Here is a 115,343-nt window from a genome sequence, read left to right as displayed (position 1 = left end):
GATGACGGCAGTCCAGACGCCGACGGTTTACCGAATCAAGCCAAATCCACCAACACGATCTCACTGTCCTCAATAGCCGTCACCCGCAACACCTGCTCCTGGGCAACCGCTACACCGTCTCGAGCTTGTGCACGCAAGCCATTGACTTCAATGACTCCCGTGGCGGGCACCAGGTAAGCGCGGCGGCCGCTGTCCAGGTGATATTCAGCGGTTTCACCAGCCTTCAGGTTCGCCGCCACCAAGCGCGCATCGGCGCGGATGCGCAGGCTTTGATCGTCCCCGGCCTTGCCGCTGGCCAGGGTCACGAAACCTTCGCGCTGGCCTTTCGGAAACGGCTTGGCGCCCCAGGAAGGTGCCAGGCCGGATTCGTTAGGAATAATCCAGATCTGAAAGATCTTGGTCGGCGTGGCTTCCAGGTTGTATTCGCTGTGGGCGATCCCGGTACCCGCGCTCATGACTTGAACGTCTCCGGCTTCAGTACGACCTTTGTTGCCCAGGTTATCCTGGTGGGTGATTGCACCTTCACGGACATAGGTGATGATTTCCATGTCCCGGTGCGGGTGCTGCGGGAACCCTGTGCCGGGGGCTATCACGTCATCGTTCCAGACCCGCAGGTTGCCCCAGTTCATGCGCTTGGGGTCATGGTATTCGGCGAACGAAAAGTGGTGATGGGCATCCAACCAGCCATGGTGAGCGCCGCCGAGCGAGTTGAAAGGTCTGAGTTCAAGCATGATCGTCTCCTGAAAGGTTCGTCATGGGGCGCAATGGCCTGGCCACGAATCGAGACCGGTGGTTGATGACGGGCATCATCCATCAGGCAACAATCGATAAAAAGCGTAAAAAGTGCCTCATAATCATCGAATTGCTTGATGGGATAATACCTCGAATTAGTCTTATCCAGCCTTCAATACCGCGCATAAGCCGATGAGTCATAAGCATTTCACTAGAACTCAACGGCAAATACAGACACCATAGTCCTCAACAGCCTCACACCCTGGAGTCCGTCCGCGTGCCGCAACACACCCCCGATCTTCCGCCTGAACTTCGCCCACTGGCCGAGATGCCATTGCTCAAGCGCCTGGCCGCGCGCTTTTTTGGTCATGGCCTGACACGCCTGCGCGCACAACACCGCGCGTCCTGGTTGCACGGTCAGGCAGACGGTTTTCGCAGCGGTCATAGCGCCGGGGTGGATTACGGATACCAGGAAGGCAAGCTCGAGGGGCTGGAAGAGGGCCGGCAAGTCCTGCTGATTCGCGACTCGCGCTGCACCGAGCACCGACCACCCAACATCGATGACCATCTGTTCGACGATTGGCGCCTGCCATTGACCGCCGAATTGAAGAAACGCATGAAAACCGACGTCGCCCGGTTGTTGCCGGCACATGCCCAGCCCAGTGCCGCGCAGTGGAAGATGATCTTCAGTGACACGCCATCGACGTCGGTGATTGCCGGTGCGGGCGCAGGCAAATCGACGACGCTGGTCCTGCGGATTTCGCTGCTCCACCACTACCTGGGGTTCGAGCTGAGCTCGATGACCGTGGTGACCTTTACCCGCGAGTCGCGCAAGGACTTCATCAATAAACTGATCGAGCTGTTTGCGCTCTGGGGGCGGGCAGTCAGTTTCAGGGAAGCGCGTGACCTGGTGCGCACCTTCCATTCGCGGATACTGCCGATGGTTCGCAGCCTGCCGGGCTTCGAACGGCTGCAAGCCTTCGAAAACCTCAGTCACCGGGCGCAAGGCGCGGATGACGAGGTGGACAGCAACCCCTTCGATCTGCGAATCAATGACGCACAGCGTCAGCAACTCAACGCCTGTTATCACGCGTTGCACAGCCGCGACGAGCGTTTTCGCGTGCTGATCAAGCCATTGTCTCGTCACGCCTTGCAACTCAAGGAGCTGGAGCGCGACCACCCCGATGTACAGAAGCGCGTGGCCGTCACCGAGCTGGCGGCCAAGCGCGATGAAGAACTCTGCGACCTGGTGGAAGACTTGTGGTTTCGCGCTGGCGCCTGGCCGATCAAAGGCATAGAGCCCAATCGCCAGGCATTTGATATCAACGGCAGCGCCTTTCATTGCCACGGTTACATTGCATCGCTGGACGCTTGGGTGGTACTGGGTTTCGATCCTGGTGAAAATCCGCAATTGACCCGGCCCAACGCCAAATTGACGCTGCGTGCGGAAACCGCGGTGAAGCGCACACTGTTTCAAGCTTTCTGTCGTAAACCATTGATATGGCTGGATAATTACGAATCATCCCGACGCATCCTGGCGTCCCTTGGCGGCGATGCCAGCGCCGGGCCTGGCTTCGATTACAAAGTCAAGGGTGAGCTGGCGTCTGCGCCATTGCTGGACTGTTTTGTCGCTGCCGCCGGGTTCATCGAAAACCTCGGCCTGGATGTGCCGACTGCCGTGGGCCAGATGAGCTTTGCCAAGGATGACCCGGACCGGTTTTTCTTCGAAGCCTTGAGTCTGTACTGGCGAGCCCTGGAAGATCATTTGCTCGACCAGAAACCGCCGGTCATGACCTACAACCGCATGTTCGCGCTGTTTGGCGAACATTCCCCGGAAAACCTCAAACTGCTCAGCGACGAGCTGTTGCGGCCGCTGTCGCACTTGATGATCGACGAGTTCCAGGATGTTTCGCCGCAAATCGTCTCGTGGATCCGCGCCAGCCTGGCCGAGATCCGCAGTCGCGGCCCGGCCATGCACGTAGGGCGTGGCGCCCAGCGTTCGTCACTCCTGTGCGTGGGCGATGACTGGCAGTCGATTTACGGTTGGCGTGGCAGTTCGCCGACCTATTTCATGGAGTTCAACAAGACGTTCTCGTCGCCGAGTACCACCAAGGTCATGCTCAGCGACAACTATCGCAGCCACCAGCACATCATCGACGCCGCCGAACACATCGTGCGAGCCGCGCCTGCGATTGCAGGCAAGAAGGCCAAGGCCAGCGGCGAGCCAAAGGCCTTGCTGCCGGTCAATGTGCTGGACCGAGACGATCAGGGCATGGCCCAGCGCTTGATGGATCACTACCGAAAGGGTGACTCAATCTTGATGCTTTATCGAAAAAGTAGTGATAAGTCATTGATAGAGCAGCATATTCAATCAATAGTTAATGTTGATTCTAGCTTGCCGCATGAAGCCCGGCGCCTCAAGCAACTGACCTATCACAGCGCCAAGGGTCTTCAGGCGGACGCCGTGTTCTTGCTCGGCGATTGCCAGCACCTGACCCGTTCGCCGTACAAAAACCAGGTGTACCGTATGGCGGGCCTGGGCAAGGCTGGTGACAGTGAACCTTATGACAATGCCCAGAAAGACGAGATTTTGCGCCTGGCTTACGTGGGTATTACCCGAGCCGTGAGCCATTGCTATTGGTATGTCGATGCGCAGGATACCCAGGCGGCGAATATGCCCAAGGCGTCGGACCGGATCGGTCAGGGCAAGGCGTTCTTCAGCGATCATCGGCAGGCCAAGACACCGGCAAAATCCTCGTAATTGGATGGACTCGCACAAACCGAGGCGGCCTTACAGCCGACCTGTTGTTTGTTGATCGCGTACATATCCATTCCTGCGGTAACGGCCACCTATGGTTTCGCTTTTACATCTATGGTTACCCCCTTTTCTGCAATACTGTTTTTGATGAGTGGTTGGCTTGCTTTCATCTATCCGGCGTCTGAGTGGGGGTGTAGCCCCGCGCCTCGATGAGAATCGATGCCCGACGATCCTTATTAGCGAGACGGCCTTTCAGCCGTGTAAAAGCCCAGGGTTGTCGTCAGGCCGGTTGGCCGTTCACGTCATCAGTTATCCAGCATCGCAAAACCAGGTGGGTGATGCTCGGGTGACAGCAGGGTCAGGCGTTCATCGCGCTTGGCCCTGCATCGAATTCAGTGTGGTGTGCCGCAATCGCCCAGGCGATCCTCGCCAGCTTGTTGGCCAGCGCGCAAACCACATGGTTGGAGTGATGGTGGGCCAATAGCTGCCGGACCCAGTCCGCCAGCCAGCCTTTCTGGCGGTCCAGATACCTCACGTAAACGCGGGCACACTGGACAAGCAGGCGTCGCTGGTTGCGATCGCCGCGCTTGCTGATGCCCAGCAGTACGGTTTTGCCGCCCGTGGAATGCTGCTTGGGCACCAGCCCGATCGAGGCTGAATAGTCTCGGCCGCATTTGAACTGTTTGCCATCGCCCAATTCGGCAGCCAGGACGGTGGAGGTGATCGGACCGACACACGGCATGGTCATCAAACGAGTCGCCAGATCATCTTCAGCGGCCTGGCACTCCACATCCTTGTCCAGCGATTTGATCTCCTCGTCCAAATGCTTGAAGTGTTGATACAGCCTCGTCAGAGTGTTTTTGAAGGGCTGAGCCATTGAGCTCGCTTCAAGCAGCGCCGAAAGAGATCGAATCGATTTGAGGCTCGGGGCCAGGCTGACGCCGACCTCCAGAAGAGCGGCGTGAATACGATTGACGGCCGCAGTGCGGTCCTTGATGAACGCATCACGTGTCGAGTTGAGCATGGCCAGCGCTTGCTGGGCTTGGTTTTTGACCGGCACAAAGCGCATCGTTGGGCGAGTAGCGGCCTCGCAAATCGCTTCGGCATCAGCGAAGTCGTTTTTGTTGCTTTTCACGTAAGGGCGCACGAGATGAGGGGCAATGAGCTTGGGTATATGCCCAAGCTTGGCCACCTCCTGTGCCATGAAATGGGCGCCACCACAGGCTTCCATCACGACGGTGCAGGGTTGGAGATTCATCAGGTACTGCATGAGTGCCGACCGGGTGAATTTTTTGCGGCAAACTTCATGACCACGATCATCCTGCGCATGCAGGTGAAAAGTGTGTTTTCCCAAATCGATGGCGGCGATAGATATTTCGTTCATGGCAACAGTCTCCGGTGAGCCCCCTGCGAAAGCTTAGTGGGCGATCGCAGGGGGCGGCGGGGGTAGCCATTTCATTAGCGAGTCACTTGGAACAGCCTGTAGATACTCTGTTCACGGTCAAGCTTTCGCGAGATGTTTTTTGCTAAAAAGCTTGGCCGTATTAAATTCTTCTCCAGAGCGCATGCATGCCCATAACCCGGTTAGGTATTTGCGCATGACCGCGCCGATGGCCTGCATTTTCTTCTTGCCGCGCGCTACCAGTGCCTCGTAGAAGGCCTTCACATTCTCATCACAACGGATTGCCGTCATCGCCGGCATGAACATCGCTGCACGCAAGTAAGCATTACCGCACTTGGACATTCGTCCTGGCCGGTTCACGCTGGTGCCTGACTGGGTCAGTCTGACATCCAGGCCTGCATAGCGGCTTACCTGTGCCGATTTAAGCGTCACTGGAAGGGTCGTCAGCTCAGCCAGTGCGGCGATGGCCGAGGCCTCTCCAACGCCGGGCGCCGCCATCATGCAGCGAAATTGCAGGCTCAGATCAGGGCATTTGGCGATGGCGTCGCGCGCAGCCTGTTTTAATCGATCGATTCGAGCGTCCAACGCGCTTATCGCGTCTTTCTCATCCTCGATCAGCAGTGCGATGCTCGTTTCTGTCGCTTGTAGCGCATGCAGCTCGTTCTTGGCTCGCGTCCGATGGCCAATCAGTCGGTTGATGTGGCGACCAATCGCACGCAGCATCATCTGTTCCGCAGTGGGCGGGACCCACAGCCTAGGCCCCATACGCTCGCCGTATTCGGCCAGCAGTTGGGCATCGATCTGGTCAGTCTTGCTGTTTTGCAACATCAGCTTGGCAAAGTTGTGGAAGCTTTTGGGGTTGATCACCGAGACCGGCAAGCCGGCGGCGTGCAATTCCATCGCAAGATCCAGGTAGTAAATACCGGTAGCCTCCATGACAACGCTCAGCGGCTTGAGACGTAGCAGCTTTTCCACAGCGGCCTTGCGACCTTTGGGCGTGTGCAGAATGTCTCCATTGCCTGCTGCTTTGCCGTTCTGCCGCCATCCCATGGCTGAACTGCGAGCACTGATATCTATGCCGACATGCGCATTCATTGCTTTTCACTTCCTTGGCTTTAGGTAAGATTGCACCTGGTTCCCCCGACCTCGAACTTCATGCCACTGCAACCTTGTAATGCGAAGTCCGACTTGTCGGCTTCTCGATACTCTTCGTGGTGGGCAATGAGGCGGGGGGGCCTCTCTACAGACAAGGTCAGGAGCAAATCCTGCCTTCAGGAGCGATCGGCCTCCCCCAGAAACGTACTTGCTGTTGAATGAATCCTTGAGCGTAACCTCTCTCATGGAATCAAGGTCAACATACAAGGAGCGAGCATGCTCGCGATGGTCGTCAACGATGACGAGGGCTATCTAAATGCCCGTGTTGTTCTGGCGTTTTTCGCGAGCATGCTCGCTCCTACAGGGCCCTCCGCGATCGGCCATCCATGGCCGTGCGCGGCTTTACGACAAGGTCAGCCGCACAGAGCCCGCGCTGCTGCGCGCCTTGGTGAGCGGCAGTGCGCAGCCCCTGACTCCGACGATTGAGGAGTTGGGCTGTTCTGCCATTTTGCCCGGCTGGCAACTGCGGGTCGTTGACGGCAACCACCTGCCTTCCAGTGAAAAACGTCTGGGTGCTTTGCGCCGTGAACGAGGTGCCGCCCGGCCTGGTTTTTCGGTCGTGGTTTACGACCCTGATCTGGACCAGGTCGTCGATCTCCAACCCTGTGAAGATGCTTATGCCAGTGAGCGCGTCGGTGTGCTGCCGTTGCTGGAAAACGCCAGTGCGGGCCAGTTGTGGATGGCGGATCGACTCTACTGCACGCTCCCGGTCATGGAGGCCTGTGAAGACGCCGGGGCTGCATTCATTGTTCGTGAGCCGAGTAAGCATCCGCGCCTGCTTCAGGAAGGCGACTGGCAGGAACCTGTCGCGGTCGCGACGGGAAGCGTGCGTGAGCAAATCATCGAAGTGAAAGGTGGACGTCAGTGGCGGCGTGTCGAGCTGAACCTGCAAAAAGCTACCGAATCAGGCGACACCACGTTGTTGTTCTGGAGCAACTTGCCTGAGACCATCAGCGCTGAGCAAATAGCCGACTTGTACCGTCGTCGCTGGAGTATCGAAGGGATGTTCCAACGCCTGGAATCGGTGCTGGACAGTGAAATCGCAACCTTGAGCAACCCCAAGGCGGCCCTGCTCGGGTTTGCTTCGGCGGTGTTGGCCTACAACGTGTTGTCAGTGCTTAAGCGCAGCGTTGAGCAGGCTCATCGCCAAACGCAGCCAGAGGGATGGGAGGCTTCGATCTTCCACCTGACCGTGCAAGTGCGTAGCGGTTATGAGGGCATGCAGATCGCGTTGCCTTCAGATTACTTATCACTTCAATCGACCTCAGAAACTCCGGCACAGCGCCTGTTGGCGCTGGCCAGGAATATCAAACCCAAACAGGTCGCCAAAAGCATACGCGGCCCAAAGGTGCCCAAGCCCAAGGAGTGGCTTGAAGGTAAGGCAGTGCATGCCCATGTGTCGACGGATCGGGTGCTCAAGGCCGCAAAAGTCAAAAGACCTTGAAAGGGATGGCCGTAAGGGCGAAACCATAAGTTGCCGTTACCGCAGGAATGGATATGTACTCAGTCAACAAATAATAGGTCGGCTGTGAGGCCGCCATCGCTGGCAAGCCAGCTCCTATGTATGGACTCGCCCCCACGGTCTACCCGCTTTTGAAAAACTGTCGCCCCGTTGCATCTATGTATCAGGCCTATTCATGGAAGCCGTCTTCGGCATCTGGCCAAAATTGGAAGAGCTCGTGGTATGCCGATTACAGTCAGGCCTCGAAGGCCAGTAGGAGCTTAGGCATCAATCCACGCCGGTCTTACCTGGGGTCAATTTTTTTCAACAAAGGGTCGGACAGTCAGTACCTCGGTGGCAGAACTCTGTCGCTCAGTGGCTCATCGTCGCTTGCTGGCCATCACCAGCGTGGCGACGATAAGTCTGATCATTCTGTAAAAGCACCCAGACGATTCGCAGGTTGCGGTTGGCTAGCCTGATCGCAGCCTCCTTACGGCCCAGCCGGCTCATCCAGCGCAACAAGCGGCGGTCATCGGGTTGCTGGGAATCAGGTCGTAGTTGTTGCAGCACCGCATGGGCTCCCTGGATCATCAGGCTGCGTAAATAGACATCACCTCGCTTGGTCATGCCCCCCAGCCGGACCGTCTGCCCGCTACTGTGCTGGTCAGGCACCATGCCAAAGTACGCGGCAAACTTGCGGGCATTGGGAAATCGCTCAGGCTTGCTTTCCTTGGCCACCAGTGCCGTGGCAGTGACTGGGCCGATGCCGCGCACAGTCATCAGTCGCTTCGCCGTCATGTCGGCGTTGGCGGCCACTTCCAGGCGTCCCGTCAGCACGCTGATGCGCTCGCCCAAATGGCGCCACTCGGCCAACAGTTCGTCGATCAGTTCACGCAGCAGGCCCGGCACCGGCTGGGTAGCATCCTCCAGTACCCGCGGTATTTTCTGGCTGATCGCAACATCGCCCTGCGCCAAAGCCACGCCGTGCTCGAGCAGCAGGCCGCGCATCTGATTACTGACGGCCGTGCGTCGACGCACATAGCCCTGACGAGCGCGATGCAACGCCTGCATTGCCAGTGCCGCAACGCTTTTGACCGGTACTGCGCAGATTTTTTCATCGCGACCCGCCCGCAAAATCGCCAGTGCATCGTTGCGATCATTTTTAGGCCCGCTGCGATGGGTGGCCACCAAACCGGCTGGAAGAATCCGCGCCAGGTTGCCTTGGTCTTGCAGCTGCCGGGCCCAGGCTTGAGCACCCGGACCGGTCTCCATCAAAATCACGACATGAGGCGGCAGCTGCCGGAGAAACTCATAAAACGCCTCACGCGACTTGATCCGCTGCTCGTAGCGCACTTGGCCAAGGACATCTTCACCGGCGACCTGAAAGACCTGCTTGGCCAGATCCACCGCTAAGGTTGTGCAGGCCGACAAATCGGAAGAAGACAGGGATTGATCAATCGAACTATGATTTTTCATGGACTCGCCCTCGCTGTCGTTGGCTGTTTAGACTGCCAGCGTGGCGCATTGACGCCTCGGCTGGGGCGAGTCCATCCAATTACCGTAGATCGGGTACGCCCGCGAGAGACGAGTTTTGCGCCCCTATCCGTGATCCTGCAAAAAACAAAAAGCCCACCGTATCGTGGGCTTTTTGATGGAAGGCCTGCCTTCAGGCATAACTCCTGAAGGCCACCGGAGGAATAAACGCTTCAAGCTCATCCTCCACGGCTTCGATTATTCGCTCGACGTCGGCGGCATTCATGACCGTCGAACAAGGGATACCGGCGATGGCGATCATGGTCTCGCCACTGGCCCGATCAAACAAACGGGCAATCATGCTGCCCGGGGCGTCCATGCTTGCCTCGAAACCCATGGGATGGAAATGCCAGCGCATCAGCTGGCAGGCATTTGGAAAAGTGACCTTGCTGAACCCTTTATTCATGTGTTGCCCACCTTCTTCATCGAGCGCTTCCATTAGCTCAGGTTAGGAGGGAGGAGCCTTCATTGGCTCAACCATTGACAGTCTTTAAAAGTAGCACCTGAATGTGAAATAAATGTGGATTTTTCAGGCCGTTTGGCAATTGCTGCGTTTTTTTTGATGCAGGTCACGGTTCGCGATCGTTTGGGCACCGGCCAGCCCCCATCAGCCATTGAAGGCGCGGGCAAACTTGGGCAAGCTCGGCACTTTTCGACGAGACCTTTCATGTACGCCGAGGATGATGGCCCGCTGCAAACCCAGGCCACGGGCGAGACGGTCATGCGTTACCACCTGCGCTGGAAACACCGAGATCTGGACGGGGTCATGGCGCTGTATCACCCCGAAGTCCAATACAGCGATTTTTTCCAGAACCGGGTGATGGGGCTGGCGCAGTTGCGTGACTATGTCCACAGCAGCATGCCCCGTGACCCGGATGAAGCGCTGGAACACTCGGACCGCATCCGCCTGGATGGCAACACCGCGTTCATCCAGTACCGCATCACCCTGCGCGGCGGCGAGGGGCTGGTGTCGTTTCGCGCCAGTGAAGCGATCACCGTGAAGGACGGGCTGATCTGGCGGGTCAACGAATACGCTTCGCTGGTTCACGAACAGCCAACCCGCAAAAACGCCGGCACTCAGCGCCCGGCGGTCAGTCGCCTGGGACTGTCGCCGCGCCAGTTGAGCTTCATGGCTGACGATCTGCAACAGTACTTTCAACGCCAGCAACCGTACCTGGACCCGGAGCTCGACCTGCAACGGGTGGCGCAGGAGTGCGGGTACAGTCGCAATCAGATTTCCTATCTGCTCAACCAGGTGCTGGGGCAGAGCTTCTATCGTTACGTCAACCAGGCACGCCTGCAGCACCTGCTCAACGCGCTGGATAGTGCCACGCCGCCGGTGCGTATCGACGAATTGGCGTTTGCCGCCGGTTTCAATTCACTGTCAGCGTTCTACAGCTGTTTCCGCCAGCACACCGGCCTGTCGCCCAAGTCCTACGTCAAACAAATTTCTTTGCGTGCACGCGCGCAAGACAGCGCCTGAACCCGCGCACTAGGATCAACGTCATCGAAGTCTGAGTGGCGGAGTCTTGCATGCCAGTGTGGCGCACTATCAGTTTGTGGATGGACCAACTCGACGAGCCCTTGGTGGCACGTGCGGCGCTGGAACAGGATCTGGATGTCGACGTCGCCATTATCGGCGCGGGGTACACCGGGCTCTGGACCGCGTACTACCTCAAGCGACAGGCTCCCGACCTGAACATTGTCATCATCGAGGCGCAAACCGCCGGTTTCGGTGCCTCGGGGCGCAACGGCGGGTGGTTGATGGGCAATCTGCTGGGCGAAGACCGGCTGCTCGCCGCCTCGGCACCCGAGCAACGTCGCGCTTCTTACGATTTGCTGCACAACATCCCTGATGAAGTGAAAATCGTCATCGAACGTGAAGGCATCGACTGCGATTATCGTAAAGGTGGCGCCCTCTACTGTGCCGCCCGCTATCCCGAGCAGGAGGCCAGCCTGCGCCAGTACCTGGACAAGCTGTACAGCCAGGGCCTCAACGAAAACGACTACTGCTGGCTCAGCCCGGAGCAGTTGGCGCAGCAGATCCGTTTGGCCAAGCCTTATGGCGGTATCTACGCGCCCCACGTCGCGACCCTCCATCCGGCCAAACTGGTCCGGGGGCTGGCGCGCGCCGTCGAGCGCATGGGCGTCAGGATCTACGAGAACAGCCCCGTGATCCATTGGCAGTCCGGCAGCCTGCGCACGGCCCAAGCCTCGGTGCGCAGCCGCTGGGTGGTGCCGGCGGTCGAAGGTTATTCGGTGACCTTGCCCCCGCTGGGGCGTTATCAGTTACCGGTGCAAAGCCTGATCGTGGCCACCGAACCACTGTCGGCCGCCACCTGGGACGAGATCGGCCTGAGTCGTGGCCAGGCGTTCAGCGAAAGCAGTCGCCAGGTGACCTATGGCCAGCGCACGGCAGACAACCGGTTGATCTTCGGCGCCCGTGGTGGCTATCAGTTTGCCGGCAAGCTGCGCCATGACTTTGACCTGACGCGCAGTGAAATCGAGTTGCGGCGTTATCTGTTCGGCGAATTGTTTCCACAGCTTCGCAATGTGCAGATCACCCATGGCTGGGGCGGCAACCTGGGCATGTCGCGGCACTTCAAGCCCCACATGCTGTGCGACCAGGCCAGCGGCATCGCCTTGTCCGGCGGTTATGGCGGGGAGGGTGTCGGTGCCAGCAACCTGGGCGGCAGGACCCTTGCCGACCTGATCCTGCAACGTGACACCGAGCGAGTCCGCCAACCGTGGGTGATTGCCCAGGGCGGTCTGGACGCGCTCAAGGCCTGGGAGCCCGAACCCTGTCGCTGGCTCGGCTACAACGCGATCATCCGTAGCTTCGTCCACGAAGACCAGACCCTGGCCAACCCGGCCAGCGCGCCATGGCGGCGCAAGCTTGCCAGCGGGGTCGCGGGGTTCATGGAAGGTTTCATGCACTAAACAGCGTTTTCCTCACTGACAGGTACTCCCATGCGCATAACGCAATTCAAGAACACCGCCACCCTGCAACTGCAAGAGTCGAACCCGGTCGCCGTACCTTTGGGCACGCCGGTGGCGGTGGCTTCGACCACCAGCGTCGAACGCGACGACGGCGTCGAGACCGGCGTCTGGGAATGCACCCCCGGTCGCTGGCGGCGGCAGATCCTCGCCCAGGAATTCTGTCACTTCATCCAGGGGCGTTGCACCTTCACCTCGGACGAGGGTGAAACCCTGCACATCGAAGCTGGCGATGCCCTGATGTTGCCGGCCAACAGCCTTGGCGTCTGGGATATCCAGGAAACCGTGCGCAAGACCTACGTTTTGATTTTCTGAATGTCGGTCCCTTGATTGCCTGCCGCTCTCCAACAACAAAAACAGCCCCACAGGAATCGACTCATGACCCCAAAGACACTGATCCTGGCGCCGCTGATGCTGGCCGCTTCCATCAGCCAGGCGGCCGATACCGTCAAGATCTACAACTGGTCGGATTACATAGCGCCAGACACCACGAAGAACTTCCAGAAGGAAACCGGCATCGCCTTCACCTATGACGTCTACGACAGCAACGAAACCCTCGACGGCAAGTTGATGACCGGTAAATCCGGTTACGACGTGGTGTTCCCGTCCAACCACTTCATGGCCCGACAAATCGAAGGGGGAGCCCTGAAAAAGCTCGACAAGGAGCAGTTACCCAACTGGAAAAACCTCAACCCGGTGCTGCTCAAGGCCTTGCAGACCAACGATCCCGGTAACGAGCACGGTTTCCCGTACCTGTGGGGCAGTACCGGCATCGGCTACAACGTTGCCAAGGTCAAGGCGGTTTTGGGCGAAAACGCACCAGTGGATTCCTGGGACCTGATCTTCAAGCCCGAAAACATGCAAAAGCTGCAAAAGTGCGGCGTGGCGATCCTCGACAATGGCCCGGAATTGCTCCCGGCCGCGCTGAACTACCTGGGCTTGCCACATCACAGCAAGAACCCGGATGACTACAAGAAGGCCGAAGCGCTGCTGGTGAAAGTCCGGCCTTATGTCAGCTATTTCCACTCGTCCAAGTACGCCAGTGACCTGGCCAACGGTGATATCTGCGTGGCGGTCGGTTTCTCCGGCGACATCCTGCAAGCTGAAAATCGTGCCAAGGAAGCCAAAAACGGCGTAGAGATCGGCTACTCGATTCCCAGGGAAGGTGCAGCCATCTGGTTCGACATGGTGGCCATGCCCCTGGATGCCCCGGACGAAAAGGCCGGCTACGCCTTCATGAACTACCTGTTGCGTGCGGACGTCATGGCCAGCGTCAGTAACTACGTGCACTACGCCAATGGCAACGAACAGGCCGACAGCCTGATCGACCCGGCTATCAAGAACGACACCAAGGTTTATCCGAGCCCGCAAATGATGGGGAAACTGTTTGCGCTCGAAGCGATGCCATTGAACATCGACCGGATCCGTACGCGCGTCTGGAACAAGATCCGTACCGGTAGCTGAATATTTTACCCAGGCCATCGGGACAGGACGTCCCGTTGCCTTTTATGTGCGTGATCAACTGACAGGTTCGACCGTGCACCTCATTTCACCTGCCCCCGGCATCTGCAACAGCGCATCGTTGCCGTCTTGCCAGAAGCTTTGGCTACCCTTGTAGTCCTTGCCCCTGTAAAGGGTTCCGGAAGGACTCGACACCTGTTCCAGCGTGGTCGAGGTATTCGCCCATTTCAGGTACACCACACCCGGATCGACCGTGAAGAACGTGGCGGCCACCAGCGCGCCAAGCCCTGCGCAACGAAAGGCCAGCGGACCTTCGGTGAGCCTGCCTGGATCCTTGGTCCGGGCAATGGCCGAGCCTTGGCGCAGCTGGTGTGCGCGCTCGGCATAGCGGCGAACCGTACACGACTTGGGATCGGCTTCGGCAGAACACTGATCGCGGGCGAGCAGCCAGAAGCGCTGGTCGATCTCGACTTTGTCTGGCCGCGGCACCGAATGCTCATCGGTGAGCGCCAGGCGATACAGCCGCGTCAGCTCGATATCCATCTGCGCCAGTCGAACGTCGCGACAGATAAGCTTTTCAACGGGCTCCCTGGCCGTGGCGCAGTCGAAGCTGGTATTGAACGATCGCGCGGGTGTCGCGGCGCTCGCATAGATACACATTGAAGCCCAAGCGCCGACCGCGAGGAGGGAGGTCAAAAGTGGCGTGACCATTTTCATTTCGACACCATCATTCGGTCGCACTGGGTCTATCGCAGTGTAAGGCAGTGCTCGAAACCTGCCACACCAAGGGTGAAGAGCAAAAACGATTCGCGGACTCAGTCTTCCTGGCGAATCGTGGCCACATCATCGGCCCTGACTTTAACCTTGGTCCCGGAAATGTCCTCGAACTCGAAGAAACCGTCATTGGTCTTGGTTTTTGGCATGTCCTTGGTCAAATACTGGGTGCCGTTCTGCAGGGTGACCACCGTGGGCGTCGAGCAGCCGGCCAGGGCGATAAAGGCCGCAACTGCAAAGGGAAACCCCAGATTCTTGATGTACATAATCACCTCTCATTGTTGAAAAAAACAGTGCGGCTGTCGCAAGCGAGTTTAGCTCTCTGGCGGTTGGTGCCACGGAACGGCAGAAAGTTCGACGCCCGGGGCAAAAAAACCTTACAGCGCCGCCGCTTATCCTTTTCCGTTTGCATGGGGCAGGGCGTTGCTGGTATCTGTATGCATAACCAGTGCTCGCTAATCGTGGCCTCTTTTCCCGTGACTGCAAATCCTCTTGACGATCCGTTCTACTACCTCAATAACTTCATGCAAGTGCTCGATTGGCTTGAACATCGCTATGCCGACGTGTTGAGCGTAGAAGAGCACCGCTTCATTCGCGACTTCAATGGCTTGCCTCGCGAGTCCCGGGCGCTGCTGGTCAGGCTGGTCATGCGCAAGGGCATTCATTTCCGGGCCAGCAAACTGCATTACGCCGAGATCGGTGAAATCGCCAGCGCAGCCCGGCCGTTACTGGCGCTGGGCTGGGTCGACGAGCGCCAGCCGATACCGGTCGAGGCGTTGTTCGAGGTATTGCTCAAGGCGGAAATACTTCAGTGCCTGGGCAACGCCATTGCTCAACCCAAGGGTAAAAAGACCGACTGGCTGCCGGCACTGTGCGAGCAGTTTCCTCAAGCGCAGTCCTTCAACGACTGGTGTCCGGCGTTGAGCGACCGCTTGTTCAGCCTGACCATCATGAGCCTGTGTGATCGCCTGCGCTTGTTGTTTTTCGGCAATCTCTACCAGGACTGGTCCGAATTCGTCCTGGCCGACCTTGGGATCTTTACCTATGAAAAAGTCGAGTTTTGCGCCGATTCCCGGGGCTTGCGCAGCCGCGAGGACGTCGACGCCTGCATGTTCCTCTACCACTGCCAGCAGCTTTTCGAGACCGGCGAGGCGGTGGCGGGCATTGTCGAGCAGATCAACGGCCTGGCGCTGAGCAACCCCTGGCTGCAGAGGCGTCGCGACAAGCTGTTGTTCCAGATGGGCCAGGAGTGCGAGCGCGTCGGTGATTTTTCCGCCGCGTTGACCTTGTACCGTGATTGCGCGTATCCCGGCGCGCGCGTGCGCATGATCCGTGTGCTGGAGCGCTGCGGTGAATATCAGCTGGCCCTGGACCTGGCCTGCCGGGCCGAACAATCGCCGCAAAACGCCGCGGAGCATCAACACCTGCTGCGTGTCCTGCCCAGGTTGCGTCGCAAGCTGGGCGGGCCGGCGGTCAAGCGTCCAGGCCCACGGCAGATGCTGCGCCTGGACCTGCAACTGAGCAGGACCGACCCTTTGTTGTCGGTGGAGGACTACGTGCAGGCGCACCTGGGCGAAGACTCGGCGCCGGTTCATTACGTCGAAAACAGCCTGATCAACTCGCTGTTCGGCCTGCTGTGCTGGCCGGCGATTTTCGCACCGCTGCCGGGGGCGTTTTTCCATCCGTTCCAGCGCGGTCCCGTGGACCTGCTGAGCGAAGACTTCCATAGCCGCCGGGCCGAGTTGTTCCAGGCCTGCCTCGGCGAACTCGACGACGGGCGCTACCTTGAAACCATCCGCGTGCGCTTTGCCGAAAAGTGGGGCGTGCAGTCGCCATTCGTGTTCTGGGGCGCACTCAGCGAGGCGTTGCTGGAGCAGGCGCTGGACTGCTTGCCCGCCGAACACCTCAGGCACTGGTTCAACCGGTTGTTGCTGGACATCAAGGCCAATCGTGCGGGCATGCCGGACCTGATCCAGTTCTGGCCGCAAGAAAAAACCTACCGCATGATCGAAGTCAAGGGGCCGGGCGATCGCCTGCAGGATAACCAGCTGCGCTGGCTGGAGTTCTGTCATGAGCACCGGATGCCGATTGCCGTGTGTTATGTGCAATGGGCGGAGCAGGGCGCTTGAGCTACAGCATCGCGGTGCGGGCGTTGTGTGAGTTCACCGCCAAGGTCGGCGACCTCGACTTGCGCTTCACCCCGTCGCCGACCGCGCTGGAAGGCATCGTCGGGCACCGCACGGTGGCGTCACGGCGCAGTGACGACTATCAGAGTGAAATCGCCCTCGAAGGTGCGTATCAGGGCCTGACGGTCAAGGGCAGGGCGGATGGCTACGATCGCGCGAAAAACTGCCTCGAAGAGGTCAAGACCTACCGTGGCGACTTGAGCAAGCAACCGGCCAACCACCGTCAACTGCATTGGGCACAGGCCAAGATCTATGGCTGGCTGATGTGCCACAAACTCAACCTTGCGCAGATCAACCTGGTGCTGGTGTATTTCGATATCGTCAGCGAAAAGGAAACCTGTCTGGTCGAGGCGTTCAATGCCGCCGAACTCGGGCAGTTCTTCGAACACCATTGCGGCCTGTTCCTGCACTGGGCCGAACAGGAAACGGTGCATCGCCAGGGGCGTAACCTTGCGGCACAACAGCTGGCGTTTCCCCATGCCGACTTTCGTCCGGGCCAGCGTCACCTCGCCGAGTCGGTGTTCAAGGCCGTCAGCACCGGGCGTTGCCTGATGGCCCAGGCGCCCACGGGGATTGGCAAGACCATCGGCACCCTGTTTCCGCTGCTCAAGGCCCTGGCGCCGCAGCAACTGGACAAGCTGTACTTCCTCACGGCTAAAACCCCGGGACGCAAGCTGGCCCTGGACGCCGCGCAGGTAATCCTGGAACGCGCCGATGCGCCGCCTTTGCGGGTGCTGGAGATGATCGCCCGGGACAAGGCCTGTGAACACCCGGCCAAGGCCTGCCACGGTGAATCCTGCCCGTTGGCCCAGGGCTTTTATGACCGATTGCCGGCGGCGCGCCAGGCCGCCAGCGAGCTGAGCCTGCTGAACCGGAGCGCATTGCGCCAGGTCGCCCTGGAGCATGAGGTATGCCCGTATTACCTGAGCCAGGAAATGGCTCGCTGGGCCGACGTGGTGGTTGCCGATTACAACTATTACTTCGATTTCAGTGCGCTGTTGTTCGGCCTGGCCCAGGCCAACAGCTGGAAAGTCGCGGTGTTGGTCGACGAAGCCCACAACCTGGTGGAACGTGGTCGGCAGATGTACAGCGCCAGCCTCGATCAATCGACCCTCGACGGCGTACGAAAAACCGCCCCCGAGGCGTTGAAAAAACCCCTGCAGCGGGTCAATCGCGAATGGAATGCCCTGCATAACCAGCAACTCGGAGCCTATCAGGCCTACGACAAGCCGCCGGAAAAACTGCTCCAGGCCTTGTCGTCGTGCAGCGCCAGCATCGGCGATTACCTGAACGATCATCCACAGGGACTCGACAGTGCATTACAGAGCTTTTACTTCGACGTGCTGCAGTTCTGTCGAGTGGCCGAACTTTTCGACCAGCAGTACCTGTTCGACATCAGCAAGCGCGACCTCGAACGCAAGCGCAACCTTTCGCAACTGTGCCTGCGCAACGTGGTGCCCGCCGGCTTCATCGGGCCGCGCCTGAGCGCTGCACGCAGCACCGTACTGTTCTCGGCGACCCTCAGCCCTCGCCACTATTACGCCGATTTGCTGGGTACCCCGACGAACACCGTGTGCATCGACGTCGAGTCGCCTTTTCATGCCGATCAGTTGCACGTACAGATCATCAACCAGATCTCCACGCGCTTCGTTCATCGCCAGGCCTCCCTGGCGCCGATCGTCGAGCTGATCGCCCAGCAGTTCATGCAGCGCCCTGGCAATTACCTGGCGTTCTTCAGTAGCTTCGATTACCTGCAGCAAGTGGCGCAGTTGCTCGCCGAGCGATATCCCGGGATCAATCTGTGGTCACAGTCACGGGGCATGGCGGAGGCGCAACGCCAGGCGTTCCTCGACCGGTTCACTGCCGATGGCCAGGGCGTGGGCTTCGCGGTGCTGGGCGGGGCATTTGGCGAAGGCATCGATTTGCCGGGTGCTCGCTTGATCGGCGCGTTCATCGCCACCTTGGGGCTGGCACAGCTCAACCCGGTCAACGAGCAGTTCAAGCGGCGCATGGCGGCCATATTCGGCGCAGGCTACGACTACACCTACCTGTTTCCCGGCGTGCAAAAAGTGGTGCAGGCCGCAGGCAGAGTGATTCGTACACAGCAGGACCAAGGCGTGGTGATGCTGATCGATGACCGGTTTGGCGAGAGCAAGGTCAAGCAATTGCTGCCACGCTGGTGGTCAATCGCACCGGCGGCTGTTCAAATGGACGGTTTATCGCATACTGCAGAAAAACAGCACCCGATGTGAGGGATCAATGAGAGAAGATCGAATCCGGGCCGGGAGCATTGAAGACAGGCGCCTGCGCCTGCTCATCGATGCGGTGGTTGACTATGCGATCTACATGATTGATCCCGATGGCATCGTTACCAGCTGGAACGCAGGGGCCAGGCGTTTCAAGGGTTATGAGGAGGCCGAGATTCTCGGCCAGCATTTCTCGCGCTTTTACACCGATGAAGATCGTCGTGCCGGCTTGCCCCAGCGGGCGCTGGACACGGCGATTCGCGAGGGGCGTTTCGAAGGCGAAGGCTGGCGTGTGCGCAAGGACGGCACGCATTTCTGGTCCCACGTGGTGATCGATCCGATTTACGACCCGTCGGGCACGGTCCTGGGGTTTGCCAAGATCACCCGTGACCTGACCGACCGCAAGATGGCCGAAGAGACCCTCAAGCAAAGCGAGCAACAGTTTCGGTTACTGGTGCAAAGCGTCACCGACTACGCCATCTACATGCTTGCCCCGGATGGCCGCGTGACCAACTGGAACCTGGGGGCCCAGCGCATCAAGGGCTACTTGCCCGAAGAAGTCATTGGCAAGCATTTTTCGCTGTTCTACACCCCTGAAGACCGGGCTGTCGGCTTGCCAGGCCGGGCACTGGAGATTGCGACGCGCGAGGGACGCTTCGAAAACAAGGGATGGCGGGTGCGCAAGGATGGAACCAGGTTCCTGGCCCATGTCGTGGTCGACCCGATCTGGGGGGACACCGGTACCTTGCTCGGCTTTGCCAAGATCACCCGCGACATCACCGAAGCGACCCAGGCGCAGCAGGCACTTGAACAAACCCGCGAAGCACTGTTCCAGTCGCAGAAAATGCAAGCCATCGGCCAACTCAGCGGCGGGATTGCCCACGACTTCAATAATTTGCTGACAGTCATTCTCGGCAATCTGGAAATCGTGCGCAAACGCCTGGCCGACGACCCGAAAATCATCCGTTTGCTCGATAATGCTACCCAGGGTGCGTTGCGCGGCGTGTCCCTGACCCAGCGCATGCTGGCCTTTGCCCGCAAGCAAGAACTCAAGTCCGAACCTGTAGAGCTCCCCGCCCTGGTGCAAGGGATTTCCGGACTGCTACGCAGCTCACTCGGGCCGTCGGTGGCACTGGAAACCCGTTTTCCAGCGCAGATCGAGCAGGTGTTGGCCGACGTCAATCAGCTCGAATTGGCGGTGCTGAACCTGGTCACCAACGCCCGCGATGCCATGCCCGATGGCGGAAAAATCGTCATCAGTGCCCGCGCCGAAACAATCGCTGATCAATCCCGATCCGCCCCGCTGGCGGGACGTTGTGTGTGCCTGAGTATAACCGACACCGGCGAAGGAATGGATGAAGCGACACTGGCCTCGGCGATGGACCCGTTTTTCACCACAAAAGGGCTTGGCAAGGGCACCGGGCTGGGGTTGTCGATGGTCCATGGCTTTATTGAGCAATTGGGTGGGCGATTCATTCTGAAGAGCCAGAAAGACCAGGGCACCACCGCAGAACTGTGGTTGCCCGTGGCCTCGGCGGGCTCGGTAGCGGCCCCCATTGTCGAAGAGCCGGTAGCGCCGGAAGTGCCTCGGCTGTGCATATTGGTGGTGGATGACGACAGCCTGGTGTTGACCAGTACCTGCCTGTTGCTTGAAGACCTCGGCCATCGCGTAATCACCGCAACGTCCGGTGCCCAGGGACTGAAACTGTTCGAGAATAATCCGGCGATTGATCTGGTCATCACCGACATGGCCATGCCGCACATGAGCGGCGCACAACTGGCGGATGCCATTCGCGCGGTCAAACCCGGCGTTCCGATTATCCTGGCCACCGGATATGCCGAGCGCCTGGATGGGTTAGCGTCCGGATTGCCGCGGTTATCAAAGCCGTTTACCCAACTGAACCTGGTGGAGATCATCGCCTTTTACGCGTTCATGGTCGGCTTTCAATAGGTCTATGGCGTTCATGGTTGAGTCTCTCCAGGTTGAGGGCAGCGCGAACGGTCTTTACCGCAGGACACTCATCGTGCTGGAGCATTTGTCGTGCCGCTTTGGACGCCTCCGTTAAGAGCTTAAAAATCAATGGGATATAAGCCCTAATGGCCAATAGGGGCCATGCAGGCTGCATGAGTCGGGGCTTTTGACTCATGCACTTCGCCACGGCAAGGATCGATCAAGCGGATGGCCGCTTTTGCCGTTCATAGTGGGCGAGGAGCGGTTGGGTGCTGATTCCGTGAATCAGAATGCTCAGGGCGACTACGGAAAGCGTGAGGTCGGTGCACAGGGTGGCCATCGACGCTGCGAGGTCGTGATTCAAAGCGTAGAACAGGTAGTAGAAACTCCCGATACCGCGAATCCCGAACCAGCCGATCAACAGCCTTTGCTTGCCGTCAAGCAAAGTGCCCCAGGGCACCAGCCCGACAATCAGTGGCCGGATCACGCAGAACAGCACCAGCGCAATCGCCAGTGCGCGCCAGTCCCAATGACCCACCAGCACCACCCCGAGCAAGGTCACCAGGAACACCTCCATGGCCCGTTCGACCAGGCTGCCAAAGGACAGCATGTCGCCGATCATGATCCCGGCCGCCACCTGCGCTTCCTCCATGTTCGCCACATCACCATGCACGGCAGCCTCGGGCTCGACGTTTTGATGACCGACCACCGGCTGCACCAGGTGCTCTGCCGGCGTCTGTGAGTGTCCCATCGATTTGACCTCGGCCCGACGCAGCCCCAGGCCCGCCGCGAACACCGACAGGAAACCGTAGCCATGTACCGACTCGGCCGCGACATACGCCAGGGCGATCAGGGCAAAGGTCAAGTAGTCGTTAGGCGACAGGGTGCTGTCGGCATTTCTGATGCGCATGGACAACGTCACGCGGCCAATGGCGCGGCCCATGCCATAGCCGACCAGCAATCCGGCGGGCACCGCCCACAGCAGGCGTTTGAGTGCCCAGTCATCGAGCCAGGCGGTGGAACCACCGCCGCCTTGCTGGATAAACAGCAAGCCCAGGATCACGAAGGGAAACGCAATGCCATCGTTGAGCCCGGCCTCACCGGACAGGCCGAAGCGAACTGCGTCGACGTCCTTGGCATCGTTGACCTGCACCAGCGAGGCCAGTACCGGGTCGGTGGGCGCCAGAATCGCGCCGATCAGCAACGACGGCCCCCACGGCAGGTCGAAGGCGTAATGCAGCAACAGGCAGACACCGATGATGGTCAGGATCATGACCGGTCCCGCCAGCCCGAAAGCCACGCGCCACTTACGGTCCCTGAGGGGCAGGCGCAGCTTGAGTCCACAGACGAACAACGAAAAGAGCACCGCGACTTCCGTCAGGTGCTCCATCCAGTACGCGGCATCCTTGATGTCCAGCCTGAGCCAGCCCAGCCCCGCCGGTCCGATGACTACCCCTAATGCCAGGCACACGGCCGAGGTGGTCACCGGCATCCAGCGCAGGTATGACGAGGTCAGTGCCAGCGTCAGCAGCACGGCACCCAGCACTGCGACCCAAGCAATGAAGCTCATGGCCGGGGATCATTGACTGACGGTAGCGCGCAAGTACTTCGGCGCTTCTTCTTCCTTGCGAATATCCGTCCGCGCGAAGTTTGGCTGAGTGAACAATTCGACGATAGGTGCGGACATGACGATCTCCAGGTATCGAAAGGCCCGCCAGGAAGGCCTATGCAGTGTAGAGCGCTGCAGGTATGGCCTGGTTCCATTTTTCAGGTGCATCGCGAAATCACAGGATCGGTTTGCCCCCGGTCACCCCAAATCGCTGGCCGGTGATGTAGCTGCCTTCATCCGAGGCCAGCAGCACGTAGATCGGCGCCACTTCCACCGGCTGGCCCGGACGGCCGAGCGGGGTGTTGGCGCCGAAGTTCTGTACCGTTTCCTCGGGCATGGTCGAGACGATCAGCGGCGTCCAGATCGGTCCCGGCGCCACACTGTTGACCCGGATATTCTTCGGTCCGAGCATTTGCGCCAGGCCGGCGCTGAAGTTGGCGATCGCGCCCTTGGTCGTGGCATACGCCAGCAGGGTGGGGTTGGGCATGTCGGAGTTGACCGAACTGGTGTTGATGATCGAGCTGCCGGGCTGCATGTGCTTGAGTGCCGCCTGGCAGATCCTGAAAATGGCGGTGATGTTGACGTCGAAGGTCATCACCCATTCTTCGTCGGGGATGTCCTCGAGATTTTCGTGGGTCATCTGGAACGCCGCGTTGTTGACCAGGATGTCGATGCGGCCGAAACGCTCGACCGTTTTCTCCACCAGGGCCCGGCAATGCACTTTGTGCGCCAGGTCACCCGGCAGCAGCAGGCATTGGCGGCCGGCCTGTTCAACCCAGCGTGCGGTTTCCTGCGCATCTTCCTGCTCATCAAGGTAGGCCACGGCCACATCGGCACCTTCACGGGCGAAGGCAATGGCCACCGCGCGGCCTATGCCGCTGTCGGCACCGGTAATGAGGGCGATCTTGCCGGTCAGTCGACCCGAACCTCGGTAGCTCTGCTCGCCACAGTCTGGGTACGGGTCCATTTTGCGTTGGGAGCCGGGGACGGGTTGGTGTTGTTTGGGGAAGGGGGGTTTGGGGTAGTCGTTCATTATCGATCTCCGGGTTCAAGGTTGGGCGGTCAAAGGGTTGACCCTGGCCTTTTGGGTGGAGTTCGGTTGAATGGCGATCCATTGCCGAAACCAATCTTTCAGGTGTACATATCCATTCCTGCGGTAACGGCCACTTATGGTTTCGCTTTTACAGCGAGTCACCTGGAAGAGCCTGTAGGAGCGAGCATGCTCGCGATGGAGGTCAACGATGACGCGGGGAGCCTGACACCCCGCGGTGCTCTCAGGTTCACGGACAGGCTCAGGGCGTGATGTGGCAAGAAAATCAAAAGCCAAAGCAAAAGCAAAAGCAAAAGCGAGGCGGCCTGACAGCCGACCTGATTGCAGGTCTGTTTGCGATCCAATTGTAGGAGCGAGCCTGCTCGCGAAAAATGTCCAGACAACGCGTTCATCCAAACAGGGCGCGTAATCGTTGACGTCCATCGCGAGCAAGCATCGCTCCTACAGGAAAACGTGTTCGCTTGAAATCAGGTCGGCTGTCAGGCCGCCTCGCTTTTGTGTTTGATCTGGGGCGCCCCGTTAAACCACGATGGCCGAACGCAGGCATTGCGTAGTGGCTAAACCGGCAGGACGCCGGTTTAGCCGCACTGGGCCATGGATGGCCCATCGCGGCGACCCACGGAGCAATGCCGGAGAGAGGGCATGCCGAGCCTAAGCGAGGCACCAAGTGGTGGGGCAAAGCCTTTTGCTTACTTTTCGGCGTTTGGAAAAGTGAGGCGCCGTAAGGGCGAAACCATAAGTGGCCGTTACCGCAGGAATGGATATGTACGCAGTCAACAAAAGATAGGTCGGATACACGGCCGCCTTCGCCGACAAGCTAGCCGCTACGGGGATCTGCGCCGGACAGATGGCTGAGCTAATATGCCCACCACTCAAACAAGAACAGGGCTCACCTCGCGCAATGTCGGAAAAAGACACCATTTCCATTCAGCTGGTGCGTGAAGCGCTGCTGCAAAGTTGCGCCCCGGGCGCGGCCACCGATGAGGTGTTGCACAAGGTCGGCATCGATCCGGCGTTGCTCGGCAGCAGCGACGCCCGTGTTCCGGCCAGCGGCTATGCGCGTCTGTGGCGCTTGCTGGCCCGGCGTGGGGATGACGAGTTTTTTGGCATGGACCCGCGCAAGCTCAAATCCGGCAGCCTGGAGTTCCTCTGTCGCTGTGCCATGGTCCAGCCGAGCCTGGCGGCCGGGCTCACCAGTGGTTTGAGTTTCCTGTCGTTGATGCTCGAGCGCATGCCCGCCGAGCTGGTCCATCAGCAAAGCCTGGCGGAAATCGTGTTGCTCGAAGACGACCATGAGCCGCGCCGGGCCTTCACTTACTTTACCTATTGGATGATCGTGCACGGCGTGGCCTGTTGGCTGGCGGGACGTCGAATTCCGATCCTGGCGATCGAGCTGCGCTGCGCGCAGCCGGATTTCTGCCATGACTATCAGGTGATGTTCTCCGAGAACCTGCGCTTCGACCGACCGCGCACGCGGATGATTTTTTCCGCTGACTGCCTGGGTTTGCCGATCAAGCGCAGCCTTGAAGAGCTGCGACGCTTCCTGGCCCATGCGCCGGCCAACATCCTGGTCAAGTACCGCGATCCGCAAAGCCTGGCCAGCCGGATCAAGCAGGACTTGCGGCAACTGCCCGCCGAACACTGGCCGGAGACCGAAGTCCTGGCGCAGCGCCTGTGCATGTCGGCCTCGACCCTGCGCCGTCGTCTGGCCGAGGAAGGCCAGACGTATCAGGGGCTCAAGGACAGTGTGCGCAAGGAGCTGGCTATCGCTTGGCTGGCCGAACCGGCCATCAGCTTCGCCGAAATCGCCACCCGGTTGGGCTTTGCCGATGCGAGCTCGTTCTACAAGGCGTTTCGCAAATGGTCGGGGTCCAATCCCGGGCATTACCGTAGTTTGATTCTCAACGAAACCAATTGATCCGGATTGATGGTCGTACCGGAGGGCTTCTTCGCCTGTAGGAGCGAGCATGCTCGCGATGGTCGTTAACGATAACGCGGGCATTCAGTCACCCCGCGTTATCGTTGACCACCATCGCGAGCATGCTCGCTCCTACAGGGAAGGCGCCCTCGCAGGCGCCACATTTCTCAATTCCTTGGCCAAACCAGTCAAGCAACTTGATAACTTTGACTATTGCCCGACACCCCGCGCAGAGCGAGTATTTCCCTGTTGGTTACGGTTCCCCCCATCTAACAAAAAATACAGAGGGATTCTGGCAATGCGCGATTACTTGTCTGCTGTTTCACAGTTCAATTATCAGCACACCGTCGATGCCGCACTCGCAGGCAATCTGACTGCCCTCAACGCCTGCATCGAGTGTTGCGACCGGCATGCCATGCCTGGGCGTATCGCGCTGTTCTGGGAAGGCCGTGACGGCACCAGCGCGACCTACACCTTCAACGACTTGCAGGACAAGGCCGCGCGCTTTGCCAACTTCCTGTTGGCCCAGGGCGTGAAGAAAGGCGACAAGGTCGCCGGTCTCCTGCCACGCAATATTGAATTGCTGATCACCGTGTTCGCCACCTGGCGCATCGGCGCGGTCTATCAACCTTTGTTTACTGCCTTCGGCCCCAAGGCCATCGAGCATCGCCTGGGCAGTTCCGGGGCCAAAGTGGTGGTCACCGACGCGGTCAATCGCTCGAAACTCGCGGAAGTCGCCGACTGCCCGACCATCGTCACAGTCGCAGGTGCCAAGGGGCAGGGCATAGTCCGCGGTGATTACAGCTTCTGGGCCGAACTGGCCAACCACTCCAATGTCTGCGAACCGGTACTGCTGACCGGCGAAGACCCGTTCCTGCTGATGTTCACCTCGGGCACTACCGGCCCTTCGAAAGCGCTGTCGGTGCCGCTCAAGGCCATCGTCGCCTTCCAGAGCTACACCCGTGACGCGGTGGATTTGCGCCCCGAAGACGCCTTCTGGAACGTGGCCGACCCGGGCTGGGCCTACGGCATCTATTTCGGCGTCACAGGTCCCCTGTCGATGGGGCACCCGATTACCTTCTACGATGGCCCGTTTACCCTGGAAAGCACCTGCCGGGTGATCAACAAGTACGCGATTACCAACCTCACCGGCTCACCGACGGCGTATCGCCTGTTGATTGCCGGTGGCGACGAATTCGCCAGGTCGATCAAAGGCAAGCTGCGCATTGTCAGCAGCGCCGGCGAGCCGCTGAACCCGGAAGTGATCCGCTGGTTCGCGGATAATCTGGAGGTGGTCATCCATGACCATTACGGCCAGACCGAACTGGGGATGGTGCTGTGTAACCACCATGGACTGGAACACCCGATCCATATGGGCGCCGCCGGTTTTACCTCGCCCGGCCACCGCATCGTGGTGCTGGACGACGACTACCAGGAGCTGGGCGTCGGCCAGCCGGGCATTCTGGCCATCGACCGCACCCAGTCGCCGATGTGCTGGTTCGCCGGTTACGAAGGCGCACCAACCAAGGCCTTCGTCGGCAATTACTACTTGAGCGGCGACACGGTCGAGTGGAATCCGGACGGCAGCATCAGCTTCGTCGGCCGTAGCGACGACGTGATCACCACCTCCGGCTACCGCGTCGGCCCGTTCGATGTGGAGAGCGCATTGATCGAGCACCCGGCGGTGGTGGAAGCCGCGGTGGTCGGCAAACCCGATCCGGAGCGCACCGAACTGGTCAAGGCCTTCGTCGTGATTTGCTCGCAATACCGCGCCACGCCAGAGTTGGCCGAAGAGTTGCGCCAACACGTGCGCAAGCGCCTGGCGGCACACTCCTATCCCCGCGAAATCGAATTTGTCAGCGAGTTGCCGAAAACCCCAAGCGGCAAATTGCAGCGCTTTATCTTGCGCAACCAGGAAATCGCCAAGGCTCAAGAGGCCACCGCGAAGAACGTTACAGCTTGAATCCAAGGAAACAATGATGCAGATCGAAAACAAGGTTTTTCTCGTCACCGGCGGTGCTTCCGGCCTCGGTGCGGCCGCCGCTGAAATGCTGGTCGCGGCCGGTGCCAAAGTGATGCTGGTGGACATGAACGCCGAAGCCGTCGCGGCCCAGGCCCAGCGACTGGGTGCACAAAGCGTGGTGGCGGACATCAGCGACGAAGCGGCGGCCGAGGCCGCGGTGCAGGCGACGGTCAAGGCCTTTGGTGGCCTCAATGGCCTGGTCAACTGTGCCGGCATCGTGCGTGGCGAAAAGATCCTCGGCAAGAACGGTCCACACGCGCTGGGAAGCTTCAGCCAGGTGATCAACGTCAACCTGATCGGCAGCTTCAACATGCTGCGCCTGGCCTCGGCGGCGATTGCTGAAACCGAAGCGGACGCCGATGGCGAGCGCGGCGTGATCATCAACACGGCGTCGGCCGCGGCTTACGACGGCCAGATCGGCCAGGCGGCGTACGCGGCGTCCAAGGGTGCGATCGTCAGCTTGACCTTGCCGGCCGCCCGTGAACTGGCGCGCTTCGGCATCCGCGTCATGACCATCGCCCCGGGCATTTTCGAAACGCCGATGATGGCCGGCATGACCCAGGAAGTTCGTGACTCCCTGGCTTCCGGCGTACCGTTTCCACCGCGCCTGGGCAAACCTGCCGAGTACGCCTCGTTGGTTCGGCATATCATTGAAAACAGCATGCTCAATGGCGAGGTGATCCGTCTCGACGGTGCCTTGCGCATGGCGGCCAAATAAGGAGGATTTGTCATGACTATTGCCAACGATCCGATTGTTATCGTCAGCGCCGTCCGCACCCCGATGGGTGGTTTCCAGGGCGATCTGAAAAGCCTCACCGCGCCGCAACTCGGTGCCGCCGCGATCAAAGCCGCGGTTGAACGTGCTGGCGTTGCAAGCGATGCCGTCGACGAAGTGTTGTTCGGCTGCGTACTGCCTGCCGGCCAGGGTCAGGCCCCCGCGCGCCAGGCGGCGCTGGGCGCCGGCCTGGATAAATCGACCCGTTGTACCACCCTCAACAAGATGTGCGGCTCGGGCATGGAAGCGGCCATCCTGGCCCATGACATGCTGGTGGCCGGCAGCGCCGAGGTTGTAGTCGCCGGTGGCATGGAAAGCATGTCCAACGCGCCGTACCTGCTGGACCGCGCCCGTAGCGGTTACCGCATGGGGCATGGCCGGGTACTCGACTCGATGTTCCTCGACGGCCTGGAAGACGCCTACGACAAGGGGCGCCTGATGGGCACCTTCGCCGAAGACTGTGCCGAAACCAACGGCTTCAGTCGTGAGGCCCAGGATGCGTTTGCGGTGGCTTCGACCACCCGCGCCCAGCAGGCCATCAAGGACGGCAGCTTCAAGGACGAGATCGTGCCGTTGACCGTCACCGTCGGCAAAGAACAGGTGACGATCAGCAACGACGAGCAGCCACCGAAAGCCAGACTGGACAAGATTGCCTCGCTGAAACCGGCGTTCCGTGATGGCGGTACCGTGACGGCGGCCAACTCCAGTTCCATCTCCGACGGCGCCGCGGCACTGGTGCTGATGCGCCGTTCCGAAGCCGACAAACGTGGCCTCAAGCCGCTGGCGGTGATTCATGGTCATGCGGCATTCGCCGATACCCCGAGCCTGTTCCCGGTGGCGCCGGTGGGCGCGATCGAGAAGCTGATGAAGAAAACCGGCTGGTCGCTGAACGACGTCGATCTGGTGGAAGTCAACGAAGCCTTCGCCGTGGTCAGCCTGGTGACCATGACCAAGCTGGAAATTCCTCATGAAAAACTCAACGTGCACGGCGGCGCTTGCGCCCTCGGCCACCCGATCGGTGCATCTGGCGCGCGGATTCTCGTGACCCTGCTCTCGGCCCTGCGCCAGAAAGGGCTCAAGCGTGGCGTTGCAGCGATCTGCATCGGTGGCGGCGAAGCCACGGCGATGGCTGTGGAATGCCTGTACTAACGCGGTTCCTGTAGGAGCGAGCATGCTCGCGATGGACGTCAGGGCACCGCGTTGAACCAGGCAGCCCTCATTATCGTTAACCTCCATCGCGAGCATGCTCGCTCCTACAGGGGCAACTACATTTTTAAGGAATGGTCATGATCCCCAATGACGAACAACAGCAGATACGCGACGCGGCCCGGGACTTTGCCCAGGAACGGCTGAAACCATTCGCCGCCGAGTGGGACCGTGAACACCGTTTCCCCAAGGAAGCCATCGCTGAGATGGGCGAACTGGGCTTTTTCGGCATGCTGGTGCCGGAGCAGTGGGGCGGTTGCGATACCGGTTACCTGGCCTACGCCATGGCCCTGGAAGAAATCGCCGCGGGCGACGGTGCCTGCTCGACCATCATGAGCGTGCACAACTCGGTGGGTTGCGTGCCGATCCTCAACTATGGCAACGACGATCAGAAAGAGCGCTTCCTCGAACCCCTGGCCAGCGGCGCGATGCTCGGTGCTTTCGCCCTGACCGAACCCCAGGCCGGCTCCGACGCCAGCGGCCTGAAAACCCGTGCGCGCCTGGAAGGCGATCACTACGTGCTCAACGGCTGCAAACAATTCATCACCTCCGGTCAGAACGCCGGGGTGGTGATCGTGTTCGCCGTGACCGACCCGACTGCCGGCAAGCGCGGCATCACGGCGTTCATCGTGCCCACCGATTCGCCAGGCTACAAAGTCGCCCGGGTCGAGGACAAGCTCGGCCAGCACGCCTCGGACACCTGCCAGATTCTCTTCGAAGACGTCAAAGTGCCAGTGGCCAACCGCCTGGGTGAAGAAGGCGAAGGCTACAGGATCGCCCTGGCCAACCTCGAAGGCGGGCGTGTCGGCATTGCCTCGCAATCGGTGGGCATGGCCCGGGCCGCGTTCGAAGCGGCCCGCGACTATGCCCGTGAGCGCGAGAGCTTCGGCAAGCCGATTATCGAGCATCAGGCCGTGGCATTCCGCCTGGCGGACATGGCGACCCAGATCGCCGTGGCGCGGCAGATGGTGCATTACGCGGCGGCTCTCCGAGACAGCGGCAAGCCGGCGTTGGTGGAAGCGTCGATGGCCAAGCTGTTCGCTTCGGAAATGGCCGAGAAGGTATGCTCGTCGGCGCTGCAAACCCTCGGTGGTTACGGTTACTTGAACGACTTCCCGCTGGAGCGGATCTACCGCGACGTGCGGGTCTGCCAGATCTACGAAGGCACCAGCGATATTCAACGCATGGTCATTTCGCGCAATCTTTGAAAAGGAACCCACTTGTGAGCTACGAAACGATTTTGCTGGAAACCCATGGCCGCGTCGGCCTGATCACCCTCAATCGCCCACAGGCGCTGAACGCGTTGAACGCGCAGATCGTCAGCGAACTGAACCAGGCCCTGGACGGCTTCGAGGCCGACTCGAATATCGGCTGCATCGTCCTGACCGGTTCGAAAAAGGCCTTTGCCGCCGGCGCCGACATCAAGGAAATGGCCGAGCTGACCTATCCGCAGATCTATATCGACGACCTGTTCAGCGACAGCGACCGCGTGGCCAACCGCCGCAAGCCCATCATCGCCGCCGTCAACGGTTTCGCCCTGGGCGGCGGCTGTGAGCTGGCGCTGATGTGCGATTTCATTCTGGCCGGCGACAACGCCAGGTTCGGCCAGCCGGAAATCAACCTGGGCGTGTTGCCGGGCATGGGCGGTACCCAGCGCCTGACCCGCGCCGTGGGCAAGGCCAAGGCCATGGAAATGTGCCTGAGCGGGCGCTTGATCGATGCCGTGGAAGCGGAGCGTTGCGGTATCGTGGCGCGCATCGTGCCGAGCGATGAACTGCTGGATGAAGCGCTGAAAGTCGCGGCGTTGATCGCTAAAAAGTCGCTGCCGATTGCGATGATGGTCAAGGAAAGCGTCAACCGTGCTTTCGAAGTGAGTTTGTCCGAAGGCGTGCGCTTTGAACGTCGGGTGTTCCATGCGGCGTTTGCGACGCAGGATCAGAAGGAGGGGATGGCGGCGTTTATTGCCAAGCGTGAGCCTGGGTTCGTCGGTAAGTAATTCGTTTACCGCCAAAAGATCGCAGCCTCCGGCAGCTCCTACAGGTATACACGAAACCCTGTAGGAGCTGCCGGAGGCTGCGATCTTTTGCTTTTAAACCAGGTAGTTCTTCAGTTCCCGGGCAATCACCATCCGCTGAATCTCGCTCGACCCTTCATAGATCTGCGTAATCCGCGCATCCCGGTAATACTTCTCGACCGGGTAATCTTCCAGATACCCATACCCGCCATGAATCTGAATCGCTGACGAGCAGACTTTCTCGGCCATCTCCGAAGCAAACAGCTTGGCTTGCGAGGCCTCTGACAGACATGGCTTGCCGGCCGTGCGCAGGCGTGCTGCGTGCAGGATCAGCAGCCGTGCAGCGTTCAGTTGCATGTGCATGTCGGCCAGCAGGTTGGCAATGCTCTGGTGCTCGATGATCGGCTTGTCGAACTGTACGCGATCGCGCGAATAAGCCAGCGCCGCTTCAAACGCCGCGCGGGCAATGCCCAGTGCTTGGGCGGCGATGCCGATGCGGCCACCTTCGAGGTTGGACAGGGCGATGGCCAGGCCCTTGCCGCGCTCACCCAGCAGGTTGGCTTCTGGAATGCTGCAGTTGTTCAACGTGACCGCACAGGTATCGGAGGCGCGGATGCCCATTTTGTGTTCGGTGCGGTCGACGATGAAGCCTGCGGTGTCCGTTGGCACCAGGAACGCCGAAATGCCGCGCTTGCCCAGGTCCGGGTCGGTCACGGCAAACACGATTGCCAGCTTGGCCCGTTTGCCGTTGCTGACAAACTGCTTGGCGCCGTTGATCACCCACTGGCCATCGCGCAACTCGGCGCGGGTGCGCAGGTTGTGCGCTTCGGAACCGGCTTGGGGTTCGGTCAGGCAGAAGCAACCAATGACCTTGCCGCTGGCCAGGTCCGCCAGCCAGGTTTGTTTCTGTTCTTCGCTGCCGTAGTTGAGGACCGGCCCGCAGCCCACCGAGTTGTGGATGCTCATGAACGCGCCGGTGGCGCCGTCGCCGGCAGAGATTTCTTCCACCGCCAGGGCATAGGCGACGTAGTCGACATAAGTGCCGCCCCATTCCTCGGGCACCACCATGCCCAGCAAGCCCAACTCACCCATTTTCGCCACCAGGGCGTCGTCGATCCAGCCGGCCTTTTCCCAGGCCTGGGCGTGGGGCGCGATTTCGCCACGGGCAAAGTCCCGGGCCATGTCGCGGATCATGACTTGTTCTTCAGTCAATTCGAGATCGTGCATGGTTTAGCTCCCGCTCTCATCGAAACCGTTGAAGAAGCTCGCTACGTGTTCGGCGTCCAGCGCCTGCAAGGTGGGCGGGTTCCAGCGCGGATTCTTGTCTTTGTCGATCAGCAAGGCGCGCACGCCTTCGATCAGGTCGCCGCGCTCGAACCACTGGCGGTCCAGGTGCAGCTCAAGGGCGAAGCACTGTTCAAGGCTCAGGTGCCGGCCGCGCCGGAGCATTTCCAGGGTCACGCCCATGGCCAGGGGCGAGCGGGTCTGCAGCAGGTCGGCGGTGGTCGTGGCCCACTCATGGCTGTCGGCGACCGTTACCTCACGCAGTTGCTCCACAATACTCGGCACATCGGGCAAGGCGAAGAAGTGGTCGATAGCCGGGCGCAAGGCGGCCAGTGGCGCATCGGGCAACTGTCGCACGGCGAGTTTTGCCAGCAGGCCCTGAAGGTCTTTCAGTGGTGTGTCATGCCACTCCAGTTGATCGAGTCTTTCATCCAGCGTGGTCAGTTTGCTGCTGTCCAGGTACCAATCGGCCAGACCGCAGTACAGCGCATCCGCCGCGCGGATCTGCACGCCGCAGACGCCCAGGTAAATCCCCAGTTCACCGGGGATGCGCGGCAAGAAGTAGCTACCGCCAACGTCCGGGAAATAACCGATGCCGACTTCAGGCATCGCCAGTCGACTTTTCTCAGTGACCACCCGCAAGTCGGCGCCTTGCACCAGGCCCATGCCGCCACCCAGGACAAAGCCGTCCATCAAGGCCAGCACCGGCTTGCGGTAATGATGAATCGCGAGGTCGAGGGCGTATTCCTCGACGAAGAAATCTTCGTGCAGCGTGTCGCCGCTCTTGAAACTGTCGTACAGCGAGCGAATGTCGCCACCGGCACAGAAGGCTTTTTCGCCGGCACCGCGCAGCACCACCGCATGCACCTGGTCATCCTGTGCCCAGGCATCGAGCTGACGCTGCAGATGGCGCACCATTTCCAGGGTGATGGCGTTAAGGCCGGCGGGACGGTTGAGGGTCAGGTGACCGATGTGGTTGCGAACCTCGGCCAGCACTTCATTTTGCGTGGCATCCATAGACGAAGTCCCCTTCGATAAAACCTGAGCAGTCATCACTAACTCCCTGCTTTTATTGTTCTTTATAGACAAGCTCGCGCGCGAGCGATGCCGGATCGTAACAGTGCAAATTTGCCTTGTACAACCGGGATATGTGCAGGTTCTTTCTGCATTTTTGCAGTGATTTTTGTAGGAGCGAGCCTGCTCGCGAAGAACGTCAGGGCACCGCGTTGATCCAGGCAGCCCTCGTTATCGTTAACGTCCATCGCGAGCAGGCTCGCTCCTACAGATAAAGCCGATTCAGGCGCTACGGCTTAACACTTCACCAATACTGCGCCGCTTGGCGTGCAACTCAATGGCATGGATCAGTTGTTCGAGGTCTTGCGGGGTGACGTCGAAGAAGGCCTCCATGTCCGCCAGGGCCAGTTTCAGATCCTGGGCGGTGATCGCTTGAGACTCCACGGGAGGGTGGTCGGCAGGAACCCCGGCGACCGGCTCGCTGGCACGCTTGGGATAGCGGATGCGTGTCAGGTTGTTGTAGGTCAGGGCGCTGAGCAGCATGGTCGATGCGGCGAGCATCACCGGGCCCAGGGCTTTCCAGTCCATGGCAATGGTCGCAGGGTCCGCCAGGACCAGCAGCAATGCCAGCGCCCCGGCCGGCGGGTGCAGGCAACGCAGCCAGCACATCAGGATCAACGCCATGCCCGCCGCCAGGCAAGCGCTGCCCAGTGTCCGGCCCAGCACGTGGGCCACCAGCAGTGATACCACTGCGGCGCTCAAATAGCCGCCGAGTATCGACCAGGGTTGCGCGAGCGCGCCGGAAGACACCGCAAACAACAACACCGCCGAGGCACCTAGCGGGCCGACCAGATGCTGCGCCACTTGCATGCCGAATACCTGACCGCACAGCCAGACGCTCAACATCGTGCCCAGCGCCATGCCGATGGCGGCGCGACTCCATTCCGAAGGGCGGGTGTTGATAGCGGCGGGCAACCAGCGAGCAAGCATGAACATCGTTCCATTAAAAAACCGAGGAAAAAAAAAGGCTTGCCTGGGAAACCCAGAAAGCCCTTGAAGTTGTTCCAACTATTGGGGAGGAACGGCGACAGTGTGTCGCGCATTACCGATGCTGACAAATTCATATTAATGAAGCTTCAGTTCATTATTTCTGATGTATCGCCACGCGCCGGCCACCGTTAAGCGATCCATCGCGACAAACTGAACTTCGCCAACTGCGATTGCCGCAGGCTGCGATCTTTTTCGAGATCAAGATCAAAAGATCGCAGCCTGCGGCAGCTCCTACAGGGTTGTGTGTTGTCAGGCGACCACCTGTGCCGCAGGCCATTGCTGATAAGGAATTGGCAACTTGCGCGACTCGCCGCGGCCCATCGGGAAGTACATGAAACCATTGCGCGCCAGGCGCTCGGCATCGTACAGGTTGCGGCCGTCGAAGATTACCGGTGCGTTCAAGCGCTGACGGATCAGATCAAAATCCGGCGCCTTGAATTGTTGCCACTCGGTGCAAATGATCAGCGCGTCCGCACCGTTGAGCACCGATTCCGGCGTGCCCATGAGCATCAGCCTGATTTCATCGGGGTACAGCTGCTGGGTTTGCTGCATGGCTTCGGGGTCGAATGCCCGGACATTGGCACCTGCGGCCCATAGCGATTCGAGCAGTATGCGGCTCGGTGCATCGCGCATGTCGTCGGTGTTGGGCTTGAATGCCAAGCCCCAGACGGCGAAGGTCTTGCCCCGCAGTTCGCCTTTGTAGAAGGCCTTGAGGCGCTCGAACAGCTTGTGTTTCTGCCGCTGGTTGATGGCTTCCACCGCTTGTAGCAGGTCGCTGGAGCAATGGGCCTCTTCGGCGCTGTGGATCAGGGCACGCATGTCCTTGGGGAAGCAGGAGCCGCCATAACCGCAGCCGGGGTAGATGAAGTGGTAGCCGATGCGCGAGTCGGCGCCGATGCCCAGGCGCACCGATTCGATGTCGGCACCCAGGTGTTCGGCCAGCTCGGCGATCTGGTTGATGAAGCTGATCTTGGTTGCCAGCATGCAGTTGGCGGCGTATTTGGTCAGCTCGGCACTGCGCAGGTCCATGAACATGATGCGTTCATGGTTGCGGTTGAACGGCGCGTACAGGTCACGCATCACGTCACGCACTTCTTCGCGTTCACAGCCTATGACGATACGGTCCGGGCGCCGACAATCGGCCACGGCCGAGCCTTCCTTGAGAAACTCGGGATTGGAGACGATATCGAACTGCAACAGGCGCCCGACCTTGATCAGGCACTTGTCGATATGCGCGCGCAGGGCATCGCCGGTGCCCACCGGGACCGTGGACTTCTCCACCAGAATCAGCGGTTGTTCACGGTGCCGCGCCACGGCCTCGCCCACCGCCATCACCTGACTCAGGTCTGCCGAGCCATCGTTGCGGGACGGCGTACCGACCGCGATGAACAACACCTGGCCATGTTGCACCGCGAGTTTCTCATCGCTGGTGAACTGCAACCGACGGGTATCCAGGCCTTCGCGCACCAGGCTGGCCAGCCCCGGTTCGAAAATGCTCACGTGGCCTTGTTGCAGCGACTCGACTTTGTTTTCGTCGACATCCATGCAGACCACGTCGTGGCCGACTTCAGCCAGGACGGCGGCTTGCACCAGGCCAACGTAACCGCTACCAAATACACTGATTCTCATGGTTTGCTCCTGCCCCGATCGAGTCCGGTCAAGGTTTAGCATCGCCATGTTTCAGTTCGTCTATCGTGGCCGCAGGGGCCGTTGTCGGCACAGCATTGACTTTCCCGGCCATGACCGGCAGCGTAGCGGCCATCCCTGTCTCCATGGCGTTTTCTGTTTCCTCTTTATCCAAGGCCGTTTCGTTTGACTGACTTACCCGCAACTGATCCAAGTGCCCTCAGACCCAATCCGCTCACCCTGTATCTGGCGCGACTGGCGCCCTCCAGCCAACTGACCATGCGTTATGTCCTGCAGGACGCCGCCGACCGCCTGGGCTTCGAAGAGGTGAATGTCGAGGAGATTGCCTGGCACAACCTGCAGCCCGAAGATGTCATCGCCCTGGTCGCCGCCTTGCGCACCGACGGTTATGCGCCCAACACTTCGTCGTTGTACGTCAATGCGGTGCGCGGGGTGATGAACGAAGCATGGCGCATGAGCCTGATCAGCCAGGAACACTTGTTGAAAATGCGCTCGGTCAAGGGTATTGCCGGCACGCGCCTGTCCCAGGGGCGCAACCTGCGGCGCTCATTGATCCAGGAATTGATGGAAGTCTGCGCCGCCGATCCGAGGCCACAAGGCCTGCGGGACGCAGCCATCATCGCGATTCTGTACGGTTCGGGCATGCGCAAATCGGAGTCGGTGAACCTCGACCTGAGCCAGGTCGACTTCAATGAGCGCAGCCTGCGCGTCACTGCCAAGGGCAACAAACAGTTGATCAAGTACGCCCCGGCCTGGGCTTTCGCCAAACTCGATGCCTGGCTGGAACTGCGCCGCGCGATGCTCAAGGAAGGCGAAGAGGACGACCCATTCCTGTTCAATCGTATCCGTCGTGGCAGTCACATCACCCGCGAGCGCATTACCAAACACGCGATCTACTACATAGCCCGGCAGCGGGGCGCGCAGGTGGGGGTGAAAATCATGCCCCATGATTTTCGCCGCTCGTTCATCACCCGGGTGATTGAAGAACACGACCTGTCCATCGCGCAAAAACTGGCGCATCACAGCAATATCCAGACCACGGCCAACTACGATGTGCGCGACGACAACGAGCGGCGTCGCGCGGTGGATCGCTTCGACCTTTGAAGGCCAAGGGCCAAGGTTTAGGGATCAAGGCTCGCTCAGCACATGCGCGTGGCCGATGGTCGAGACCTGGACTGCGCTGCCGGCAGGCGGTGCATACATGCCGGAGCTGCGTACCAGCAAAGTGCGCCCGATGGGCTGGTCGGGCGCGCGAGGCTGCAACTCCACGGTCAAGGTACAGGTGTTGCCGCTGAAATCGCGATCAATCACCCTGGCACGGCAGCCAGTGACACCCCTGGCGTCAGGCAGGAAACTGGCGAGTTGCAACTGTTCGGGCCGCAGCATGATCTGCGCGCAGTGGTTGTTGCGATGATTGTTGACCGGTATCCGGCCCAGGTCGCAATGCGCCCAGCCAGCCTCGATCCGGGCCGGCATGACCACGGCGTCGCCGAGAAACAGCGCGGTCTGTTCGTCCTCGGGGTAGCGATAGAGGTCCAGCGGATGGCCTGACTGCACCAGCCGGCCATGTCGCATCACCGCCAGTTGATCGGCGAAGGACAAGGCTTCGCTCTGATCATGGGTGACCAGGATGGTGGTGACACCCGCGTCTGCCAGCAGGCGGGCGACCATCTTGCGCATGACGGCGCGCAAGCCGGTGTCGAGTGCCGAAAACGGCTCGTCCAGCAACATCAGGCGAGGCTGCTGCGCCAGCGCCCGTGCCAGCGCCACACGCTGCTGCTGGCCGCCAGACAGCTCGTGAGGCCAGCGCCCGGCCATGTTCGAATCGAGGGCCACACTGTCCATCAATTGAGCGACACGCTCATGCTTTTCGTTGCCTTTGATCGACAACCCGAAGCCGATGTTGGCGGCCACGGTCATGTGCGGGAACAAGGCGCCGTCCTGCGGGACATAGCCAATCAGGCGTTGGTGCGCCGGTACTTCATGGGTGCTGTCGACCAGGATTTGCCCATTGAGCGACAAGCGGCCGGAGTCCGGGAACTCGAAGCCGGCAATCATCCGCAGCAAGGTGGTCTTGCCCGAGCCCGAGGGACCGACAATGACCGTACGGCTGCCGCTGGGCACCGACAGACTGACGTTATCCAGAGCTCTATGGGCACCGTAGGATTTGTTCAGTGAATGCAGTTCAAGAGTGTTCATCGGCCAGCCGTTTTTTTCGATTGGTGATAAAGGAGCCCGGTCAACGGCAGCGACAACAGGATCATCAGCAGGGCATAGGGCGCCGCCGCGACATAGTCGATTTCGCTGGTCATGGCCCAGAACCCGGTAGCCAGGGTCCGCGTGCCATTGGGCGCGAGCAACAGGGTGGCGGTCAGTTCATTGCTGATCGCCAGAAACACCAGCGCAGCACCGGCAGCCGCACCCGGAGCGGCCAGGCGCAGGGTGATCAGCCACAACGCGCGGGCAGGGGAGCGGCCCAGGCTGCGCGCCATATTCTCCAGTTCCACGGGCGCTTGGGCGATGCCAGCGCGCAAGCTCACCAGGGCCCGGGGCAAGAACATCAGCAGATAAGCCAGCAGGACGGTGATGGTTGTCTGGTAAATCGGCCGGGCAAAATGAATGGTCACGGTCACCAGGGCCAACGCCACGACGATGCCCGGCAATGAACTGGTGATGTAGTTACAGCTTTCCAGTATCCGATGCAGGCGTCCTGGGTGACGGATCGACAGCCAGGCAATCGGAATGGCGGCGCAGGTGGTCAGGGCTGCGCCCGCGACGCCCAGCAGCAGGGTCTGTTGCAGCGCCGGCATAAGCTCGCCCAGGTCCCAGGCCTGCACGCCTCCGGCGACCAACCACCGGCCCAAGGTGATCAAGGGCACACCCAGCGCCAGGGTGCAGGTGGCGCTCTGCAAGGCCAGCGCGAGCACCCTGGCCGGGGTTTTCAGGCACACCACCCGTTGCTCACGGGCGCTGCCCGAGCCCACGCGGGCATAGCGCGCATGGCCCCGTGCGGCGGACTCCACGGTCAGCATCACCAGGCAACACAGGGCGAGCACACTGGCCAGCATGTGGGCGGCAGGCCCGTTGAAGGTGGATTTGAACTGATCGAAGATCGCGGTGGTGAAGGTGTCGAAGCGGATCATCGCGTACAGGCCATACTCGGCCAGCAGATGCAAGCCGACCAGCAACGCGCCACCGCAAATGGCCAGGCGCAACTGCGGCAGCACGACGCGAAAAAACACCGCCCACGGCTTGAGTCCAAGCGATTCGGCGACATCCTCAATGGCCGGGTCGAGGCGACGCAGCGTCGCGGCAATCGGCAAGTACAGAAACGGGAAGTAGGCAATGACCGACACCAGCACCCCGGCGAACAACCCGTGGATCGGCGGCACCAGGCTGACCCAGGCATAGCTGTGGACAAAGGCCGGCACCGCCAGGGGGGCCGTCGCCAGTAACGACCACCAACGCCGCCCCGGCAAGTCCGTGCGCTCTGTCAGCCAGGCCAGTGTCACACCCAGCGCCACACAGAGGGGAATCGTCAGCACCACCAGCAACACGGTGTTGGTCAACAACTCGCCCACCCGTGGCCGGAACACCAATGTCACCACCGTGGACCAGCCGGTCTGCAAGGACGCGCCGATGACGTAGGCAATCGGCAGCAGCGCCAGCAACGACACCAGCACCGACAAACCGACCACCCACGCACCACCGCGGCTCGCGAACACGCCGCGTGACCGTCTACGCAAATTTGCGGGTAACGCTTGGACGGCACCCGCCGGCAGGATTTCAGGCATCAATTAAAGCAGTCCCGCCTGAGTCATCAGCTCCACGGCTTTTTTACTGTCGAGTTTCGAGGCGTCGACGGACGGCGCGTCGAGCTGCTGCAAAGGCACCAGTTTAGGGTTGGATTCGGCGTTCTTGCCCACGGCGTATTCAAACGACTTGCCGTCCTTGAGGATGGCTTGGCCGTCCTTGCCGGTGATCCACTTGAGGAACGCCTGGGCTTGTTCCTTGTGTTTGCTGGAGGCCAGGACGCCGCCACCTGAAATGCTGACAAACGCCCCCGGGTCCTTGTGTTTGAAGTAGTGCAGGGCAGTGTTCTTGCTGTTCTCGCCGGTCTTGGCCTGATCGACGAAGCTGTAATAGTGGTAGATCACGCCGCTGTCGATCTGCCCGGCGTTCACCGCCTTGAGCACCGAGCTGTTGCCCCGGTACGCGGTGAAATTGGTTTTCATCGCCTTGAGCCAGTCGAGGGTCGCGGCTTCGCCTTTTTGTTCCAGCATGGCGGCAACAATCGCCTGGAAATCGGCGCCACCCGGGGATGCACCCCAGCGGCCTTTCCAGCTTGGCGCGGCGAGGTCCATGATCGATTTGGGCAACTGGGCTTCGGGCAGTTTGCTCGAGTTGAAGACGAACACCGTGGAACGCGCAGCGATCCCTACCCATTTACCGTGGGCCGGGCGGTAGGCCGCATCGACTTGTTCCAAGATGGTCTTATCGACGGGTGCAAACAGGCCCGCGTTGTCCACCAGCACCATGGCCGGGGAGTTTTCGGTGAGGAATACATCGGCCGGCGAATCGGCCCCTTCCTGCACGATCTGGTTGCCCATTTCGGTGTCATCGCCATTGCGCAAGGTCACCGCAATACCGGTTTCCTGTGTAAACCCTTCGACCCAGGATTTGGTCAGGCTTTCATGCTGTGCGTTGTAGACCACGATGCCGACGGTATCGGCTGCGTACGCGTGACCAGCGCTCAGCAAAGCGGTGGCCAACAAGGCCTTTTTGAGGAACGAAGGGATAGGGGATTTCATGCAGCGCCAACTCCTGTTTTTTTTAGTATTGCAGGCGGATTCGTGCGAATCGACAAAAGAAGGACGTCAATTATTGTAGATCAATACGAATCATTTGCAGATTTAAGGCGCGGCTAATGCAGAGCCGCGAATTAGAAAAAATTGTCAAATCCTCCAATTAAAGAAACCTGTGGGAGCCTTTGTGGCGAGGGGATTTATCCCCGTCCGACTGCGCAGCAGTCGTAAAACCATTGTCCACGATGTACCTGATACACCGCGATTTTAGGTATGGGGGCCGCTTCGCAGCCCGACGGGGATAAATCCCCTCGCCACAAAGGCTCCCACAGGAGATTGTGTTACGGGCTGGCATTTGCCGAAGGACAACCTTTTTGCGTGCCAGCCGCTGCCTGGCTGATCAGCGCGGCCAGGCGCCTGACGTTGTTCTGCTGTGCCGCTACCAGCTCATCGATCGATGGTCCTGAGGGCGTCTGCAGGGTGCTGCGGCAATTTTCCATGATGTTTTCATGGCCATTGCTGCTACGAAGGCGCCATTTCACGTCGAGCAATCCATACTGGCCGGGAATCGAATCAAAGCGCTGTACCTCCAGGCGCACCGACACCTTGCGTTGCGGATTGTTGTTGATCATCTGTTCGACCAAGGCACTGCGCAATTCATCCACCAGGCTGGCACTCCACCATTCGGTTTCCAGGATCGCCATGCCGGTATTGCCCTGGCGTACGACGATCTGCGGGCGATCGACCTGCGGCGGGACAGTGAGCATCTCAATCTGGATATCCGCGGTACCGCGTGAACTGCCTGCCGGTTGGGCTGGGGTCAAGGTGTGGAACTGGATCGGATCGCTGCGGCACGCAGCGAGCAACGACAACGCGGCGACCAACGTGATTTTCAGCGGAAAAGCCATGAATGTTGCTCCTGTGGTCATTTGCTCGGCGGCCCTTGCATATCGATCGGCGCGGCGTTGTTCGGACGACCGCGAATCAACGATTCCGGATGCCGGCCCAGATAATCGGCGAGATCACGCAAGGAGCGCGACGTGCGTCCGAGATCGTCCATGGTCTGGTCCAGTTTTTCCCGTTGTGGCGAGTCTTCGGCAAGCGTCGAATTGGCCGATTGCAGGGTCGTGCTGGCCGATTGCAGGGTTTTGCTGACGTCTCCCAGGGTGCTTTGCACGATAGGCAGGGTCTTGGCGTTGAATTGCGTCAGGCCTTTGCGCAGTTCGACGAGGTTGCTGTCGAAGTTGTTGGCAATGCGCTCGATTGGCAGTTGATTGATCTTGTTGACCATGCCTTCCAGTTTTTCCTGCAACTGCTCAAGGCTGCCGGGAACCGTTGGAATCATGACGGGGCGGGCGGTTGGGTCAAACGCGACTTTCTCCGCTTTGGGGTAGAAGTCGAGCGAGATGTACAGCTGACCGGTCAACAGATTGCCGCTACGGGCCTGGGCGCGCAGGCCGTTCTCAATGAAAGTGCCCATCAGGCGTATGCCTGCGGCTTCGTCATTGGGATCATGCTTTAAAACCTCGAGCATCTTGGTGTGGGCCTGGCCGAGTCGTTGCGGGTAGATCATGATTCCGACATTGAGCGGAAATGTACGCTTTTTCGCGTCGAAATCCAGATTGATCGACACGACTTTACCGACTTCCACGCCAAGAAATTCTACCGGCGCATCGACCTTGAGTCCGCGCAGGGCCTGATCGAAACGCAAACTCAGGTACTGTCCCTTGCCGCTGGGCGGGGCGAGGGCGGTTAGCTGGTCTTCGAACAGGTCGAATGTTTTTGCCTCGGTGGCCGGTTGATCGTTGGGGTTGTATTGCGGAGCGCGGAAGGCGATGCCGCCCACCAGGATGGATGACAACGATTCGGTTTTTACCGAAAAGCCGTTGGCGCCGACATTCAAGTCGATCCCGCTGGCGTTCCAGAACCGGGTGTTTTCGGTGACGTAGGCATCATTGGGCGCATGAATGAAGACCTCGATGTTCACCCCTTTACCATCGGCGTCCAGGGCGTAGGCCACCACCTGGCCGACAGGAATCTTGCGGTAGTAAACGGGAGAACCGATGTCCAGCGAACCGAGATCCTCTGTGTGCAAGATGAAACGCTTGCCCGGTTCGCCATAGGTGATAGGCGGCGGGTTTTCCAGGCCCTTGAAGTTCTTCGACCTTTTATTGGATTGACCGATATCGGCGCCGATGTAATCACCGGACAACAATGTGTCGATACCCGACACGCCACCGGCCCCGATCCGCGGCCTGACAACCCAGAACTGCGAGTCCTCGCGGGTAAAGGTTTCTGCCTGTTTTTCCAGCTTGACCGTGGCGTTGACACTCTTCTGGTCGTCGCTCAGCTCAACGTCCGAGACATGGCCGATCACGACGTTGCGGTACTTGACCTCGGTTTTGTTGGCTACCAGTCCGCTGCCGGTCTTGAACGTTATGGTAATGGTCGGCCCTTCCTGCAACATGCTGTGGACCACCAGCGAGATCCCCACCAGCACCGCGACAATCGGCACGATCCACACCAGCGAAACGCTGAAACGGCGGGTCTTGATGGGAGCCTGCCCGGGGGCCTGTGGCCCGTCAGTGGCTTGTGACTTCATCCGTGACCTCCTCATTTGGGTTATCTCGCGCTTGGTCCGGTTGTTTATCCCAGATCAGGCGCGGGTCGAAACTCATTGCCGCCAGCATGGTGAACACCACCACCAGGCCAAAGAACAGAATGCCTGCGCGCGGCTCGATGTCGGCCAGGGCTTGAAATTTAACCAGCGACGCCACCAGGGCCACGACAATGACGTCGAGCATCGACCAATAGCCAATAAGTTCGACGAAACGGTACATCTTCGAGCGCTCCTTGCGCGCCCATTGGCTGTCGCGCTGAACGGTCACCAGCAGCAGCGTCAGGGCGACGAACTTGACGCCTGGCACCGCGATGCTGGCGATGAAAATGATCAGGGCGATGTCCCAGGCGCCGTGCTGCCAGAACTCGATCACGCCGCTCATGATCGTGCTGTCGGCGCCATTGCCGACCATTTTGGTGTTCATCACCGGCAACAGGTTGGCCGGAATGTAAAACACCAGGGCCGTCAACATGTAGGCCCAGGTACGGGTCAGCGAATTATTCTTGCGCCGATGCAGCGGTGCACCGCAGCGCTCGCATTCGTGGGGATTGTGGGTCGTGTCGCAGGCCAGCCCACAGCTGTGACACAGGCACAGGTTGAGTTCGCTGGCGACCGGAGGCGTTGTCATAGGCTATCCCACAATTCGCGGATATCGCGGCCGGCGAGGCGGATCATCATCAGGCTGAGGATGGCCAGGGCAAACAGACCGATGCCGGGCAGTACATCCAGCAACCCGGCGAGCTTGATGACCGCGACCATTGCCCCCAGCAGACAGACTTCCAGCATGCTCCAGGGCCGAAGGGTTTCCAGCCAGCGCATGCAGTACCTGAAACCGGGTGAGCGCCGATGGGCGAGGGCGAAACTCAGGACCCAGATCAATAGCAACAACTGGAAAATCGGCGCGATGATCATGGCGATCGCCGCCACCATGGCGATGAATGTGATGGGGCCCAGGCTCAATGCCAGCACCGAATCCCAAAGTGTTGCGCTATTTTTCAGGCCTTTGAGGCTGATGCTCATGACTGGATAGAAGTTGGCAAAGATCCACAGCATCAATGCCGTGAAGGTCAACGCCAGGCGCTGTTCCACCGTCAGGCCGTTATAGCGCTGAAGCACACCGCCGCAGCGTGTACACAGGGTTTTCTGATGTTTGGCGAGCGTGACTTTTTCATACACGCAGTCGCAGTGCTCGCAGATGATCAGTTGATCAGTAGTTGCCATGGGTCAGGCTCAATAGGAGGCAGGAAGTTCAGAGCACTCCCTCAATATAGAAGTGACTCGCAATTGAGCAAATCGAAATAAGGCATGTCGGGTCGCCGCATCGTAGTGATGTCGGCCTGACAGCCGACCAATCTCTCGCGGCTGTACCCGATCTACTGTAGGAGCGAGCATGCTCGCGATGGTCGTCAACGATGACGAGGGCTGTCTGGATGCCCGCGTTATCGTTAAGGACCATCGCGAGCATGCTCGCTCCTACAGGTCCCGCCGCGCGCCGTGCACGTGCAAGAGGGGCACAGGGGTTAGCCGAGCACTTCGCGCATCCGGTACCAGAGCATGCCGAGCGCGAGCAGTGGCGAGCGCAGGGCGCGGCCGCCGGGGAAGGTCATGTGTGGTACGGCGCTGAACACGTCGAAACCCTGGCTGTGTCCGGCCTGGATCGCTTCGCCCAGCAGTTTCGCGCACCAGTGGGTCACGTTGAGGCCATGGCCGGAGTAACCTTGGGCGTAGAACACGTTCGGGTGTTGGCTCAGGCGCCCGACCTGGGGGAATCGATTGGCCGTGATGCCGATCTTGCCGCCCCATTGATAGTCAATTCGCACATTTGCCAACTGCGGGAAGACCTTGAGCATCTGCGGGCGCATGTAGGCCGTGATGTCCCGTGGATCGCGCCCGGAGTAATGGCAGGCTCCGCCGAACAACAGGCGCCGGTCCGCCGAGAGCCGGTAGTAATCCAGGCCGACTTTCTGGTCGCACAGCGCCAGGTTGTGCGGGATCAGCTGCGCGGCAACCTCCGCCGACAATGGTTCGGTGGCGATGATGTAGCTGCCGGCCGGGAGCACCTTGCCGCTAAGTTTCGGTTCGAGTTCTTCCAGGTGGGCGTTACAGGCGAGTACCAGGCTGCCAGCGCGAACCGTGCCGCCGGCACAACGAACCTGCACGGTGTCGCCATGGATCAACTCCAGCACCGTGCTCTGTTCGAAGATCTGCACGCCGAGGGACTGCGCGAGTTTAGCTTCGCCAAGGACCAGGTTCAGCGGATGCAAGTGACCGGAACCCATGTCCACCAATCCCCCGGCATACACGCCGGAGTTAACCACCTGTTCACGGATCTGTCCGGGTTCGATCAGGCGGGTTTCATGGGCATAACCCGATTCCTTTAGCTGCGCGTGTTCGGCCTTCAATCCGGCAAACTGCGCCGGGGTGTTGGCCAATTCGCAAAAGCCCCAGCGCAGGTCGCAATCGATGCCGTGTTCGCGGATGCGCTGGCCCACAAGCTCGACCGATTCGATACCGGCGCGCTCCAGATAACGTACGCCTTCGGCGCCGATATGTTTGGCGAAACCGCTGACGTCATGGCCAATGCCGCGAATCAACTGCCCCCCGTTGCGCCCGCTGGCACCCCAGCCGATCCGCCGGCCTTCCAGCAGAATCACCGAGAGCCCGCGCTGGGCCAGTTCGATGGCCGTGTTGATACCGGTGAAACCACCACCAATCACACAAACGTCGGCCACAAGGTCAGAAGTCAGCTGAGGAAACTGCGCCATGCCATGGGCCGAAGCGGCGTAATACGAGCGAGTATGTTCCTGTGAGTACTGGTTCATTTGTTGGACTTCACTTTGCTCCACGAACGGGTCATCAGGCGCATGATCGACTGCGGCGGCGTGGTGGAGATGTAGAGTTTGTCGAGCACTTCCTGAGGCGGGTAAACCTCAGGGTTGTTCACAAGTGTAGGGTCCATGTACTGCTTGGCGGCCGGGTTCGGGTTGGCATAGCCGACCGAGGCACTGACCTTGGCGATCACTTGCGGGTCGAGCAGGTAATTGATGAAGGCATGGGCGTCTTTGGGGTTGCTGGCGTCGGCGGGGATGGCCAGCAGGTCGAACCACAGGTTGCTGCCTTCCTTGGGAATGGCGTAGGCGATGTTCACGCCGTTCTTGGCTTCCTTGGCGCGGTTGGCGGCCTGGAACACATCACCGGAGTAACCGAACGCCACGCAGATGTCGCCGTTGGCCAGGTCCGAGACATACTTGGACGAGTGGAAATAAGTGATGTACGGACGGATGCTAAGCAGCTTGGCTTCGGCTTTCTTGAAGTCTTCAGGGTTCTCGCTGCGCGGGTCCAGGCCCATGTAGTTGAGCACTGCGGGGAACACTTCATCCGCCGAGTCCATCATCGATACGCCACACTGGCTAAGCTTCTTGATGTTTTCTGGCTCGAACAGCACGGCCCAGGAATCGATGCGGTCGACGCCCAGCACCTGCTTGACCTTGTCGACGTTGTAGCCGATGCCATTGGTGCCCCACAGGTACGGCACCGAGTGCGTATTACCCGGATCGTTTTTCTCCAGCAAGGCCAGCAGTTTCGGGTCGAGGTTCTTGAAGTTCGGCAGTTGCTCGCGGTCCAGCTTCAGGAACGCGCCGGCCTTCACCTGGCGGGCAAGGAAGTGGTTGGACGGCACGACCACGTCATACCCGGTACGCCCGGCGAGCAGTTTGCCTTCCAGGGTTTCATTGGAGTCGAAAACGTCGTAGATCACCTTGATCCCGGTTTTGGCCTGGAAGTCGGCGAGGGTGGTCTCGCCGATGTAATCGGTCCAGTTGTAGACACTGACCTGTGGCTGCGCCTGGGCAACGGCGCTGAACAGGACTGCCAGCGCGACCGGCACCACGGATTTCAATAGATGCATATCGACACCTCTTCGAATTATTGGATTTTTCAGGTGATTCTTCGATTCATTGTGGCGAGGGGATTTATCCCCGTTGGGCTGCGGAGCAGTCGCAATCCAGCCCACTCAATTTGTCAGGAGGAATGCAGGGGGCTGCTTCGCAGCCCAACGGGGATAAATCCCCTCGCCACAGGTTTTGTGTTGACTCGCTGTTAGACGCTGAGCAACAGGAACTCGCGCTCCCACGAACTGATCACGCGCTTGAAGTTCTCATGCTCGGCGCGCTTGACCGCGACGTAGCCACGCACGAACTTGTCGCCCAGGTAGCGGCTGACGGTTGCGCATTCTTCCATCTGCGTCAGCGCATCTTCGATGGTGATCGGCAGGCGCAGGTTGCGCCGTTCATAGGCCCGGCCCTGCACCGCGGCGCTGGGTTCAATGCGCTCGACCATGCCCAGGTAACCACACAGCAGGCTGGCGGCGATGGCCAGGTAAGGGTTGGCATCGGCCCCCGGCAAGCGGTTTTCCACGCGCATGGCGTCGGGACTTGAGGTCGGCACGCGCAGGCCGACGGTACGGTTTTCTTCGCCCCATTCGACGTTCACCGGTGCCGAAGTGTCCGGCAGGAAGCGGCGGAACGAGTTGACGTTCGGCGCGAACATCGGCAGCACTTTGGGGATGTACTTTTGCAAGCCACCGATGTGGTGCAGGAACAACTCGCTCATGTTGCCGTCGGCGTCGGCGAAGATCGGCTGGCCGGTGGCAATGTCCACCACGCTCTGGTGGATATGCATGGCGCTGCCCGGCTCATCGCCGACCGGCTTGGCCATGAAGGTCGCCGCGACATTGTGCTTGAGCGCTGCCTCGCGCATGGTGCGCTTGAACACGGTGATCTGATCGGCCAGGTCCAGGGCATCGCCGTGGCGGAAATTGATTTCCATCTGCGCCGGGCCGTCTTCGTGGATCAGCGTGTCGAGGTCCAGGCCTTGGAGTTCGCACCAGTCGTAGACGTCTTCGAACAGCGGGTCGAATTCGTTGGCGGCGTCGATGGAGAACGACTGGCGACCGCTTTCGGCGCGGCCGGAGCGGCCCATCGGGGCTTTGAGTGGCAAGTCCGGGTCTTCGCAACGCTGGGTCAGGTAAAACTCCATTTCCGGCGCGACAATCGGCCGCCAGCCTTTGTCTGTGTACAGCTGCAGGACTTTCTTGAGCACGTTGCGCGGCGACAATTCGATCGGGTTGCCGAACTTGTCGAAGGTGTCGTGAATCACGATGGCGGTCGGCTCGATCGCCCAAGGCACGACGTACACCGCATCGGGCACCGGCTTGCAGACCATGTCGATATCGGCCGGATCAAGCAGTTCGTAGTAGATGTCGTCGTCGACAAAGTCCCCGGTTACCGTTTGCAACAGCACACTTTCCGGCAGGCGCATGCCTCGCTCATGCAGGAACTTGTTGGTGGGTGCGATTTTGCCGCGTGCAATGCCAGTCAGATCGCTGACGACGCACTCGACTTCGGTAATCTTGTGATCTTTCAGCCAAGTGAACAGCTGATCGAAAGGGACATTCATAAAGACCTCGTTATTGGTTTTATTAACGCCAGGGGAGGCCGGTTTCATCTGTCGGACACTTCCCCTGTAGCGCGTTGACGTCTATCTTGGGCGAGCCTTGCGGTTCCATCTATCCACTTTAAGCGGCACAAAGCGCACCAAAAGAGTGCGTAAGGTCACCCATGAAAACGTGCAACCTGTTACAGGTCCAAGCATTCAGTACCTTTGATATCGCCGAGCAAATTCGTGCTACACCGGGCTGGGTCCAGCATTACCAACAGATGTCACCTGGGCATTTCGCAGGCTTGGTGCGCTACCTGGATCTGCAGGGCGTAGAGATTTACGAGGAGCACATGAACACCCGGGTCGAGCAGAATTTCAGCGCGCCACAAGGCTCGCTGGCGTTCTGTTTCGACCGCAGCGACAACGCGCTGTACGTGTTGAACGGCGAAAGCCGCAACATCTGGATCACCCCGGAGAACTACCAGGAAATCGCCGTGGTGTTCGGCCCGGAGTTTGTCCAGCGCCATGCCCTGGATGTCGCGCGGCTGGAGGGGCTGTTCATGGCGCCGCTCAGTTCGCAGCAAAATGCGTTGTTCAGTCGCTGGCTCAGCGCAACCCTGACCCAGCTGTCGCAGACCTACGATCCACCAAGCCGCGAAGCCTTGACCCAGCAGTTGCTGGACGACTGTCTGTTCATCCTCGACAACGCCTGTGTCTGCCTCGACCAGGGTGCACTGCAGCGCCGGGCCGGGGAGCGGGCGATCATGAAACGGGTAGGGGAATGGGCGGCGGATAGCCCGGAAGAACACCTCAACCTGCTGGCGTTATCCCAGGTCGCCGGGGTTTCGCTGCGCCAGCTGCAGCACGCATTCAAGACCTTCACCGGCATGGCGCCGACCCAATGGCTGCGCCTGCGCCGCCTGAACAGCGCCCGCCGCGAACTGCTCAGCCGCACGCCGACGCAAACCACCGTGGCCGAAGTGGCGATGCATTGGTCGTTCTGGCATCTGGGACGGTTTTCCAGCAGCTATCGCGCGCTGTTCAAGGAACTGCCGAGCGACACCCTCAAGCGTGCAAGTGTCGTTCAGACAATCGGCCGCGGCCGGCGTTAGAAGGTCGGCGGGGTAATCACCCAGATCACCACCGCGTCCACCTCACCGGGATTGCCGTAGCGGTGCGGTTCCTGGCTGGAGAAACTGAAGCTGTCACCTTCATTGAGTTGAAAATAGCGCTCGCCGACCCATAACTCGAAGCTGCCCGACAGCAGATAGCCGGCTTCTTCGCCGTCGTGGCTGTAGCTTTGCTGGCTGTAGGTGCCCGGCGGGAAACGCGAGTGGAGCATTTCCAGCTGGCGGTTGGCTTGCGGGGTCAACAACTGGTCGACGATGCCGTCTTCGTAATGCACGTTCAGGCGGCTGTGCTTGCGCACCACAATACCGTCGTCTTCAGGATCGGTTATCGCCTCGCTGGCGAAAAACCATTGGATAGTCACGCCGAGACTGCGGGCAATGTTGAACAACGCCGGGATCGACGGATAGGCGAGGTTGCGTTCCAGCTGGCTGATGTAGCCGGCGGTCAGGTCGCTCTGCTGCGCCAGTTCCGCCAAGGTCATGCCCCGGCGTTTGCGCAGGCCGCGAATCCGCGTGCCGAGAAAGTGCGGTTCGGCCTGGGTCTTGCTGTTATTGCTCATGGAAAATTCCGAACCCTGTAGGAGCGAGCATGCTCGCGATGGACTCGGAAACGCCGCGTTGAAACAGACATCACGCGTCATCGTTCGCGACCATCGCGAGCAGGTAGGTGTTAGCCACCAAAGCCCCGGAGTATAAACAGCCTTAAAGCTCCCACGCGACTTTCAAACCTTCATAAATCGCTTCTTCGGCGGTACGCGGCGCCAGGCAGTCGCCGATGCGGCGAAATTCCACCAGGCCTTGCAATTCTGCGCCGAGGGTATCCACCGGCTGATGGCCCTGGCACAGCACCAGCGTATCGATATTCTCCATCAGCATCGGTTCGCCGCTGGCGGTGTGTTGCAAGTAGACCGTGTTGTCGTCGCAACCATACAACCGAGCGTAGGGGGTGATGGCAATGGCGAGTTTGTGCAGCTCGCCGGCCAGTTGATCGCGCACGTACAGCGGCAGGTTTTCCCCGCAATGGGTGCCGTTGACTGCCAGTTGCACTTGATGCCCGGCACGGGTCAGGCGTTCGGCAATGCCGGGGCCGATCCAGTCGCAGCGCCAGTCGACCACCACCACCGAACGGCCGATTTGTACCTCGTCACGCAGCACTTGCCAGGCATCCACCACCTGCAATTGGCCACCGCGTTCGAAGGGCGGCCAATAGGGTTCGGCACCCGTGGCGACGATCACCATGTCCGGTTTTTCCTGCTCCACCAGTGCGCGGTCGACCCGGGTGTTGCGCACCACACGCACGCCGGCCAATTGCATTTCCCGTTGCAGGTTGGTGCTGGCACCGCCGAATTCGCTGCGCCTTGGCAAGAGCTGCGCCAGCAACACCTGGCCGCCCAGTTGCGCGCTGGCTTCGTACAGTGTCACCTCATGCCCGCGCTGGGCGGCCACGGCAGCGGCTTTCATTCCGGCCGGGCCACCGCCGGCAATCATGATGCGTTTGCGTTTTGCAGTCGGTTGGCGCTGGCCAAAAATCAATTCTCGTCCGGTTTCCGGGTGCTGGATGCAGGAAATCGGCAAGCCCTTGTGGAAGTGCCCGATGCACGCCTGATTGCAGGCAATGCACGCACGCACATCTTCGACGCGGCCGACCTCGGTCTTGTTGGGCATCTGCGGATCGCAGATCAACGCCCGGGTCATGCCGCACACATCAGCCTGGCCACGAGCCAGAATCAAATCGGCTTCCTGGGGCTGGTTGATGCGCCCGGTGACGAACAATGGAATGTTCAAGCCAGCCTTGAAGGTGCCGGCCTCCTTGGCCAGGTATGCCGCTTCGATCGCCATCGGCGGCACGATGTGCACGGCCCCCCCGAGCGATGCCGAGGTGCCGGCGACGATGTGTACGTAATCCAGTTGCGGTTGCAGCGATTGCACGGCAGCCAGGGACTCGACTTCGGTCAGCCCCTCGGGATCGCGTTCATCGGCGCTGATGCGCAAACCGATGATGAATTGCTCATCGGTCGCAGCCCGGATGGCGGCGATGACTTCCCGCAGGAAACGCAGGCGCTGTTCCAGTTCACCGTTGTAGCCGTCGGTGCGACGGTTGACTCGCGGGTTGATGAACTGCGCCGGCAGGTAACCGTGACTGGCGACCACTTCGACGCCATCGATTCCGGCCTGATGCAGGCGTCGGGCCGCCGCCGCGTAACCGGCGACAATCTCGTCGATCATCGCCAGGTCCAGCGCCCGTGGCATCACCCGGAAACGCTCGTTAGGCACCGCCGACGCCGAGTAGGCCACGGCGAGCAGGCCATCGCTGGACTCCATGATTTCCCGCCCGGGATGGAACACCTGCGACAGCACCACGGTGCCGTGGGCATGGCAGGTTTGCGCCAGTTTGCGGTAACCCTCGATGCATTCATCATCGGTGGCCATCAGCACGTGGGAGGTGTACCGCGCACTGTCATGCACCCCGGCCACCTGCAGCACGATCAGCCCGGCACCGCCTTCGGCACGTGCCCGGTGATAGGCGATCAGTTGCTCGTTGACCAGGTTGTCGGTGGGCATGGAGGTGTCGTGACCGCTGGACATGATGCGGTTTTTCAGGCGCTTGCCACGGATCTGCAAGGGTTCGAACAGGTGTGCAAAAGCTGGGGTCGGGCTCGGCATGGTGCGGATACTCCAGGCAGGCTGATCTGTAGGAGCGAGCATGCTCGCGATGGTCCTGAGGGCGACGCGTTCATCCAGACAACACGCGTTATCGTTAACGTACATCGCGAGCATGCTCGCTCCTACAGAGGCAGCAGGTTTTCGGCGTTGTTATTATTGCCCTATATAAATTTACCTTAAGTAAAAAATCAACTTGTTTCTTTACTGTGCCTTGAGTAGTTTCGTGTCGAGCCCGTTCCTGGGGCGAACCGTCGCCGTACCCGGTGAATCCCGCCGGGTTCGTGATTCACCGCGCCATTCACGGCGCCCGCGAAGACGCGCAATGCGTGCTGCACACCCATACCCGATCCGGTTGTGCGGTGGCTGCATTGAAGTGCGGGTTGTTGCCGGTGAATCAGATTTCCATGGAGTTCTACGGCCGCGTTGCCTACCACGACTATGAAGGCGTGGCCCTGGACATGAGCGAGCAACAACGGCTGGTGGCCGACATGGGCGACAAGCCGGTGCTGATGCTGCGCAACCATGGCCTGCTGACCGTCGGCGAAACCGTGAGCCAGGCATTTTTGCGCATGTATTACCTGGAAAAGGCCTGCGAAACCCAGCTGGCCGCGCAAGCGGCCGGGGAGTTGGTGTTGCCGCCGGACGAGGTTTGTGCGCATACCGAGCGCCAGTTCAATGATCCGGGGCGGCCTCTGGATGAAGGCGAGTTGAGCGACCCTGATGCCATGCAATTGGCCTGGGCGGCGTTGTTGCGGTTGTTGGATCGAGTGGCGCCGGGGTATCGGGACTGATCGGATTCTGTGTTGAATGGGCTGACGCCTTCGCGAGCAGGCTCGCTCCCACAATTGATCGAGTCGTTGGCAAATATCGGGCATGACACGAAACCTGTGGGAGCGAGCCTGCTCGCGAAGGCGGTCTTTCAGGCGGGTACATTCTTGTTGTACAGTCGTTCAGCTCGTTGCTAAACGCGAGCCCCAATGATTGAACCCAGGAGCATGTCGCCATGAATCAGGAAGCCCGTTTTTCCCGCATGGAACCGGAGTTGCGCAAGGCCAATCTGATCGAGGCGACGCTGGTGTGCCTCAAGCGCCATGGTTTCCAGGGTGCGTCGATCCGCAAGATTTCCGCCGAGGCGGGTGTTTCGGTGGGGCTGATCAGCCATCACTATTCGGGCAAGGACGAACTGGTGGCCGAGGCGTACATGGCGATCACCGGGCGTGTCATGACGTTGCTGCGCGACGCCATGGAGCAAGCGGCACCGAATGCCCGTGAGCGTCTGTCGGCGTTTTTCCGCGGTTCGTTTTCCGCCGAACTGCTCGACCCACAACTGATCGACGCCTGGCTGGCTTTCTGGGGCGCGGTGAAAACCGCCGAGGCGATCAATCAGGCCCACGAGCATTCCTATGGCGAGTACCGCGCGATCCTGGGCAAGGTGCTCAGGGAGTTGGCGCAGGAGGAGGGCTGGGAACACTTTGATGCCGACCTTGCGGCGATCAGCCTCAGCGCGCTGCTCGATGGCCTGTGGCTGGAGTCGGGGCTCAATCCCGGGACCTTTACCCCTGAGCAGGGCATACAGATTTGCGAGGCCTGGGTCGACGGTTTACAGGCCGGTGGCCGACAGCGGTTTTGCGCGCAGACGAGCAGCTGTTGATCACACGTTCAACAGTGGCTACTCTCGGCCGCTGATGCAGGCCCTCTAATAAGAAACAAGCAGGACACCCAGCAATGACTCCTCGGGTACTGATCGTCGATGACGATCCGCTGATTCGCGAACTGTTGCATGCCTACCTGTCCCAGGAAGGCTACGACGTGCATTGCGCCGCCACGGCGGAACTGGCCGAAACCTTCCTGGCCAGCCAGGCCGTCGACCTGGTCATGCTCGATATCCGCCTGCCGGGCAAGGACGGCCTGACCCTGACCCGCGAACTGCGGGTGCGATCGGAAGTCGGGATCATCCTGATCACCGGGCGCAATGACGAAATCGACCGCATCGTCGGCCTCGAATGCGGAGCCGATGACTACGTGATCAAGCCCCTCAATCCGCGGGAACTGGTGTCGCGGGCAAAAAACCTGATACGCCGGGTACGCCATGCGCAGACGCCACAACCGGTTGCCGCCGTCGCCAAACCGGTCAAACAGTTCGCCGACTGGTCGCTGGACACCGACCGCCGGCGTTTGATCGACCCGGCCGGCAGTGAGACGTTGCTGACCCACGGCGAGTACCAGTTGCTCAGCGTATTTTTGCGCAACAGCGGCCACACCCTCAGCCGCGACCAATTGATGGACCAGATCCGCAACCGCGAGTGGGTGCCCAACGACCGTTCGATCGACGTGCTGGTCGGACGCTTGCGCCGCAAGTTGCACGACGATCCCGCCGAGCCGCAACTGATCATCACCATCCACGGCGCCGGCTACCTGTTCACTGCCAGCCTGGCGGCGTGACGGTGGGGCGGCTGCTCTGGGCGGTGCTGGTGCTGGTGCTGGTTCTGGGGTTGTTGACGGGCACCGTGCAGGCAGCGCAAACAATCCGCTATTGCGATTACCCGGTGTACCCGCCAATCTCCTGGAGCGACGGTAAACAGGTCCGTGGCCTGGCACCGAGCGTGGTCAAGCAGTTGTTCGGCCAGCTCGGCTACGAGGTCGAGATCGTGGTGTTGGGTAACTGGAAACGCTGTCTGCTGGACGCTGCCGAAGGCCGGGTCGACGTGGTGCTGGCCTACAGCACCGCGCAACGGGAACAGAGCATGCTGTTTTCCACCGTGCCTGTGCTGCGCGAAGAGGTGGCGTTGTTCATCAATCGCCGGCGTCCGGTGAAGTTCGAACAATTGCAGGATCTGGCCCATTACCGTGGCGGCTTGCTGTTCGGTGAAAGCTACGGCGTGGCGTTCGATCGCATGGTCGCGCAGAACAACAACATCGAATGGGTCTCTGATAGCCGGCAGAACTTCGGCAAGCTGATTCGCGGGCGCATCGATTTCATCACCCAGGAGCGCCGCACCGGCGAGCTGTACGTGGAAAACCTGCCCGGCGCCCAAGACATCGTGGCCTTGCCCAAGGCCCTGAGCGTGGACTTTTTGCGGGTTGCTGTTTCCCGCCGCTCGCCGTTGTCCGCGCACATGCCGCAGATTGATGCACAGTTGCAGCGCATGGTGGATGCCGGTGATGTCGAGCGCCTTCTCAATGAAAGCGAAGTGACCTACCGCGACATGATCAACCTGCCGGCGAACGCGCCATGATTCGCGCTCGTCCCGGTGGACTGTTGCGGCGCCTGCTGTGGTTCATTCTGCTGTTCAGCCTGTGTTTTACCGTGCTTGCCAGCAGCGTGCAGCTGTACATCGAGTATCGCCGGGAAATGCGTGAGATCGACTCGCGCATGGAGCTGATCCGCGCCGGTTACCTGGCCAGTCTGGAGCGCAGTCTCTGGGATTTGAATCAGGAACAGTTAAGCGTGCAGTTGCGTGGTCTGGTGGACTTCTCCGACGTCGCCAGGGTGCATTTGACCGGTCCCGATTTCGACCTGGTGCAAGGTAATCCCACGCCTGCAGGGCCGTTGCGCATCGAGCGTTTTGCCCTGGATTACCAACCGCCATCCGGCCCGTTGCGCCATCTCGGCGAACTGGAGGTCAGCACCGATCTGGGGGCGGTGTATCAACGCCTGTATGCCACCGGTTTGACCAACCTGTTGTGGATGGCGGTGTTTTTCTGCGGCCTGGCGGTGGCGCTGTCGGGTCTGTTCTATCGGCTGGTGACCCGCCACCTGAAAGTCATGGCCGAATTTGCCCGGCGCATTGCCGCCGGGCAATGGCACGAGCCGCTGCACCTGGACAAGCAGCGCAGTGCGCAGAACGACGAAATCGACACCGTGGCCCATGCCCTCGACGACATGCGCCGGGCGATCCTCAGTGACATCGACCGCCGGGAAACCGACCGCCTGGCCTTGCAGGGCAACCGCGACGAGTTGCTGCGCAGGGTCGAGCGCCGCACGGCCAGCCTGATGCGCGCCAAGGATGAAGCCGAAGCGGCCAACCTCGCCAAATCACGGTTTCTGGCGACCATGAGTCACGAACTGCGCACGCCGCTCAATGGCATTCTTGGCATGGCCGAATTGCTCCGCGGTGCCAGTCTCGACCCGCAGGACAGCAGACGCCTGGATGCATTGCACAACGCCGGCGAGGGGCTGCTGACCATCCTCAATGAAGTGCTGTATTTCGCCAAGCTGGAGGAGGGTACCAGCCTCCCGGAACCGGTGAATTTCTCCATTCGCCAGTTGCTCGACGAAGTCCTCACGCTGCTGGAACCCAAGGCGCTGGACAACGACACGATCCTCCATTGCCGGGTCGATCAACAGGTGGCCGACCATCACCACGGCGCCGAGCAATACTTGCGCCAGGTGTTGAGTAACCTGTTGGCCAACGCGATCAAGTTCACTGAAGGCGGCGACGTCAGGGTCGAAGTGGCGTTGCCCGCGCAGGCGCAAGGTCAAGACGGACAACGCCTGCGGGTGAGTGTCACCGACAACGGCATCGGTATTGCCCCGGCGATGCAGGCGAAGATTTTCGAACGTTTCACCCAGGCCAGCGAAGAAGTCGCGCAGCGCTATGGCGGCACGGGATTGGGCCTGGCCATCTGTAAGCATCTGGTGGAGAAGATGGGCGGCTGCATCGGCGTCAGCAGCGAAGTCGGGCGCGGCAGTTGTTTCTGGTTCGAGTTGACGTTGCGGCCGGCCATCGAAGCCGTTGCCCCGACACCCACTCATGCGGCGGGCCCGGCGCTGGACATCCTGGTGGTCGAGGACGTGGCGCTCAACCGCGAAGTGGCCGAGGGCCTGCTGCAACGGGACGGGCATCGAGTCTGGCTGGCCATCGATGCTAAACAGGCATGGGTGCAATGCGCTTCGCGGAGCTTCGATTTGATGTTGCTGGATGTGCATCTGCCGGGGATGAGTGGTGTCCAGTTGTGCCAACAGATCCGCAGCAACGACGGACCGAACCGGCACACGCGCATTTTTGCCCTGACCGCCAGCGTGCAACCGGCGTTGGTGCGCGGTTATCTGGATGCCGGTATGGACGGCATCCTGGCCAAACCATTGAAACTGGAAAACCTGCGACAGGTGCTGGCGGGGCAGGCAACGACCGCCCAGTCGCTGGCAGACGACGAAGCGATGGACTGGCCGTTGCTGCAAACCCATCGCACGTTGCTCGGCGAACAGAAAGTACAGGGCCTGCTGACCGTGCTGCGTGATTCGATCCTGCAACACCGTGAGGCACTGAGCGAAGCCATCGAGGCCGACGATTGCACCGAAGTTGCACAACTGGCGCACCGCCTGGCCGGCAGCAGCGATTCCCTGGGGTTTCGTGCATTGGCCGCGGTATTACGGACCTTGGAAGAAGCGGCGCTGGGCAACGACGAATCAGCGATTCGATCGCTGGTGCCCCTCGTCGAAGCGCAACTGCAACGTTCGTTGCACACCCTCAAAGGCCTGTTGCAGAGCTGACGTACAATATTGTTACGACTTTCTACAACTTCGATCTTTACGTACAACGCGACCTTACATGGCTTTCCAATAATCGACGCAACCGCCGCAACGCGGTCTTCGAAGCTTATTGGAGATAATAATAATGAATTGCCGTAAAGCTGATCCCGTCTTGCACCATGGCGTCCTGTCATGTGCCGCGCACCTCTCCGAATGCTGAGGTGCCGACATGAGCGAAAACATCGACCGTAAAGGCATCCAGCTGACCCGTGCGCTGAAAAGCCGGCACATTTTCATGCTGTCCCTGGGCGGCGTCATCGGCACCGGCCTTTTTATGGGCTCCGGCGTGATCATCAACCAGGGCGGGCCGGTGGGGGCGATCCTGGCCTATCTGGTCGCCGGTTTCCTGATGTACCTGGTGATGGTCTGCCTGGGCGAATTGTCGGTGCAGATGCCGGTCTCCGGCTCGTTCCAGACCCACGCGACCAAATTCATCGGCCCGGCCACCGGCTTCATGATCGGCTGGGTGTACTGGATGAGCTGGGCCACCACCGTGGGCCTGGAGTTCACCGCGGCGGGCATGTTGATGACGCGCTGGTTCCCGGCGGTGCCGATCTGGTACTGGTCGGCGCTGTTCGTGGTGGTGCTGTTCGGCCTCAACGCCCTGGCGACCCGTGCCTTCGGTGAGGCGGAGTACTGGTTCTCCGGGATCAAGGTCGCGGCAATTCTTGGGTTCATCGTAGTGGGGGTGCTGGTGATCTTCGGCGCAATACCGCTCACCAGCGGCGCACCGGCACCGATGATGACCAATCTGATTGGCGACTCCTTGTTCCCCAACGGCATGTCTGCGGTGTTCGCGGTGATGATGACCGTGGTCTACGCCTTCCAGGGCTGCGAGATCATGGGTGTGGCGGCGGGCGAAACCGATCAGCCGGAAAAAAGCATTCCCCGCGCCGTGCGTAACGTGGTGTTTCGCGTGCTGATCTTCTACGTACTGGCAATCATCGTACTGTCGGCCATCGTGCCGTGGCAGCAGGCGGGGCTGATGGAAAGTCCGTTCGTGCAGGTGTTCGACATGGTCGGCATTCCCTATGCCGCCGACCTGATGAACTTCGTGATCCTCACGGCGATCCTGTCGGTGGGCAACTCCGGCCTGTACGCCTCGACGCGCATCCTGTGGGCCATGTCGAAAACCGGCATGGCGCCCAAAAGCCTGGCGCGGTTGAGCAAGCGTGGCGTTCCGTTGCGCGCCTTGAGCATCACCTTGTGTTTCGCCCTGGTGTCGCTGATGACCAGCTTCATCGCGGCCGACACCTTGTTCATGGTGTTGATGGCGGTGAGCGGGATGTCTGGCACTGTGACCTGGATTGTCATCGCCTTGGCGCAGTACAAGTTCCGCAAGGCCTACCTGCGTGACGGCGGCAAACTCAGCGACCTCAAATACCGCGCGCCATGGTTCCCGGTGTTGCCGCTGATGTGCATCACGCTGTGCTGCTCGCTGTTCGTGTTCCTGGCACTGGATGAAACCCAGCGTCCATCGCTGTATTGGGGTTTTGGATTTATTGCGCTGTGTTATGGCGCGTATTTCCTGATTTATCGCAAGCGTGAAGAGGTGTTGGCGCCGAGCCTGCCGAGCGCATAAATCCCTGATTCAACACATCCCCTGTAGGAGCAAAGCTTGCTCGCGATGGTCGTGAACGATAACGCGCCCTGTCTGAATGAGCGCGTCGTTCGGACCTCCATCGCGAGCAAGCTTTGCTCCTACAGGGGAACGAGTACATCCGCGAAACCAGGCTTCCTTCACGCCCAGAGGTCTCCCCCCAACCATAGAATTTCCCACGGTTGTTTTTTTGGTGTTCATGTAGGCAGTTGTTCGAAGTTGTAACAGCGGCATCGGCCTAATCGATGCGATTGCTAAATAAACCAACAAAAACAGCATGTTAGATGCATTAAGAGTCTGTTACAGCTCATTTCGCCAGCAATTGCCGCCTTACTGAACACTCGTTTAGTATGGCCTCAAGTCGCATCACCTCAGACCAATCACAATAATTCGAGGACTCGCATGACTACTCACGATTCTCTGCTCAGTCAGGTCGAAGCCGGCGTTGCCTGGATCACCCTCAATCGCACGGCCCAGCGCAATGCGCTGGACATCCCCACGCTGAAAAACCTGCACACTTTGCTCGGCGCCTTCAACGCCGATCCAGCCGTACGCGTGGTGGTGTTGACCGGCAGCGGTCGCAGCTTTTGCGCCGGCGCCGACCTGGCTGAATGGGCCGAAGCCGAAGCGCGTGGCGCACTGGAAACCTACGGCTGGACCGAAACCGCCCACGCCCTGATGACTCGCCTGCACAGCCTGGATAAACCAACCATCGCCGCCATCAACGGCACCGCCGTCGGTGCCGGGATGGACCTGACCCTGTGCTGCGACCTGCGCATCGCCGGGCAGTCGGCTCGGTTCAAGGCCGGCTACACCAGCATGGCCTACTCGCCGGACGCCGGCGCCAGTTGGCACCTGCCACGGTTGATCGGCACCGAGCAAGCCAAGCGCCTGTTGTTCCTCGACGAATTGTGGGGCGCCGACCGTGCCCTGGACGCCGGCCTGGTCAGTGATGTCTGCGCCGACGATCAACTGTTGAGCGTCGCCGGCGAACTCGCCGCGCGCCTGGCTGCTGGGCCGACATTTGCCTTTGCCCAGACCAAAAAACTCATGCGTGAAGGCGCCGACCGCAGCCTGCCCGAACAACTGCAAGCGGAACTGGCCGCCGGCCTGTTGTGCGGACGCAGCGAAGACGGTAACGAAGCCTTGCGCGCCGCCGTGGAAAAACGCCCGGCACGCTTTATCGGTCGGTAGGAGCTGGCTTGCCAGCGAAGCTTTTAGCATCTCGCCCATTTCGCAGTTAACGAACAACAGGTAGCACCCATGAATTTCCAACTGACCCAAGAACAAGAAATGTTGGTGGACTCGGTACGCAGCTTCGTCGAGAAGGAACTGCTGCCCTATGAAACCGAGGTCGATCGCGCCGACGAGGTCTCCCCGGAACTGGCCGCACAGATCCGTGGCAAGGCGATCGCCGCCGGTTTCTATGCCTTCAACATGCCCGAAGAGGTGGGCGGTGGCGGTCTGGACTACCTGTCCCAGGCACTGATCGAACGTGAGCTGTCCAAGGTTTCCTGGGCGCTGCACGTGTTTGTCGCGCGGCCGTCGAAAATCCTCATGGCCTGCACCGGCGACCAGATCAACGACTACCTGTTGCCGTGCATCCAGGGCGAGAAAATCGACTGCTTCGCCCTGACCGAACCGGGTGCCGGCTCTGACGCCAACGCGATCAAGACCCGCGCCGTGCGTGAGGGCGACGACTTCGTGCTCAACGGCAGCAAGCACTTCATCAGTCACGCCGGCCACGCCGATTTCGCCATCGTCTTCGCCGTCACCGACACCTACGAACACAACGGTCGCAAGCGTAACGCCGTGACCTCGTTCCTGGTCGACCGCAACACCCCGGGCATGACCATCCGCCGGGGCCCCAAGTGCGTGAGCAACCGGGGTTACCACACCTTCGAAATGTTCTTTGACGACTGCCGTGTGCCGGCCAATAAAGTGCTGGGCGAAGTCGGCAAGGGATGGGACGTGGCCAACGCCTGGCTCACCGCCGGACGTGTGATGGTCGCTGCCAACTGTGTGGGCCAGGCGCAACGGGCGCTGGACGTGTCGCTGCAATGGGCGGCGGATCGCAAGCAGTTCGGCCAGGCCATCGGCAACTTCCAGGGCGTGTCGTTCAAGCTGGCCGACATGGCCACGCAAATCCGCGCCGCCGAACTGCTGACCCTGCACACCGCGTGGAAAATGGACCAGGGCACCATGACCGACGGCGAGGCCGGCATGGCCAAGCTGTTCGCCAGTGAAGTACTCGGTCGCGCGGCCGACGAGGCGGTGCAGATCTTTGGTGGCATGGGCCTGATGGACGAAAGCCCGGTGGAGCGCATCTGGCGTAACGCGCGGATCGAGCGGGTCTGGGAAGGCACCTCGGAAATCCAGCGTCACATCATTTCCCGCGAACTGCTGCGGCCGCTGTTGCGCTGATCGGCCCGGAGAATTCCCATGTCCCAGACGATTCGTGACAACCTCAAGCGCATGCTCGCACCACAGCATGTGGCCTTTGTCGGCGGGCGCAGCATGGCCCGCGCCCTCAAGCGCTGCGCCGAGGGCGGCTACCCAGGACAAATGTGGCTGGTCAACCCGCAGCACGACAGCCTTGAAGGCGTGTCTTGCGTACGCAGCGTTGCTGAGTTGCCGTGCGGGCCGGATGCGGTGTTCATCGCGACTAACCGCGACCTGACCCTGACTTGCGTCGCTGAACTGGCCGCCATCGGCACCGGCGGCGCGATCTGCTACGCCTCGGGTTTCGCCGAAACCGGCGCCGAAGGCCAGGCTCTGCAACAGCAATTGCTCGAAGCCGCGGGCGACATGGCCTTGCTCGGCCCCAACTGCTACGGCCTGCTCGACTACCTGCACAGCAGCGCGCTGTGGCCGGTGGCCCATGGCGGTAAAGCGGTGGAGAAGGGCGTGGCGGTGCTGACCCAGAGCGGCAACTTCGCCTACAACCTGTCCATGAGCGACCGCTCGCTGCCGGTGGCCTACATGGCCTCGGTCGGCAATCAGGCGCAACTGGGGGTGGCTGAACTGATGGACGTGCTGCTCGATGAGCCGCGAGTCACCGCCATCGGCCTGCATCTCGAAGGCCTGAAGAACGTCCCGGGATTCGCCCGCGCCGCACACAAGGCGCTGGAGAAGGGCATTCCAGTCATTGCCCTGAAAACCGGCGTGTCGCAAATCGGTGCCGAACTGGCCCTCAGTCACACCAGTTCGCTGTCAGGTTCCGATGCGCTATACGACGCGCTGTTCGATCGCCTCGGCGTGATCCGCGTCAGCGGCCCGGTGAGCTTCGTCGAAACCCTGAAAGCGGCGGCCTGCGGCAACCTGCCGGCGGGCAACAGCCTGATCGCGCTGGCCTGCTCGGGTGGCGACGCCGGCTTGATCGCCGACTACGCCGAACGCAACGAGCTGAGTTTGCCGAAACTCGATGCCGGTCAAACCGCGGAACTGGCGCAGGTGCTGCCGAGCTACGCCAACCTGGTCAACCCGCTGGATTTCACCACCGCCATCTGGGGCGACGGTGAAGCCTTGAACCGCATGCTCGACAGCGCCCTGCGCACCGAAGCCGATGCGGCGATGCTGGTGCTCGACTACCCGGCGGAGTTCACCGGCGAGCGCAAGGAATGTGACCTGTTGCTCGATCTTTTCTGCAAGGCGCTGGTGCGTCATGGCAAGACCGGTTTTGTCACTTCGGCGTTCCCGGAACTGTTGCCGGCCCACGCCCGTGAGCAGTTGCATGCTCAAGGTGTGGCGGCATTGCAAGGCGTCGAAGACGGCCTGGCTGCCTGGGGCCGCATCGCCGGCTATCAGCGCAACCGCCAGGCGTTGTTGGCGCTGGGCGAATCGGCCTTGGTGCCGCTCTGCCCGCAAGCGCTTGAAGGTGAAGGCCGGTTGCTTAACGAATGGGATTCGAAACAGGCCTTGCGTGCATTTGGCCTGCCGACCCCCAACGGCGTGTTGAGTACGCCAGACAAAGCGCTGGAGGACGCCGCAGTGCTGGGCTATCCGCTGGTACTCAAAGCCGTCACCGCGCAACTGCCGCACAAGACTGAAGCCGGCGCCGTGGCACTGAACCTCAAGGACGGCGCAGCACTGACCGCTGCCCTGGAAAAAATGCGCGCGAACATCGCCGCGTACGCGCCGGGCGTGCCGTTCGATCAACTGTTGCTGGAACCCATGGCCAAGCCACCGCTGGCCGAACTGATCGTCGGCATCAAGCGCGAAAACGATTTCGCCCTGGCGCTGGTGATTGGCGCTGGCGGCATTCTGGTGGAGTTGCTCAAGGACAGTCGCAGCCTGTTGCTTCCGACCACCGACGGAGCGATTCGCCAGGCCTTGCTGAGCCTGCGCAGCGCCGCGTTGCTGCAAGGTTTCCGCGGACGCGAGGTGGCGGATCTGGACGCATTGGTCAAGGCGATCCGCGCCGTGGCCGATTACGCCTGCGAGAACGCCGCGCAGTTGCTGGAACTCGATGTGAACCCATTGTTGGTCGGCGCCCAAGGCACGACCGCGGTCGATGCGTTGATTCGCATCGCTCATGCGTGAGGACCTGAACATGCAAAACAAAACCTTGACCGGTGGCCAGGCGCTGGTGCGCCTGCTGGCCAACTACGGCGTCGATACCGTGTTCGGCATTCCCGGCGTACACACCCTTGAGCTGTATCGCGGCCTGCCCGGCAGCGGCATTCGCCACGTGCTGACCCGCCACGAACAAGGCGCCAGTTTCATGGCCGACGGCTATGCCCGGGTCAGCGGTAAACCAGGCGTGTGCTTTGTCATCACCGGCCCCGGCGTGACCAACGCCGCTACCGGCATCGGCCAGGCCTACGCCGACTCGATTCCGATGCTGGTGATTTCCAGCGTCAATCACACTTCCAGCCTCGGCAAGGGTTGGGGCATCCTGCACGAATGTCAGGATCAACGGGCAATGACCGCGCCGATCACCGCGTTCTCCGCAGTGGCACTGACCGCCGAAGACCTGCCGGAACTGATCGCCCGTGCCTACGCGGTGTTCGACAGCGAGCGTCCACGCCCGGTGCACATTTCGGTGCCGCTGGACGTGCTGTCAGCACCCGTGGCGCGTGACTGGAGCAACGACGTGGTGCGTCGTCCGGGGCGTGGTCCGGCATCCGCCACTGCAATCGATCAAGCCGTGGCCAAGCTCAACGGCGCGAAACGACCGATGATCATCGCCGGTGGCGGTGCACTCAATGCCACTTCGCAGCTGCAAGAGATCAGCACACGACTCGCTGCGCCGCTGTTCACCAGCGTCGCCGGCAAGGGCTTGCTGCCACCGGATGTGCCACTCAACGCCGGCTCCTCGCTGTGTGTGGAACCGGGTTGGAACCTCATCGCCGAGGCCGATGTGGTGCTGGCGGTCGGCACGGAAATGGCCGACACCGATTTCTGGCGCGAACGCCTGCCGCTCAATGGCGAACTGCTGCGCGTCGATATTGACCCACGCAAATTCAATGATTTCTACCCATGCGCGGTGGCATTGCATGGCGACGCGCAACAAACCCTCAGCGGGTTACTTGGGCGTCTGCCGTCCGACGTGCGTGACGCCCACGCAGCCATTGCCTCGGTTGCCGCATTGCGTGAAGCAGTCAAGGCCAGCCATGGCCCGTTGCAGTCCATCCATCAATCGATACTCGACCGTATTGCCGCGGAGCTACCAGAAAACGCCTTCATCAGTACCGACATGACCCAACTTGCCTACACCGGCAACTACGCCTTCGATAGCCTCGCCATTCGCAGCTGGTTGCACCCGACCGGCTACGGCACCCTGGGTTATGGTCTGCCGGCCGGGATCGGCGCCAAGTTCGGTGCGCCGCAACGTCCGGGTCTCGTGCTGGTCGGCGACGGCGGTTTCCTCTACACCGCGCAGGAACTGGCGACGGCCGTCGAGGAACTGGACAGCCCGCTGGTGGTGCTGCTGTGGAACAACGACGCGCTGGGGCAGATCCGCGACGATATGCTCGGACTGGACATCGAGCCCATCGGCGTACTACCGCGCAATCCGGATTTCGCCGCCCTTGGCCGTGCATTCGGCTGCACCGTTACTCAGCCGCAAAGTTTGGTCGAGTTGCAAACCGACCTGCGCCACGGCTTCAAGCGCAACGGCGTGACCCTGATCGAACTCAAGCATGCCTGTGCGCATTGATTTTCATTTTTCGGGGCTTTTTAAAAGGAGCAGGCCATGCGTTTTTCCGATCTGACTCAACGTATCGCCGGTGACGGCGCCGCCGCCTGGGATATCCACTACCGTGCGCTGGCGTTGCGCGAGCAGGGCGAAGACATCCTGCTGCTGTCCGTGGGCGACCCGGATTTCGACACGCCGCAACCCATCGTCCAGGGCGCCATCGACAGCCTGTTGTCCGGCAACACTCACTACGCGGAGGTGCGCGGCAAGCGTGTCCTGCGTGAAGCCATCGCCAGGCGCCACCGCCAACGCAGTGGTCAGCGGGTTACGGCGGATGAGGTCACGGTACTGGCCGGTGCGCAGTGCGCGCTGTTCAGCGTGGCCCAGTGCGTGCTCAATCCGGGTGATGAAGTGATCGTTGCCGAGCCGATGTATGTTACCTACGAAGCGGTGTTCGGCGCTTGCGGCGCCAAGGTCGTGCCGGTGCCGGTGCGTTCGGAAAACGGTTTCCGTGTGCTGCCTGAAGACGTCGCCGCCCGCATCACCCCGCGTACCCGTGCATTGGCGCTGAACAGCCCGCACAACCCGTCGGGCGCAAGCCTTCCGCGTAGCACCTGGCAAGCCCTGGCCGAACTGTGTATCGCCCACGACCTGTGGCTGATTTCCGATGAGGTTTACAGCGAGCTGCTTTTTGAAGGCGAACACGTCAGCCCGGCGAGTCTGCCGGGCATGGCCGAACGCACCGCGACCCTCAACAGCCTGTCGAAATCCCATGCCATGACCGGTTGGCGGGTCGGTTGGGTGGTGGCGCCGCCGTCCCTGGCTGCGCACCTGGAGAACCTCGCGCTGTGCATGCTCTACGGTTCGCCGGACTTCATTCAGGACGCCGCTGTCGTGGCGCTGGAAAGCAACCTGCCGGAACTGGACGCCATGCGCGAAGCCTATCGCCAGCGTCGTGACCTGGTGTGCGAGAGCCTGGCGGATTGCCCCGGCGTGCGCGCCTTGAAGCCTGATGGCGGCATGTTCGTGATGGTCGATATCCGCGAAACCGGGCTCAGCGCCCAGGCGTTTGCCGACCGCTTGCTTGATCGCCACGGTGTTTCAGTATTGGCCGGTGAGGCTTTTGGTCCGAGCGCTGCCGGTCACATTCGCCTCGGGCTGGTGGTGGGGGCTGCGCCATTGCGTGATGCCTGCCAGCGTATCGCCCGTTGTGCTCACGAACTGATGGAGGCTCAGCTACATGCTTAATCACAAGGCACTGTTTATCGATGGCCGCTGGCAAACCCCGTCGGGCCAGGGCATCGCCGAGGTGATCAACCCGGCCACCGAAGAAGTGGCCGGTAGCGTGCCGTTGGGCGATGAACGCGATGTTGATAATGCCGTTGCAGCGGCGCGCCGGGCCTTCGGCCCATGGTCGCGCACACCTTCCAGCGTCCGTGCTGGTTATATCCGTGCGTTGGCGGAACAACTAAAGACCCGTGCCGATGAAATGGCTGCGGTGATCACCACTGAACTGGGCATGCCGGTGCAATGGTGTCGGTCGGTACAAGTGGACGGGCCAATCATTGGTCTTGAGCAATACGTCGAACTCGCGGGCCTGATGGACGAAGTGCGCGAAGTCGGCAACTCGCTGGTCATCCGCGAGGCAGTAGGCGTCTGCGCGTTCATCAACCCGTGGAATTACCCGCTGCATCAGTTGATCGGCAAACTCGCCCCGGCACTGGCCGCCGGTTGCACGGTGGTGGTCAAGCCGAGTCAGGAAACCCCGCTGCACGCGTTTCTGCTGGCGCAGATGATCGAGGACATCGGCCTGCCGGCCGGGGTGTTCAATCTGGTCAGCGGGCCCGGTTCGAAAGTCGGCGAAGCGCTGGCCAAGCACCCGGACGTGGACATGCTGTCGTTTACCGGTTCCACCGGCGCCGGCGTGCGAGTCTCACAGGCAGCGGCACCTTCGGTGAAGCGCGTGTGCCTGGAACTGGGTGGCAAGTCGGCGCTGTTGATTGCCGAAGACGCCGATCTGGACGCTGCCGTGCGCTACGGCGTGCAGGACGTGATGATCAATTCCGGGCAGACCTGCACCGCGCTGACCCGCATGCTGCTGCCAGCCAGCCGCTACGCCGAAGCGCTGGACATTGCGCTGGAGGAAACCCTGAGCCTGCGCATGGGCGATCCGCTCGATCCACAAAGCTTCCTCGGCCCGATGTGCTCCGCCGGGCAACGCCGCACGGTGCTCGACTACATCAAGGTCGGCCAGGAAGAAGGCGCCCGCCTGCTGTGCGGCGGCGACTCGGCGCCGGACTTTGAGCGTGGCTACTACGTCAGTCCGACGCTGTTCGCCGACGTCGACAACAGCATGCGCATTGCCCAGGAAGAAATCTTCGGCCCGGTGTTGTGCCTGATTCCCTACGCCGATGAGGCGCAGGCGATCCAGATCGCCAACGACTCGCCGTTCGGCCTGTCCAGCGGTGTCTGGGCCGGTAGCACCGAGCGGGCCTTGCAGCTGGGTCGGCAACTGCGCGCGGGCCAGTGCTTTCTCAATGGCGCGGCGTTCAACTATCAGGCGCCGTTCGGCGGCTACAAACAATCGGGTAATGGGCGTGAGTGGGGGGAAGAAGGGCTCAGCGAATTCGTCGAAGTGAAGGCGATCCAGGTGTGACGGTTGGCGATTCAAAGGTTGTGCGCACCGGGCCCTGGCCCGGTGTCTTGCGTGGTTTTGAACCGGTATTCCATTAGTTTTTGATCAGGGGCAATGCAATGAGCGATAACAAAAACAAGATTACTCAAGCGAACCATGAATTCAGTTTCCCGCGCAGAGACTTCCTGAAGTACAGCGCAACCGCCGCAGCGGTGGCCGGGGCGTTCTCCATGGGCCTGCCGTTTGGCGCCTTCGCTGCAGAAGCCACGCCCAAACCCGGTGGCGTACTGCGTTTGGGCCTGGCCGGCGCCAGCACCACCGACTCGAAGGACCCCGGTTCCTGGGTCGATACCTTCACCTTCGTCGGGTTCTCGGCGATCTACAACACCCTGACCGAAATTGCCGTCGACGGCACGGCAATCCCCGAACTGGCTGAAAGCTGGACCTCGACCCCGGACGCACGGGTCTGGACCTTCAAATTGCGCCAGGGCGTGACCTTCCACAACGGCAAGACCCTGACCGCCGACGATGTGGTCGCCTCGATCCAGCATCACCTCGGGGAAAAATCCAGCTCAGCGGCCAAGACCGTGTTGGGCGATGTGGCCAAGGTCAGCGCCAATGGCAGCGACAGCGTGGTGTTCGAGCTGCACTCGGGCAACGCCGATTTCTCCTATGTGGTCGCCGATTACCACCTGGTGATCATGCCGAGCAAGGACGGCACGCCGGACTGGCAGGCCGGCGTCGGCACCGGCGGCTATCGCCTCAAGGACTTCGAGCCGGGCGTGCGCATGACCCTGGAACGCAGCCCCGATTACTGGAAAGCAGGGCGGGCGCACTTTGCCAGTGCCGAGTTGATTGCCATCGCCGACGGCGCAGCGCGAATCAACGCGTTGGTGACCGGGCAAGTGGACGTGATCAACAAGGTCGACCTGAAGACCGTGGCGCTGCTCAAGCGCAACCCGAACCTGGTCATCGAAGAAACCAAGGGCGCCCAGCACTACACCTTCCCGATGCTCACCGACAGCCAAGTGTTCCAGAACAACGACGTGCGCCTGGCGATGAAGCACGCGATCAATCGCGAAACGCTGCTGGCTTCTGTGCTGCACGGTTATGGCCTGGTGGGCAACGATCACCCGATCCAGCCCGGCAGCCGCTTCATCAATACGGCGCTGGAACAACGCACCTACGACCCGGACAAGTCGCGCTTCCACCTGAAAAAGGCCGGCCTGGATTCGCTCAAGGTCCGTCTGCAGGCCTCCGACGCGGCGTACACCGGGGCAGTGGATGCCTCGGTGTTGTTCAAGGAGCAGGCCCGTGCGGCGGGGATCGACATCGACGTGGTGCGCGAGCCCGCCGACGGTTTCTTCTCCAACGTCTGGATGAAGCAACCCTTCACCACCTCGTTCTGGTACAGCAGCCTGACCGCCGACCGCATGTTCAGCATCGGCTACGCCAAGGGCGCGGCATGGAACGAAACCCATTGGGACAACCCACGTTTCAACCAGTTGCTCAATGCCGCCCGGGGCGAGATGAACGACCCGTTGCGCCGCGAGATGTACAACGAAATGCAGGCCCTATGCCGGGACGAGGGCGGGGCGATCGTGCCGTTGTTCGCCAGCTCGGTGGCGGCACGTTCCAATCGGGTGGCTCACGGCGGGCAGACCGCGCCATACGGAGAACTCGACGGCTTGCGCGTAATCGAGCGCTGGTGGCAGGCGTAAGCGTCCGTCAAAACAATGAAGAACCACTGTAGGAGCGAGCATGCTCGCGATGGACGTCAACGATGACGCGGGCTGTCTGAGTGCCCGCGGTGCCTGAACGTTTTTCGCGAGCATGCTCGCTCCTACAGTGGGAAATTGTGGTCTTCGTAAGGAATTGCACGGTGAATAGTATTTTTAAGTTGCTACTTCAGCGTCTGGCTTTAGGGCTGTTATCGCTGTTCGCGGTATCGGTGATCATCTTTCTCGCCGTCGGCCTGCTCCCGGGCGATATCGCCCAGGCCATGCTCGGCCAATCCGCCACCCCGGAAACCGTGGCGGCCTACCGCGCGCAACTGGGCCTGGACCTGCCGCCGCTGACCCGTTTCGGCCACTGGATCTGGCAATTGCTGCACGGTGATCTTGGTGTGTCGCTGGCCAACCAGCGGCCGATCGCCGAACTGGTCGGCAGTCGCTTGGGCAACACCTTCAGCCTGGCGCTGTTGGCGGCACTGGTGTCGGTGCCTTTGGCGTTGTTGCTGGGCATGCTCGCGGCGTTGTATCGCAACAACTGGTTCGACCGCCTGCTCAACACCTCGGCCCTGAGCGCGGTGTCGTTCCCCGAGTTCTTCGTCGCCTACATCCTGATCCTGGTGTTCGCGGTGAAGCTCAACTGGTTCCCGAGCATCTCCAATCTCTCGCCGAACGCCATGCTGGGTGAGGTACTGCAACGCTCGGTGCTGCCGGTGGCCACCCTGAGTCTGGTGGTGATCGCGCAGATGATGCGCATGACCCGCGCCTCGCTGATCAATCTGCTGGCCAGCCCGTACATTGAAATGGCCCGGCTCAAGGGCATCAGCCAGTCGCGCATCATCTTCCGTCACGCCTTGCCCAACGCGCTGGCGCCGATCGTCAACGTGGTGGCGCTGAACCTGGCGTACCTGGTGGTCGGCGTGGTGGTGGTCGAAGTGGTGTTTGTCTATCCGGGCCTCGGCCAGTTGCTGGTGGACTCTGTAGCCAAGCGCGACATCCCGGTGGTGCAGGCCTGCAGCTTGATCTTTGCCGCGACCTACATCCTGCTCAATACCAGCGCCGACGTGCTGTCGATTGCCAGCAACCCACGCCTGATGCATCCAAAGGGGTAGACCATGAGCCTGCTTAAACAATTGGTCCGGGCGCCGCTGAGTGCGAAGTTCGGATTGCTGGTGATCGTTGTGTACATTCTGGTGGCGCTGTTCGCCCCGGTATTGGCGCCGTTTGGCGAGACCCAGGTGGTGGGCGAGGGTTTCGCGCCGTGGGGCGGGCAGTTCCTGTTGGGCACCGATAACCTGGGGCGCGACATGTTCAGCCGCCTGGTCTACGGCGCGCGCAACACACTGGGCATTGCCTTCCTGACCACGGTGCTGGCGTTCTTGCTCGGCGGTACCTGTGGGCTGATCGCGGCGATCAAGGGCGGTTGGGTCGATCAGGGCCTGTCGCGGGTAGTGGACATCCTGATGGCCATCCCGCAATTGATCTTCGCCTTGCTGATTCTCAGTGTGGTCGGCACCACGGCCACGTCGCTGGTGCTGGTAATCGCACTGCTGGATGCGACCCGGGTGTTTCGTCTTTCACGTGCCGTGGCGATGAACGTGGTGGTGCAGGACTTCGTCGAAGCCGCGCGCCTGCGCGGTGAAGGCCTGTGCTGGCTGGTAACCCGCGAGGTACTGCCCAACGCAGCGGCGCCGCTGATTGCCGAATTCGGCCTGCGTTTCTGCTTCGTGTTCCTGTTCATCAGTGCGCTGTCGTTCCTCGGCCTGGGCATCCAGCCGCCCACCGCCGACTGGGGCAGCATGGTGCGCGACAACGCCGTGCTGATCACCTTCGGCGACATCAGCCCGTTGCTGCCCGCCCTGGCCGTGGCCTTGATCACGGTCAGCGTCAACTTCGTCGTCGACTGGATGCTGCACAAATCCAGCGGCCTCAAGGAATGCTGAACATGACGACATCCAAACCTTTGCTGGAAATCCGCAACCTGCACATCGAAGGTCACTATGAAGATGCCTGGCACCCGTTGATCAAGGGCATCGACCTGACCCTGCAACGCGGTGAGGTGCTGGGGCTGATCGGTGAATCCGGGGCGGGCAAATCGACCCTGGGCTTGTCCGCCATGGGTTATACCCGCGACGGCTGCAAAATCACCAGCGGCACAGTGCATTTCGACGGAATCGACCTGCTCAAGGCCAAGCCCGAAGCCCTGCGCAAGTTGCGTGGCCTGCGCATCGCCTACGTCGCACAGAGCGCGGCTGCATCGTTCAACCCGGCCCATCGCTTGATCGATCAGCACGTGGAAACGGCGGTGAAAAACGGCGGCATCAGTCGTGAACAGGCCATGCGCGAGGCGGTGGAGTTGTATCGCGTGCTGCGCTTGCCCAATCCCGAACAGATTGGCCAGCGTTACCCGCACCAGGTCTCCGGCGGCCAGCTGCAACGGGTCATGACCGCCATGGCGATGGCCTGCCACCCGGACTTGATCATCTTCGACGAACCGACCACCGCGCTGGACGTCACCACCCAGATCGAAGTGCTGGCGGCGATTCGCGATGCGGTGAAGACCTACGGCAGCGCGGCGATCTACATCAGCCACGACCTGGCGGTGGTGGCGCAGATGGCCGACCGCATCATGGTGCTGCGCCACGGCAAACTGGTGGAGGAGGCCGAGACCCGCAAGATGCTCGGTGACCCACAAGAGGACTACACCAAGTCGTTGTGGGCGGTGCGCAGTTTCCGCACCGAACCCAAACCCTGCCCGCAGCAGGAAAAACCGCTGCTGGAACTGCGCAACAGCAGCGCCAGCTACGGGCAGCAACCGGTGCTGCATGACGTTTCCTTGAAGTTGTATCGCGGCCAGACCCTGGCGGTCATCGGCGAATCCGGCAGCGGTAAAAGCTCCACGGCGCGGGTGATCACCGGTTTGTTGTCCCCGACTCATGGAAAAGTGCTGTATGACGGCGAGCCGCTGCCAGCGGACTTTCGCCAGCGCAGCAAGGAGCAACTGCGGCGCGTGCAGATGATTTATCAAATCCCGGACACGGCGCTGAACCCACGCCAGCGCATCGTCGACATCATCGGCCGGCCGTTGACCTTCTATCTGGGGCTTAGAGGCAAGGCCATGCGCGCGCGGGTGGCCGAGTTGCTGGAGATGATCGAACTCGACCCTGCGACCTTCATGGCGCGTCAGCCCCGCGAGCTGTCCGGTGGACAGAAACAGCGGATCTGCATCGCCCGGGCACTGGCCGCCGATCCGCAACTGATCATCTGCGACGAAGTCACCTCGGCCCTCGATCAACTGGTGGCCGAAGGCGTGCTCAAGTTACTCAATCGCATTCAGCAACAGCTCGGCGTTGCGTACCTGTTCATCACCCATGACGTCGCCACCGTACGGGCGATCGCCGACGAAGTGCTGGTGATGCAACGGGGCAGGGTAGTGGATCATGGCTCGCGCAGTGCTATTTTCACGCCACCGCACCAGGACTACACCGGACTGCTGTTTTCCTGCGAACCACAAATGGACCCCGACTGGCTCGACCGCTTGCTGGCCAGCCGCGCGACCCCGAATTCGAACCCTACGCTGGAAAAAGTCTAAGGAATTCCCATGAAAGTACTGATCGTCCACGCTCATCCAGAGCCACAATCGTTCACCGCCGCCTTGCGCGACCAGGCCGTTGCGACACTTGAAGCCCAGGGCCACGAAGTGCAGGTCAGCGACCTGTACAAAATGAACTGGAACCCGGTGGCCAGCGCCGATGACTTCTCGTCGCGGGAAAATCCCGAGTATCTGGTCTATGCCCTTGAGCAACGTTTGGGGGTGAAAAGCCAGTCGCTGGCTGCAGACATCCAGGCTGAACTGGACAAGTTGCTGTGGGCCGACCTGCTGATCCTCAACTTCCCGATCTTCTGGTTCTCCACCCCGGCCATGCTCAAGGGCTGGATCGACCGGGTGCTGGTCTCCGGTATCTGTTATGGCGGCAAGCGCTTCTACGATCAAGGCGGACTGGCCGGCAAAAAGGCATTGGTCACCGTAACCTTGGGTGGCCGTGAACACATGTTCGGTGAAGAGGCAATTCATGGCCCGTTGCAGGACATGCTGCGGCCGATCTTGCGCGGTACGTTGGCGTATGTTGGCTTCGACGTGCTGGAACCGTTCGTGGCCTGGCATGTGCCGTACATCAGCGATGAGGCGCGCCAGCAATTTCTGGTCGATTACGGCCAGCGCCTGCAACACCTGAGTGATGAGCAGCCGCTGGTGTTTCCGAAACTGTCGCAGTTCGATGAGCGGCTTTATCCATTGCATCAACCAGCCGCCGCCGATGCCTGATAAACCCCCAACCCCCTGTAGGAGCCGAGCTTGCTCGCGATGGCGGTCTATCAGTCACAACCGCAGTGACAGTCCTGACGCCATCGCGAGCAAGCTCGGCTCCTACAAAGTTATGTGCAGCTCAAAAGACCCCAGGATTGTTCTAAATACGCAAACACTGAAGTCGCCGAGAATGGAATTGTTGGTGTAGTGGCAGGCTTGTAGCCTCCATCACGCCGAACACCAGGATCGGCCAACGATCCGGTGGAGCCCCAGCCAGGGATCATCAAGACGTCATACCTTGCTTCGGCCTTACGCCCCTTCGGGGGATTGGCGCCTAATAAAAATAAGGAAGGCAGGTATGAGTATTCGTGCATGGGTCTGCGCAGTGACCCTGTTCGCGCCCGTTCTGGGTGCCGACGTTTTATTTCCCACTATGGCGCAAGCATCGGGCATCCCTTTTGCCAGCAACAGGCCCCAAAGCTTCCAGTTCAGTTCGGACTTCACTGAGCCCTACAATTCGGTGGGTCAGGAGTTTGAATACAACGACGACCGCAAACGCTTCGACGACCACGGCACCAAGGTCGCCGGCAGCAAGACCGAGACTTACGTTGGCCTGACTTCGTTGTTGCACTACTGGAAGATGGACGGCCTGCCCAATACCGGCTTTATCGCCAGTATCACCCTCCCGGAGATCGCGGTGCGCGGCAACGGCACGCGGGTCAGCGGGCTCGGCGATCCGTTGGTCGGCGGCCTGGTCTGGTACAACCCGACACCGCTACGCACCATAGGCGCGCAAGCCTATGTGCAACTGCCGACCGGCGCAGACTCGGTCAGCAGCGACACCTACGCCTTGTGGCCTTCGCTGTTCTACAACGAATGGCTGGGCAAGGTGAACATCGATCTGTTGGTCGGCGCTATCCTTCGTGGCGATGGCCCGCACCACACCGAACCTGGCAATACAGGCCACGCTAACCTGCGCCTGGGCTACAACATCGTCGATCGCCCGACCTACCAGATCACGCCCTTTGTCAGTGCTGATTACCAGAAAACCTTCAGCTCCGATGATCGCAACAACGATGCCATCGAATTCTCTGAATCCAACGAAACCGCGCTGGGCGCCGGCGTGCTGTTCCAGCTCAAGCCCGGCGTGCAGAAGGTGTTCGCCCAGAAAATGTGGGATCAGGTGTCCATCCACTATTCCAAAGGCGTGGAAGGGCGCAACACCACCGTCACGGACGGCTTGTTTGTGCAGCTCTGGCATTACTGGTGAGACACGCTGCGTGCGCTGATTTGCCTGTGTCGCCGCTACTCATTCCGGAGAATAAAAAGTGAACGAAGAGAACCAGAAACTTGCACTGTCACGCCGCAGCTTCATCAAAGCCGGCGCTGCCGGTACGGCTGTCGCCGCCTTATCGGGTGTGGCCGCACGGGCGATGGCCAGCGACGAGTTGCCCTTCGACAGGGAGCACGACATTGTCGTGGTTGGCGGAGGCGGCAGCGGTTTGCCGACCGCGCTGTTCTCCCGTTGGCTCGGCAATGACGTGGTCATCCTGGAAAAGGCCGGCAGCCCCGGCGGCACCGCAGCGAAGGCGGCATTCTGGTACTGGGTGCCGAACAACAAGCCGATGCGAGACGCCGGCATCGTCGACGACAAAGCCGACTACCTGCGCTATGTCGCCCGTCTGACACGCCCACAGTCCTATGACGCCTCGCTGCCGAAACTCGGCCTGTCGGATTGGGAATACGAGATGTGCGAAGCGATCTACGAGAGCGCCTCGCCTGCTGCCGAACTGTTGGCCGAACGCGACGCACTGCCTTATCGCCATTGCCCGGACGTTCCGGACTATTGGGCAGAGTTGTCCGAAGACAAAGCCAAGAAAGGCCGCGTATTGGTGCCCAAGGACGCCCGGCCCAGCATGTCCGACGGCGGTCGCGTGGCGATTCGCACGCTGACCGCCGCCGCCAAGCGTGACGGCGTGCAGATTCGCACCGGCGAGCGTGTGGTGAAGGTGATCCTCAATGACAAGGGTGAAGCCGCCGGCGTTGAAGTCGAAACCGAGGAGGGCACGCGGCAACGGGTCAAGGCGCGCAAAGCGGTGATCTTCGCCACGGGTGGTTTTACCCACGATCCGGAACTGCGCCGCAACTTCCTCAACGCCCCGGTCTACGGTGGCTGCGCCGCCCTGACCAACGAAGGCGATTTCATCCGCATCTCGAGTGAACTGGGTGTGCAATTGCGCAACATGAACTACGCGTGGTCGTGCCCGATCCTGTTGGAAAAAGCCCTGGCCAAGGACGGTTCGATGTCCGGCATTTTCACCATGAACGGCGATTCGATGCTGATGGTGAACAAATACGGCAAGCGCGTCGTCAACGAAAAAACCGTCTACAACGAACTGGTTCCGGCCTTCTTCCAGTGGGATGGCGATAAAGCCGAATACCCGAACCTGGTGATGTTCTCGATCTGGGACCAGCGCGCCCAGGACTATTGCAGCAGCGACGAATACGGCTCGCCGATCGTACCCAAGGGCGGCAACGACCGCCATGTGGTCCGGGGCGACACCCTGGAAGAGCTGGCGAAGAACATCGCCGAACGGCTGGATAAACACGCCGCCGATATTGGCGGGATGAAGCTCGGCGCGGATTTCAATCTCAACTTGAAAGCCACGCTCAAGCGCTTCAACGAGTTGGCTAAGACGGGCAATGACCTGGACTTCCATCGCGGCGAGCGGGTGATCCAGGGCGTGTTCACTGGCCCGGTCAAACCCGACCGTACCGGCAACCTGACGATGTACCCGCTGGCCGCGAAAGGTCCGTATTACGCGGCGTTGATCTCGGGCGGCAACCTCGACACCAAGGGTGGCCCGAAAACCAACTCCGTCGGCCAGGTATTGAACAACGCCAATGCACCGATCCCGGGCCTGTACGGCGTCGGCAACTGCGTGGCGTCGGCCTCCGGTCGCGCCTATTGGGCCGGTGGTGCGACGCTCGGCCCGATCATCGCCTTTGCCTATCGCGCGGCGAACCAGGCGCACAAAGAACCGAGCCGAAGCTGATTTTTTGCTTAACCCTCGACTGCACGAGAGCAACGATATGACGCACTTCAACTCTTTTCTGCGAGCCCCCGCGCTATTGGTGCTGGCGGCAAGTTTTTGTTTGACTGGCATCGCTCAGGCGGATGACCTGGCGCTGGCACAGAAACTGGCGACCAACCACTGCGCGGTCTGCCACACCTTCGACAAGGGCGGACCGCCGGGGCAGGGCCCGAACCTGTTCGGGCTGCTGGGTCGCAAGGCCGCCAGCGAATCCAACTTCACGTACAGCGACGGCTACGCCAAAGCCATGTCCGGCAAGGTCTGGGATGAGTCAATGCTCGACGCCTGGCTGACCGATGCCCAGAGCGTGGCACCGGGCAGTGCCATGGTTTATTCCCAGGACGACCCGGCCAAGCGGCAGAAGATCATCACCTACATCAAGTCGTTGCACTAACGGCCAGCATCCCTATCACTCCAAAAAAAAAGGCGGAGACAGCATGATCAGCACCCTGACAATGACCGACGAGCAACGCAAATCGGTCGCCCTGGAATACCTCAAGGCATTCGACAACGGCGGTGTCACCTCCACAGGCGGCAGCATCCTCGAGCTGTTCGCCGATGATGCGCAGGTCCTGTTTCCAAAGTGGGGACTGGCCACCGGCCGTGACCAGATCGGCCAGATGTTCAGCGACCTGGGCAGCCGCCTGAAATCGATTACCCACGACTACGCGCACTTCAACTGGATTCTCACGGGTACCGACACGCTGGTCTGCGAAGGCACCAGTTTTGGTGAACACGTCGACGGCCACTGGCGTGCGGGCGTTCCTTCACCGGCCGGTGCCGGCTACTGGGCCGACGTATTCGAGATCCGTGATTTCAAGATCCAGCGCTGCTTTATCTACCTGGACCCTGACTACGGCAGCCAGGACACTGCGCGCTATCCATGGCTGAATCGGTAACCGCTGACCCCCTGTAGGAGCGAGCATGCTCGCGATGGTCGTCAACGATTTCGCGGGGTGCCTGATGCCCCGCGGCGCCCTCGGGTTTTTCGCGAGCATGCTCGCTCCTACAGTGGTTTCCCATTTGAGTTCATCGCAGGTTCTCGTCCGGGATGTGGAGTGCGAGGTGCCGAAAGGCTAACCTCGTATTCCTATAAGAACAAAAACATCCAGAGAACCTGCCCCATGGATCGTTTACTCAGTGTCGAAGCCTTCGTGCGGGTTGCCGAGACCGGCAACTTCGCCAGGGCGGCCCAGCAACTTGGCGTGACCCGCTCGGTCATCACCCATCGCATCCAACAGCTGGAGCAGTTCATCAATGCGCCGCTGTTCCATCGCAGCACGCGCCATGTGCGGCTCTCCGAGGTCGGGGAGACGTACTACAAGGAATGCGCGGACATGGTCGCGAGTTTCAACTCGCTGACCGAGCACATGCGCGAACTGCGCGCCAAACCCACTGGTAAACTGCGGGTGCAGATGCTGCCCGGTTTTGCCATCGGGCACTTCGGCCGCATGCTGGCCGAGTTCACGCGGCTGTACCCGGACATTGAAGTGGACGTCATCGTCAACGACCGGGTAGTGGACCCGATCGAAGAAGGCTTTGATGTGGCGTTCCAGATGTTCCCGCCGATGGCAGAAACCCTGATCGAGCGCAAATTGTTCAGCGTTCGCCGGCTGTTCTGCATGTCCCCCGATTACGCCAGCGAGTTCGGCGTGCCGACCCATCCCCAGGAGTTGCTGCAACACAAGATCGCCCTGTACGAGGGTTATCCGTCGCGTAACCGCTGGCTCTTCAACCGCGAAGACGAGCAGGTGGAACTGAGCCTGCCGGGTCAGGTGCGCTCGAACTCGGTGCATCTGTTGCGTGATTACGCACAGACCGGCGTCTGCATTGTCTGCCTGCCGACGCTGGTGGCCAGTGACGACCTGCTCAGCGGGCGGTTGATTCCGGTGCTGCCCGAGTATGCATTGTCATCCTTCAACTTCTCCGCGGTATATCCCGCGACCCAGCGCCGGGCCCTGAAAGTCCGTACGTTAATCGACTTTCTGGTGGAGAACTTCGGCGATGAGCCATGCTGGGATAAACCCTTGCTGGAGCGGGGCTGGGTTCGCTGAGCAACGCCCACCCCTGTAGGAGCAAAGCTTGCTCGCGATGACGGTGTGTCAGTCGAAATGAATGTTGAATGTACCGCCGTCATCGCGAGCAAGCTTTGCTCCTACAGCAGATTACGGTGGCAGTTGCAGGTGCACTGTTTGCGTTTCGCAAACACTGTTGTCGCCGGTCCTCTAATTGTTCCCGGGTCTGGTGCGACGTACTGTTGGCGCACTGTTACTACAACAACAAAACGGTGAAAACCATGAGTAGCGCGGCAATCGAAACGGTCTTCGGCTCGCTGGACAAGTACACCAAGGGCTCGGTTGAAATCATCAGCGGCCAAGCCAGTCACTACGCCTTTTCCAACGTTTTCGAGGTGGCGGAAAAATCCCTCCCTTACGAAAAAGTCGTCGTTGGCCTCAACCTCGGTTACGTTATTGAAATCCTGCGTGCCGAAGGCCAGTCGCCTTGGTACACGGCCGCGCACGACGAATTCGCCATCGTCATGGACGGTGAAGTACGGGTGGATTTCCTCAAGCTCGAAACGCCATTGAAAGCCGGCGAGGGCACGCAACTGGCAGGTGAAGTACCCGCGGGCAAACCAATGGGCTACGTCCTGCTCAAGCGCGGCCATCAGTGCTTGCTGCCGGTGGGCACCGCGTATCGCTTCGAAGCCAGTCGCCCGGGCGTGATCCTGCAGCAGACCATCAAAGGACCGTTGTCGGTCGAGAAGTGGGCCGACATCTGCTTGAAGTGATCTGCCCAGCCAGCCCCCGCCAACAAAAACAAGAGGAATCCCGTCATGGCCATGCTTGAAACCGCTGCCGAAACCCCACTGTTTGCCGACGAAGACGTCCAGGCCAGCGCCGCCCATCCCGTCACCGGCTATCGCTCCTTCAAGCTCGGCGCGTTCGAACTGTCGCGCGACGAGTATTTTGCCCGCATCACCTGGCCCGCCAAAGGTCAGACCCGCTCGCACTTGATTCCGGCTGATGCCTTTTTGCGTGCCTTGATGCGTGACGTGGCCTGGGGCTTTTTCTACGGTTGGGTCAACTTCGACCACGTCATCGGCACCCGCAATTACTACGGCAAAGTCGACCTGTACGCCGGCACCTTCAACGGCACGCTCAAGGCAGCAGGGGTCAACTACACGGAAAACTTCGAAACGCCGTTGATCATGGCGACATTCAAGGCAATCCTGCGCGATTGGACCAACGCCACGTTCGACCCGTTCGCCGCGCCGGAAGAAACCGGCAGCGCCTTCGGTCGCAAGAACGGCAACAACATCGAAGCCATCGAACGCTTCCGTATCGCCACCAAACGCATGCCCGGCCTGCCGGATGATTCGCCGCTGCGCAACGATCTGCCGGTCAATCGCCAGTTCATCGATGTGCCTCAGGACGAGCCGGAAATTCACGCTGCAGAAGGTTTCGAAGCCCAGTTGCATGGGTTCAACCTGCACAAGTACCTGTCGCGCTCCGACGTGACCTGGAACCCGTCGGTGACCTCGGTGTGCAAGGCCAGCCTGTTTTGCCCGACCACCGAAGAATTCATCCTGCCGGTGTTCCATGGCAATGACCGGATCGAGTGGTTCTTGCAGCTATCTGACGAGATCATCTGGGATGTCGGCGACAAAGACGACGGCAACCCGCGTGCGCGCATCACCATGCGTGCCGGCGACATCTGCGCCATGCCCGCCGACATTCGTCACCAGGGCTATTCGACCAAGCGCTCGATGCTGCTGGTCTGGGAGAACGCCACGCCGAACCTGCCGCAACGCTACGAAAGCGGTGAGCTGGCTCCCTATCCGATCGAGTTCTAAGACCTCGTGCATTGCCCGGCATCGCGCCGGGCCATGCTCTCAGCCATCAAGTCAGACACTGCTTCCTAAGCGCGGTGCGAGGAAACCATTATGCAAAATCAGCTCTATATCGATGGCCGCTTCGTGGATGCGGTCGCCGGCGGCACCATCGACGTCGTGTCGCCCCATGACGGCTCGTTGATCACCCACATCGCCGCCGCCGAAGCCGCTGATATCGACCTCGCAGTGGCCGCCGCCAAACGTGCGTTTCCAGCCTGGTCGGCCCTTGGCGCCGCCGAGCGCGGACGCCTGTTGCTCAAACTGGCGGACAAGATCGAAGAATGCAGTGAAGAACTGGCACAGCTGGAATCCCTCAACACCGGGCACCCGATCCGTGATTCGCGTGGCCTCGACGTACCGCGCACCGCCGCGTGCTTCCGCTACTTCGGCGGTATGGCCGACAAGATCGAAGGCTCGGTGATTCCGGTTGAGGCCGGGTTCCTCAATTACGTGCAGCGCAAGCCGATCGGCGTGGTCGGGCAGATCGTGCCCTGGAACTTTCCGCTGATGTTCACCAGTTGGAAGATGGGCCCGGCGCTGGCGGCGGGTAACACCATCGTCATCAAGCCCTCGGAAATCACGCCGCTGTCGACCTTGCGCATTGTCGAGCTGATGACCGAAGTCGGCTTTCCGAAAGGCGTGGTCAACGTGGTGCCGGGCTACGGCCATACCGCGGGCCAGGCACTGGCGGAACACCTCGACGTCGGCAAGATTGCCTTTACCGGCTCGACCGCGACCGGTCGGCGGATTGTTGACGCGTCCAAGAGCAACCTCAAGCGCATTCAGCTGGAGCTGGGCGGCAAGGGTGCGAACATTGTGTTTGAAGACGCCAATCTGGAAGCGGCGGTCAACGGCGCTGCGTGGGCGATCTTCCATAACCAGGGCCAGGCGTGCATCGCCGGTTCGCGGCTGATTCTGCATAAAGACATCGCTGACCAGTTCCTGGAGCGCTTCATCGCTCTGGCCAAGTCCATCCGCCTCGGTGATCCGATGGACCCTGAGACCGAAATGGGCCCGCTGACCTCGGCACTGCACCGCGACCGCGTCATGGCCTACATCGATATCGCCATCGAGCAGGGCGGCAAGATCCTCGCGGGCGGCAAGGCACCGGACGACAAGGCGTTGGCCAAGGGTTTCTATGTCGAACCCACCGTGGTCGAGGCCAAGCCAGGTGACCGTGTCTGCCAGGAAGAAGTCTTCGGTCCCTTCGTCACGGTCGTGCGCTTCAGCACTGACGAAGAAGCACTGGCCATCGCCAACGACTCCGAATACGGACTGGGCAGCGGCCTGTGGACGCAAAACCTCAGCCGTGCGCACAAAATGGCCGACGCAATCCATGCCGGCATGTGCTGGATCAACTGCTACAAGCGCGTCAGCCCTGGCAGCCCGTTCGGCGGTGTCGGTCAATCCGGATATGGCCGGGAAATGGGCTTTGAAGCGATCCACGATTACACCGAAGCCCGTTCGGTGTGGGTCAACGTTGACGCGAAAATCCCACCACACTTCAAGCGCTGAGGCCGGCCATGAATCCTTTTGTTTATCAAAGCCTGCCGACCCGTGTGGTGTTCGGCTGGGGCAAGCTCTCGGCGCTGGCTGAAGAAATCGAGCGCTTGGGTGCCCGACGGGCGCTGATCCTCACCACGCCGGAACAGCACGGCCTCGGCGAACGCGTCGCGGCGTTGCTCGGTGATCGCGCGGCGGGAGTGTACCCGCATGCGGTGATGCACGTACCGCTGGAAGTGGCGCAAGCGGCGCGCGTCGAAGCGGCGCGTCTGGATGCCGATTGCTGTGTGGCCATTGGCGGTGGTTCGACCATTGGCTTGGGCAAGGCGATTGCCATGGATTCGGGCCTGCCCATAGTAGCCGTGCCGACCACTTACGCTGGCTCGGAGATGACGCCGATCTACGGGCTGACCGAAAATCGCCTGAAGAAAACCGGGCGTGATCCTCGGGTTTTGCCCAAGACCGTGATCTACGATGCGCAATTGACCCTGACCCTGCCAGCGCAGATCTCCGCTTGTTCGGGCATGAACGCCATGGCCCACGCGGTGGAAGCACTGTACGCCCAGGACGCCAACCCGATCATCGGCTTCATGGCCGAGGAAGCGATTCGCTCGCTGGCGCAGGCGCTGCCGGGCGTGGTCAATGACCCCAGTGATCCCGATGCGCGCAGCCAGGCGTTGTATGGCGCGTGGCTGGCGGGCATTTGCCTGGGCTCGGTCGGCATGGCCTTGCACCACAAGCTCTGCCACACCCTGGGCGGGACGTTCAATCTGCCCCACGCCCAGGCCCACGCCATCGTTCTGCCGCATGCCGCGCATTACAACCGCGAAGCAGCCGCCGAGCCGTTGCAACGTGCCGCGCGCGCCCTGGGTGGTAGCGAGGCCAGTGAGGTTGGCGCCTTGTTGTATGCACTCAACCAGAAACTGGGTATTCCATTGGCACTGGCAGACATCGGCCTGCCAGAAAACGGTCCGGCCGAGGCGGCACGAATCGCCTGTGCCAGCCCTTATTACAATCCACGGCCGTTTGAACAAGGCCCGATCGAAGCGCTGCTGACCCGCGCCATGCAAGGCCTGGCGCCAGCCTGACTCACCGTGCAGTCAGCACATGTCGGAATAAAAACAATGACCGATCAAGATAAAGCCATAGAAAAACTGATCTCCGAGCAGGCAGTGAACAGCTTCGGCGATGCGCCCAATGCGCGCTACAAACAGATCATGCAAAGCCTGGTCCGGCACCTGCACGCGTTTGTCAGCGAGGTCGAGTTGACCGAACAGGAATGGATTGAAGGGATTCGCTTCCTGACTGAAACCGGGCACAAATGCGATGGGCTGGTGCGTCAGGAATTCATTTTGCTGTCGGACACCCTGGGTGTGTCGATGCTGGTCGACGCGATCAATCATCGACACAGCGCCACCGCCACCGAGACCACGGTGTTCGGGCCGTTCTACATCGAAGGCATGCCCGAGCGCGAGTTCGGCGAGAACATGGCGTTCACGCCGGGCGAGACGGCGCTGGTGCGCGGACGCGTGGTCGATACCCAAGGCCATGCCCTGGCCGGCGCCGTGCTGGACGTCTGGCAAACCGCCGAAAACGGCATGTATTCGGGCCAGGACAGCGAACAGCCGTTCGGCAATCTGCGCGGTCGCTATCGCACCGATGCCGACGGCTGCTTTGCGATTCGCACGATTGTCCCGGTGTGTTATCCGATTCCGACCGATGGCCCAGTGGGGCGCATGCTCAACGCCGCCAACCGGCATCCCTGGCGGCCGGCGCACCTGCACTTCATGATCGAGGTGCCTGGGTATCGCAAACTGGTGACCCACCTGTTCAATCACGATGATCCGTACCTGGCGTCCGATGCGGTGTTCGGCGTGAAGCAGTCGCTGCAGGTGATCTATGAAGACCGCAACACCCACGATGAGGTGTCCGCACGGCTGGGTATGCAATTGCCGTTCAAGCGGGCGTGTTACGAATTTGTCATGGAAGCCGGGTGAATCATGGGCCAGTTTTTTGCGGTATTCGCCACAGACCACCCGGATTCCCTGGCCTTGCGCCAGCGCCTGCGGCCCAGTCACCAGGCGCATTTGCGTGCGACCGATACGCACCGGGTAGTCGTGCGCTTGGGAGGCCCGACCCTCGATGATGTCGGCACCGCGATGAATGGCACGCTGCTGGTGATCGAAGCCGGCAGCCTGGCGGAAGTGGAAGCCTTCATCGAGGACGATCCCTATGTCCAGGCCGGGCTGTTTGCGAGCATCCAGATTCGCCCCTGGCACTGGAGTCTCGGCAACCCGGAACTGCGTGGCTGACCATGACCCTCATCACGTTGTGCAAACGGGAAGACATCGCCGACGGTGGCGCTTTGGGCCTGTCGCAGCATCAGCAACTGCATCCCGCCGGCCTTGTTGCGGTGCGCCGGGGCGAGCAGGTGTGGGTATACATCAACCGCTGCCCGCATTTTTCCGTGCCACTGGACTATCGCCCGCAGGAATTCTGCACCTATCGCGGCAAGGTGCTGATGTGCGCGCATCACAGTGCGATGTTTCGCTTCGAAGACGGGCACTGCATCGATGGGCCGTGCAAAGGCGCGACACTTACGCCTGTTCCGGTGCGCTGGGTGGACAACCGTCTGGTCATGGAGGTGGGCGAGGAGGGCTGAACTACACTCTTTCAGGGTGAACCACGCCCATCCGGAGATCATCATGAAAAGGTTGTCACCCATCGGCCTGTGCGTCGCATTGTCGTTTTTCAGTGCCCAGGGATGGGCCCAGACGGTAGTACCGATGAAGGGCCAGACTTCGCAGCAGACTCAACTGGATATCAACGAATGCAACAGCATCGCCGCCAGTAGTACCTCAACGACCTCGACTCCTTCTGGTGGACGCCTCAAGGGCGCCGCCGTGGGCGCAGCAGCCGGTGCGGCCGGGGCCCAGGTACGCGGCCGCCAGCATGACGAGTTCTATGATCGTGTCGATGACGATACCAAGCAGGATTACCGGCAGAACCGCGCCAAGGAAACGGCTGCGGCGGGTGCCGTGGTTGGCGGTTCGCGCCAGCGCCAGGAACGCCGGGCGCAGGAGAAAACCAACGCAGCGACCACTTCGACGGCGTATACCAGTTGCCTGCAGGGCAAGGGGTATCAGGTCAATCCCTGACGCTTCCCCTGTAGGAGCGAGCATGCTCGCGATGGAGGCTCAGGCACCGCGGGGTGTCAGATAGCCCGCGTTTTCGTTGACGACCATCGCGAGCATGCTCGCTCCTACAGGGGGTGTTTAAACCCTGAGGCTGGTGTTCTGTCTCTGATCCAGCAAACGAACCATCAGGCACGCATACAGCGTCACCGCGATGAACAGCCCCATGCGCACCGCGAAGGCGGTGTAGACGTCCTTGCCGGCCAGACTGTCCTGGACCGACTGGCCCAACAGGATGATCAGGGTGATCAGGCTGTTGAGCCAGAAGCCCGGACTCAACCGACCCGGGCTGAGGCCGTAGAGTTTGCGCGCGAGGATCAGGGCGAACAGCAGCATCCACAGGAAGAACATCCAGAGGTGCACAAAGACTGTCAGTGCGCTCCAGAACAGAATCGCCAACAGACCGCCTAGCAAGGTCGAGCCAATCAGCTCGCGTGCGGCGTCGCGCGCGTTGGTGCTGGAACTCTGCTGTCCCAGGCTCACGGCCTTGAGCACGATGGGCATGTAGCTGGCGGGGTCGATCAGGGCCAGCAGAAACGTCGGCATCACGATCAGGGTTGCCCGCAGCGCCACCCGGTCGACGTCTCCCGCTGATAGTGCCGGGGCGGGCGGGGGCGTCGGGGCATTGTCCGGTTCGGGGAACAGCCAATGACTCAACCTGCCGATCATGATTGCCAGGAGCAAGCCGCTGGTCAACGCCTTGATGACCATCGCCGCCAGGCCGAAGTCGGCAACCCCGGCCGCCGGGATCATGGTCAGGCCGATCACCAGGAACGTCACCACCAGATTGTTGCCACCCTGTTGGCCAAAGCGAAAAACCATCAGCAGGCCGATGCCGATCAACAGCACGCCGCTGAAGGCGTAGTAACGCAGGAGCGGGATCAACAGCAGGCCGATGCCGGTGGTCAGCATCGCGGTCAACGCCAGCACCAGAGTGGCCTTGAACGACAACGGGCGATTGAGGCTGACCAGCAACAACGCGCCCAGCACCGGCGCCAGGAAGGGGATCGGCATGCCCAGGCCAAAACTGGCAGCCAGGCACAGCGCCGTGCCACAGGCCAGGCGCAGCGCGCGTTGCACCCTCGGCGTGCGCTTAGTAGGCATACGACAGCCAGCTCATCAGCCACAGGAACAACCGGCCCAGCGGGTTGAGCACGTTGCCGTCGGCAGGGAAGGCCATGACTTCGGCCTGGCCACCGGAACGGATGGCGCGGTTGTCCTTGAGCATGGTCAGTGACTCGGGGGAAAACTCGATGACCACCGGAAATCGCTGGGCCGGGCGCAGCCAGTCACGGCTGTTCTGCACCGTGGGCAGGCTGCCGGGCGCGGTCGGCTGCCCCACGCTGACGCCGTAGCCGATACTGCGCACGCGGCCCTGGAACACTTCGCCGGGCAGCGCATCGAGGGCAATGGACACCGGGGTTTCGGGCCTGACCAGCGCGAGATTGTTCTCGGTCATGTCGGCGCTGATCCATACGTCGTGGATCGCGATCAGGGTCATCACCGGGTTGCCGGCCGCGGCGAATTGGCCGACATCGGTGCGCAGGTCGGTGATCAACCCGGCCGAACGGGCGCGAATCTGTGTGTTGGAAAGATCCAGTTCAGCTTTCGACAGGGCGGTGGCGGCACTGCGCAACAGGGCGTTGTCTTCCTCGCTGCCACCTTCCTGCTCACGAGCGCGCTGCACTTCGGCGCGGGCCGCGGCGACTTGGCTGACGGCCGCCTCGCGGTTGGCGCGGGACACCTCCAGCAGGCGCACGGAAATGGTTCCGGGGTCTTCGCGGTACAAGCCCTCAAGGCGCTGATTGTCCTGCCGCGCCTTGAGTTCGTTGGCCTGCGCCGCACGTAGACTGGCTTGCGCCGAGGCGATACCGGCGGTGCTGGCGCCGATCTGCCGGCGGGTGGATTCAAGGTCGGCGCGCGCCCGATCAACGGCGATCTGGTAGGGCTGCGGGTCTATCTCGAAAATCACCTCGCCGGCTTTCACATCCTGGTTATTGCGCACGTTGACGCGAATCACCCGGCCGGCGACTTCCGCTGCCACCGGAATCACAAACGCACCCACCCGTGCCTGCTGGGTATAAGGGGTGAAGCGGTCAGCCAGCAGGTACCAGGCCAGGCTCAGGACGATCAGCAGCAATACCCACTTGATGCCTTTTTTCGTCGGGTCGGCGGCAGGCTGAGCGGGCTGAGCTGGCTGAGGGGAGGGCGCGGCTTCAGTCATGGTCTTTCACCTGATAGGGCAAAGGGGAGGCGGGCTGCTCAGCCGGGGGCTCGGCGAGCAAATCGCCCCAGTCGGTGCGTTGTTCCATCTGCTGGCGCGTGGCGCGATCGACCTTGGGCTGGGCGCTGTACCAGCCGCCGCCCAGCGCCTTGTACAGGGCAATCACATTGCTTACCGCATCGCCACGGCTGAGCAGGTAGCTGTCCTGGAGTTCGAGCAGCGCTCGCTGGGCGTCCAGTACCCGCTGGAAGTCCGAGTAACCTTCGCGGTAGAGCGTGTTGGCCAAGGCCAGCGAGCGTTGCGCGGCTTTTTCCGCCTCACGCAGGATGCGTTCACGTTGCAGGGAACGGGTCAGGCCGTTGGCGGCGTCATCCGCCTCGCGCGCGGCCTGGCGCACCTTGTCGCGATAGGCTTCGATCAACTGCTGCAAGCGCGCATCCTGCACGCGCACGTTGTTGCTGATGCGGCCGTAGTCGAACACGTTCCAGCGCAGGCTCGGACCGCCAATCAGGTCGAGGCTGCGGGACGTTCCGCTCAAGGTATCGGTCGACCAGACGATGCTGCCCAACAACGTCAGGGCCGGGTAGAAATCGGTTTCGGCCACGCCGATCAGCGCCGACTGTGCCGCGACATTCAACTCGGCAGCGCGCACATCGGGCCGGCGCAGCAGCAGATTGGCCGGGACATCCTGCAACACGGCGCGATCGACCAGCGGGATCAATTCGTTGTTGTCCACCACCAGTGGCAGCGCACCCGGTGGCTGGCCGATCAACACGGCCAACGCATTGCGGGTGCGAGAAAGCTGATCTTCCAGAAGGGGGATGGTGCTCAACGTGCCCAGGTATTGGGTCTTGCTTTGTTGCAGGTCGAGTTCGGCGGTCTGGCCGCTGTTGAACAATCTTTCGGTGATTTCGAAATTGCGGTGCTGTTGGCGGGCGTTTTCGTTGGCGACGCGTAAACGTGCCTCGGTGGTGCGCAGGAGAAAATAAGTGTCGGCGACTTGCGCCCGCAGCAGAACCAGCACGTCTTCATAGTTGGCTTCAGCCGCGAAGTAGCTGGCATCGGCGGCCTCGATGGCGCGGCTGAAGCGTCCCCAGAAATCCAGTTCCCAGCCCACATCGAATCCGGCGCTGTGTTGCCACAAGTGGCTGTCCACCGGGTTATCTCCACCGGATTGATGGCGGTTGATGTATACGCTGTCAGCGGCGATTTGTTGCAGTTGCGGGTAACGCCCGCTTTGCGCGATGCCCAATTGCGCGCGAGCCTCCATCACACGCAGGCCGGCGATCTTCAGGCTGGCATTGTGCGCATCCGACTCGGCGATCAACCGGTCGAGTACCGGGTCGGCGAAGATTTGCCACCACTGGCGGATGTCCGGGTGCAGGGCACGTTGGCTGGCGTGCTCCAGGGCCGGGGTGTTCCAGTGATCTACCCAGGCTTCGCCGGGCGGCTGGAAGTCCGGCCCCAGCCGTACGCAACCGCCGAGGACCACTACGCCCAACAGCAGTAGCTGGCGGCGCCGCATCCGCGTGGATGTACCTGATTGCATTGGGTGTTTTCCAACCAAAGGACCTCACAGCAGCATAGTCGTCGGGATGCCTTCTGCATGACCTGGGCAACCGATAGGTGAAAACGTCGCGACTGTCGTAAAAACGACCTGTTTACGCTGAACGCGAACCTTCATCAGTTTTCTGTTGAACGAGTGTTCAGCTTGGACTATGTTCGTTCCCACCTTCTCTCCCGGCTGGTTGCGGGCTTGCGTTTCTTCATATTGAACGAGGCACTGGCATGCGGTTTTCACCCTTTGTTGAGCGGATCTCGGGCCAAGGCGTAGCCGCTATTGATGTGCCACCTGAAGCTGACACCCACAACCGCGAATTCACCGATCGCCTGGACTTGCGTGAAGCAATTGCCGAGCACTACGGCAAGCTGTTGGATCGTAAGTTGAAAGCCGCGAACGTGATCACGCTGACAGAGGCGCAGAACGCCTTGTTCGTCACGTCGATGTGCCTGCTCGCCGCAGGGGACGAGGTGATTGTCCTCGATCCGATGTACCAGGCCTGCGAGACGCCGCTCAAGGCCTGCGGCGCCACGCTGGTGCGGGTGGCGTTCCCGGCGGACGACCCTGTGCGTATTGATGCAGCGGTGCTGGCCAAGGCGATTACCCCGCGCACCCGGGCGATTTTCCTGTCCAGCCCGAACAGCCCCATGGGCGGGACGCTCAACCACGAAGCATTGCAAACCATCGCCGGACTCGCCATCGCCCATGACCTGTGGGTGGTGGTCGAGGAGGTCCATGAGGACCTGACGCTGCAGCACAAGCGCCTGAGCCTCGCGGCAGCGCCGGGCATGGCCGAGCGTTGCGTGGTGATCGGTAGCCTGTCGAAAACCCACCTGATGGCCGGTTGGCGCATGGGTTGGATCGTCGCTGATCCCGCCCTGGTCGCGCATGCCGAAACCCTGGTGTTGGCCAAGACCTCTCAGCGTATCCGCGATTTTGTCCTGGCGTTGAAAGGGCAAGCACCAAAGCCCGTGATCAGCCGCGTGTCCAGTGTGCCGGTCATCGAACCGGTCACTGCGCGAACCATGATCGAAGTCGATCGCCTGCACAAGCGCTTCGGTAACATCGAGGTGCTCAAGGGCGTGTCCCTGACGGCGCGCGAAGGTGAGGTGATCTCGCTGATCGGCGCCAGCGGCTCGGGCAAAAGCACCCTGCTGCGCTGCATCAACATGCTCGAAGTCCCGGACCAGGGGCGCATCCTGGTGGACGGCGAAAGCATTCACCTGAACCACACCCGCCCCGGCGCACCGCTGGTGTCCGATGCCAAACAGCTCGTGCGCATCAGGTCGAGCCTGGGCATGGTGTTCCAGAACTTCAACCTCTGGCCCCATCGTACGGTGCTGGAAAACCTCATCGAAGCGCCGACCCAGGTCCTGCGTGAAAGCCGGGCGGAGGCGACCGAGCGCGCCGAAGCCTTGCTCGAACGCGTGGGGCTGGCGGCCAAGCGCAACGAGTACCCGGCGTTTCTCTCCGGGGGACAGCAACAACGGGTGGCCATCGCCCGGGCCCTGGCCATGCGGCCCAAGGTCATGCTGTTCGATGAACCCACCTCGGCACTCGACCCGGAACTGGTCGGGGAAGTGCTGCGGGTGATCCGCTCTCTCGCCGAAGAAGGCCGGACCATGATCCTGGTGACCCATGAAATGGCCTTCGCCCGCGATGTCTCTTCCAAGGTCGCCTTTTTGCATCAAGGGCTGATCGAGGAAACCGGTACGCCGGACGAAGTGTTCGTACACCCACGCAGCGAGCGTTGCCGCCAATTCGTCAACGCTCATCAAACTCGCTAACACCAATAAAAAGACGGGAAAACAACATGGGAAATCGACGTTTTGCACACTGGTTGACTGGCGCAGGCTGTTTGTTACTGGCCGCCATGAGTTCGGCACAGGCCCAGCCGATCCGCTTCGCGGTCGCCGCCGAACCCTATCCGCCGTACACCGAGAAACAAGCCAACGGTGAGTGGAAGGGCTTTGAAGTCGACCTGATCAAAAAGCTGTGCAGCGAAATGAAAGCCGAGTGCGAGATCAAGGAAGTGGCGTGGGACGGGATCATTCCGTCGCTGCTGGCGAAGAAGATCGACGTGATCTTTTCCTCGATGTCGGTCACGCAAGAGCGGGAGAAACAGATTGCCTTTAGCAAGGCGTACTACGACTCGGTGATCGCCGTGGTCGGTCCCAAGGACGCTTCGGTGAAAAAGTACCCGGATGACCTCAAGGGCAAGACCATCGGCGTGCAGAACTCCACGGTGAGCGCCAGCTACCTGAAGACCTACTACGAAAAAATCGCCGACGTGAAGTACTACGACACCCAGGACTCGGCCAACGCCGACCTGATTGCCGGTCGCCTCGACCTGATGATGGCCGACGGCACCGCCATGGCGGCCTTCGTCAAGACCCCCGATGCCAAGGACCTGGCCTACCTCGGCGCCGTGCCGTACGACCCGATCTTCGGCAAGGGCGTGGGCGCGGGCTTGCGCAAGGACGACACCGAGCTCAAGGCCAAACTCGACAAGGCCATCCAGGAACTGTTGGCGAGCAAGGACTATGACGACCTGTCCCAGAGCTACTTCGGGACCAGCGTGAAGCCGGCGTTCTAAACGCAAGCCCATCGGGAACACCATTCCCTGTAGGAGCAAGGCTTGCCCGCGATGGGGCCCGCGAGAACGCCAAAAGCATCGCGGGCAAGTCGGATCGCCGCCCGCATGCTCCTACAGGGGGCAGGGTGAATTGAAGGCCGGAGACCGAAATGCCAGCAATGTTCGATTTGATCAATTTCAGCGAGCAAGGATGGGGCGCAGCGCTGCTCAAGGGACTGTGGATGACCCTGCAGATATCGGCCGGAGCCTTCGTGCTCGGGCTGGCCATCGGCCTGGTGGTGGCCTGCCTCAAGTTGGGTGGGCCAAGACCGGTTGCGGCGCTGGCTCGCGGTTACACCACGTTGTTCCGGGCGGTTCCGGAGCTGTTGCTGATCCTGTTGCTGTACTACGTCGGCTCCATGCTGCTGAACTCACTGATGGCATCGCTCGGTTACGGCGCGGTGAATGTCAGCGGTCCGTTGGCGGCGATCGTGGTGCTGGGCCTGGTGCAGGGCGCCTACGCGTCGGAGATTTTCCGGGCGGCGATCCAGGCCATTCCCTTCGGCCAGATCGAAGCAGCGAAAGCCTTCGGCCTGCACGGTTTCGGCCTGTTCCGCCGGGTCACGCTGCCGATCATGGCACCCTACGCGATGGCGGGGATGGCCAACCTGTGGATCAACCTGATCAAGGACAGTGCCCTGATCAGCGTGGTCGGCACCAACGAACTGCTGTACACCGCCAGGCAAGCGGCGGGGTCGACGCGTCATTATCTGTTGTTCTACCTCACGGCCGCGGCGCTGTATTACGCGGTGACGTTGGTGTCCAACTACCTGGCGGGACGGTTGGAGCGACGCATTCGTCGCTGGATGCCCCTTGTTGACTAAACCGGCAGAGAGAATGAAATGATCCCAGCGTGGATAGTTGAATACGCATCGCTTTTGGTCCGAGGGCTGCAAACGACCATTGCGATCCTGTTGGTTTCCAGTGTGTTCGGTTTTGTCCTGGCGGTGCTGGTGGCGCTGGCGCGGATCTCGAAGAACAAAGTGATCGCCAAGGTCAGCCTGTTCTACACCAGCGTGACCCGAGGCACGCCCTTGCTGATCCAGATCTACATTTTCTACTACGGCCTGGGCAGTCTGTTTGCGCAGTTTCCGCTGATTCGCGGCAGTTTCCTCTGGCCGTACCTGCGTGAAGGCTACTGGTACATCGTGTTCGCCCTGGTGGTGTCGGTGGGGGCCTATGTCGGCGAAGTGATTCGCGGCGGCCTGCTCGCGGTGCCCAAAGGAGAAATGGAAGCGGCGTCGGCATTTGGCATGACCCCGCGCCAGGCCCTGTTGCGGGTCCGTTTGCCCCGGGCGCTGCGCTTGCTGTTGCCAACCCTGGCCGGGGAAACCGTGATGCTGCTCAAAGCCACGGCCCTGGCCTCGACCATCGCAGTGATCGATCTATTGGGCGCAGCCAACGTGGTGCGCGCACAGACCCTGCAAGTGTATGAGCCGTTGCTGCTGGTGGCCGGTGTCTACGTGTGCCTGACGTTTGTGATCGAGGCGCTTTTCGCCTTCGCCGAGCGCCGTGGCACCCCGGTACGCAGGTCCGCATGATGAAGAGCACGCCATTGGTTGACCGCTCCTTGCAAGGCATTGGCCTGTGCACCCTGGGCTATGCGTTCCTGTCCTTGCAGGATGCCGGCATCAAGTGGCTGGTGGCCGATTATTCGGTATTCACCATCCTGTTCTGGCGCGCCCTGGTGGTGGTGCTCGCCTGTTTGCTGATAGGCCGTCTGCAACTGGTGCGGCGTGCCTGGCGTTCGTCCAGCCGGCGGCTGCTGGTGGTGCGCGGCTTGCTGTCGATCGCTGCCTGGCTGCTGTACTACACGGCGGCCCGCGACCTGACCCTGGCGGAGATGACCACCCTGTATTTCTCGGCACCGATCATGGTCACGGTGCTGGCAACGGTGATTCTTAAGGAGCGTGTCAACGGCTGGCAGTGGTTCACCCTGATCATCGGTTTTATCGGCGTGGTGATTGCCTGTCGCCCCAGCAACATGGCCGATCCGTTGCCGATTGTCCTGACGCTGTTGGCGGCGATGTGCTGGGCGTTCACCTATATCCAGTTGCGCCAGGTGGATGAGCAGACCTCGGTGCTGGAGCAGATGCTGATCACCAACGTGGTGTTTGTCATATGCATGGCGCTGGCGTTGCCCTGGACCCACACCCCGGCACCGGTTCCGGCCTGGCTGGGTATGCTCGGCGCAGGACTGATGGGCGGCATCGGCCAGTTCCTGCTGTTCGCCAGTTTCCAGCGTGCCACTGCGACCGTGCTGGCGCCGTTCGAGTACACCGGGCTGATCTGGGCGTTCCTGCTGTCTAGCCTGATCTGGGGCACGCTGATGGATGTGTCGTTGATGATCGGCGCCGGGTTGATCGCGGTCAGCGGCACGCTGGCGATGATTTTCGGTCGGCACCCGTCACAGGACGTCGTCGGTGCTGAATGCTCCGTGTCGCAGCCCCTTTATCCCGAAGCGGCCGCGAGCAAGGCCGATCGCGGCCAGGCGGGTGTCGTGGATCAATGACAGGAGGACAAGCGTATGGCGCAGGATATTTCGTTCAACGTCCGCAACAACAATGGCGATGCGGTACAGGTCAGTGCCTGGCGATTCGAAGGCGCCAGCGGTGGGCCGAAGGTGCACTTGCAGGCTGGGGTGCATGCTGATGAAATCGCCGGAATGCTGGTGCTGCACCTGTTGATGCAACGCCTTGAGGTGGCCGTGTCCCATGGCCGGCTCAAAGGCAGCGTGACCGTGGTGCCACAGGCCAATCCGCTGGGCATCGGCCAGTATTGCCAGGGGCGGATCCTGGGGCGCTATCACGATGCGACTGGACATAACTTCAATCGTGGCTTCGATCAGTCGGCCGCGATGCAGTGGCCTTCGACCAATGTCCAGGAGTGGCAACAGAAACTGGTGCAACTGGCGGCCCCGGCGGATGTGATGCTGGATCTGCACACGGATGACGAAGCGCTTCCCTACCTTTACGTGCACCGCAGTTTCTGGCCCCGTGGCCGTGAACTGGCGGCGGCGCTGCAGATGGACGTGGCGATCATCTGGGATGACGGCGGCGATGGCTCGTTCGAGGAAACCATCATTGCGCCGTGGCTGCGCGACGGCACGACCGGGCACCGCATGGCCGCGACCCTGGAGTTGCGCGGGCAGGGTGACGTCAGCGACCGTTTCGCCGAGCAGGATGCACAGGGGCTTTACGCCTGGCTCTGTGACTATGGGGTCATCGACGATGTGGTGTCGCCCGCCAACTGGCCCGTCGAGGCCGTGGAGATGGGCCACATGGAGACCATTCTCGCGCCGCAGCCCGGGGTGCTGATCTTCGAGAAGGAACTGGGCGATCTCGTCGAGCAGGGGCAGCGCTTCGCACGAATCCTGCGCCGCCCCGGCGATCCGTCTTCCGAAGTGGTGCTGTTTGCCGAGCAGACCGGGCGCCTGGTTACACGCTATCGCGATCGCTTGATCGCCCGGGGCATGGGGGTGGCGAAGTTCACCGGCAGTCGCCTGTCGCGTCACTGGAGCGGCGGGTTGCTGGACCCCAATTGAGTCGACGCCGCAGCAATGGCCGGTCACCGCGTAAAATCAGCATTCATGACCTTGCCGATATCTGACAACCGCTCATTGCTGAACTACGCTGCGAAACGGACCCCTGTCCAGAGCCCTGTGACGGTTTGCGGCGGATAACCTGAATGAAATTGACGAAACGCCACCGTGCTTTTGCAGGCTTCATTCTCCTGGCCGTAGGCCTGATGGGCATGTCTGCGCTGTTGCTGCTCAAGTCTGAAACCCAGCGCCGGGAAACGCGCTTCTACGAATACGTGCAGAATATTTCCGGCATCGTGCGCAATCAGCTCGATACCAACGAAGCGGTACTGGCCGGTTTCTCGGCATTTCTCCAGGCGGTCGACCAGAGCGACACCGAAGCGGCGGCGCGCTATGCCGCCGCGGTGATGTCGGCTTACCCGCACCTGTACATGCTCGAAGCGGCACGCGCGGTGCCCGTGGCCGAGCAGTCAGCCTTCGAAGCACTGCTGCGCCGCACCTGGCGACCGGACTTCACGCTCAAGGATTTTCCTACCCTTACCCGGCAACCTGCCCGGTACCAGGCCTTTATGCGAGAGACGTGGCCGGTGCTGTTCATGTATCCGGTGCTCTCGGAGGCCGATGCGATCTACGGCGTCAGGCTGGAAACCGTTGGCTACCTGTCGCATGCCCTGGCCCGCACGTATAACAATCCCAAGCCGGTCGTATCGCCGGTGTTCTCGATGTACGAGGGCGGCGATGCGTTCATTCTGATGCAATCGGTCAGTCGGCCTGAACGTGTGCGCGAGAGTTCGCGGCCGAATTTCTTCGGCAGCACCATGGTCGCCTTGCTGTTGGTCAGGACGGGGTCGCTGCTGGATGCGGTGATTCATGCGAACGTGGACCCGCGAGTGCACATCCGCGCTGTGCTGCAGACCACTGCCGGGTTTGAAAGCCATGTATTTGCGACGGGGACCGGGCAGGCCGGTTTCGTCGATCGTTTTTTCCTGCCGCTGCTCGAAGAGCGGGTCGAGATTCGCAGTGCCTCCCAGCCGATGACGTTGCTGTTTGAACGGCAGTTGCGTCTGGCCGACGTCCTGAGCGGGCAGACCTTGTTGCTCCTGGTGCTACTGGGCGCGGCGTTCGTACTGATTCCGTTGCTGCTGATCCGGCATTTCAACGCGCTGGAGCGGGCAGAAGTCGAGCATCAGCGTTCAACTTATCTGGCCACCCACGATGTGCTCACCGATCTGCCCAACCGCTATCTGTTTGCCGATCGCTTCGATCAGGCACTGTCCCATTGGAAACTCGACCGGGTTCCGTTTGCCGTGCTGTTGATCGACCTGGATCATTTCAAGGACATCAACGACCATTACGGCCATGAGGTCGGCGACCAGGTCCTGCGCGCGCTGGCCAGTCGCATGCTGGGGGCCACGCGTGCGGGGGACACCGTTGCCCGCTACGGGGGCGATGAGTTCGTGGTGCTGGTCACCGACCTGGCCGACCCTGATAACGCCGAGTTCAAGGCCTCGAAGATGCTTGAGGCGATCGGCCAGTCAATCATTACCAGCGCGGGCGAGATCTCACTCTCGTGCAGTATCGGCATCGCCCTGTGTCCGCTGCATGGGCAGACGCTCGATACCTTGCTCAAGGCTGCTGACCAGGCCATGTATGGGGTCAAGCAACTGGGGCGAAAAGGTATTGCCATGACCACGGCCCTGTAGGAGCGAGCATGCTCGCGATGGAGGTCAACGATGACGCGGGGAGCCTGACAGCCCGTGGTGCTCTCAGGTTTTTCGCGAGCATGCTCGCTCCTACAGGACCCGCCGCGATGGGGCAAGAAAATCAAAAGCCAAAGCGAGGCGGCCTACGGGCCACCTGATTTTGCGGGCAAGTCCGATCACCTGTAGGAGCGAGCCTGCTCGCGATGGAGGTCAACGATGACGCGGGACTAATGCCTGCACTCCGACAAAACCACCTGGCAGGTACTGGGCGTACCACCCGAGCGGCCGGCATAACGGATGCAGTTATTCATGGATTTCTGCCGCGCGATGCTCAAGGTGGAGCCCCAGGCGAGGCCGCCCTCGCCGGCGGTGGGTAGCGCTTTGGCATAGCAGCTTGAGCCTGTGCTCGAGGACGAGTAGCGAGCCGCGGTGGTCTTGCCTGCACATCCCGCTGTCAGCACCAGGTTGATGGCGATAAGGGAGGGCAGGACCCATGACGAGCAGCGGCGCATTGTTATTGCGGTCATCCCGTTTCCCCTGGATCAAGCGGCTGGCAACCGGTGTTGTGCCTGTTCAGTCTAGACGGCCTGGGCCCTTGGTGAGCGTGCGGCCGATCAACAGTCATGGCACCCTTGTCGCATAAATTTGAAATGCACGGCGTTACTCGACAGAATCGCCCCCCCGATTGGGCCAAAGGTGCCGCACGTTCGGGGTCAAAAGGGGCTGCAGTTGAACGAACAGACATTGTCCATGCGCCTGGAGCGCGTGGCGGCGCATGTGCCAGCCGGTGCGCGCCTGGCCGATATCGGCTCGGATCACGGCTACCTGCCGGTGGCGCTGATGCGCCGTGGCGTCATCACGGCGGCGGTGGCTGGCGAGGTGGCGTTGACGCCGTTCCGCTCGGCCGAACGCACCGTGCGCGAGAGCGGCCAAGACCTGCGGATCACGGTACGCCTGGCCAATGGCCTGGCGGCGATCGAGCCGGGAGACGGGATCACGGCGATCAGCCTCTGCGGCATGGGCGGCGAGACGATCCGCGACATCCTCGACAGCGGCAAGGCGCACCTGAGCGGCCAGGAACGCCTGATCTTGCAGCCCAACGGCGGCGAACAGCCCCTGCGCCAATGGCTGATGGAAAATGGCTACCGCATCCTCTGCGAGGAGGTGCTGCGGGAAAATCGCTTCGATTACGAAATCATCGTCGCCGAGCGCGCCGGGCCGGTGGTGTATACCGCCCAGGAGTTGTACTTCGGCCCACTGCAGATGCAGACCCGCAGCCCGGCGTTCCTGGCCAAGTGGCAGCGAATGCTGCGCGTGAAGCACAAGACCCTGAGTCATTTCGCCCGGGCGCGGCAGGCCGTGGCCGAGGAGAAGGTGCAGGACATCGCCCGACAGGCCCGGTGGATCACCGAGCTGCTGACTTAACCTCGCCTGGCACAATCAGAACCTCGAACAACCACGCAACTGCGCCGGACTCACGCCAAGACGCTGCTTGAAGGTGGTCGTCATGTGCGCCTGGGAGTTGAAACCGCAGGCGTGGGCGATCTCCGCCAGCCTCGCTGTCGAATCGCGCATCAGGGCACGCGCCTTGGCGAGGCGGCGGTCGATCAGGTAACTGTGCGGGCTTTTCCCCGTCGCGTGCTTGAATGCGCGCATGAAATAGCCTTCGGACAATCCGAGCAACTGCGCCATCGCCTGCACACCCAGCGGGCCGTCGAGGCCAGCGTCAATGAACTCATCGAGCAAGCGCATCCGGCTGGCGGTTATCGAGCCATGCAGCGGTGCCGACAACCCTTGGTCACCCTTGACCCGTTCAGCCAATTCGAGTGCCCAGGCCTCCCAATCGTCCGTCACTCTGATTTGCAAGTGCCTGTCCTGCAACAGCGCGCCGCGCATTCGCTGGGCGAGGGCGGTTGCCTGCGGATCGATGCAATTGTTGAAGGCACGATCTCCCGGCAGTGCCAAGCCGTCGGTGCGCATCACCCGCAGGTATTCACCGCCCTTGGGCGATTCGGACAATACGTCACACCCGGCGGGGACGAACGCCAGGCCGTTAGGCACGGCAATGAAGGGTTGCACCCGATCGCTGCCAATGGCGTGCAGGCCGCGCTGGCTGTCGAAGGCAAAGCCAATCGCCGCCTGGTTCGCGACATATCGGGTCGCATAGGCGCTGCCAGGTAGCAGTTCGATCGCCCATGGCCCGGCCTCGACACGGCGGACCGGTTCAGGCGCAAGGGTTGGTGGCAGACGGTTTCGATGGCTCATGAACAGCATAGTAGTAAAGAGGGTACCCAAAAGTCAGGTCAGTTTTCTGAAAGCCGGCCAATGGCGGCTGTGTCTAGACTGGGCAACACCTCAGGGAGACTCCTCATGTACACACTGACTCGCGACGACATCGAACAAGCTGCTCACCTCGTTTACCAGGTGATGCCTGCCACCGCGCAGTACCCTTGGCCCTTGCTGGCTGAGCGGTTGGGTTGCACGGTGTGGGTCAAGCACGAAAACCACACACCGACAGGTGCATTCAAGGTGCGCGGCGGCATTACCTTCATGCACTGGCTCAAGCGCATGCACCCGGGCGCGCAGGGCATTGTCACCGCTACCCGCGGCAACCATGGTCAGAGCCTGGCGCTGGCGGCAAGCGCGCTGGGTTTGAAGTCGCTGATTGTCGTGCCGCAAGGAAACTCGCTGGAAAAGAACAATGCCATGCGCGGCTTTGGCGGCGAAGTGGTCGAGCATGGCCGCGATTTCGATGAGGCCCGTGAAGAGGCCGCACGCCTGGCGCACGCCCATGGCCTCTACCTGGTGCCGCCGTTCCACACCGAGTTGGTCAAAGGCGTGGCCACCTATGCGCTCGAGCTGTTCAACGCCGCGCCGGACCTGGATACCGTCTACGTACCGATTGGCTGTGGCTCGGGGATCTGCGCGGTCATCGCCGCCCGCGACGCGCTGGGTCTGAAAACCCGGGTGGTGGGCGTAGTTTCCACTGAGGCGGCGGCCGCGAAGTTATCGTTTGAAGCTGGCGCAATACGCGAAACCGCCTCGGCCGATACCTTTGCCGACGGCCTGGCCGTGCGCAAACCTGTTCCTGAAGCCTTTGCCGTCTACGCGGCAGGTGCGGCGCGGATTGTGTCGGTCAGTGAGGCGCAGATTGCCGAGGCCATGTGCGTGTATTACACCGATACCCACAATCTCGCTGAAGGGGCAGGCGCGGCTGCCCTGGCAGCGCTTATTCAGGAGCGTGAAACAATGCGGGGCAAAAGGGTGGGGGTGATTCTGTCCGGTGGAAATATCGATAGATCGGTGTATGCGCGAGTGATTGGGTGACGGGTTTGATCTCAGTCAGAAATCGGCGCGCTCGACTATTATTGATGTTGTCGCGAAAGCGCCCCCAAGAAGGGGGCATTGACCAGTCAGTCGAGACGCTAAACCTGTAGGAGCCGCCCGCAGCAAGCCGGCTCCTACAGGTCTACGTCGTTAGCTGGCCTTGCGTTTTTTCGTCGAAGGTTTTTTCAGTTCGAACATCAGCATCGAGCGTCCGGTTACCTGATACTCATCGCCAAAGGAAAATGTTTCGCCGGGATCGGGCTCCGCCTGGTTGGTGTCCAGCTGAAGAATCCACTGTTGGCCCTGTGGCACTTGCGGCAGCGTGAAATTCACCACGTCGTGATGTGCGTTGACGATGATCAGAAGTGAACGATCGACGCCTTCGCGGCGAATGCCGCTGGTCTGCGTGCGTCCATCGAGCAATATCCCCATGCAACGGTTACTGCCGTCATGCCACTGCTCCACCCCCATTTCTTCGCCACCAGGCTGCAGCCAGCTCACATCCTTGACGCCCAGGCTTTCGTCATACTCGCCAGTGAAGAAGCGATTGCGGCGCAGCAATGGGTGGCGATTGCGCAACTCGATCAGGTATCGGACAAACTCTTGCAGCTCGCTACTTTTTTCACTGACATTCCAATCTATCCAGCCGATCTCGCTGTCCTGACAGTAGGCATTGTTGTTTCCGCCCTGGGTACGGGCAAACTCGTCACCCGCCAGGAGCATGGGCGTACCTTGTGAAAGGAACAGCGTGGCGAGAAGATTGCGCATTTGCCGATAGCGCAGGTCGATGATGGCAGGGTCTTCGGCAGGCCCCTCGACACCGCAGTTCCACGACCTGTTATCGGAGTGGCCATCGCGGTTGTCTTCGCCGTTGGCCTCGTTGTGCTTGTCGTTGTACGAGACGAGGTCATTGAGCGTAAACCCGTCGTGCGCGCTGATGAAATTGACCGATGAAGCAGGCTTGCGGCCACGCCGGTTGAACTGTTCACCCGACCCGAGGAAGATTTTCGCGAAGTCGCCCAGCATTTCATCGTCGCCTTTCCAGAAAGCACGAGAGATGTCCCTGAACTTGTCGTTCCATTCCATCCACCCTGGTGGAAAATTACCCACTTGATAACCGCCAGGGCCGCAGTCCCAAGGCTCGGCGACCAGCTTGGCCTTGGCCAGAACCGGATCCTGGCGACAGGCATCCAGAAAGCCACCGCCCTCACTGAATCCTTCAGGCTCGCGACCAAGGATCGTCGCCAGGTCGAATCTGAATCCGTCCACGCCCATCTCTGAACACCAGTACCTCAAAGAATCAGTCACCATCTGCAATACGCAAGGGTGGCTCATGTTGAGTGTGTTACCCGTACCTGTGTCGTTGATGTAATAGCGCGCATCGTCGGGCATCAGTCGATAGTAGCTGGCGTTGTCGATACCTTTGAGCGACAGGGTTGGTCCCATCTCATTGCCTTCGGCAGTGTGGTTGTAGACCACATCGAGGATCACCTCCAACCCGGCTTTATGAAAGCGCGAGACCATGATCTTGAACTCGCCGATGGACTGTCCCGCCATGTAGCGCGCATGTGGGGCAAAAAAGCCCAGGGTGTTATAGCCCCAGAAATTGCGCAGTCCTTTTTCCAGGAGGTGGTTGTCATCGAGGAAGTAGTGCACCGGCATCAGTTCAACGGATGTCACGCCGAGTGAGCGGATATATTCCACCACATCGTTCTGATGGAAGGCGGCGAAGGTGCCACGCTCAGGCTCTGGTACCGACGGATGCCGTTTGCTGAAGCCGCGTACATGGGTTTCGTAGAAAACCGTATTTTCCCAGGGTACGTTGGGCTTTGCGGTGTTGCCCCAAGTGAATGCCGGGTCGATGACCCTGCAGCGAGGCATGAAAGGTGCGCTGTCACGTTCATCAAACGACAAGTCGCCGTCTTCATGCCCGACGGTGTAGCCGAACAGCGCGTCGTCCCATTGCAATTCGCCCGAGATCTGCTTGGCGTAGGGGTCGATCAGCAATTTATTGTGGTTGAAGCGATGACCGTTTGGCGGGTCATAGGGGCCATGCACCCGATAGCCGTACAGCGTTCCCGGCCGGGCGTCGGGAAGGTAACCATGCCAGATTTCGTTGGTGAATTCCGGCAGGGCGATGCGTTCGATTTCCTCCTGGCCATCGGCGTCGAACAGACACAGTTCTACTTTCGTGGCATTCGCGGAAAAAATCGCGAAGTTGACACCTGAACCGTCCCAGGTCGCGCCTAATGGATAGGGCAGGCCCTCACTGACGCGGCTGGCTGGTCGTTCTTGGCTTGCCGCACTGTCGCTCACTGGTTGATCCGTCATGATCAAGCGCTCCGGAGTAAGTTCTGGGATGGATGACCCACGCGGTCTATCGATAGAAGCTCCCGGCGTGTAACAGTTCAGGATATTTGCTGCCCTGATGAGATGAACGCATCACTCATCATTCCGTTGGAACTCCGCGTGACACTGCTCCGTCATCTGCAATGAGGGGGGCTGCGGGTATTTCGTGGCGAACCCTGATAACGCTTTTTTTCAACCAGAAGGCGAGGGACGACATGAATACTACAGACAGCACGACCGGCAGCCAGCCAGAGAAACCCAACTCCGCAGGGCCAGGGCCGAACTTTGAACACCTCAAGGAAAACGTGACAGAGGCACTTGGCGACGCAAGACTGCAGGCGGATGAGCAATTCGGCCAATACCGTGACACGGCAGCAGACCAGATCGAGGCACTGGCCCAAGGGGCAAAATCGTTCGTTTCGGAACTGGAAGACAAGGACAAGCTTGGCATGTCCGACTACCTCGCAGACATGGCGGAGTCCATGAGCGGGCTGGCGGGGAATTTGCGCGGGAAAAGTGCGGAACAACTGCTTCACGACGCAGCTGAGCTGGCGCGCAATAATCCGGCATTGTTCATTGCGGGCAGCATTGCGCTGGGCTTCGGCCTGTCGCGCTTTCTCAAGGCCGGTGCCGCGCCTGCGGCGACATTCACCGATGACGGCGATCCGGCAGCAGGCCATTCAATGCCGCCATCAGGTGGCTTTGGCGCTCAACGACCCTTTGATACCTCCGTGCCATCTCGCACCGATCAAGGCCCTGGCCTGGCCACTGGCATCACGCCGGCTTCGTCGAATGAACAAGATCATCCATCAGACTTCGCGACGAATTCGACACCCGGGTCCACATCCTTCAAAGGAGCGCTGTGATGAACAGAGAAAATCCAGATCTGCCGGGTGTAAGACCCGTGCCCACGCCTGAACCTGACGCTTCAGTCGTCGGGCTCTTACGTCAGCTATCGCGCGAAGTGCCCGCGCTGTTCACCAAGGAACTCGCATTGGCCAAGGCTGAGCTGCAGGAGAGCCTCACGACGCTCAAGGCAGGCATTGCCGGCGTCGCCGGTGGGGCGATTGTGCTGCTGGCGGGGTTCATCATCCTGTTGATGTCCGCCGTCTACGGCTTGAGCATGGTCATGGCTCCGTGGTTGGCCGCGCTGATTGTGGGTGTCGTGGTGATGATCGTAGGGTTCGCCATGCTGCAGTCCGGAAAAAAACAATTCGAGCCGTCCCACCTCAAGCCTGATCGCACGCTGGACGCCTTGAACAAAGACCAGGAAGCGCTGCGGAGGAAAGTCTCATGAACAGTGAATTCGAAATCGAGTCGCAGAAAAGCCCCGAGGCCATCGAGCGTGAAATCGATGCGCAGCGTGCAAGCATTGGCAATATCGTCGACGCGCTGGAAAGCAAATTCACCCCAGGACAGTTCTTCGATCAGGCGTTGTCTTTCATGCAGAGCAACGGCACGACGTTCCTGAGCAATCTTGGCACGAGCGTTCGCAATAATCCCGTTCCTGCGGTGGTGACGTCGGTGGGTCTGTTGTGGTTGATGATGAGCCAGAACCGTCCGCCTATCCCTCGTCCGGTTCATCGCATGGGCCCGGAACAGAACAAGGTAGGGGAGTGGACCGATGACCTGGCGGATGGCCTCGACAGTGCGCGCGAGCATCTGCACCAGACTGCCGACACCCTGAAGGAGGGCTACCAGACTGTCAAAGGCAAAGCGGCGAACCTGGGCGACACCCTGGGCGCTGCCAGCGAAAACATCAGCCATGCCGTGCATGATGCCAGTGACCGCCTGGTGCACAGTACGCAGGTGATGGGCAACCAATTGAGCCAATTGTTGAAGGAGCAGCCGTTGATGGTTGCTGCTGCCGGCGTTGCATTGGGAGCCATGCTGGGGGCGGCATTACCCTCGACAGCGACCGAGCAGCGCTACATGGGCAAGACCAGCGCTGGTTTGGCCGACAAGGTAAAACAGCAGGCAAGGGAGGGGTTCGAAGCGGTGCGCGATACAGTGACCAAAACCACTGAGCACGCGGAGGTGGAGAAGCCGCAAGGCGATCGTCCAGAAGTATCCAGTCAAGCAACCGATCTTTCTCGTGGTTTGGGTACGTAGCAAGGCGTCGTATGAAAAGCGGGAGGTCGAATGCTGACCTCCCGTTTTTTTTCAGGCTGGCTCAGCTCTGGGCAAGCACCTCTTGTCGGCACTCATGAACCTACCTCGAACCCTGTTGATCCATTCAGAAATAACTCTGGGATTCCACCGCCATGAACTCCTTCAGAAACCAGCTGACGCCGGCCCAGGAACGAAGATTGTGTGCACTGGATGCCTGGCACCGAGCCCTCGATGACATCGCGCTGCGCATGGAATCTCCCGATGCTTATCATGAAGAACTGCTACGACAATCGGATGAGTTGGATCGCCAGCGTTTTGTCAGCTGGCAAGAGTGGCGAGATTTACGGATAAAGGCGGATCAGGCTTATCTGCGCGCCGTCGCGGGAGAGGATTATCACTCACTGCGCCGAGTGAAAGATGGCAGTGGGGCGGTTGATGGGCAGGGCAATGCCAGACGGCAGTGCGCGAGCCGAGGACGCATCGATGAACAGACAGCTGAAGTTCGGAATTGAAGAGGAATACTTCATCACCGAGCTGAGCACCCGGCGTATGTCCGAGCAGCCGCCCAGCGCTTCGATTGAAGCGTGCAAGGAAGTGCTGGGCGATTGTTTCGCGTATGAGATGTTCCAGGGCCAGATCGAAGTGGCTTCCCCCATCTTCACCTGCATGCCGCAAGCACAGGACTACCTTGCGACGGCGCGCAAAGGGCTGCGGCGTACTCTGGAACCTTATGGCCTGGGACTGCTCAGTGCGGGAAGCCATCCTTTGGCTGACTGGCGCATGCAACAGGCCACCGGGCAGGATCATTTTCTTCAACTGTTTGAAGACTACAAAAGTGTAGCCCGGCATAGCTTGCTCTCCGGCCTGCACGTACATGTTGAAATTCCGAGTCACCTTGACCGTGTCCAGGTGATGAACGAAGTCTTGCCGTGGACGCCTTTGTTGCTCGCACTGAGCTGCTCTTCGCCATTTTGGGACGGTGCCGACAGCGGCTTCATGAGCTACCGGCAAACGGCCTGTGACGAGTGGCCGAGGATGGGCATTCCGGAGTTCTTCGAGGATGAGCCTGCCTATGACGCCTACGTCGCATTGCTGATGCGTACCGGCACCATCAGGCAGGCCAGCGACTGCTGGTGGGGATTACGCCCCGCTTCCCGGTATCCGACCCTGGAATTGCGCATGACGGATGCCTGCCCACGCCTGGAAGATGCCCTGTGTATTGCATCATTGTTTCGCTTGCTTGTTGCCTACGCGATTGATCAACCTCGACCAGGAGTGGCCTATTCGCAAGAGTCCCGCTGGATCCTCAAGGAAAATCGTTGGCGCGCGAAACGCTCTGGAACCCATGCCTCATTCATTGTTGAAGGGTACGACCGACCTTTCTCCGCTGAGCAGTGGCTTTTCCTGGCGCAGCAGATCCTTGGCGATGCGGCGCGCAAATTGCGAGTGGAAGACGTCTTTTCCCAGGCCGGCGGAATTCTGAGAAACGGTACCAGTGCAGATCGGCAGCGAAACGCCTACGAGCGGGTTCTGCGCAACACAGGGGATGTTCATGCCGCTCTGTCTCACGTAGTGGATCAGTTGCTGATGGAAACGTCGCAAGAGCCCTGCATAAGTGATGATCTGCAACGAGCGGTGTGTGAGTCGTGAACAAACGTTAGAGCGACGCAAAGCGTTCCTGGGAGGTGCCATGCCTATTGCCGACGACACTGTTCAATATCTGCGCGAGCAATCATTGCTGCTGACCACAGCAGAGTCGTGCACGGCCGGAAAAATCATCACCCTGCTTTCCGAGGTTGAAGGCAGCGGCAAGCTGATCGAGAGCGGTTATGTCGTCTACTCTCCAGAAGCGAAGCAGCGACTGTTGAGGGTAAGTCCCGACACCATCGAAACCTTCAATCTGACCAGCTGTGAAGTCGCACGGGAAATGGCTTTGGGGGCGTTGCACGACAGCACCGCAAACGTTGCCGTGGCGACTACAGGCATCCTTGGCCCGGAGGATGTTGACGGAATCCCCGCCGGCACCATTTGTTTTGCCTGGGCTTATCAGACCGAGCAGGGGCTGAGCATCTTCAGCCGACAGCATCGATTCATCGGTTCCCGTTGTCAGGTGCAGCGGCTGGCGGCAGACCATTCATTGAAGCTGCTGCCACATTTTCACCAACGCGCGTTGGCCGGTGAGCGAGGATAGATACACCCATGACCGACAAGACCCGGCACTCCGATTACCAGAGTCGCGATTATCCCGTTCGCGAAGATATGGTGTATCAGGCCAAAGTCTGGCGATTCGAGCGATGGGGCTGGTACAGCCTGGTGCTGGTGGTTCTGCTGGCATTGGCAGGTTTGTTCTCGCGCGGGCCGTTGAGCGCTCGGGAGACTCATGGAAACGACGCAAGGATCAGTGTCGAATACCAACTGTTCCACCGCAACGGTTCCTCCAATCCAATGAAGATAAGCGTAATGGGCACACCGGATTCCACCGCGGAGCTGGAGTTGGTCGGCGAGCTCCTGGACGGGTTCAGTATCGAGACCCTGCAACCTGAACCCGTTCGCGCCAGCAGCGGCGGGCAAGGCATCAAGCTGTGGCTTCTAACCGACCATCAAGGTCGGGCAAGCATTTATCTAAGCTTGCGTGGCGATGGATTGGGACTGTTCAGCACTCGTCTCATATCACCTGGCGCGCAAGCAGTGAACGTCAATCAGTACATCCTCCCCTAGGTGACTTATGGATTCGGTATTGCGCGCAGCCGCGATGTACATCGTGCTCATGGTGCTATTCAAGATCGCCGGCCGTCGCTCGTTTTCCGAATTGACAACCTTTGATTTCGTCTTGCTGATGATCATCGGCGAGGCGACGCAACAGGCGCTGTTGGGTGATGACTTTTCTCTCACCAATTCGGTGGTCGTCATTGTGACGTTGATCGCCATCGATGTCGGACTGTCGCTACTCAAACAGCGCTCGGGATGGATGTCTCGGCTGATCTCCGGCGAGCCGACCATCATCGTCGAAAATGGCAAGCTCTTGCATGAACGTTTGCGCCATGCGCGAGTGGCCGAGGCCGATGTAATGGAAGCCGCGCGTTCGAGTCAGGGCATAGAAACCCTTGACCAGATCAAGTTTGCGATCCTTGAGCGCAACGGCAAAATCTCGGTAATCCCACGCGATTCCCAGGCTTGCCAATGAGTGGAAGAGGACGAGATCCATCTCGTCCTTGTTCTTGGAGAGTAATTATGGACGCGGTTGATTCCGCGCTATTGGCTGCACGCGCCCAGTTTGCGATCACCATCAGCTTTCATATTGTTCTTGCCGCACTCACGATTGGCCTGGCCAACTTCCTGATGGTGCTTGAAGCGCTTTGGCTGTGGCGCGGGCAAAAGATCTACCTGGACGTCTACCGGTATTGGCTAAAAGTGTTTGCCCTCAATGTGGCGGTGGGTACCGCCTCGGGTCTGATTCTGGAGTACCAGTTCGGGCTCAACTGGTCACGGCTGGCGACCCAGGCGGGAGATATCCTCGGCCCATTGATGTTCTACGAAGTGCTCGCGGCCTTTTTTCTTGAGGCAGGTTTCCTTGGCATCATGCTGTTCGGCTTGAAGAAGGTTGGGCCACGCATGCATTTTTTTGCCACTTGCGCCGTAGCAACCGGATCGCTCATCAGCGCCTTCTGGATCTTGTCCGCCAACTCCTGGATGCAGACACCCGCCGGTTACGCCATTGGCGCAGATGGTCGCTTCATCGCCGAGAATTGGTGGGCAATCATCTTCAATCCTTCCTTTCCTTATCGGCTTGTGCACATGACATTGGCCGCGTTCCTGGGCACCGCTACGCTGCTGGCCGGTGTCAGCGCCTGGCAGCTGTTGCGTGCGCCTGAAAACCCGCGGGCACGGCTGGTCTACTCCATGTCGTTGTGGGCGATAGTCGTGCTCACCCCTGTGCAAATCGTGGTGGGAGATCTCCATGGTCAGCACAGTCTCAAAGTGCAGCCACAGAAGGTCGCCGCCATCGAAGGCTCCTGGACTCGCCCGGCGCAAGGGGCAGGGGAGCCGTTACGCTTGTTCGCCCTGCCAGACATGACTGAGCGGAAAAACCATTGGGAAGTGGCAATTCCACGCATAGGTTCGCTGTACCTGAAGCATGACCTGAGTAGCACTATTGCCGCCCTGGACGAATTCCCACCTCAGGACATACCGCCTGTGCCAGCGGTGTTCTTTGCTTTTCGCGTCATGGTCGGCCTGGGCCTGTTGATGTTGGGGCAGGGCATGATCAGCCTGGTACTGCGATGGCGCCAACGGTTGTATGCAACGCGATGGATGCTCCGAGTCGGCGTGTTGATGGCACCGGCGGGTTTTCTTGCGATGCTCAGTGGCTGGGTAGTGACTGAGGTTGGCCGCCAACCCTATACCGTCTATGGATTGCTGCGCACGGCTGACAGCCTGTCTTCGGTATCTCGACAGCAGGTGGTAGGGGCGACCTGGACAATCCTGGCGTTTTATCTGGTGATCTTCGGCGTGGGGCTCTGGGTGCTGCTGCGATTATTGCGTGAGCCACCTCACGAGGACGAGCCCGGTCCGCAACCCACGTTGGCCGACGAGACCGGTGAATCCTGAGGGCATCAATCCATGTTGGACAATGACTGGGTAATACTACTTTCTGCCGCAGCCCTGGGGTTTTCGGTGTTGAACTATGTGCTACTGGATGGCACTGATCTTGGCGTCGGCGTATTGATGGGCCTGACCCGTTGCAGTCAGCATCGTCGTGCCATGGCCGTGACCATCCTGCCGATCTGGGATGCCAATGAAACCTGGCTCGTACTGGGTGGCGGCGGTTTGCTGGCGTTGTTTCCGCTGGCCTACGCGATCCTGCTTCCGGCACTTTATTTGCCTTTTATCCTGATGTTCCTGGCGTTGATCCTTCGAGCGCTGGCCCTGGAGTTTCGTGACTACTCGCCCAATGACGCAATCAAGCGCGCGGTCGACGGCTTGTTGCTGGGCGGTTCACTGCTCACTGGCGCCTGTCAGGGCATCGTGTTGGGTACGCTGGTACAAGGCATCCCCACTGATGGCAGGCAGTACAGCGGTGACGGCTGGGAATGGCTGGGAATGTTTCCGCTCTATTGCGGCGCGGTGCTGGTAGTTGGCTACACGTGGCTGGGTGCCTGCTGGCTGTATTGGCGTACTGAAGAACAACTCCAGCGGCGAGCAGCGCGTCAGGCGAGGGCGCTGGCACTCATGACGCTGGTGCTATTGGCCGTATTGGTGACCTGGACAGTGACACTGGACACTCGATATGCGCAGCGGCTTTTAGATCCGCTTGTCTGGCTGCCGGCGTCGACACTGCTCTTCGCACTGCTGATAGGCTTCATTTTGGGGTTTCGAAGCCGCCGGGAATATCTACCGCTGTTCGCCGCATTGGGAATCTTTGTCCTGGCCTTCGCATTGATGATTGCAGCGCTTTATCCACTGATTGTCCCGCCGCAGCTGACGTTACAAGCTGCCGCCTCAAGTCCGACCAGCCAGATGTTCATGTTGATCGGTTTCGCAGTACTGATACCGGTGACGCTCATCTACAACACCTACGGCTTTAGCGTCTTTAGCGGGAAGGTCCGTGCATTAGCGGGTGACAAGGAACGTTCTGGAGATTAGCGCAGTTTGCGCTTTCCGGCGGTGCATGGGGGGTGAGCAGGTCAACACCCGACATATTTGTAGCCCTGCCCGATTTCTTGCCTACCCCAGGCGTCAGCGCAACAAAAGCCCTGCAGCTCTGGCTCGCAACGCCATCACCAGATTCGCTGGCATTTTTTTGATTTCCTCAGGCCACAGCGCCAAGTGCCCCCGTAACTCTTTCGATTCATCATCGTATTTTGAAATATCGGCTAGCACAAAGCTGTATCGGTTGAGGTAGGCCGCAGACAAATCATCGGCCAACGCCCTTGCAGGTTCACCGGCTAACGCCAGACACCACTCCGCAATTTCAACGATTCGTTCACTCGGTGTCCGCGGTGCCACACCATGGATGAAACTCAGGATGTACTGGTTATAGAGCAGGGCGCCTTGCTCGGGCTCGTCCGTAGGGTTCCCCGGGCAATGTCGTCGTTCCCAGGGAAGGATGTAGACCATTTTGTCCATTGCAGTCTGAAGAACATAATCCGACGGCTTAACCAATCGATGCATAATCTTCTCCGGATTAAAAAACGGTTTAGCTATGGTAGCTCATCTATGGAAGCCAATAGCCTCTATGAAAAAAAACCTTCCCCTGGCTGGAACTTTCGGAAAATTTCGCAACGCTGCGCTGGAATGGAGCTTTACTGATATCCCGGGCACTGTTGCGTGAAATACTGCTGGCAGCCGATAGCGGCGTGCAACATCCCCCCAAGCAGCTCGTCTTGCCAGGATTGATCAATTGCACTCATCACGCCGCTCGGCCACCAATAGCAACGACTGCGGCACAGGGCTTTGCGGGTGCTGTGGCTCCTGTAGGCCGGCCAGCCGAAAACCGGCCATGTCCAGGGCATTGAACCAACTGGACAAGGTTCGCAGGTACCACGGCATGGGCTGCCACTGTCCCGCGAATCCGGCGAAGGTCTCTTCCCGCCAGCCATCCTGATAGTCGCCCGCGGCCACGGTCCACGGATGCAGCGTCTGGATCACCAGCGCGCCGCCCGGGGCGAGCAGGGCGTTCATGGCCGCGAGCAACGGGATGATGTCCTGGTGCAGCAAGGCGAAATTCGCGCAGATCAGGTTGTAGTCGCTGCCGATGTGCACGTTCGCCTCCACCAGCTGTTCATAACTGGCCAGGTACACCTTTGAGGCGCCCGCCGCCCGCGCCGCCTCGACCAGCGTCGCATCGCCATCCACACCGACGGCCTCGATGGCCCGTTCCGACAGTGCCCGCAACAGCCAGCCTTCGCCACAGCCGAGGTCGAGCACGCGCTCGGGCTGGCGGCCCAGTATTGCCAGCAGGATGGCCTGGTCCGTGACCTTGAGGCGGCTTTCGATGGCGCCGGTGCGCACGGCTTCGATCCAGGCCCGGGCGTTGTGGTGCCAGCTTTGCAGGAGGGTGGTTTCGTCGGCGGGCATTTCGGTGTCCGGAGTGGTTGGCTGGATAGAAGCATAGGACAGGTGCTGGTGGATCGGACCATTAGCGCTGCAATTGAGTCTGTGCGCCTGATGGGGACAATGCGCCATGTGCGTTGTCGAATGGAGTGACAAGCAAAGGTGCATGAGCTGGCCGTTGTCGCACCCTCGTTTCGCAATCCTGTTCAGATTGAGAGGTGGACTGATGAACAATATTATTTACATCGTCGGGCTGATCGTGATCGTCGTGGTAGTCCTGTCGTTCCTTGGATTCGCGTAGCCGGAGCGGTTAAAGCGCTCGGCCAGGCTGGGCAAATACTCGGCCATCTCTTCAAAGTCCTGGCAGATGGCGGTGCCTTGCTTGGCCTGTCCGGCAGTGTGATCGCACAGACGCGTTATCAGTTGAGGCGATCAAGCGACTGCGCTTGCAGACCGGATAGTATCCCAGCGCAAGGCTGCCTTGTTTCTGGGCGGCGACCCTGATCTGGTGGAACACTGCAAGCCAGTGCTCGATGCGAACGCCGACACTCAGTTCCACATCGGTGATGTTTGGATGCGCGGTCGCGTTGAAGTTGATCGCTAAAGGATTAATATGCCTTCGCATACAGTGCCCAGGACTTGGTGGGCTGACCTGTAAATAAGCAGGCGGCTGCAACCTTGGGTTGAGCGAGTGGAATGCATCGAACTGTTACACCAAGCTCGCTGATTGCTTTCTCAACTTTCTCGTCATCGATGAAGGGGGCGAGAACGAATGTATTGAGTTTGTCCTTGCGTTTGAAAACTTGTTGGAAGTTGTCAAGTGTAGTAGCTGTTTCGGTATTGTCCGACAGATTTTTTCTGGCACTTTCAAGCATGCCTTTCTGAATAGTCTGCAAGATTTTTGGCAAGTCTTTAACAAAGCTACTCATCTCAACGTTTAACGTTTTTTTGCTGTTGTCTCTGCAGGAATAAGAAACCGTGTTCTGCTCCAGTTCCTTTATCCCGACTTCGACTCGGACAGGCACGCCGCGCTTGATGTGATACCACTTTTTTTCGCCGCCATTCATGTCTCGCTTATCAACGCTGACACGCAGGTTTTGCCCCTTCAGTCTTTTCACGGAGATCTGCTTCTGCAACTTATCGCAGTAGGCATGGATGGTTTCGGCATCTTGTTCACTGCGTACGATCGGCACAATGATGACCTGTGTCGGTGCAACCATCGGTGGGATCACCAAGCCATCGTCATCGCCATGGGCCATGATCATGGCACCAATTAAACGCGTGGAAACGCCCCATGAAGTGGTCCAGGCCAGTTCTTTTACCCCTTCCTTGTTAACAAAGCGGATGTCTGATGCCTGGGCAAAATTTTGTCCTAGGAAGTGTGAGGTACCTGCTTGCAAGGCCTTACCGTCCTGCATCATCGCCTCGATGGTATAGGTACTGACGGCGCCCGGGAAACGTTCCCATGAGCACTTTTCACCCTTGATTACTGGTATAGCCAAGTGCTCGACAGTAAACCGCTCATAGATATCCAGCATCTTCAGCGTCTCGTCCAAGGCCTCTTCACTGGAGGCGTGAACGGTGTGGCCTTCCTGCCACAGGAACTCCGAGGTACGCAGGAAGATCCTTGGGCGCATTTCCCAGCGCAGGACGTTGGCCCACTGGTTGATGAGTAACGGCAGATCCCGATAACTTTGCACCCATCGTGAAAAGGAGGCCCCGATCACCGTTTCGCTGGTAGGCCTGATGATCAAAGGCTCTTCGAGTTCGCCAGCGGGAGTGAGTTTTCCATCTGCTGTCTGTTCCAGGCGGTGATGGGTTACGACTGCACACTCCTTGGCAAAACCATCGACATGTTCTGCTTCTCTTTGAAGAAAGGATAAAGGGATCAAAAGTGGAAAATATGCGTTCACATGGCCTGTGTCTTTGAATTTTTGATCAAGCTCTCGTTGAATCTGCTCCCATATGCCATAGCCCCAAGGGCGGATGACCATGCAACCTCTAACGGGAGAGTTTTCAGCCAGTTCAGACTGGATGATTACTTGTTGGTACCATTCGGAAAAGTTTTCACTTCTTGTCGGTGATATGGCGTTTTTCATAATGTCCCCGTCTTTGAAAAGGTAGCGTGTGCTTTTGAGAATGATGATTTAGATGTATGTATATTTTTTGCGGTTTGAAATTTCAAGAACTGATATTTTTTGATGGAACTTTCGGAAAATTCCTTCAGACAAATCTGTTTGTTTGTAAGGCTTTTTCTTTTTTTGCGCGACACATGAGCATCATTAGGCATTCCTGGCGACATCAGCGATTTGCGTGGAACAAT

Annotated in this window: 101 protein-coding genes and 3 pseudogenes; 68 read left to right on the top strand and 36 right to left on the bottom strand. The window is 60.5% G+C overall.

All coding sequences use genetic code 11. The annotated features are described in order from the left end of the window. Positions 1 to 35: 35 nt before the first annotated feature. A complete protein-coding gene (locus ACA058_RS16080; RefSeq protein WP_497634897.1) occupies positions 36 to 731 on the bottom strand; it encodes a pirin family protein in 696 nt (231 codons plus the stop codon). Positions 732 to 1,009: 278 nt separating this feature from the next. Here ACA058_RS16080 and ACA058_RS16075 point away from each other — a divergent pair, with 278 nt between their 5' ends. Then, positions 1,010 to 3,493, top strand: a complete 2,484-nt coding sequence (locus ACA058_RS16075; protein ID WP_497634896.1) for a UvrD-helicase domain-containing protein — start codon at positions 1,010 to 1,012, stop codon at positions 3,491 to 3,493. Positions 3,494 to 3,848: 355 nt separating this feature from the next. Here ACA058_RS16075 and ACA058_RS16070 read toward each other — a convergent pair whose 3' ends face one another. Then, on the bottom strand, positions 3,849 to 4,874 hold the full coding sequence (locus tag ACA058_RS16070) for an IS110 family RNA-guided transposase (protein ID WP_497634895.1): 1,026 nt from the start codon (positions 4,872 to 4,874) through the stop codon (positions 3,849 to 3,851). Between the two features lie 117 nt (positions 4,875 to 4,991). Next, positions 4,992 to 5,987: an IS110 family RNA-guided transposase gene (locus ACA058_RS16065; protein ID WP_497634894.1), complete on the bottom strand. Its 996-nt coding sequence runs from the start codon at positions 5,985 to 5,987 to the stop codon at positions 4,992 to 4,994. A 394-nt stretch (positions 5,988 to 6,381) separates the two neighbouring features. Between ACA058_RS16065 and ACA058_RS16060 the strand changes: the two are divergent. After that, positions 6,382 to 7,491, top strand: a pseudogene (locus tag ACA058_RS16060) (IS4 family transposase); the annotation flags it as partial. A gap of 369 nt (positions 7,492 to 7,860) precedes the next feature. Here the strand turns inward: ACA058_RS16060 and ACA058_RS16055 are convergent. Further along, positions 7,861 to 8,919 carry an IS110 family RNA-guided transposase gene (locus tag ACA058_RS16055; RefSeq protein ID WP_497639851.1) on the bottom strand — a complete coding sequence of 353 codons (1,059 nt, stop codon included), beginning with the start codon at positions 8,917 to 8,919 and terminating at the stop codon, positions 7,861 to 7,863. A 235-nt stretch (positions 8,920 to 9,154) separates the two neighbouring features. Beyond that, complete coding sequence (locus ACA058_RS16050; RefSeq protein WP_497634893.1) at positions 9,155 to 9,427, bottom strand: DUF1652 domain-containing protein; 273 nt, start codon at positions 9,425 to 9,427, stop codon at positions 9,155 to 9,157. Positions 9,428 to 9,688: 261 nt separating this feature from the next. Here ACA058_RS16050 and ACA058_RS16045 point away from each other — a divergent pair, with 261 nt between their 5' ends. The 4 genes from ACA058_RS16045 to ACA058_RS16030 all read left to right on the top strand — a co-directional run bounded on the left by ACA058_RS16045 (position 9,689) and on the right by ACA058_RS16030 (position 13,482). Further along, complete coding sequence (locus tag ACA058_RS16045; RefSeq protein WP_497634892.1) at positions 9,689 to 10,504, top strand: helix-turn-helix domain-containing protein; 816 nt, start codon at positions 9,689 to 9,691, stop codon at positions 10,502 to 10,504. A gap of 50 nt (positions 10,505 to 10,554) precedes the next feature. Then, positions 10,555 to 11,961 carry an NAD(P)/FAD-dependent oxidoreductase gene (locus ACA058_RS16040; RefSeq protein ID WP_497634890.1) on the top strand — a complete coding sequence of 469 codons (1,407 nt, stop codon included), beginning with the start codon at positions 10,555 to 10,557 and terminating at the stop codon, positions 11,959 to 11,961. A 30-nt stretch (positions 11,962 to 11,991) separates the two neighbouring features. Further along, positions 11,992 to 12,333: a cupin domain-containing protein gene (locus tag ACA058_RS16035; RefSeq protein WP_497634888.1), complete on the top strand. Its 342-nt coding sequence runs from the start codon at positions 11,992 to 11,994 to the stop codon at positions 12,331 to 12,333. Positions 12,334 to 12,396: 63 nt separating this feature from the next. Next, entirely contained in the window at positions 12,397 to 13,482 is a 1,086-nt protein-coding gene (locus ACA058_RS16030) for a polyamine ABC transporter substrate-binding protein (protein ID WP_497634886.1), read from the top strand. 54 nt (positions 13,483 to 13,536) lie between these two features. Here ACA058_RS16030 and ACA058_RS16025 read toward each other — a convergent pair whose 3' ends face one another. Together ACA058_RS16025 and ACA058_RS16020 are read right to left on the bottom strand one after the other, a co-directional pair. Then, positions 13,537 to 14,196, bottom strand: coding sequence for an MliC family protein (locus ACA058_RS16025; RefSeq protein ID WP_497634884.1), 660 nt, complete (start codon positions 14,194 to 14,196; stop codon positions 13,537 to 13,539). Positions 14,197 to 14,294: 98 nt separating this feature from the next. Beyond that, a complete protein-coding gene (locus ACA058_RS16020; RefSeq protein ID WP_497634883.1) occupies positions 14,295 to 14,519 on the bottom strand; it encodes a YgdI/YgdR family lipoprotein in 225 nt (74 codons plus the stop codon). Positions 14,520 to 14,714: 195 nt separating this feature from the next. Between ACA058_RS16020 and ACA058_RS16015 the strand changes: the two genes are divergently transcribed. Genes ACA058_RS16015 through ACA058_RS16005 form a run of 3 tightly spaced genes read left to right on the top strand, consistent with a single transcriptional unit; the run spans position 14,715 to position 20,636 of the window. Next, complete coding sequence (locus tag ACA058_RS16015) at positions 14,715 to 16,382, top strand: VRR-NUC domain-containing protein (protein WP_497634881.1); 1,668 nt, start codon at positions 14,715 to 14,717, stop codon at positions 16,380 to 16,382. Beyond that, complete coding sequence (locus ACA058_RS16010) at positions 16,379 to 18,691, top strand: ATP-dependent DNA helicase (protein WP_497634880.1); 2,313 nt, start codon at positions 16,379 to 16,381, stop codon at positions 18,689 to 18,691. Before ACA058_RS16015 ends, ACA058_RS16010 begins: the two co-directional genes overlap by 4 nt. Before the next feature lie 7 nt (positions 18,692 to 18,698). Beyond that, entirely contained in the window at positions 18,699 to 20,636 is a 1,938-nt protein-coding gene (locus ACA058_RS16005) for a hybrid sensor histidine kinase/response regulator (RefSeq protein WP_497634879.1), read from the top strand. Between the two features lie 220 nt (positions 20,637 to 20,856). On the opposite strand, the gene ACA058_RS16000 is transcribed toward ACA058_RS16005, so the two are convergent. From ACA058_RS16000 to ACA058_RS15990, 3 genes are all read right to left on the bottom strand, one after another. Continuing rightward, the gene (locus ACA058_RS16000) at positions 20,857 to 22,206 is read right to left on the bottom strand and encodes a cation:proton antiporter (protein WP_497634877.1); all 1,350 of its coding nucleotides are present in this window, start codon (positions 22,204 to 22,206) and stop codon (positions 20,857 to 20,859) included. A gap of 214 nt (positions 22,207 to 22,420) precedes the next feature. Continuing rightward, positions 22,421 to 23,278 (bottom strand): SDR family oxidoreductase, encoded by an 858-nt coding sequence (locus ACA058_RS15995; protein ID WP_497634876.1) that lies wholly within the window; start codon positions 23,276 to 23,278, stop codon positions 22,421 to 22,423. A 15-nt stretch (positions 23,279 to 23,293) separates the two neighbouring features. Continuing rightward, positions 23,294 to 23,728, bottom strand: coding sequence for a hypothetical protein (locus tag ACA058_RS15990; RefSeq protein ID WP_497634874.1), 435 nt, complete (start codon positions 23,726 to 23,728; stop codon positions 23,294 to 23,296). A gap of 469 nt (positions 23,729 to 24,197) precedes the next feature. On the opposite strand from ACA058_RS15990, the gene ACA058_RS15985 reads away from it, so the two are divergent. The 6 genes from ACA058_RS15985 (at position 24,198) to ACA058_RS15960 (ending at position 31,214) form a co-directional block, all read left to right on the top strand. Further along, on the top strand, positions 24,198 to 25,214 hold the full coding sequence (locus ACA058_RS15985) for an AraC family transcriptional regulator (RefSeq protein ID WP_497634873.1): 1,017 nt from the start codon (positions 24,198 to 24,200) through the stop codon (positions 25,212 to 25,214). A 298-nt stretch (positions 25,215 to 25,512) separates the two neighbouring features. Then, positions 25,513 to 27,177 carry an AMP-binding protein gene (locus ACA058_RS15980; RefSeq protein ID WP_497634872.1) on the top strand — a complete coding sequence of 555 codons (1,665 nt, stop codon included), beginning with the start codon at positions 25,513 to 25,515 and terminating at the stop codon, positions 27,175 to 27,177. A 16-nt stretch (positions 27,178 to 27,193) separates the two neighbouring features. Continuing rightward, positions 27,194 to 27,955 carry an SDR family NAD(P)-dependent oxidoreductase gene (locus ACA058_RS15975; RefSeq protein WP_497634870.1) on the top strand — a complete coding sequence of 254 codons (762 nt, stop codon included), beginning with the start codon at positions 27,194 to 27,196 and terminating at the stop codon, positions 27,953 to 27,955. A gap of 12 nt (positions 27,956 to 27,967) precedes the next feature. After that, complete coding sequence (locus ACA058_RS15970) at positions 27,968 to 29,161, top strand: acetyl-CoA C-acyltransferase (protein ID WP_497634869.1); 1,194 nt, start codon at positions 27,968 to 27,970, stop codon at positions 29,159 to 29,161. Between the two features lie 137 nt (positions 29,162 to 29,298). Then, entirely contained in the window at positions 29,299 to 30,426 is a 1,128-nt protein-coding gene (locus ACA058_RS15965) for an acyl-CoA dehydrogenase (protein ID WP_497634868.1), read from the top strand. Positions 30,427 to 30,440: 14 nt separating this feature from the next. Beyond that, positions 30,441 to 31,214 carry an enoyl-CoA hydratase gene (locus ACA058_RS15960; protein WP_497634866.1) on the top strand — a complete coding sequence of 258 codons (774 nt, stop codon included), beginning with the start codon at positions 30,441 to 30,443 and terminating at the stop codon, positions 31,212 to 31,214. Positions 31,215 to 31,307: 93 nt separating this feature from the next. Here ACA058_RS15960 and ACA058_RS15955 read toward each other — a convergent pair whose 3' ends face one another. From ACA058_RS15955 to ACA058_RS15935, 5 genes are all read right to left on the bottom strand, one after another. Beyond that, positions 31,308 to 32,459 (bottom strand): acyl-CoA dehydrogenase family protein, encoded by a 1,152-nt coding sequence (locus ACA058_RS15955; protein WP_497634865.1) that lies wholly within the window; start codon positions 32,457 to 32,459, stop codon positions 31,308 to 31,310. A 3-nt stretch (positions 32,460 to 32,462) separates the two neighbouring features. After that, positions 32,463 to 33,569, bottom strand: coding sequence for an enoyl-CoA hydratase/isomerase family protein (locus ACA058_RS15950; protein ID WP_497634864.1), 1,107 nt, complete (start codon positions 33,567 to 33,569; stop codon positions 32,463 to 32,465). A gap of 243 nt (positions 33,570 to 33,812) precedes the next feature. After that, positions 33,813 to 34,520, bottom strand: a complete 708-nt coding sequence (locus tag ACA058_RS15945) for an HPP family protein (RefSeq protein WP_497634863.1) — start codon at positions 34,518 to 34,520, stop codon at positions 33,813 to 33,815. 309 nt (positions 34,521 to 34,829) lie between these two features. Continuing rightward, positions 34,830 to 36,209 carry a UDP-glucose dehydrogenase family protein gene (locus ACA058_RS15940; RefSeq protein ID WP_497634861.1) on the bottom strand — a complete coding sequence of 460 codons (1,380 nt, stop codon included), beginning with the start codon at positions 36,207 to 36,209 and terminating at the stop codon, positions 34,830 to 34,832. Between the two features lie 28 nt (positions 36,210 to 36,237). After that, on the bottom strand, positions 36,238 to 36,381 hold the full coding sequence (locus ACA058_RS15935; protein ID WP_497634860.1) for a hypothetical protein: 144 nt from the start codon (positions 36,379 to 36,381) through the stop codon (positions 36,238 to 36,240). A gap of 11 nt (positions 36,382 to 36,392) precedes the next feature. On the opposite strand from ACA058_RS15935, the gene ACA058_RS15930 reads away from it, so the two are divergent. Beyond that, on the top strand, positions 36,393 to 37,331 hold the full coding sequence (locus ACA058_RS15930) for a site-specific integrase (protein ID WP_497634859.1): 939 nt from the start codon (positions 36,393 to 36,395) through the stop codon (positions 37,329 to 37,331). Positions 37,332 to 37,355: 24 nt separating this feature from the next. On the opposite strand, the gene ACA058_RS15925 is transcribed toward ACA058_RS15930, so the two are convergent. The 10 genes from ACA058_RS15925 to ACA058_RS15880 form a co-directional block, all read right to left on the bottom strand. Continuing rightward, positions 37,356 to 38,426: an ABC transporter ATP-binding protein gene (locus tag ACA058_RS15925; RefSeq protein ID WP_497634858.1), complete on the bottom strand. Its 1,071-nt coding sequence runs from the start codon at positions 38,424 to 38,426 to the stop codon at positions 37,356 to 37,358. Beyond that, positions 38,423 to 40,021 (bottom strand): ABC transporter permease, encoded by a 1,599-nt coding sequence (locus tag ACA058_RS15920; protein WP_497634857.1) that lies wholly within the window; start codon positions 40,019 to 40,021, stop codon positions 38,423 to 38,425. Before ACA058_RS15920 ends, ACA058_RS15925 begins: the two co-directional genes overlap by 4 nt. Before the next feature lie 3 nt (positions 40,022 to 40,024). Continuing rightward, positions 40,025 to 41,038, bottom strand: coding sequence for an iron ABC transporter substrate-binding protein (locus ACA058_RS15915; RefSeq protein ID WP_497634855.1), 1,014 nt, complete (start codon positions 41,036 to 41,038; stop codon positions 40,025 to 40,027). Between the two features lie 335 nt (positions 41,039 to 41,373). Then, positions 41,374 to 41,940 (bottom strand): PqiC family protein, encoded by a 567-nt coding sequence (locus ACA058_RS15910; protein WP_497634853.1) that lies wholly within the window; start codon positions 41,938 to 41,940, stop codon positions 41,374 to 41,376. Positions 41,941 to 41,957: 17 nt separating this feature from the next. Continuing rightward, the gene (locus tag ACA058_RS15905; protein ID WP_497634851.1) at positions 41,958 to 43,634 is read right to left on the bottom strand and encodes a PqiB family protein; all 1,677 of its coding nucleotides are present in this window, start codon (positions 43,632 to 43,634) and stop codon (positions 41,958 to 41,960) included. Beyond that, positions 43,615 to 44,280 carry a paraquat-inducible protein A gene (locus tag ACA058_RS15900; protein ID WP_497634850.1) on the bottom strand — a complete coding sequence of 222 codons (666 nt, stop codon included), beginning with the start codon at positions 44,278 to 44,280 and terminating at the stop codon, positions 43,615 to 43,617. The genes ACA058_RS15905 and ACA058_RS15900 overlap by 20 nt, the downstream gene beginning before the upstream one ends. Beyond that, positions 44,277 to 44,873, bottom strand: coding sequence for a paraquat-inducible protein A (locus ACA058_RS15895; protein WP_497634849.1), 597 nt, complete (start codon positions 44,871 to 44,873; stop codon positions 44,277 to 44,279). Before ACA058_RS15895 ends, ACA058_RS15900 begins: the two co-directional genes overlap by 4 nt. A 299-nt stretch (positions 44,874 to 45,172) precedes the next feature. Then, positions 45,173 to 46,474, bottom strand: coding sequence for an NAD(P)/FAD-dependent oxidoreductase (locus ACA058_RS15890; protein WP_497634848.1), 1,302 nt, complete (start codon positions 46,472 to 46,474; stop codon positions 45,173 to 45,175). Continuing rightward, the gene (locus ACA058_RS15885) at positions 46,471 to 47,559 is read right to left on the bottom strand and encodes a polyamine ABC transporter substrate-binding protein (RefSeq protein ID WP_497634847.1); all 1,089 of its coding nucleotides are present in this window, start codon (positions 47,557 to 47,559) and stop codon (positions 46,471 to 46,473) included. Before ACA058_RS15885 ends, ACA058_RS15890 begins: the two co-directional genes overlap by 4 nt. Positions 47,560 to 47,750: 191 nt before the next feature. Then, the gene (locus tag ACA058_RS15880) at positions 47,751 to 49,109 is read right to left on the bottom strand and encodes a glutamine synthetase family protein (protein WP_497634845.1); all 1,359 of its coding nucleotides are present in this window, start codon (positions 49,107 to 49,109) and stop codon (positions 47,751 to 47,753) included. Positions 49,110 to 49,270: 161 nt separating this feature from the next. Between ACA058_RS15880 and ACA058_RS15875 the strand changes: the two genes are divergently transcribed. After that, a complete protein-coding gene (locus ACA058_RS15875; RefSeq protein WP_497634843.1) occupies positions 49,271 to 50,203 on the top strand; it encodes a helix-turn-helix domain-containing protein in 933 nt (310 codons plus the stop codon). On the opposite strand, the gene ACA058_RS15870 is transcribed toward ACA058_RS15875, so the two are convergent. Then, entirely contained in the window at positions 50,200 to 50,781 is a 582-nt protein-coding gene (locus ACA058_RS15870; protein ID WP_497634842.1) for a cupin domain-containing protein, read from the bottom strand. The genes ACA058_RS15875 and ACA058_RS15870 overlap by 4 nt on opposite strands. Positions 50,782 to 50,923: 142 nt before the next feature. Continuing rightward, a complete protein-coding gene (locus ACA058_RS15865; protein ID WP_497639944.1) occupies positions 50,924 to 52,885 on the bottom strand; it encodes an oxidoreductase in 1,962 nt (653 codons plus the stop codon). A 245-nt stretch (positions 52,886 to 53,130) separates the two neighbouring features. Between ACA058_RS15865 and ACA058_RS15860 the strand changes: the two are divergent. The 31 genes and pseudogenes from ACA058_RS15860 to ACA058_RS15710 all read left to right on the top strand — a co-directional run. Beyond that, positions 53,131 to 53,676: pseudogene (locus ACA058_RS15860) on the top strand (class II aldolase/adducin family protein); the annotation flags it as partial. Between the two features lie 212 nt (positions 53,677 to 53,888). After that, on the top strand, positions 53,889 to 54,536 hold the full coding sequence (locus tag ACA058_RS15855) for a TetR family transcriptional regulator C-terminal domain-containing protein (RefSeq protein ID WP_497634841.1): 648 nt from the start codon (positions 53,889 to 53,891) through the stop codon (positions 54,534 to 54,536). Positions 54,537 to 54,610: 74 nt separating this feature from the next. Next, on the top strand, positions 54,611 to 55,327 hold the full coding sequence (locus ACA058_RS15850) for a response regulator (protein WP_497634840.1): 717 nt from the start codon (positions 54,611 to 54,613) through the stop codon (positions 55,325 to 55,327). 11 nt (positions 55,328 to 55,338) lie between these two features. Beyond that, entirely contained in the window at positions 55,339 to 56,121 is a 783-nt protein-coding gene (locus ACA058_RS15845) for a substrate-binding periplasmic protein (RefSeq protein WP_497639943.1), read from the top strand. Then, entirely contained in the window at positions 56,118 to 58,379 is a 2,262-nt protein-coding gene (locus ACA058_RS15840; protein WP_497634838.1) for an ATP-binding protein, read from the top strand. The genes ACA058_RS15845 and ACA058_RS15840 overlap by 4 nt, the downstream gene beginning before the upstream one ends. Before the next feature lie 208 nt (positions 58,380 to 58,587). Next, complete coding sequence (locus ACA058_RS15835) at positions 58,588 to 60,000, top strand: amino acid permease (protein ID WP_497634837.1); 1,413 nt, start codon at positions 58,588 to 58,590, stop codon at positions 59,998 to 60,000. Between the two features lie 420 nt (positions 60,001 to 60,420). Then, on the top strand, positions 60,421 to 61,212 hold the full coding sequence (locus tag ACA058_RS15830) for an enoyl-CoA hydratase/isomerase family protein (RefSeq protein ID WP_497634836.1): 792 nt from the start codon (positions 60,421 to 60,423) through the stop codon (positions 61,210 to 61,212). A gap of 69 nt (positions 61,213 to 61,281) precedes the next feature. After that, complete coding sequence (locus tag ACA058_RS15825; RefSeq protein ID WP_497634835.1) at positions 61,282 to 62,442, top strand: acyl-CoA dehydrogenase family protein; 1,161 nt, start codon at positions 61,282 to 61,284, stop codon at positions 62,440 to 62,442. An 18-nt stretch (positions 62,443 to 62,460) separates the two neighbouring features. Further along, positions 62,461 to 64,560 (top strand): acetate--CoA ligase family protein, encoded by a 2,100-nt coding sequence (locus ACA058_RS15820; protein WP_497634834.1) that lies wholly within the window; start codon positions 62,461 to 62,463, stop codon positions 64,558 to 64,560. 10 nt (positions 64,561 to 64,570) lie between these two features. Then, complete coding sequence (locus ACA058_RS15815; RefSeq protein ID WP_497634833.1) at positions 64,571 to 66,178, top strand: 5-guanidino-2-oxopentanoate decarboxylase; 1,608 nt, start codon at positions 64,571 to 64,573, stop codon at positions 66,176 to 66,178. 36 nt (positions 66,179 to 66,214) lie between these two features. Continuing rightward, positions 66,215 to 67,405, top strand: a complete 1,191-nt coding sequence (locus tag ACA058_RS15810; protein WP_497634832.1) for a pyridoxal phosphate-dependent aminotransferase — start codon at positions 66,215 to 66,217, stop codon at positions 67,403 to 67,405. Further along, positions 67,398 to 68,813 (top strand): aldehyde dehydrogenase family protein, encoded by a 1,416-nt coding sequence (locus tag ACA058_RS15805; RefSeq protein ID WP_497634831.1) that lies wholly within the window; start codon positions 67,398 to 67,400, stop codon positions 68,811 to 68,813. Before ACA058_RS15810 ends, ACA058_RS15805 begins: the two co-directional genes overlap by 8 nt. 98 nt (positions 68,814 to 68,911) lie before the next feature. Next, positions 68,912 to 70,513, top strand: coding sequence for an ABC transporter substrate-binding protein (locus ACA058_RS15800; RefSeq protein WP_497634829.1), 1,602 nt, complete (start codon positions 68,912 to 68,914; stop codon positions 70,511 to 70,513). Between the two features lie 161 nt (positions 70,514 to 70,674). Next, positions 70,675 to 71,634, top strand: a complete 960-nt coding sequence (locus ACA058_RS15795; RefSeq protein ID WP_497634828.1) for an ABC transporter permease — start codon at positions 70,675 to 70,677, stop codon at positions 71,632 to 71,634. A gap of 3 nt (positions 71,635 to 71,637) precedes the next feature. Next, complete coding sequence (locus tag ACA058_RS15790; RefSeq protein ID WP_497634827.1) at positions 71,638 to 72,465, top strand: ABC transporter permease; 828 nt, start codon at positions 71,638 to 71,640, stop codon at positions 72,463 to 72,465. A gap of 2 nt (positions 72,466 to 72,467) precedes the next feature. Next, positions 72,468 to 74,114, top strand: a complete 1,647-nt coding sequence (locus ACA058_RS15785) for an ABC transporter ATP-binding protein (RefSeq protein ID WP_497634826.1) — start codon at positions 72,468 to 72,470, stop codon at positions 74,112 to 74,114. A gap of 9 nt (positions 74,115 to 74,123) precedes the next feature. Beyond that, positions 74,124 to 74,846 (top strand): NAD(P)H-dependent oxidoreductase, encoded by a 723-nt coding sequence (locus tag ACA058_RS15780; RefSeq protein ID WP_497634825.1) that lies wholly within the window; start codon positions 74,124 to 74,126, stop codon positions 74,844 to 74,846. A gap of 340 nt (positions 74,847 to 75,186) precedes the next feature. Beyond that, positions 75,187 to 76,098, top strand: a complete 912-nt coding sequence (locus ACA058_RS15775; RefSeq protein WP_497634824.1) for a transporter — start codon at positions 75,187 to 75,189, stop codon at positions 76,096 to 76,098. 58 nt (positions 76,099 to 76,156) lie between these two features. Next, entirely contained in the window at positions 76,157 to 77,884 is a 1,728-nt protein-coding gene (locus ACA058_RS15770; RefSeq protein ID WP_497634823.1) for an FAD-dependent oxidoreductase, read from the top strand. Between the two features lie 100 nt (positions 77,885 to 77,984). Then, entirely contained in the window at positions 77,985 to 78,317 is a 333-nt protein-coding gene (locus ACA058_RS15765) for a c-type cytochrome (protein WP_497634822.1), read from the top strand. 43 nt (positions 78,318 to 78,360) lie between these two features. Beyond that, positions 78,361 to 78,822 carry a nuclear transport factor 2 family protein gene (locus ACA058_RS15760; protein WP_497634821.1) on the top strand — a complete coding sequence of 154 codons (462 nt, stop codon included), beginning with the start codon at positions 78,361 to 78,363 and terminating at the stop codon, positions 78,820 to 78,822. A 25-nt stretch (positions 78,823 to 78,847) separates the two neighbouring features. Beyond that, positions 78,848 to 79,003, top strand: coding sequence for a hypothetical protein (locus ACA058_RS15755; RefSeq protein ID WP_497634820.1), 156 nt, complete (start codon positions 78,848 to 78,850; stop codon positions 79,001 to 79,003). A 44-nt stretch (positions 79,004 to 79,047) separates the two neighbouring features. After that, positions 79,048 to 79,977: a LysR family transcriptional regulator gene (locus ACA058_RS15750; RefSeq protein ID WP_008065642.1), complete on the top strand. Its 930-nt coding sequence runs from the start codon at positions 79,048 to 79,050 to the stop codon at positions 79,975 to 79,977. 242 nt (positions 79,978 to 80,219) lie between these two features. Further along, the gene (locus ACA058_RS15745) at positions 80,220 to 80,714 is read left to right on the top strand and encodes a cupin domain-containing protein (RefSeq protein WP_497634819.1); all 495 of its coding nucleotides are present in this window, start codon (positions 80,220 to 80,222) and stop codon (positions 80,712 to 80,714) included. A 45-nt stretch (positions 80,715 to 80,759) separates the two neighbouring features. Beyond that, complete coding sequence (locus tag ACA058_RS15740; RefSeq protein WP_497634818.1) at positions 80,760 to 81,779, top strand: hydroxyquinol 1,2-dioxygenase; 1,020 nt, start codon at positions 80,760 to 80,762, stop codon at positions 81,777 to 81,779. A 90-nt stretch (positions 81,780 to 81,869) separates the two neighbouring features. After that, positions 81,870 to 83,333, top strand: coding sequence for an aldehyde dehydrogenase family protein (locus ACA058_RS15735; RefSeq protein ID WP_497634817.1), 1,464 nt, complete (start codon positions 81,870 to 81,872; stop codon positions 83,331 to 83,333). A gap of 8 nt (positions 83,334 to 83,341) precedes the next feature. Next, positions 83,342 to 84,409, top strand: coding sequence for a maleylacetate reductase (locus ACA058_RS15730; protein WP_497634816.1), 1,068 nt, complete (start codon positions 83,342 to 83,344; stop codon positions 84,407 to 84,409). Positions 84,410 to 84,445: 36 nt separating this feature from the next. After that, complete coding sequence (locus tag ACA058_RS15725) at positions 84,446 to 85,318, top strand: dioxygenase family protein (protein ID WP_497634815.1); 873 nt, start codon at positions 84,446 to 84,448, stop codon at positions 85,316 to 85,318. A 3-nt stretch (positions 85,319 to 85,321) separates the two neighbouring features. Then, on the top strand, positions 85,322 to 85,633 hold the full coding sequence (locus tag ACA058_RS15720) for a YciI family protein (protein WP_497634814.1): 312 nt from the start codon (positions 85,322 to 85,324) through the stop codon (positions 85,631 to 85,633). Between the two features lie 2 nt (positions 85,634 to 85,635). Continuing rightward, complete coding sequence (locus ACA058_RS15715; protein WP_497634813.1) at positions 85,636 to 85,983, top strand: Rieske (2Fe-2S) protein; 348 nt, start codon at positions 85,636 to 85,638, stop codon at positions 85,981 to 85,983. A 43-nt stretch (positions 85,984 to 86,026) separates the two neighbouring features. Continuing rightward, a complete protein-coding gene (locus ACA058_RS15710; RefSeq protein ID WP_497634812.1) occupies positions 86,027 to 86,479 on the top strand; it encodes a hypothetical protein in 453 nt (150 codons plus the stop codon). Positions 86,480 to 86,596: 117 nt separating this feature from the next. On the opposite strand, the gene ACA058_RS15705 is transcribed toward ACA058_RS15710, so the two are convergent. From ACA058_RS15705 to ACA058_RS15695, 3 genes are read right to left on the bottom strand one after another with little or no spacing between them, the layout of a single operon-like run. Then, positions 86,597 to 87,619: a DUF2955 domain-containing protein gene (locus tag ACA058_RS15705; protein ID WP_497634811.1), complete on the bottom strand. Its 1,023-nt coding sequence runs from the start codon at positions 87,617 to 87,619 to the stop codon at positions 86,597 to 86,599. Beyond that, a complete protein-coding gene (locus ACA058_RS15700; protein ID WP_497634809.1) occupies positions 87,609 to 88,739 on the bottom strand; it encodes an HlyD family secretion protein in 1,131 nt (376 codons plus the stop codon). Before ACA058_RS15700 ends, ACA058_RS15705 begins: the two co-directional genes overlap by 11 nt. Further along, complete coding sequence (locus tag ACA058_RS15695) at positions 88,732 to 90,288, bottom strand: efflux transporter outer membrane subunit (protein WP_497634808.1); 1,557 nt, start codon at positions 90,286 to 90,288, stop codon at positions 88,732 to 88,734. The genes ACA058_RS15700 and ACA058_RS15695 overlap by 8 nt, the downstream gene beginning before the upstream one ends. 239 nt (positions 90,289 to 90,527) lie before the next feature. Between ACA058_RS15695 and ACA058_RS15690 the strand changes: the two are divergent. The 8 genes and pseudogenes from ACA058_RS15690 to ACA058_RS15655 form a co-directional block, all read left to right on the top strand. Next, positions 90,528 to 91,190: pseudogene (locus ACA058_RS15690) on the top strand (pyridoxal phosphate-dependent aminotransferase); the annotation flags it as partial. A gap of 135 nt (positions 91,191 to 91,325) precedes the next feature. Continuing rightward, on the top strand, positions 91,326 to 92,087 hold the full coding sequence (locus ACA058_RS15685; protein WP_497639942.1) for an ABC transporter ATP-binding protein: 762 nt from the start codon (positions 91,326 to 91,328) through the stop codon (positions 92,085 to 92,087). Between the two features lie 26 nt (positions 92,088 to 92,113). Beyond that, positions 92,114 to 92,896 (top strand): transporter substrate-binding domain-containing protein, encoded by a 783-nt coding sequence (locus ACA058_RS15680; RefSeq protein ID WP_497634806.1) that lies wholly within the window; start codon positions 92,114 to 92,116, stop codon positions 92,894 to 92,896. A 149-nt stretch (positions 92,897 to 93,045) separates the two neighbouring features. After that, on the top strand, positions 93,046 to 93,759 hold the full coding sequence (locus tag ACA058_RS15675; protein ID WP_497634805.1) for an ABC transporter permease: 714 nt from the start codon (positions 93,046 to 93,048) through the stop codon (positions 93,757 to 93,759). A gap of 18 nt (positions 93,760 to 93,777) precedes the next feature. Further along, positions 93,778 to 94,476 carry an ABC transporter permease gene (locus ACA058_RS15670; protein WP_497634804.1) on the top strand — a complete coding sequence of 233 codons (699 nt, stop codon included), beginning with the start codon at positions 93,778 to 93,780 and terminating at the stop codon, positions 94,474 to 94,476. Continuing rightward, positions 94,473 to 95,447 carry a DMT family transporter gene (locus ACA058_RS15665; RefSeq protein ID WP_497634802.1) on the top strand — a complete coding sequence of 325 codons (975 nt, stop codon included), beginning with the start codon at positions 94,473 to 94,475 and terminating at the stop codon, positions 95,445 to 95,447. The genes ACA058_RS15670 and ACA058_RS15665 overlap by 4 nt, the downstream gene beginning before the upstream one ends. 15 nt (positions 95,448 to 95,462) lie before the next feature. After that, positions 95,463 to 96,479: a M14 family metallopeptidase gene (locus ACA058_RS15660; RefSeq protein ID WP_497634801.1), complete on the top strand. Its 1,017-nt coding sequence runs from the start codon at positions 95,463 to 95,465 to the stop codon at positions 96,477 to 96,479. Between the two features lie 143 nt (positions 96,480 to 96,622). Continuing rightward, positions 96,623 to 98,179 (top strand): diguanylate cyclase domain-containing protein, encoded by a 1,557-nt coding sequence (locus ACA058_RS15655; RefSeq protein ID WP_497634800.1) that lies wholly within the window; start codon positions 96,623 to 96,625, stop codon positions 98,177 to 98,179. A gap of 227 nt (positions 98,180 to 98,406) precedes the next feature. Here ACA058_RS15655 and ACA058_RS15650 read toward each other — a convergent pair whose 3' ends face one another. Then, a complete protein-coding gene (locus tag ACA058_RS15650; RefSeq protein WP_497634799.1) occupies positions 98,407 to 98,706 on the bottom strand; it encodes a hypothetical protein in 300 nt (99 codons plus the stop codon). A 202-nt stretch (positions 98,707 to 98,908) separates the two neighbouring features. Between ACA058_RS15650 and ACA058_RS15645 the strand changes: the two genes are divergently transcribed. After that, the gene (locus ACA058_RS15645; RefSeq protein WP_497634797.1) at positions 98,909 to 99,604 is read left to right on the top strand and encodes a tRNA (adenine(22)-N(1))-methyltransferase; all 696 of its coding nucleotides are present in this window, start codon (positions 98,909 to 98,911) and stop codon (positions 99,602 to 99,604) included. Between the two features lie 15 nt (positions 99,605 to 99,619). Here the strand turns inward: ACA058_RS15645 and ACA058_RS15640 are convergent, their stop codons facing one another. After that, a complete protein-coding gene (locus ACA058_RS15640; protein ID WP_497639941.1) occupies positions 99,620 to 100,453 on the bottom strand; it encodes a helix-turn-helix transcriptional regulator in 834 nt (277 codons plus the stop codon). A 96-nt stretch (positions 100,454 to 100,549) separates the two neighbouring features. Between ACA058_RS15640 and ACA058_RS15635 the strand changes: the two genes are divergently transcribed. Then, complete coding sequence (locus ACA058_RS15635; RefSeq protein ID WP_497634796.1) at positions 100,550 to 101,506, top strand: threonine dehydratase; 957 nt, start codon at positions 100,550 to 100,552, stop codon at positions 101,504 to 101,506. Between the two features lie 150 nt (positions 101,507 to 101,656). Here the strand turns inward: ACA058_RS15635 and glgX are convergent, their stop codons facing one another. Next, complete coding sequence (gene glgX / locus ACA058_RS15630; RefSeq protein WP_497634795.1) at positions 101,657 to 103,837, bottom strand: glycogen debranching protein GlgX; 2,181 nt, start codon at positions 103,835 to 103,837, stop codon at positions 101,657 to 101,659. A gap of 233 nt (positions 103,838 to 104,070) precedes the next feature. On the opposite strand from glgX, the gene ACA058_RS15625 reads away from it, so the two are divergent. The 10 genes from ACA058_RS15625 (at position 104,071) to cydB (ending at position 111,610) form a co-directional block, all read left to right on the top strand. Next, complete coding sequence (locus ACA058_RS15625) at positions 104,071 to 104,721, top strand: hypothetical protein (protein ID WP_497634794.1); 651 nt, start codon at positions 104,071 to 104,073, stop codon at positions 104,719 to 104,721. Further along, positions 104,721 to 105,152 (top strand): phage holin family protein, encoded by a 432-nt coding sequence (locus tag ACA058_RS15620; protein WP_497634793.1) that lies wholly within the window; start codon positions 104,721 to 104,723, stop codon positions 105,150 to 105,152. Before ACA058_RS15625 ends, ACA058_RS15620 begins: the two co-directional genes overlap by 1 nt. Then, positions 105,149 to 105,967 carry a DUF3618 domain-containing protein gene (locus tag ACA058_RS15615; protein ID WP_497634791.1) on the top strand — a complete coding sequence of 273 codons (819 nt, stop codon included), beginning with the start codon at positions 105,149 to 105,151 and terminating at the stop codon, positions 105,965 to 105,967. The genes ACA058_RS15620 and ACA058_RS15615 overlap by 4 nt, the downstream gene beginning before the upstream one ends. A 152-nt stretch (positions 105,968 to 106,119) precedes the next feature. Continuing rightward, positions 106,120 to 106,479, top strand: a complete 360-nt coding sequence (locus ACA058_RS15610) for a hypothetical protein (RefSeq protein WP_497634790.1) — start codon at positions 106,120 to 106,122, stop codon at positions 106,477 to 106,479. Further along, the gene (locus ACA058_RS15605) at positions 106,451 to 107,617 is read left to right on the top strand and encodes a carboxylate-amine ligase (protein ID WP_497634789.1); all 1,167 of its coding nucleotides are present in this window, start codon (positions 106,451 to 106,453) and stop codon (positions 107,615 to 107,617) included. The genes ACA058_RS15610 and ACA058_RS15605 overlap by 29 nt, the downstream gene beginning before the upstream one ends. Before the next feature lie 40 nt (positions 107,618 to 107,657). Next, positions 107,658 to 108,158, top strand: coding sequence for a CinA family protein (locus ACA058_RS15600; RefSeq protein ID WP_497634788.1), 501 nt, complete (start codon positions 107,658 to 107,660; stop codon positions 108,156 to 108,158). Positions 108,159 to 108,166: 8 nt separating this feature from the next. Continuing rightward, on the top strand, positions 108,167 to 108,685 hold the full coding sequence (locus tag ACA058_RS15595; protein WP_497634786.1) for a hypothetical protein: 519 nt from the start codon (positions 108,167 to 108,169) through the stop codon (positions 108,683 to 108,685). A 7-nt stretch (positions 108,686 to 108,692) separates the two neighbouring features. Continuing rightward, on the top strand, positions 108,693 to 109,151 hold the full coding sequence (locus tag ACA058_RS15590) for a DUF421 domain-containing protein (RefSeq protein WP_497634784.1): 459 nt from the start codon (positions 108,693 to 108,695) through the stop codon (positions 109,149 to 109,151). A gap of 47 nt (positions 109,152 to 109,198) precedes the next feature. Next, positions 109,199 to 110,575, top strand: a complete 1,377-nt coding sequence (locus tag ACA058_RS15585) for a cytochrome ubiquinol oxidase subunit I (protein ID WP_497634783.1) — start codon at positions 109,199 to 109,201, stop codon at positions 110,573 to 110,575. Positions 110,576 to 110,587: 12 nt separating this feature from the next. Further along, positions 110,588 to 111,610, top strand: coding sequence for a cytochrome d ubiquinol oxidase subunit II (gene cydB, locus ACA058_RS15580; RefSeq protein WP_497634782.1), 1,023 nt, complete (start codon positions 110,588 to 110,590; stop codon positions 111,608 to 111,610). 93 nt (positions 111,611 to 111,703) lie between these two features. On the opposite strand, the gene ACA058_RS15575 is transcribed toward cydB, so the two are convergent. From ACA058_RS15575 to proS, 3 genes are all read right to left on the bottom strand, one after another. Then, positions 111,704 to 112,138, bottom strand: a complete 435-nt coding sequence (locus ACA058_RS15575) for a hypothetical protein (RefSeq protein WP_497634781.1) — start codon at positions 112,136 to 112,138, stop codon at positions 111,704 to 111,706. 225 nt (positions 112,139 to 112,363) lie between these two features. Next, complete coding sequence (locus ACA058_RS15570) at positions 112,364 to 113,044, bottom strand: class I SAM-dependent methyltransferase (protein ID WP_497634780.1); 681 nt, start codon at positions 113,042 to 113,044, stop codon at positions 112,364 to 112,366. 584 nt (positions 113,045 to 113,628) lie between these two features. After that, positions 113,629 to 115,119, bottom strand: a complete 1,491-nt coding sequence (proS, locus tag ACA058_RS15565; protein WP_497634779.1) for a proline--tRNA ligase — start codon at positions 115,117 to 115,119, stop codon at positions 113,629 to 113,631. Positions 115,120 to 115,343: the final 224 nt, after the last annotated feature.

This window comes from Pseudomonas sp. LBUM1649, assembly GCF_059716155.1.
This window is presented reverse-complemented; position numbering and strand designations above follow the sequence as displayed.

Coding starts and splice junctions, on each gene's coding strand:
- ACA058_RS15830 (WP_497634836.1), top strand. CDS start 60,421: ATGACTACTCACGATTCTCTGCTCAGTCAGGTCGAAGCCGGCGTTGCC.
- ACA058_RS15900 (WP_497634850.1), bottom strand. CDS start 44,280: ATGACAACGCCTCCGGTCGCCAGCGAACTCAACCTGTGCCTGTGTCAC.
- proS (WP_497634779.1), bottom strand. CDS start 115,119: ATGAAAAACGCCATATCACCGACAAGAAGTGAAAACTTTTCCGAATGG.
- ACA058_RS15835 (WP_497634837.1), top strand. CDS start 58,588: ATGAGCGAAAACATCGACCGTAAAGGCATCCAGCTGACCCGTGCGCTG.
- ACA058_RS15665 (WP_497634802.1), top strand. CDS start 94,473: ATGATGAAGAGCACGCCATTGGTTGACCGCTCCTTGCAAGGCATTGGC.
- ACA058_RS15740 (WP_497634818.1), top strand. CDS start 80,760: ATGGCCATGCTTGAAACCGCTGCCGAAACCCCACTGTTTGCCGACGAA.
- ACA058_RS15980 (WP_497634872.1), top strand. CDS start 25,513: ATGCGCGATTACTTGTCTGCTGTTTCACAGTTCAATTATCAGCACACC.
- ACA058_RS15695 (WP_497634808.1), bottom strand. CDS start 90,288: ATGCAATCAGGTACATCCACGCGGATGCGGCGCCGCCAGCTACTGCTG.
- ACA058_RS16065 (WP_497634894.1), bottom strand. CDS start 5,987: ATGAATGCGCATGTCGGCATAGATATCAGTGCTCGCAGTTCAGCCATG.
- ACA058_RS16080 (WP_497634897.1), bottom strand. CDS start 731: ATGCTTGAACTCAGACCTTTCAACTCGCTCGGCGGCGCTCACCATGGC.
- ACA058_RS16040 (WP_497634890.1), top strand. CDS start 10,555: ATGCCAGTGTGGCGCACTATCAGTTTGTGGATGGACCAACTCGACGAG.
- ACA058_RS16005 (WP_497634879.1), top strand. CDS start 18,699: ATGAGAGAAGATCGAATCCGGGCCGGGAGCATTGAAGACAGGCGCCTG.
- ACA058_RS15615 (WP_497634791.1), top strand. CDS start 105,149: ATGAACAGTGAATTCGAAATCGAGTCGCAGAAAAGCCCCGAGGCCATC.
- ACA058_RS15955 (WP_497634865.1), bottom strand. CDS start 32,459: ATGCACGATCTCGAATTGACTGAAGAACAAGTCATGATCCGCGACATG.
- ACA058_RS15940 (WP_497634861.1), bottom strand. CDS start 36,209: ATGAGAATCAGTGTATTTGGTAGCGGTTACGTTGGCCTGGTGCAAGCC.
- ACA058_RS15655 (WP_497634800.1), top strand. CDS start 96,623: ATGAAATTGACGAAACGCCACCGTGCTTTTGCAGGCTTCATTCTCCTG.
- ACA058_RS15785 (WP_497634826.1), top strand. CDS start 72,468: ATGACGACATCCAAACCTTTGCTGGAAATCCGCAACCTGCACATCGAA.
- ACA058_RS15575 (WP_497634781.1), bottom strand. CDS start 112,138: ATGCATCGATTGGTTAAGCCGTCGGATTATGTTCTTCAGACTGCAATG.
- ACA058_RS15600 (WP_497634788.1), top strand. CDS start 107,658: ATGCCTATTGCCGACGACACTGTTCAATATCTGCGCGAGCAATCATTG.
- ACA058_RS15720 (WP_497634814.1), top strand. CDS start 85,322: ATGGGCCAGTTTTTTGCGGTATTCGCCACAGACCACCCGGATTCCCTG.
- ACA058_RS15815 (WP_497634833.1), top strand. CDS start 64,571: ATGCAAAACAAAACCTTGACCGGTGGCCAGGCGCTGGTGCGCCTGCTG.
- ACA058_RS15730 (WP_497634816.1), top strand. CDS start 83,342: ATGAATCCTTTTGTTTATCAAAGCCTGCCGACCCGTGTGGTGTTCGGC.
- ACA058_RS16045 (WP_497634892.1), top strand. CDS start 9,689: ATGTACGCCGAGGATGATGGCCCGCTGCAAACCCAGGCCACGGGCGAG.
- ACA058_RS15585 (WP_497634783.1), top strand. CDS start 109,199: ATGGACGCGGTTGATTCCGCGCTATTGGCTGCACGCGCCCAGTTTGCG.
- ACA058_RS15620 (WP_497634793.1), top strand. CDS start 104,721: ATGAACAGAGAAAATCCAGATCTGCCGGGTGTAAGACCCGTGCCCACG.
- ACA058_RS15975 (WP_497634870.1), top strand. CDS start 27,194: ATGCAGATCGAAAACAAGGTTTTTCTCGTCACCGGCGGTGCTTCCGGC.
- ACA058_RS15950 (WP_497634864.1), bottom strand. CDS start 33,569: ATGACTGCTCAGGTTTTATCGAAGGGGACTTCGTCTATGGATGCCACG.
- ACA058_RS15635 (WP_497634796.1), top strand. CDS start 100,550: ATGTACACACTGACTCGCGACGACATCGAACAAGCTGCTCACCTCGTT.
- ACA058_RS15825 (WP_497634835.1), top strand. CDS start 61,282: ATGAATTTCCAACTGACCCAAGAACAAGAAATGTTGGTGGACTCGGTA.
- ACA058_RS15890 (WP_497634848.1), bottom strand. CDS start 46,474: ATGAACCAGTACTCACAGGAACATACTCGCTCGTATTACGCCGCTTCG.
- ACA058_RS15570 (WP_497634780.1), bottom strand. CDS start 113,044: ATGCCCGCCGACGAAACCACCCTCCTGCAAAGCTGGCACCACAACGCC.
- ACA058_RS16025 (WP_497634884.1), bottom strand. CDS start 14,196: ATGAAAATGGTCACGCCACTTTTGACCTCCCTCCTCGCGGTCGGCGCT.
- ACA058_RS15790 (WP_497634827.1), top strand. CDS start 71,638: ATGAGCCTGCTTAAACAATTGGTCCGGGCGCCGCTGAGTGCGAAGTTC.
- ACA058_RS15885 (WP_497634847.1), bottom strand. CDS start 47,559: ATGCATCTATTGAAATCCGTGGTGCCGGTCGCGCTGGCAGTCCTGTTC.
- ACA058_RS15780 (WP_497634825.1), top strand. CDS start 74,124: ATGAAAGTACTGATCGTCCACGCTCATCCAGAGCCACAATCGTTCACC.
- ACA058_RS15970 (WP_497634869.1), top strand. CDS start 27,968: ATGACTATTGCCAACGATCCGATTGTTATCGTCAGCGCCGTCCGCACC.
- ACA058_RS15680 (WP_497634806.1), top strand. CDS start 92,114: ATGGGAAATCGACGTTTTGCACACTGGTTGACTGGCGCAGGCTGTTTG.
- ACA058_RS16035 (WP_497634888.1), top strand. CDS start 11,992: ATGCGCATAACGCAATTCAAGAACACCGCCACCCTGCAACTGCAAGAG.
- ACA058_RS15915 (WP_497634855.1), bottom strand. CDS start 41,038: ATGAAATCCCCTATCCCTTCGTTCCTCAAAAAGGCCTTGTTGGCCACC.
- ACA058_RS15725 (WP_497634815.1), top strand. CDS start 84,446: ATGACCGATCAAGATAAAGCCATAGAAAAACTGATCTCCGAGCAGGCA.
- ACA058_RS15590 (WP_497634784.1), top strand. CDS start 108,693: ATGGATTCGGTATTGCGCGCAGCCGCGATGTACATCGTGCTCATGGTG.
- ACA058_RS15920 (WP_497634857.1), bottom strand. CDS start 40,021: ATGCCTGAAATCCTGCCGGCGGGTGCCGTCCAAGCGTTACCCGCAAAT.
- ACA058_RS15595 (WP_497634786.1), top strand. CDS start 108,167: ATGACCGACAAGACCCGGCACTCCGATTACCAGAGTCGCGATTATCCC.
- ACA058_RS15705 (WP_497634811.1), bottom strand. CDS start 87,619: ATGCCTACTAAGCGCACGCCGAGGGTGCAACGCGCGCTGCGCCTGGCC.
- ACA058_RS16050 (WP_497634893.1), bottom strand. CDS start 9,427: ATGAATAAAGGGTTCAGCAAGGTCACTTTTCCAAATGCCTGCCAGCTG.
- ACA058_RS15965 (WP_497634868.1), top strand. CDS start 29,299: ATGATCCCCAATGACGAACAACAGCAGATACGCGACGCGGCCCGGGAC.
- glgX (WP_497634795.1), bottom strand. CDS start 103,837: ATGACGGATCAACCAGTGAGCGACAGTGCGGCAAGCCAAGAACGACCA.
- ACA058_RS15745 (WP_497634819.1), top strand. CDS start 80,220: ATGAGTAGCGCGGCAATCGAAACGGTCTTCGGCTCGCTGGACAAGTAC.
- ACA058_RS15820 (WP_497634834.1), top strand. CDS start 62,461: ATGTCCCAGACGATTCGTGACAACCTCAAGCGCATGCTCGCACCACAG.
- ACA058_RS15660 (WP_497634801.1), top strand. CDS start 95,463: ATGGCGCAGGATATTTCGTTCAACGTCCGCAACAACAATGGCGATGCG.
- ACA058_RS15800 (WP_497634829.1), top strand. CDS start 68,912: ATGAGCGATAACAAAAACAAGATTACTCAAGCGAACCATGAATTCAGT.
- ACA058_RS15805 (WP_497634831.1), top strand. CDS start 67,398: ATGCTTAATCACAAGGCACTGTTTATCGATGGCCGCTGGCAAACCCCG.
- ACA058_RS15715 (WP_497634813.1), top strand. CDS start 85,636: ATGACCCTCATCACGTTGTGCAAACGGGAAGACATCGCCGACGGTGGC.
- ACA058_RS15605 (WP_497634789.1), top strand. CDS start 106,451: ATGAACAGACAGCTGAAGTTCGGAATTGAAGAGGAATACTTCATCACC.
- ACA058_RS15670 (WP_497634804.1), top strand. CDS start 93,778: ATGATCCCAGCGTGGATAGTTGAATACGCATCGCTTTTGGTCCGAGGG.
- ACA058_RS16030 (WP_497634886.1), top strand. CDS start 12,397: ATGACCCCAAAGACACTGATCCTGGCGCCGCTGATGCTGGCCGCTTCC.
- ACA058_RS15905 (WP_497634851.1), bottom strand. CDS start 43,634: ATGAAGTCACAAGCCACTGACGGGCCACAGGCCCCCGGGCAGGCTCCC.
- ACA058_RS15985 (WP_497634873.1), top strand. CDS start 24,198: ATGTCGGAAAAAGACACCATTTCCATTCAGCTGGTGCGTGAAGCGCTG.
- ACA058_RS15710 (WP_497634812.1), top strand. CDS start 86,027: ATGAAAAGGTTGTCACCCATCGGCCTGTGCGTCGCATTGTCGTTTTTC.
- ACA058_RS15750 (WP_008065642.1), top strand. CDS start 79,048: ATGGATCGTTTACTCAGTGTCGAAGCCTTCGTGCGGGTTGCCGAGACC.
- ACA058_RS16020 (WP_497634883.1), bottom strand. CDS start 14,519: ATGTACATCAAGAATCTGGGGTTTCCCTTTGCAGTTGCGGCCTTTATC.
- ACA058_RS15840 (WP_497634838.1), top strand. CDS start 56,118: ATGATTCGCGCTCGTCCCGGTGGACTGTTGCGGCGCCTGCTGTGGTTC.
- ACA058_RS15685 (WP_497639942.1), top strand. CDS start 91,326: ATGATCGAAGTCGATCGCCTGCACAAGCGCTTCGGTAACATCGAGGTG.
- ACA058_RS15650 (WP_497634799.1), bottom strand. CDS start 98,706: ATGACCGCAATAACAATGCGCCGCTGCTCGTCATGGGTCCTGCCCTCC.
- ACA058_RS15760 (WP_497634821.1), top strand. CDS start 78,361: ATGATCAGCACCCTGACAATGACCGACGAGCAACGCAAATCGGTCGCC.
- ACA058_RS15865 (WP_497639944.1), bottom strand. CDS start 52,885: ATGCCGAGCCCGACCCCAGCTTTTGCACACCTGTTCGAACCCTTGCAG.
- ACA058_RS15910 (WP_497634853.1), bottom strand. CDS start 41,940: ATGGCTTTTCCGCTGAAAATCACGTTGGTCGCCGCGTTGTCGTTGCTC.
- ACA058_RS15870 (WP_497634842.1), bottom strand. CDS start 50,781: ATGAGCAATAACAGCAAGACCCAGGCCGAACCGCACTTTCTCGGCACG.
- ACA058_RS15875 (WP_497634843.1), top strand. CDS start 49,271: ATGAAAACGTGCAACCTGTTACAGGTCCAAGCATTCAGTACCTTTGAT.
- ACA058_RS15700 (WP_497634809.1), bottom strand. CDS start 88,739: ATGACTGAAGCCGCGCCCTCCCCTCAGCCAGCTCAGCCCGCTCAGCCT.
- ACA058_RS15850 (WP_497634840.1), top strand. CDS start 54,611: ATGACTCCTCGGGTACTGATCGTCGATGACGATCCGCTGATTCGCGAA.
- ACA058_RS15895 (WP_497634849.1), bottom strand. CDS start 44,873: ATGGCAACTACTGATCAACTGATCATCTGCGAGCACTGCGACTGCGTG.
- cydB (WP_497634782.1), top strand. CDS start 110,588: ATGTTGGACAATGACTGGGTAATACTACTTTCTGCCGCAGCCCTGGGG.
- ACA058_RS15775 (WP_497634824.1), top strand. CDS start 75,187: ATGAGTATTCGTGCATGGGTCTGCGCAGTGACCCTGTTCGCGCCCGTT.
- ACA058_RS15810 (WP_497634832.1), top strand. CDS start 66,215: ATGCGTTTTTCCGATCTGACTCAACGTATCGCCGGTGACGGCGCCGCC.
- ACA058_RS15945 (WP_497634863.1), bottom strand. CDS start 34,520: ATGCTTGCTCGCTGGTTGCCCGCCGCTATCAACACCCGCCCTTCGGAA.
- ACA058_RS15675 (WP_497634805.1), top strand. CDS start 93,046: ATGCCAGCAATGTTCGATTTGATCAATTTCAGCGAGCAAGGATGGGGC.
- ACA058_RS15880 (WP_497634845.1), bottom strand. CDS start 49,109: ATGAATGTCCCTTTCGATCAGCTGTTCACTTGGCTGAAAGATCACAAG.
- ACA058_RS15755 (WP_497634820.1), top strand. CDS start 78,848: ATGCTCGCGATGGTCGTCAACGATTTCGCGGGGTGCCTGATGCCCCGC.
- ACA058_RS15925 (WP_497634858.1), bottom strand. CDS start 38,426: ATGAACACTCTTGAACTGCATTCACTGAACAAATCCTACGGTGCCCAT.
- ACA058_RS15735 (WP_497634817.1), top strand. CDS start 81,870: ATGCAAAATCAGCTCTATATCGATGGCCGCTTCGTGGATGCGGTCGCC.
- ACA058_RS15610 (WP_497634790.1), top strand. CDS start 106,120: ATGAACTCCTTCAGAAACCAGCTGACGCCGGCCCAGGAACGAAGATTG.
- ACA058_RS16070 (WP_497634895.1), bottom strand. CDS start 4,874: ATGAACGAAATATCTATCGCCGCCATCGATTTGGGAAAACACACTTTT.
- ACA058_RS15855 (WP_497634841.1), top strand. CDS start 53,889: ATGAATCAGGAAGCCCGTTTTTCCCGCATGGAACCGGAGTTGCGCAAG.
- ACA058_RS15640 (WP_497639941.1), bottom strand. CDS start 100,453: ATGCTGTTCATGAGCCATCGAAACCGTCTGCCACCAACCCTTGCGCCT.
- ACA058_RS15995 (WP_497634876.1), bottom strand. CDS start 23,278: ATGAACGACTACCCCAAACCCCCCTTCCCCAAACAACACCAACCCGTC.
- ACA058_RS15625 (WP_497634794.1), top strand. CDS start 104,071: ATGAATACTACAGACAGCACGACCGGCAGCCAGCCAGAGAAACCCAAC.
- ACA058_RS16000 (WP_497634877.1), bottom strand. CDS start 22,206: ATGAGCTTCATTGCTTGGGTCGCAGTGCTGGGTGCCGTGCTGCTGACG.